Source organism: Cryobacterium levicorallinum (genome assembly GCF_004402405.1).
Taxonomy (GTDB): Bacteria; Actinomycetota; Actinomycetes; order Actinomycetales; family Microbacteriaceae; genus Cryobacterium; species Cryobacterium levicorallinum.
Map to the genome: position 1 here is coordinate 171,937 of NZ_SOFE01000022.1, position 112,922 is coordinate 284,858.

General features: G+C 65.6%; 105 protein-coding genes (2 of these 105 only partly in view). 64 read left to right on the plus strand and 41 right to left on the minus strand.

Translation table 11 applies throughout. From position 1 onward, the window contains the following. Positions 1 to 97: the 5' portion of an asparaginase gene (locus E3O11_RS11220; RefSeq protein WP_092450098.1), read on the minus strand. The gene continues 920 nt to the left of window position 1, outside the view; the window shows 97 of its 1,017 coding nt (coding positions 1-97); its start codon is at positions 95 to 97; the stop codon falls past the left edge of the window. Then, a complete protein-coding gene (gene gabT, locus E3O11_RS11225) occupies positions 78 to 1,445 on the minus strand; it encodes a 4-aminobutyrate--2-oxoglutarate transaminase (RefSeq protein WP_092450096.1) in 1,368 nt (455 codons plus the stop codon). The genes E3O11_RS11220 and gabT overlap by 20 nt, the downstream gene beginning before the upstream one ends. Positions 1,446 to 1,538: 93 nt before the next feature. On the opposite strand from gabT, the gene E3O11_RS11230 reads away from it, so the two are divergent. From E3O11_RS11230 to E3O11_RS11245, 4 genes are all read left to right on the plus strand, one after another. After that, positions 1,539 to 2,018, plus strand: a complete 480-nt coding sequence (locus E3O11_RS11230; RefSeq protein ID WP_092450094.1) for an OsmC family protein — start codon at positions 1,539 to 1,541, stop codon at positions 2,016 to 2,018. 237 nt (positions 2,019 to 2,255) lie between these two features. Further along, the gene (locus E3O11_RS11235) at positions 2,256 to 2,615 is read left to right on the plus strand and encodes a PadR family transcriptional regulator (RefSeq protein WP_092450092.1); all 360 of its coding nucleotides are present in this window, start codon (positions 2,256 to 2,258) and stop codon (positions 2,613 to 2,615) included. Next, entirely contained in the window at positions 2,612 to 3,745 is a 1,134-nt protein-coding gene (locus tag E3O11_RS11240; RefSeq protein ID WP_092450090.1) for a hypothetical protein, read from the plus strand. Before E3O11_RS11235 ends, E3O11_RS11240 begins: the two co-directional genes overlap by 4 nt. A 231-nt stretch (positions 3,746 to 3,976) precedes the next feature. After that, positions 3,977 to 4,699, plus strand: coding sequence for a hypothetical protein (locus tag E3O11_RS11245; RefSeq protein WP_092450088.1), 723 nt, complete (start codon positions 3,977 to 3,979; stop codon positions 4,697 to 4,699). A 159-nt stretch (positions 4,700 to 4,858) separates the two neighbouring features. Here E3O11_RS11245 and E3O11_RS11250 read toward each other — a convergent pair whose 3' ends face one another. Then, positions 4,859 to 6,205, minus strand: coding sequence for an aminotransferase class III-fold pyridoxal phosphate-dependent enzyme (locus tag E3O11_RS11250; protein WP_092450086.1), 1,347 nt, complete (start codon positions 6,203 to 6,205; stop codon positions 4,859 to 4,861). Positions 6,206 to 6,246: 41 nt separating this feature from the next. Continuing rightward, on the minus strand, positions 6,247 to 7,074 hold the full coding sequence (locus E3O11_RS11255; RefSeq protein WP_369828668.1) for a lysophospholipid acyltransferase family protein: 828 nt from the start codon (positions 7,072 to 7,074) through the stop codon (positions 6,247 to 6,249). Positions 7,075 to 7,141: 67 nt separating this feature from the next. Here E3O11_RS11255 and dxr point away from each other — a divergent pair, with 67 nt between their 5' ends. After that, on the plus strand, positions 7,142 to 8,224 hold the full coding sequence (gene dxr, locus E3O11_RS11260; RefSeq protein WP_092450084.1) for a 1-deoxy-D-xylulose-5-phosphate reductoisomerase: 1,083 nt from the start codon (positions 7,142 to 7,144) through the stop codon (positions 8,222 to 8,224). Between the two features lie 7 nt (positions 8,225 to 8,231). Here the strand turns inward: dxr and E3O11_RS11265 are convergent, their stop codons facing one another. Both E3O11_RS11265 and E3O11_RS11270 read right to left on the minus strand, forming a co-directional pair. Continuing rightward, positions 8,232 to 8,717: a hypothetical protein gene (locus E3O11_RS11265; protein ID WP_092450082.1), complete on the minus strand. Its 486-nt coding sequence runs from the start codon at positions 8,715 to 8,717 to the stop codon at positions 8,232 to 8,234. Next, positions 8,714 to 9,991: a serine/threonine-protein kinase gene (locus E3O11_RS11270; protein WP_241994704.1), complete on the minus strand. Its 1,278-nt coding sequence runs from the start codon at positions 9,989 to 9,991 to the stop codon at positions 8,714 to 8,716. Before E3O11_RS11270 ends, E3O11_RS11265 begins: the two co-directional genes overlap by 4 nt. Before the next feature lie 111 nt (positions 9,992 to 10,102). On the opposite strand from E3O11_RS11270, the gene E3O11_RS11275 reads away from it, so the two are divergent. Further along, complete coding sequence (locus tag E3O11_RS11275; RefSeq protein ID WP_092450080.1) at positions 10,103 to 11,482, plus strand: M50 family metallopeptidase; 1,380 nt, start codon at positions 10,103 to 10,105, stop codon at positions 11,480 to 11,482. A 3-nt stretch (positions 11,483 to 11,485) separates the two neighbouring features. On the opposite strand, the gene E3O11_RS11280 is transcribed toward E3O11_RS11275, so the two are convergent. Then, positions 11,486 to 12,670 carry an acetyl-CoA C-acetyltransferase gene (locus E3O11_RS11280; RefSeq protein ID WP_092450078.1) on the minus strand — a complete coding sequence of 395 codons (1,185 nt, stop codon included), beginning with the start codon at positions 12,668 to 12,670 and terminating at the stop codon, positions 11,486 to 11,488. A 183-nt stretch (positions 12,671 to 12,853) separates the two neighbouring features. Here E3O11_RS11280 and ispG point away from each other — a divergent pair, with 183 nt between their 5' ends. The 7 genes from ispG (at position 12,854) to rbfA (ending at position 21,372) form a co-directional block, all read left to right on the plus strand. Continuing rightward, positions 12,854 to 14,008 carry a flavodoxin-dependent (E)-4-hydroxy-3-methylbut-2-enyl-diphosphate synthase gene (gene ispG, locus E3O11_RS11285; RefSeq protein ID WP_170851566.1) on the plus strand — a complete coding sequence of 385 codons (1,155 nt, stop codon included), beginning with the start codon at positions 12,854 to 12,856 and terminating at the stop codon, positions 14,006 to 14,008. 147 nt (positions 14,009 to 14,155) lie between these two features. Further along, positions 14,156 to 14,392 carry a hypothetical protein gene (locus tag E3O11_RS11290; RefSeq protein WP_241994705.1) on the plus strand — a complete coding sequence of 79 codons (237 nt, stop codon included), beginning with the start codon at positions 14,156 to 14,158 and terminating at the stop codon, positions 14,390 to 14,392. A gap of 50 nt (positions 14,393 to 14,442) precedes the next feature. Beyond that, complete coding sequence (locus E3O11_RS11295; RefSeq protein ID WP_092450072.1) at positions 14,443 to 16,206, plus strand: proline--tRNA ligase; 1,764 nt, start codon at positions 14,443 to 14,445, stop codon at positions 16,204 to 16,206. Positions 16,207 to 16,407: 201 nt separating this feature from the next. Then, a complete protein-coding gene (gene nusA, locus E3O11_RS11300) occupies positions 16,408 to 17,445 on the plus strand; it encodes a transcription termination factor NusA (protein ID WP_092450070.1) in 1,038 nt (345 codons plus the stop codon). Positions 17,446 to 17,453: 8 nt separating this feature from the next. Then, on the plus strand, positions 17,454 to 17,711 hold the full coding sequence (locus tag E3O11_RS11305) for a YlxR family protein (protein ID WP_092450068.1): 258 nt from the start codon (positions 17,454 to 17,456) through the stop codon (positions 17,709 to 17,711). A 76-nt stretch (positions 17,712 to 17,787) separates the two neighbouring features. Then, entirely contained in the window at positions 17,788 to 20,616 is a 2,829-nt protein-coding gene (infB, locus tag E3O11_RS11310) for a translation initiation factor IF-2 (protein ID WP_092450066.1), read from the plus strand. A gap of 255 nt (positions 20,617 to 20,871) precedes the next feature. Then, on the plus strand, positions 20,872 to 21,372 hold the full coding sequence (gene rbfA, locus E3O11_RS11315; RefSeq protein WP_092450064.1) for a 30S ribosome-binding factor RbfA: 501 nt from the start codon (positions 20,872 to 20,874) through the stop codon (positions 21,370 to 21,372). Positions 21,373 to 21,487: 115 nt separating this feature from the next. On the opposite strand, the gene E3O11_RS11320 is transcribed toward rbfA, so the two are convergent. After that, positions 21,488 to 21,991, minus strand: a complete 504-nt coding sequence (locus E3O11_RS11320) for a dihydrofolate reductase (protein ID WP_092450062.1) — start codon at positions 21,989 to 21,991, stop codon at positions 21,488 to 21,490. Beyond that, the gene (locus E3O11_RS11325) at positions 21,988 to 22,995 is read right to left on the minus strand and encodes an HhH-GPD family protein (protein WP_092450060.1); all 1,008 of its coding nucleotides are present in this window, start codon (positions 22,993 to 22,995) and stop codon (positions 21,988 to 21,990) included. Before E3O11_RS11325 ends, E3O11_RS11320 begins: the two co-directional genes overlap by 4 nt. A gap of 23 nt (positions 22,996 to 23,018) precedes the next feature. Here E3O11_RS11325 and E3O11_RS11330 point away from each other — a divergent pair, with 23 nt between their 5' ends. Next, on the plus strand, positions 23,019 to 23,645 hold the full coding sequence (locus E3O11_RS11330; RefSeq protein WP_092450058.1) for a nucleoside/nucleotide kinase family protein: 627 nt from the start codon (positions 23,019 to 23,021) through the stop codon (positions 23,643 to 23,645). Here E3O11_RS11330 and E3O11_RS11335 read toward each other — a convergent pair. Further along, positions 23,642 to 24,655, minus strand: a complete 1,014-nt coding sequence (locus tag E3O11_RS11335) for a ketopantoate reductase family protein (RefSeq protein ID WP_092450056.1) — start codon at positions 24,653 to 24,655, stop codon at positions 23,642 to 23,644. The genes E3O11_RS11330 and E3O11_RS11335 overlap by 4 nt on opposite strands. A 57-nt stretch (positions 24,656 to 24,712) precedes the next feature. On the opposite strand from E3O11_RS11335, the gene truB reads away from it, so the two are divergent. From truB to E3O11_RS11355, 4 genes are read left to right on the plus strand one after another with little or no spacing between them, the layout of a single operon-like run. After that, positions 24,713 to 25,633, plus strand: a complete 921-nt coding sequence (gene truB, locus E3O11_RS11340; protein WP_092450054.1) for a tRNA pseudouridine(55) synthase TruB — start codon at positions 24,713 to 24,715, stop codon at positions 25,631 to 25,633. Beyond that, positions 25,630 to 25,998 carry a hypothetical protein gene (locus E3O11_RS11345; protein ID WP_092450052.1) on the plus strand — a complete coding sequence of 123 codons (369 nt, stop codon included), beginning with the start codon at positions 25,630 to 25,632 and terminating at the stop codon, positions 25,996 to 25,998. The genes truB and E3O11_RS11345 overlap by 4 nt, the downstream gene beginning before the upstream one ends. A 58-nt stretch (positions 25,999 to 26,056) precedes the next feature. After that, positions 26,057 to 26,497 carry a hypothetical protein gene (locus E3O11_RS11350; protein ID WP_092450050.1) on the plus strand — a complete coding sequence of 147 codons (441 nt, stop codon included), beginning with the start codon at positions 26,057 to 26,059 and terminating at the stop codon, positions 26,495 to 26,497. Then, positions 26,494 to 27,429, plus strand: a complete 936-nt coding sequence (locus tag E3O11_RS11355) for a bifunctional riboflavin kinase/FAD synthetase (RefSeq protein WP_092450048.1) — start codon at positions 26,494 to 26,496, stop codon at positions 27,427 to 27,429. The genes E3O11_RS11350 and E3O11_RS11355 overlap by 4 nt, the downstream gene beginning before the upstream one ends. A 13-nt stretch (positions 27,430 to 27,442) precedes the next feature. On the opposite strand, the gene E3O11_RS11360 is transcribed toward E3O11_RS11355, so the two are convergent. Then, complete coding sequence (locus E3O11_RS11360; protein ID WP_092450046.1) at positions 27,443 to 27,661, minus strand: hypothetical protein; 219 nt, start codon at positions 27,659 to 27,661, stop codon at positions 27,443 to 27,445. 176 nt (positions 27,662 to 27,837) lie between these two features. Here E3O11_RS11360 and E3O11_RS11365 point away from each other — a divergent pair, with 176 nt between their 5' ends. Both E3O11_RS11365 and E3O11_RS11370 read left to right on the plus strand, forming a co-directional pair. After that, positions 27,838 to 28,485, plus strand: coding sequence for a ScbR family autoregulator-binding transcription factor (locus E3O11_RS11365; protein ID WP_092450044.1), 648 nt, complete (start codon positions 27,838 to 27,840; stop codon positions 28,483 to 28,485). A 44-nt stretch (positions 28,486 to 28,529) separates the two neighbouring features. Next, a complete protein-coding gene (locus E3O11_RS11370) occupies positions 28,530 to 29,753 on the plus strand; it encodes an MFS transporter (protein WP_092450042.1) in 1,224 nt (407 codons plus the stop codon). A gap of 9 nt (positions 29,754 to 29,762) precedes the next feature. Here the strand turns inward: E3O11_RS11370 and E3O11_RS11375 are convergent, their stop codons facing one another. Then, the gene (locus E3O11_RS11375) at positions 29,763 to 30,707 is read right to left on the minus strand and encodes an ROK family protein (RefSeq protein ID WP_092450040.1); all 945 of its coding nucleotides are present in this window, start codon (positions 30,705 to 30,707) and stop codon (positions 29,763 to 29,765) included. Positions 30,708 to 30,845: 138 nt separating this feature from the next. On the opposite strand from E3O11_RS11375, the gene E3O11_RS11380 reads away from it, so the two are divergent. The 10 genes from E3O11_RS11380 (at position 30,846) to E3O11_RS11425 (ending at position 42,983) form a co-directional block, all read left to right on the plus strand. Continuing rightward, the gene (locus E3O11_RS11380) at positions 30,846 to 31,790 is read left to right on the plus strand and encodes a sugar-binding transcriptional regulator (protein WP_092450038.1); all 945 of its coding nucleotides are present in this window, start codon (positions 30,846 to 30,848) and stop codon (positions 31,788 to 31,790) included. A gap of 62 nt (positions 31,791 to 31,852) precedes the next feature. Continuing rightward, positions 31,853 to 32,881, plus strand: coding sequence for a deoxyribose-phosphate aldolase (gene deoC / locus E3O11_RS11385; RefSeq protein WP_092450036.1), 1,029 nt, complete (start codon positions 31,853 to 31,855; stop codon positions 32,879 to 32,881). An 8-nt stretch (positions 32,882 to 32,889) separates the two neighbouring features. Beyond that, the gene (locus E3O11_RS11390; protein WP_092450034.1) at positions 32,890 to 34,413 is read left to right on the plus strand and encodes an aldehyde dehydrogenase family protein; all 1,524 of its coding nucleotides are present in this window, start codon (positions 32,890 to 32,892) and stop codon (positions 34,411 to 34,413) included. Next, the gene (locus E3O11_RS11395; protein ID WP_092450032.1) at positions 34,410 to 35,273 is read left to right on the plus strand and encodes an aldehyde dehydrogenase family protein; all 864 of its coding nucleotides are present in this window, start codon (positions 34,410 to 34,412) and stop codon (positions 35,271 to 35,273) included. Before E3O11_RS11390 ends, E3O11_RS11395 begins: the two co-directional genes overlap by 4 nt. Positions 35,274 to 35,327: 54 nt before the next feature. Then, the gene (locus E3O11_RS11400; protein WP_092450030.1) at positions 35,328 to 36,815 is read left to right on the plus strand and encodes an SDR family oxidoreductase; all 1,488 of its coding nucleotides are present in this window, start codon (positions 35,328 to 35,330) and stop codon (positions 36,813 to 36,815) included. A 145-nt stretch (positions 36,816 to 36,960) separates the two neighbouring features. Next, on the plus strand, positions 36,961 to 37,521 hold the full coding sequence (locus E3O11_RS11405; RefSeq protein ID WP_092450028.1) for a GDSL-type esterase/lipase family protein: 561 nt from the start codon (positions 36,961 to 36,963) through the stop codon (positions 37,519 to 37,521). A gap of 133 nt (positions 37,522 to 37,654) precedes the next feature. Next, complete coding sequence (locus E3O11_RS17660; RefSeq protein ID WP_092450026.1) at positions 37,655 to 38,947, plus strand: DUF2207 family protein; 1,293 nt, start codon at positions 37,655 to 37,657, stop codon at positions 38,945 to 38,947. Further along, on the plus strand, positions 38,947 to 39,282 hold the full coding sequence (locus E3O11_RS11415) for a DUF6804 family protein (RefSeq protein ID WP_241977644.1): 336 nt from the start codon (positions 38,947 to 38,949) through the stop codon (positions 39,280 to 39,282). Before E3O11_RS17660 ends, E3O11_RS11415 begins: the two co-directional genes overlap by 1 nt. Positions 39,283 to 39,602: 320 nt before the next feature. After that, a complete protein-coding gene (locus E3O11_RS11420; RefSeq protein ID WP_092450024.1) occupies positions 39,603 to 41,789 on the plus strand; it encodes a DEAD/DEAH box helicase in 2,187 nt (728 codons plus the stop codon). A 165-nt stretch (positions 41,790 to 41,954) separates the two neighbouring features. After that, positions 41,955 to 42,983, plus strand: a complete 1,029-nt coding sequence (locus E3O11_RS11425) for a 6-phosphofructokinase (RefSeq protein ID WP_092450022.1) — start codon at positions 41,955 to 41,957, stop codon at positions 42,981 to 42,983. On the opposite strand, the gene E3O11_RS11430 is transcribed toward E3O11_RS11425, so the two are convergent. The 3 genes from E3O11_RS11430 to E3O11_RS11440 all read right to left on the minus strand — a co-directional run bounded on the left by E3O11_RS11430 (position 42,980) and on the right by E3O11_RS11440 (position 45,534). Continuing rightward, entirely contained in the window at positions 42,980 to 44,398 is a 1,419-nt protein-coding gene (locus E3O11_RS11430; protein WP_092450020.1) for a sensor domain-containing protein, read from the minus strand. The two genes, E3O11_RS11425 and E3O11_RS11430, sit on opposite strands and share 4 nt — an antisense overlap. Then, complete coding sequence (locus E3O11_RS11435; RefSeq protein ID WP_092450018.1) at positions 44,395 to 45,210, minus strand: alpha/beta fold hydrolase; 816 nt, start codon at positions 45,208 to 45,210, stop codon at positions 44,395 to 44,397. The genes E3O11_RS11430 and E3O11_RS11435 overlap by 4 nt, the downstream gene beginning before the upstream one ends. A 69-nt stretch (positions 45,211 to 45,279) precedes the next feature. Continuing rightward, the gene (locus E3O11_RS11440; protein WP_092450016.1) at positions 45,280 to 45,534 is read right to left on the minus strand and encodes a mycoredoxin; all 255 of its coding nucleotides are present in this window, start codon (positions 45,532 to 45,534) and stop codon (positions 45,280 to 45,282) included. Between the two features lie 73 nt (positions 45,535 to 45,607). On the opposite strand from E3O11_RS11440, the gene E3O11_RS11445 reads away from it, so the two are divergent. Genes E3O11_RS11445 through E3O11_RS11455 form a run of 3 tightly spaced genes read left to right on the plus strand, consistent with a single transcriptional unit; the run spans position 45,608 to position 47,599 of the window. Next, complete coding sequence (locus tag E3O11_RS11445) at positions 45,608 to 46,081, plus strand: 8-oxo-dGTP diphosphatase (RefSeq protein ID WP_092450014.1); 474 nt, start codon at positions 45,608 to 45,610, stop codon at positions 46,079 to 46,081. Beyond that, on the plus strand, positions 46,074 to 47,270 hold the full coding sequence (locus E3O11_RS11450) for an inorganic phosphate transporter (protein ID WP_241978956.1): 1,197 nt from the start codon (positions 46,074 to 46,076) through the stop codon (positions 47,268 to 47,270). The genes E3O11_RS11445 and E3O11_RS11450 overlap by 8 nt, the downstream gene beginning before the upstream one ends. Next, positions 47,267 to 47,599, plus strand: coding sequence for a peptidase (locus tag E3O11_RS11455; protein ID WP_092450010.1), 333 nt, complete (start codon positions 47,267 to 47,269; stop codon positions 47,597 to 47,599). Before E3O11_RS11450 ends, E3O11_RS11455 begins: the two co-directional genes overlap by 4 nt. A 15-nt stretch (positions 47,600 to 47,614) precedes the next feature. Here E3O11_RS11455 and E3O11_RS11460 read toward each other — a convergent pair whose 3' ends face one another. After that, entirely contained in the window at positions 47,615 to 48,892 is a 1,278-nt protein-coding gene (locus tag E3O11_RS11460) for a uracil-xanthine permease family protein (protein WP_092450008.1), read from the minus strand. 68 nt (positions 48,893 to 48,960) lie between these two features. Between E3O11_RS11460 and E3O11_RS11465 the strand changes: the two genes are divergently transcribed. Further along, the gene (locus tag E3O11_RS11465; RefSeq protein WP_092450006.1) at positions 48,961 to 50,514 is read left to right on the plus strand and encodes a carboxylesterase/lipase family protein; all 1,554 of its coding nucleotides are present in this window, start codon (positions 48,961 to 48,963) and stop codon (positions 50,512 to 50,514) included. 63 nt (positions 50,515 to 50,577) lie between these two features. Then, complete coding sequence (locus E3O11_RS11470) at positions 50,578 to 52,062, plus strand: NCS2 family permease (RefSeq protein ID WP_092450004.1); 1,485 nt, start codon at positions 50,578 to 50,580, stop codon at positions 52,060 to 52,062. Positions 52,063 to 52,092: 30 nt separating this feature from the next. Here the strand turns inward: E3O11_RS11470 and E3O11_RS11475 are convergent, their stop codons facing one another. Genes E3O11_RS11475 through E3O11_RS11495 form a run of 5 tightly spaced genes read right to left on the minus strand, consistent with a single transcriptional unit; the run spans position 52,093 to position 57,145 of the window. Next, complete coding sequence (locus E3O11_RS11475) at positions 52,093 to 52,827, minus strand: FadR/GntR family transcriptional regulator (RefSeq protein WP_092450002.1); 735 nt, start codon at positions 52,825 to 52,827, stop codon at positions 52,093 to 52,095. Continuing rightward, positions 52,827 to 53,618, minus strand: a complete 792-nt coding sequence (locus tag E3O11_RS11480; protein WP_427846439.1) for a 3-oxoacyl-ACP reductase — start codon at positions 53,616 to 53,618, stop codon at positions 52,827 to 52,829. The genes E3O11_RS11475 and E3O11_RS11480 overlap by 1 nt, the downstream gene beginning before the upstream one ends. 50 nt (positions 53,619 to 53,668) lie before the next feature. Beyond that, entirely contained in the window at positions 53,669 to 55,030 is a 1,362-nt protein-coding gene (locus E3O11_RS11485) for an aldehyde dehydrogenase family protein (protein WP_092450000.1), read from the minus strand. Continuing rightward, positions 55,027 to 55,791 carry a gamma-glutamyl-gamma-aminobutyrate hydrolase family protein gene (locus tag E3O11_RS11490; protein WP_092449998.1) on the minus strand — a complete coding sequence of 255 codons (765 nt, stop codon included), beginning with the start codon at positions 55,789 to 55,791 and terminating at the stop codon, positions 55,027 to 55,029. Before E3O11_RS11490 ends, E3O11_RS11485 begins: the two co-directional genes overlap by 4 nt. Then, entirely contained in the window at positions 55,778 to 57,145 is a 1,368-nt protein-coding gene (locus E3O11_RS11495; protein ID WP_092449995.1) for a glutamine synthetase family protein, read from the minus strand. The genes E3O11_RS11490 and E3O11_RS11495 overlap by 14 nt, the downstream gene beginning before the upstream one ends. Before the next feature lie 264 nt (positions 57,146 to 57,409). Between E3O11_RS11495 and E3O11_RS11500 the strand changes: the two genes are divergently transcribed. Then, positions 57,410 to 58,954, plus strand: coding sequence for an amino acid permease (locus tag E3O11_RS11500; RefSeq protein ID WP_092449992.1), 1,545 nt, complete (start codon positions 57,410 to 57,412; stop codon positions 58,952 to 58,954). Positions 58,955 to 59,010: 56 nt separating this feature from the next. Here E3O11_RS11500 and E3O11_RS11505 read toward each other — a convergent pair whose 3' ends face one another. Further along, positions 59,011 to 59,886: a fumarylacetoacetate hydrolase family protein gene (locus tag E3O11_RS11505; protein ID WP_233195227.1), complete on the minus strand. Its 876-nt coding sequence runs from the start codon at positions 59,884 to 59,886 to the stop codon at positions 59,011 to 59,013. Between the two features lie 53 nt (positions 59,887 to 59,939). Then, complete coding sequence (locus E3O11_RS11510; RefSeq protein ID WP_277871278.1) at positions 59,940 to 60,146, minus strand: hypothetical protein; 207 nt, start codon at positions 60,144 to 60,146, stop codon at positions 59,940 to 59,942. Between the two features lie 139 nt (positions 60,147 to 60,285). Between E3O11_RS11510 and E3O11_RS11515 the strand changes: the two genes are divergently transcribed. The 3 genes from E3O11_RS11515 to E3O11_RS11525 all read left to right on the plus strand — a co-directional run bounded on the left by E3O11_RS11515 (position 60,286) and on the right by E3O11_RS11525 (position 63,478). Further along, positions 60,286 to 61,677 (plus strand): FAD-binding oxidoreductase, encoded by a 1,392-nt coding sequence (locus tag E3O11_RS11515; RefSeq protein ID WP_092449990.1) that lies wholly within the window; start codon positions 60,286 to 60,288, stop codon positions 61,675 to 61,677. Positions 61,678 to 61,710: 33 nt separating this feature from the next. Continuing rightward, a complete protein-coding gene (locus E3O11_RS11520) occupies positions 61,711 to 62,925 on the plus strand; it encodes a PrsW family intramembrane metalloprotease (protein WP_092449988.1) in 1,215 nt (404 codons plus the stop codon). Positions 62,926 to 63,106: 181 nt separating this feature from the next. After that, entirely contained in the window at positions 63,107 to 63,478 is a 372-nt protein-coding gene (locus tag E3O11_RS11525) for an FKBP-type peptidyl-prolyl cis-trans isomerase (RefSeq protein ID WP_198414357.1), read from the plus strand. 84 nt (positions 63,479 to 63,562) lie between these two features. On the opposite strand, the gene E3O11_RS11530 is transcribed toward E3O11_RS11525, so the two are convergent. Together E3O11_RS11530 and E3O11_RS11535 are read right to left on the minus strand one after the other, a co-directional pair. Further along, a complete protein-coding gene (locus E3O11_RS11530; RefSeq protein WP_092449986.1) occupies positions 63,563 to 63,808 on the minus strand; it encodes a DUF167 domain-containing protein in 246 nt (81 codons plus the stop codon). A 78-nt stretch (positions 63,809 to 63,886) separates the two neighbouring features. Continuing rightward, on the minus strand, positions 63,887 to 64,330 hold the full coding sequence (locus E3O11_RS11535) for a pyridoxamine 5'-phosphate oxidase family protein (RefSeq protein WP_092449984.1): 444 nt from the start codon (positions 64,328 to 64,330) through the stop codon (positions 63,887 to 63,889). A gap of 282 nt (positions 64,331 to 64,612) precedes the next feature. Here E3O11_RS11535 and E3O11_RS11540 point away from each other — a divergent pair, with 282 nt between their 5' ends. Next, positions 64,613 to 66,277 carry a BCCT family transporter gene (locus tag E3O11_RS11540; RefSeq protein WP_092449982.1) on the plus strand — a complete coding sequence of 555 codons (1,665 nt, stop codon included), beginning with the start codon at positions 64,613 to 64,615 and terminating at the stop codon, positions 66,275 to 66,277. Between the two features lie 27 nt (positions 66,278 to 66,304). Here E3O11_RS11540 and E3O11_RS11545 read toward each other — a convergent pair whose 3' ends face one another. Further along, positions 66,305 to 66,571, minus strand: a complete 267-nt coding sequence (locus E3O11_RS11545; RefSeq protein ID WP_134467618.1) for a protealysin inhibitor emfourin — start codon at positions 66,569 to 66,571, stop codon at positions 66,305 to 66,307. Between the two features lie 9 nt (positions 66,572 to 66,580). Further along, positions 66,581 to 67,750: a M4 family metallopeptidase gene (locus tag E3O11_RS11550; RefSeq protein ID WP_233195243.1), complete on the minus strand. Its 1,170-nt coding sequence runs from the start codon at positions 67,748 to 67,750 to the stop codon at positions 66,581 to 66,583. A 182-nt stretch (positions 67,751 to 67,932) separates the two neighbouring features. Between E3O11_RS11550 and E3O11_RS11555 the strand changes: the two genes are divergently transcribed. Genes E3O11_RS11555 through E3O11_RS11565 form a run of 3 tightly spaced genes read left to right on the plus strand, consistent with a single transcriptional unit; the run spans position 67,933 to position 73,033 of the window. Next, positions 67,933 to 68,832 carry an LLM class flavin-dependent oxidoreductase gene (locus tag E3O11_RS11555; RefSeq protein ID WP_092449979.1) on the plus strand — a complete coding sequence of 300 codons (900 nt, stop codon included), beginning with the start codon at positions 67,933 to 67,935 and terminating at the stop codon, positions 68,830 to 68,832. Positions 68,833 to 68,882: 50 nt separating this feature from the next. After that, on the plus strand, positions 68,883 to 69,992 hold the full coding sequence (locus E3O11_RS11560; protein WP_092449976.1) for an AI-2E family transporter: 1,110 nt from the start codon (positions 68,883 to 68,885) through the stop codon (positions 69,990 to 69,992). Between the two features lie 47 nt (positions 69,993 to 70,039). Then, positions 70,040 to 73,033 (plus strand): aminotransferase, encoded by a 2,994-nt coding sequence (locus E3O11_RS11565; protein ID WP_092449974.1) that lies wholly within the window; start codon positions 70,040 to 70,042, stop codon positions 73,031 to 73,033. Here the strand turns inward: E3O11_RS11565 and E3O11_RS11570 are convergent. Then, the gene (locus tag E3O11_RS11570; RefSeq protein WP_307725686.1) at positions 73,011 to 73,349 is read right to left on the minus strand and encodes a DUF7882 family protein; all 339 of its coding nucleotides are present in this window, start codon (positions 73,347 to 73,349) and stop codon (positions 73,011 to 73,013) included. The two genes, E3O11_RS11565 and E3O11_RS11570, sit on opposite strands and share 23 nt — an antisense overlap. Before the next feature lie 203 nt (positions 73,350 to 73,552). Between E3O11_RS11570 and rpsO the strand changes: the two genes are divergently transcribed. Together rpsO and E3O11_RS11580 are read left to right on the plus strand one after the other, a co-directional pair. Then, positions 73,553 to 73,822, plus strand: a complete 270-nt coding sequence (gene rpsO, locus E3O11_RS11575) for a 30S ribosomal protein S15 (RefSeq protein ID WP_092112143.1) — start codon at positions 73,553 to 73,555, stop codon at positions 73,820 to 73,822. Positions 73,823 to 73,990: 168 nt separating this feature from the next. Beyond that, positions 73,991 to 75,520, plus strand: a complete 1,530-nt coding sequence (locus E3O11_RS11580) for an amino acid permease (protein ID WP_092449972.1) — start codon at positions 73,991 to 73,993, stop codon at positions 75,518 to 75,520. Here the strand turns inward: E3O11_RS11580 and E3O11_RS11585 are convergent. After that, entirely contained in the window at positions 75,517 to 76,737 is a 1,221-nt protein-coding gene (locus E3O11_RS11585; protein WP_092449970.1) for a hypothetical protein, read from the minus strand. The two genes, E3O11_RS11580 and E3O11_RS11585, sit on opposite strands and share 4 nt — an antisense overlap. 165 nt (positions 76,738 to 76,902) lie before the next feature. On the opposite strand from E3O11_RS11585, the gene E3O11_RS11590 reads away from it, so the two are divergent. The 4 genes from E3O11_RS11590 (at position 76,903) to E3O11_RS11605 (ending at position 81,879) form a co-directional block, all read left to right on the plus strand. Then, positions 76,903 to 78,021: an LLM class flavin-dependent oxidoreductase gene (locus E3O11_RS11590; RefSeq protein ID WP_092449968.1), complete on the plus strand. Its 1,119-nt coding sequence runs from the start codon at positions 76,903 to 76,905 to the stop codon at positions 78,019 to 78,021. 150 nt (positions 78,022 to 78,171) lie between these two features. After that, positions 78,172 to 80,460: a polyribonucleotide nucleotidyltransferase gene (locus E3O11_RS11595; RefSeq protein ID WP_092449966.1), complete on the plus strand. Its 2,289-nt coding sequence runs from the start codon at positions 78,172 to 78,174 to the stop codon at positions 80,458 to 80,460. A gap of 163 nt (positions 80,461 to 80,623) precedes the next feature. Then, positions 80,624 to 81,469 carry an SGNH/GDSL hydrolase family protein gene (locus E3O11_RS11600; protein WP_166787572.1) on the plus strand — a complete coding sequence of 282 codons (846 nt, stop codon included), beginning with the start codon at positions 80,624 to 80,626 and terminating at the stop codon, positions 81,467 to 81,469. A 74-nt stretch (positions 81,470 to 81,543) separates the two neighbouring features. After that, positions 81,544 to 81,879, plus strand: coding sequence for an ArsR/SmtB family transcription factor (locus tag E3O11_RS11605; RefSeq protein WP_198414356.1), 336 nt, complete (start codon positions 81,544 to 81,546; stop codon positions 81,877 to 81,879). A 35-nt stretch (positions 81,880 to 81,914) separates the two neighbouring features. On the opposite strand, the gene E3O11_RS11610 is transcribed toward E3O11_RS11605, so the two are convergent. The 7 genes from E3O11_RS11610 to E3O11_RS11640 all read right to left on the minus strand — a co-directional run bounded on the left by E3O11_RS11610 (position 81,915) and on the right by E3O11_RS11640 (position 89,787). After that, positions 81,915 to 83,465 (minus strand): hydrogenase large subunit, encoded by a 1,551-nt coding sequence (locus E3O11_RS11610; protein WP_092450141.1) that lies wholly within the window; start codon positions 83,463 to 83,465, stop codon positions 81,915 to 81,917. Positions 83,466 to 83,491: 26 nt separating this feature from the next. Next, positions 83,492 to 84,955, minus strand: coding sequence for a proton-conducting transporter transmembrane domain-containing protein (locus tag E3O11_RS11615; RefSeq protein ID WP_092449962.1), 1,464 nt, complete (start codon positions 84,953 to 84,955; stop codon positions 83,492 to 83,494). Continuing rightward, positions 84,955 to 85,614, minus strand: coding sequence for a hypothetical protein (locus E3O11_RS11620; protein ID WP_092449961.1), 660 nt, complete (start codon positions 85,612 to 85,614; stop codon positions 84,955 to 84,957). Before E3O11_RS11620 ends, E3O11_RS11615 begins: the two co-directional genes overlap by 1 nt. Positions 85,615 to 85,626: 12 nt before the next feature. Next, the gene (locus E3O11_RS11625; RefSeq protein WP_092449959.1) at positions 85,627 to 86,568 is read right to left on the minus strand and encodes a respiratory chain complex I subunit 1 family protein; all 942 of its coding nucleotides are present in this window, start codon (positions 86,566 to 86,568) and stop codon (positions 85,627 to 85,629) included. A 5-nt stretch (positions 86,569 to 86,573) separates the two neighbouring features. Continuing rightward, positions 86,574 to 88,652, minus strand: coding sequence for a proton-conducting transporter transmembrane domain-containing protein (locus E3O11_RS11630; protein WP_198415591.1), 2,079 nt, complete (start codon positions 88,650 to 88,652; stop codon positions 86,574 to 86,576). Then, the gene (locus E3O11_RS11635; RefSeq protein ID WP_092449957.1) at positions 88,649 to 89,134 is read right to left on the minus strand and encodes an NADH-quinone oxidoreductase subunit B family protein; all 486 of its coding nucleotides are present in this window, start codon (positions 89,132 to 89,134) and stop codon (positions 88,649 to 88,651) included. The genes E3O11_RS11630 and E3O11_RS11635 overlap by 4 nt, the downstream gene beginning before the upstream one ends. A gap of 188 nt (positions 89,135 to 89,322) precedes the next feature. Then, positions 89,323 to 89,787, minus strand: coding sequence for an Lrp/AsnC family transcriptional regulator (locus tag E3O11_RS11640; RefSeq protein WP_092449955.1), 465 nt, complete (start codon positions 89,785 to 89,787; stop codon positions 89,323 to 89,325). Positions 89,788 to 89,918: 131 nt separating this feature from the next. On the opposite strand from E3O11_RS11640, the gene pdhA reads away from it, so the two are divergent. The 3 genes from pdhA to E3O11_RS11655 all read left to right on the plus strand — a co-directional run bounded on the left by pdhA (position 89,919) and on the right by E3O11_RS11655 (position 93,489). Continuing rightward, positions 89,919 to 91,013, plus strand: a complete 1,095-nt coding sequence (pdhA, locus tag E3O11_RS11645; RefSeq protein WP_092449953.1) for a pyruvate dehydrogenase (acetyl-transferring) E1 component subunit alpha — start codon at positions 89,919 to 89,921, stop codon at positions 91,011 to 91,013. 86 nt (positions 91,014 to 91,099) lie between these two features. Further along, entirely contained in the window at positions 91,100 to 92,059 is a 960-nt protein-coding gene (locus E3O11_RS11650; RefSeq protein ID WP_233195244.1) for an alpha-ketoacid dehydrogenase subunit beta, read from the plus strand. After that, positions 92,056 to 93,489: a dihydrolipoamide acetyltransferase family protein gene (locus E3O11_RS11655; RefSeq protein WP_092449949.1), complete on the plus strand. Its 1,434-nt coding sequence runs from the start codon at positions 92,056 to 92,058 to the stop codon at positions 93,487 to 93,489. The genes E3O11_RS11650 and E3O11_RS11655 overlap by 4 nt, the downstream gene beginning before the upstream one ends. Before the next feature lie 277 nt (positions 93,490 to 93,766). Here E3O11_RS11655 and E3O11_RS11660 read toward each other — a convergent pair whose 3' ends face one another. Then, the gene (locus E3O11_RS11660) at positions 93,767 to 95,206 is read right to left on the minus strand and encodes an HNH endonuclease signature motif containing protein (RefSeq protein WP_092449947.1); all 1,440 of its coding nucleotides are present in this window, start codon (positions 95,204 to 95,206) and stop codon (positions 93,767 to 93,769) included. Positions 95,207 to 95,553: 347 nt separating this feature from the next. On the opposite strand from E3O11_RS11660, the gene E3O11_RS11665 reads away from it, so the two are divergent. Next, positions 95,554 to 96,216 (plus strand): VOC family protein, encoded by a 663-nt coding sequence (locus E3O11_RS11665; RefSeq protein ID WP_092449945.1) that lies wholly within the window; start codon positions 95,554 to 95,556, stop codon positions 96,214 to 96,216. A gap of 129 nt (positions 96,217 to 96,345) precedes the next feature. Here E3O11_RS11665 and E3O11_RS11670 read toward each other — a convergent pair whose 3' ends face one another. Continuing rightward, positions 96,346 to 96,945, minus strand: a complete 600-nt coding sequence (locus tag E3O11_RS11670; RefSeq protein ID WP_092449943.1) for an SACE_7040 family transcriptional regulator — start codon at positions 96,943 to 96,945, stop codon at positions 96,346 to 96,348. 113 nt (positions 96,946 to 97,058) lie between these two features. On the opposite strand from E3O11_RS11670, the gene E3O11_RS11675 reads away from it, so the two are divergent. Genes E3O11_RS11675 through E3O11_RS11695 form a run of 5 tightly spaced genes read left to right on the plus strand, consistent with a single transcriptional unit; the run spans position 97,059 to position 103,356 of the window. Next, positions 97,059 to 98,666, plus strand: a complete 1,608-nt coding sequence (locus E3O11_RS11675; RefSeq protein ID WP_092449941.1) for a carboxyl transferase domain-containing protein — start codon at positions 97,059 to 97,061, stop codon at positions 98,664 to 98,666. An 8-nt stretch (positions 98,667 to 98,674) separates the two neighbouring features. Further along, positions 98,675 to 100,744, plus strand: coding sequence for an acetyl/propionyl/methylcrotonyl-CoA carboxylase subunit alpha (locus E3O11_RS11680; protein ID WP_092449939.1), 2,070 nt, complete (start codon positions 98,675 to 98,677; stop codon positions 100,742 to 100,744). Further along, the gene (locus tag E3O11_RS11685; protein ID WP_092449938.1) at positions 100,741 to 101,907 is read left to right on the plus strand and encodes an acyl-CoA dehydrogenase family protein; all 1,167 of its coding nucleotides are present in this window, start codon (positions 100,741 to 100,743) and stop codon (positions 101,905 to 101,907) included. The genes E3O11_RS11680 and E3O11_RS11685 overlap by 4 nt, the downstream gene beginning before the upstream one ends. Before the next feature lie 22 nt (positions 101,908 to 101,929). After that, positions 101,930 to 102,442, plus strand: a complete 513-nt coding sequence (locus E3O11_RS11690; protein WP_092449936.1) for a MaoC family dehydratase — start codon at positions 101,930 to 101,932, stop codon at positions 102,440 to 102,442. Further along, complete coding sequence (locus tag E3O11_RS11695) at positions 102,439 to 103,356, plus strand: HpcH/HpaI aldolase/citrate lyase family protein (protein WP_092449934.1); 918 nt, start codon at positions 102,439 to 102,441, stop codon at positions 103,354 to 103,356. The genes E3O11_RS11690 and E3O11_RS11695 overlap by 4 nt, the downstream gene beginning before the upstream one ends. 91 nt (positions 103,357 to 103,447) lie before the next feature. Here the strand turns inward: E3O11_RS11695 and E3O11_RS11700 are convergent, their stop codons facing one another. Beyond that, the gene (locus E3O11_RS11700; RefSeq protein ID WP_092449932.1) at positions 103,448 to 103,951 is read right to left on the minus strand and encodes a glutathione peroxidase; all 504 of its coding nucleotides are present in this window, start codon (positions 103,949 to 103,951) and stop codon (positions 103,448 to 103,450) included. Between the two features lie 351 nt (positions 103,952 to 104,302). Here E3O11_RS11700 and E3O11_RS17665 point away from each other — a divergent pair, with 351 nt between their 5' ends. Together E3O11_RS17665 and E3O11_RS11705 are read left to right on the plus strand one after the other, a co-directional pair. Then, positions 104,303 to 104,470, plus strand: a complete 168-nt coding sequence (locus E3O11_RS17665; RefSeq protein ID WP_158251629.1) for a hypothetical protein — start codon at positions 104,303 to 104,305, stop codon at positions 104,468 to 104,470. A gap of 265 nt (positions 104,471 to 104,735) precedes the next feature. Beyond that, positions 104,736 to 106,421: a ribonuclease J gene (locus E3O11_RS11705; protein WP_092449930.1), complete on the plus strand. Its 1,686-nt coding sequence runs from the start codon at positions 104,736 to 104,738 to the stop codon at positions 106,419 to 106,421. 81 nt (positions 106,422 to 106,502) lie between these two features. On the opposite strand, the gene E3O11_RS11710 is transcribed toward E3O11_RS11705, so the two are convergent. Continuing rightward, complete coding sequence (locus E3O11_RS11710; RefSeq protein WP_092449928.1) at positions 106,503 to 108,116, minus strand: peptide chain release factor 3; 1,614 nt, start codon at positions 108,114 to 108,116, stop codon at positions 106,503 to 106,505. Between the two features lie 354 nt (positions 108,117 to 108,470). Here E3O11_RS11710 and E3O11_RS11715 point away from each other — a divergent pair, with 354 nt between their 5' ends. Then, on the plus strand, positions 108,471 to 109,475 hold the full coding sequence (locus tag E3O11_RS11715; protein WP_241994706.1) for an aldo/keto reductase: 1,005 nt from the start codon (positions 108,471 to 108,473) through the stop codon (positions 109,473 to 109,475). A 3-nt stretch (positions 109,476 to 109,478) separates the two neighbouring features. On the opposite strand, the gene E3O11_RS11720 is transcribed toward E3O11_RS11715, so the two are convergent. Continuing rightward, positions 109,479 to 110,069, minus strand: coding sequence for a TetR/AcrR family transcriptional regulator (locus E3O11_RS11720; protein WP_092449925.1), 591 nt, complete (start codon positions 110,067 to 110,069; stop codon positions 109,479 to 109,481). 256 nt (positions 110,070 to 110,325) lie between these two features. Here E3O11_RS11720 and E3O11_RS11725 point away from each other — a divergent pair, with 256 nt between their 5' ends. The 3 genes from E3O11_RS11725 to dapB form a co-directional block, all read left to right on the plus strand. Further along, on the plus strand, positions 110,326 to 111,669 hold the full coding sequence (locus E3O11_RS11725; RefSeq protein ID WP_092449923.1) for a M16 family metallopeptidase: 1,344 nt from the start codon (positions 110,326 to 110,328) through the stop codon (positions 111,667 to 111,669). 64 nt (positions 111,670 to 111,733) lie between these two features. Next, on the plus strand, positions 111,734 to 112,336 hold the full coding sequence (locus E3O11_RS11730; protein ID WP_092450135.1) for a histidine phosphatase family protein: 603 nt from the start codon (positions 111,734 to 111,736) through the stop codon (positions 112,334 to 112,336). 44 nt (positions 112,337 to 112,380) lie between these two features. Beyond that, positions 112,381 to 112,922, plus strand: partial view of a 4-hydroxy-tetrahydrodipicolinate reductase gene (dapB, locus tag E3O11_RS11735; protein WP_092449921.1) — the 5' portion only. The gene runs 220 nt beyond the window's last position; 542 of the gene's 762 nt are visible here — the first part of the coding sequence; the start codon lies at positions 112,381 to 112,383; the stop codon falls past the right edge of the window.

The following is a 112,922-nucleotide window of genomic DNA, read 5'->3' on the forward strand; positions in this document are numbered from 1 at the left end:
TGGATTCGACGAACCCGCTGCGTTCGACGACGGCGAGTTCGACGGAATCGTTGACCGTGAAGGTTTCAGTGGTCACGTTAGAGTGCGGCGATCGCATCGTCGATCACCGAGAGGGCGTCGATGATGAGAGCATCGGACAGCGCGAGGCTCGGCAGGAACCGCAGTACGTTGCCGTAGGTTCCGGCTGTGAGCAGCAGCACGCCGTGCTGGCTCGCGTAGGCGGAGATGGCGGTCACCGCAGCGGCGTTCGGGACCTTCGTCGTGTCGCCGGTACCGGGCTGCACGAGTTCGATCGCCATCATGGCGCCGCGACCGCGGATCTCGCCGATGATGTCGTACTTGTTCTTCAGTGCGGTCAGGCCAGCGGTGAGGGACTTTTCGATGCGCTGCGCTTCGGCCAGCAGGTTGTTGGCCTCGATCGCGTCGAACACGGCGATCGCCGCAGCACAGGAGACGGGGTTGCCGCCGAAGGTGCCGCCGAGCCCGCCGGGCTGGGAGGCGTCCATGATGTCGGCGCGGCCGGTGACGGCGGCGAGCGGAAAGCCGCCGGCGATGCCCTTGGCGGTGAGCACGAGGTCGGGGATCCAGCCGAAGTGCTCGCTCGCGTAGTACTTGCCGGAGCGGGCCATGCCGCTCTGAATTTCATCGGCGATCATTACGACACCGTTGGCGGTGCACCAGTTCTGGAGCGCGGGCAGGTAGCCGTCCGCTGGCACCATGAAACCGCCCTCGCCCTGAATGGGTTCGACGACCAGGCAGGCCAGATCGGATGCCCCGATCACCTTGTCGAGGTAGGCGATGGTGCGAGCAGCCGCTTCAGCGCCGGACAGACCGTCGTGATACGGGTAGGAGCTCGGGGCGTGGTAGACGTCGCTGGCGAGCGGGCCGTAGCCGGTGGCGTACGGCATGGCCTTGTAATTCATGGCCATGGTCAGCACGGTGCGGCCGTGGTAGGCGTGGTCGAGCACCGCGACGGCACGACGGCCGGTGTACTTGCGGGCGATCTTCACGCCGTTCTCAACGGCTTCCGCGCCGGAGTTGATGAGCACGCTCTTCTTGGCGAAGTCACCGGGAGTGTGCTCGGCGAGCAGCTCGGCGACGCGAACGTACTCTTCGTACGGCGTGACGGTGAACAGGGTATGGATGAAGTCTTGGGACTGTTCGACGGCGGCCGCGACGACACTGGTCTCGGTGTGGCCGATCGTGGTCACACCGATGCCGGCACCGAGGTCGATGAACTGGTTGCCGTCCACGTCGACCAGAATCGCGCCGTTGGCCTTGGCAATGTAGACGGGCAGCATGGAACTGACCCCGTCGGAGACGACCGCCCGACGCCGCTCATGCAACGCCGCCGAGATCGGACCGGGGATGGCCGTGACGATCTTTCGTTCTTGCGTGACAGAGTACGCGGTGGCGGTGGCAGAGTTTGTGAGGGTGTCAGTCATGATTCCCCTACTGTACCTAATAGTGCTGTACCGACCATGGGCGCGGTGTTCCTGAGTTCGCCTGCAAGAATCTTTGAGAGCAAGGGGAGAAGCATGAACGGAGTGCACGAATATGCGGTGCGGGTTGAGTGGACCGGCAATCGCGGCACCGGAACCAGCCACTACAAGGCCTATGGACGTGACCATCTGATTTCACCGGCCGGTCGGGCATCCGCTGAGAAGGTGCCGATTCTGGGCTCGTCCGACTCGACCTTTCACGGTGACAACGACCGGTGGAATCCGGAGGAGCTGCTGCTCGCGGCGCTCAGCCAGTGCCACCTCTTGTCGTATCTGCACGTGGCGGTCCGCAATGGAATCACGGTGACGGCGTATACGGATGCCCCGGTCGGCACCATGGAACAGGTGGCCGGCGGCGGCCACTTCACGGCGGTCACCCTGCGGCCCCGCGTGACTATTACCGACCCCGAACAGGTTGAGTTCGCGCAGTCGCTGCACGCCGAGGCCGCCCTCGAATGCTTCATCGCGGCGTCGGTGAACTTTCCGGTTGGGCACGAGCCGGTCACGGTCGCCTGACGCGTAGTGCGTCGCCGAGCCGTGAGTTTGAGGCGATTTCAGCGCTGAAATGGCCTCAAACTCACGGCTCGGTGGTTGAAACTCACGGCTCGGTGGTTGAAACTCACGGCTCGGTGGTTGAAACTCACGGCTCGGCCGGGGACCAAGATTCTGCATGGCACGGTACAGCGGTTTGCGTAGTAGTGTGGGATCCGTTGAAGGCCTGCGTGTGCGCCCCGACCGATGAAGGAGATACCGATGGATACCACCCAACTACTGAAGGGGGTGCTCGATATGGCCGTCCTGGCCGTGATCGTCGACGACGACGGCTACGGCTATGACATTGTGCGTCGGTTGCGCGCCGCCGGACTCGATGAGGTCGGTGACGCGTCGGTCTACGGCACCCTGCGCCGGCTGTACAGCGCCGGGGCGCTGTCGAGCTATGTCGTGCCGTCGGACGGCGGGCCGCACCGCAAGTACTACGGAATGAACGCGAACGGCCGGGCCATGCTCGCCGAACAGCGCTCGAACTGGACCCACTTCGCAAATACCCTCACCCAGTTGCTCGAGAAGCCGAAACCCACCGCCCACCTACGCCCGATCGGTGACAACACATGAGCGAAACAATTACGACTCCCCAGTCCATTCGTGAGTTCGCCGCGGCCGTGCGATCGGCACTGAGCGACCTGCCGGCCGACGATGTCGATGACCTCACCGACGGCCTCGAGGCCGACCTCACGGAGCAGGCCGCCGACGTCGATGCCGGCGATGCGGCTGCGCCCAACGTCGATCTCGGCGATCCGGTCGCCTATGCCGACGAGTTGCGCGGCGCTGCCGGGCTTCCGGTGCGGGGCACGACGCCCGAAGTCCGGGTGCCGCGGCTTGGCCGGCTGCGCATCAGGATCGGTGAGGCGCGGGCTCGCGCGGCGCGGCGCATCTGCTCGAGTATCGCCGGTGCGGCGCTGCTCGACTTTCTGCTGGTGTTGCGCCCCGTGTGGTGGGTGCTGCGCGGCTGGGTTGTTTATGCGGTCGTCGCAGTCCTCGCAGGCGGCGGGATCAGCACGGTGCCGACCGACCCGCTGCGGTGGGTCGTGCTCGCGGCTTTCGTGATTCTGAGTGTGCAGTGGGGTCGTGGCCGGTGGCTGCCTTGGCGCTGGCTTCCACGTTTTCGTACCCTGGTCAGCGTGTGCGCGGTTCTCGTTCTGCCGATCGTGCTGTTGGCCACGGCGCACAATGCCGGAGCGCAGAACAGTGCGTACGTGGACTACAACCCGGCGCCAACGCCGGGACTGATGCAGAACGGCCAGGGAGTGACCAACGTGTTCGCCTATGACGCCGACGGCCAGCCGCTCACCGACGTGCAGTTGTTCGACCAGGACGGCCGCGCGCTCAACGTGGTCAACGACCCGGTCAATACCAACTACCTGACCCAGTTTGATGCCGCCGGCGACAAGGATATGGTCATGCCGAGCCTGCTGGTGCCGGGCGGCGGCGGCTGGAATGTGTTCCCGCTGCGGCTGGTGACCTCCGACGATGTCGACTACACCTACGACCATCTCGGGCAGGCCTACCAAGCGGATGCCGCGCCCGCGCCGTTCCCGTTCGCCCAGGTGCGGCCGCTGGTCGAGCTTCCGGCGGTGGAAGAGTCGTCGTCCACGCCGGCACCCGCGTTATCGCCGGAACCGTCAGCCGCGCCCACGCTGTCGCCGGGACCGACGGCATCCGCTGCGCCGACGGCCGAACAATGATGCGCCGGTCCGAGGTACAGACCGTCATCAGCCCGTCGGCCGTCGACCTGCCGCCCACCCAGTCCGTTGACATAACTGCGTGGGCCGCCACGGGCGAATAGGCGCGAACCTCGACCTGACAGGATGGCACGGGTTAGGGTGGCACGAGGGGGAACCATGAGTCGACACGCCGCCCACGGGGCGCACAGCTGCACAGTTGCGCGAGCGCGATGGCTCGTCACGGGTGCAGCGATGATGGTGGTGGCTCTTGCCCTCATGGGCTGCGGTACCGCCGGCGAGCGCGTGGCCGGCACGGCGGTCAACCAGGTTGCTGACGCACTCACCGACCAACTGGACTCGCCGGTGTCGCGGGTGCGCGATGCGGAGTGGTTCGCGGCAACCTACATCCCAGACCTGAACTCGTCTGGCCGCGGTTCCACGGTCTACGCGGACACACTGGCGTGGAGTGGAAACTCACGGGACGACGCCGGCGCCCGCATCGAGGTTCGCATCCGGGTCGACGTTGAGGCTGAGACTGGCTATTTCGGATCCGGCCACGAGTCTGCAAGTTCCACGAAGTGCTTCCGCTATGAGGTCTTTGTCCGGCCGAACCCGGTACTCCGCCATGGCATCGCCTGTCCGAACGACCCGGAGATCATGATGCCCTCTGCGGTGCCGTTCCCTACTCTGCCCGACAACGCCGAGGACGTTCTCGCCGCGGTTCTCGCCGCAGCATCACCCACCAGCCTGGACGGAGACCTGCGCGCCGCCTTCCCGCAGGACTTCGTGACGGTTGACACGGATACCGTCGATGGCGATCTCCTGGCTGCCGTCGGTGTTTCGGCGGAGCGCGAGTGCATCGTGGGAGGGCGCGGTGCCGATGGTGTGGTGGAGTTCTGGGGCTACGATCCCACCTGGATCGAGCCCGGCGAACTGGGCTGTACGACGCGCATTGTGACGAGCCCGCCCCTGTAGTCGTCCCAAGCGTCAGGGAGCCGCCGACCCGTGAGTTTGAGGCGTCCCACGTTACCGAGCCGTGAGTTTGAGTCCATTTCTGGGCGAAAACGGGCCGATACTCACGGGTCGGTGCTGGAAACTCACGGCTCGGCGACGCAGGAACGACGCCGCTGGCTACTACGCGGGGTAGGCGGCCACCAGGGCGGTGAGGGCCTCTTCGATCACGGTCGCGGCATCGTCGATGAGCTCGTCGGAGATCACGACGCTCGGCATGATGCGCAGCACTGAGTCCCAACTGCCGGCATCGAGCACGATGACACCGTTTGTGGTCGCGTGCTTGATCACGGCGGTGAGCGCTTCGGGATAGGGCTTCTTGGTGCCGGGGTGCACGAGCTCGACGCCGAACATGGCGCCCTTGCCGCGCACCTCACCGACGATGGAGAACTTCTCGGCCCAGTCGCCGATGCGCGCCTGCAGCGCCTTCTCAACTCGCTTGGCTTCGCCGAGCAGGTCGTCGCGCTCGATCAGGTTGAACACCGCGAGGGCGGCCGCGGTCGAGACCGGGTTGCCACCGAAGGTGCCGCCGATACCGCCGGGCTGAACGGAATCCATGATGTCGGCACGTCCCGTGACGGCGGCGAGCGGGAATCCGCCGGCGATGCCTTTGGCCGTGGTGACCAGGTCGGGCACGACATCGTGGTGCTCGATCGAGTACCAGACTCCGGTGCGGGCGAGGCCGGCCTGGATCTCATCGGCTACGAAGACGATGCCGTTCTCGGTGCAGAATTCGCGGATGCGCTGGAAGTAGCCGGGCGCGGGAATAACGATGCCACCGTCGCCCTGGATCGGCTCGACGAAGAACGCCGCGATCTCGGTCGCGCCGATGTGAGTGGTGATGTAGTCGATGGTCTTCTCGGCCGCTTCGAGCCCGCTCAGGCCGTCGCGGAACGGGTAGCTCGTCGGCACGCTGTAGATCTCACCGGGGAACGGGCCCATGCCGGCTCGCTCCGGCCAGGGCCGATAGGTCATCGCCATGGTCAGGTTGGTGCGGCCGTGGAAGGCGTGGTCGAGAGCCACGATGGCGCGGCGACCAGTGAACTTGCGGGCGATCTTCACCGCGTTCTCCACGGCCTCGGCACCGGTGTTGACCAGAATCGAGTGCTTCTCAAAGTCGCCGGGGGTAATCTCCGCGAGCTTCTCCGCCACCGCCACATAATTCTCGTACGGCGTGACCGTGAACAGGGTGTGGGTCAGCTTCGCTGCTTGAGCGGATGCTGCCGCCGCGACATCCGGATGCGCGTGACCGATCGTGGTCACCCCGATACCGCAGCCGAGGTCGATGATCTGGTTGCCGTCGACGTCGACCAGGATGGCTCCGGCGCCGTGGTCCATATAGATATTGGCGAGGGTGCCGGCGCCGCGGGCGACGGTCTTCTCACGCCTGGCCTGCAGTTCAACCGACTTGGGGCCGGGAAGAGCCGTGACGAGTTTGCGTTGCTGGGGCACCGAATACGTTGCAGTCATTCGACCAGCCTATGACCGTCAGAGCATCAGACAAACCGCCGCTACAGGCGTTCGCGCGGAAACACCCGATGAGCGAGGCGATTGAGGGTACCGACCGGCGGCGATTCGTTGTAGGCGTTGGCCAATTCCTGACCGGACAGCTGGTGAATGGCCGCCATGATCTCATCCGTGGCCTGCCGGCGGGCCTTGCCGGAGGTAGCCGGGCCGTGGTGGCTGAGGTCGAGCGGTTCGCCGAAGGTGACGGTGACCTTGCGGATGCGCGGCACCGTGGTGCCGACTGGCTGAATCTCCTGGGTACCGATCAGTCCGACCGGAACGACAACGGCGCCCGTGGTGAGGGCGAGCCAGGCGACGCCGGTGCGTCCCTTATAGAGTCGTCCATCGAGCGAGCGGGTACCCTCCGGGTAGATCGCGAAGGCACCCTCGGTATCGAGCACGGAACGGCCGGCGTCGAGTGCGACCTGGGCGGCCTGCCCGGCTCCGCGTTCCACTCCGATGGCGCCGATCGCGGTGAAGAAGGTGCGGGACACCCAGCCCTTGAAACCGGTTCCGGTGAAGTAGGTCGATTTCGCCAGAAACTGCACGCGGCGGGTGGCGACGAGCGGAATGACGATGCTGTCGATGAATGACAGATGGTTGCTCGCGAGAATGACGCGACCGGTCGCCGGGATGTTCTCACGGCCGATGATCTTCGGCCGAAACACGATTCGTGCGACGGGCGCCATGATGCCGTAGCCGAGAAAATAGACGAATCCCGGGCGCTTGACCCGCTCCGGTTCGTCCTGCACGTCGTCAGGTGCGGCTTGCTCGTCACTGTCGATCGTGCTGGTTTCAGCGTTGTCATTGAGTTCTGCATCGGCACCAGTCACCCGTTGACACTACGCCACGACTGGCCAGCAACGAACATACGCCGCGCCCGGCACCTAGCATGGAGTTATGCGCAGAGTAATCATTCTCGGGTCTACCGGCTCGATCGGAACCCAGGCCCTGGACGTCATTCGCGCCAACCCAGAGCGGTTCGAGGTGGTGGGTCTGTCGGCCGGGCGCAACCGCGAACTGCTCGAGCAACAGGCGGCCGACTTCGCAGTCGACGACACCGCGCTCGGCGCCGACGAGGCCGAGCAGCTCGTTCGGGACGTCGAGGCCGATGTCGTGCTGAACGGCATCACCGGCTCGGTCGGTCTCGGCCCGACCTTGGCCGCGCTGAAGGCCGGGCGCACCCTGGCCCTGGCCAATAAGGAGTCGCTGATTGTCGGCGGCGACCTCGTGAAGAATCTTGCTGCGCCGGGGCAGATCGTGCCGGTGGACTCTGAGCACTCGGCGATCGCGCAGGCACTGCTCTCAGGAACAGCGGATGAGGTGCGTCGCCTCGTGCTGACGGCATCCGGTGGACCTTTTCGCGGTTTTAGTCGGGACCAGCTCGCCCGGGTGACCCCGGCGCAGGCGCTCGCGCACCCGACCTGGAACATGGGGCTCGTGGTGACCACGAACTCGGCGACACTGGTCAATAAGGGTCTGGAGATCATCGAGGCGCACCTGCTGTTCGACGTGGAGTACGACCGCATCGACGCCGTCGTGCACCCGCAATCCGTGGTGCATTCCATGGTCGAATTCGTCGACGGCTCGACGATCGCTCAGGCCTCACCCCCGGACATGCGGCTGCCGATTTCGCTGGGACTCGATTGGCCAAACCGGGTCGCCGCCGTCGGCGCCCCGATCGACTGGACCGTTCCGCACAGCTGGACCTTCGAACCGCTCGACGAAGCCGCTTTTCCGGCGGTCGAGCTGGCTAAGCGGGTCGGCCGTAAGGGCGGCACCTATCCCGCGGTGTTCAACGCGGCCAATGAGCAGGCCGTGGCCGCTTTTCACGCCGGACGCATCGGATTTCTGGATATCGTCGACACGGTGCTGCGCGTGGTCGAATCCCACGAACAGGGCGGCGAACTCAGTCGGGAGTCGCTCGCCGAGGGCGAACGGTGGGCGCGTGCCGCCGCGGATCGGCTGATCGACCAGCGCTAGTTACCAGTCAGTCGTCCCGGTCCTCACGTTGTTCTTTGGCCCGTTCCTTGGCGGCTTCCGCGGCTTTCTTGGCGGCTTCTTCGGCCTGTTCGGCGCGGTCCTTAGCGTTTTCGTCGTTCTGCTGCTGGGCGGCAGCTGCTGCCTCGGCCGCCGCCTGAGCTGCCGCCTCGGCGGCAACGGCGGCGGCGTCGATCTCAACGGTCAAGTCGCCCTGCACCAAATTGATCGCGGACTGAATCGAGGCCGAACGCTCAGCGCTGACCTGGCCGGAGGCGGCGGCCGTGCGCAGATTCGCCTGCATGGCGGTGAGCAGGGTCTGGGCGTTGCTGAAGTCTCCGGCGGCGGAGGCCTCGGTGATGGCCAGAATCTCGGTCTGCAAATTCTCGGCCGTTGCGGCCTGCAGGTCGACCGGGTCGGCCGTGCAGCCGGACAGTGGCAGGAGCAGCCCGACGGCCAGGGCCAGGGCTAGGGGCAGTCGCTTGCGTCGATTCACGGGTTCACGCTCTCTTGAAGCTCTTGAAGATGGGTGCCGAGAGTGCCGTCGACGGTCGGATAGTTCGGTGGCGCCACGGCGGGCGCCTCGGCTGGATTGATCAGGAACAGGGCCACGACGGCGAGGGCGATAAGGGTGAGCCCGCTTACGACCAGGACGAGCACTCGTCGGTGCGCGAGACGGCGCGGCCTGGCCGGGCGCGCAGCGGCGGTGCCAGCTGCGGGAACGCTGGCGGGAGCATCCGCTTTCAGGATCTCGGTCGGAGCGGCAGCGGCTTCGGCACCCGGCAGCAACGGGGCCGGGTCGGGCGCGGCGACCGGCAACAACAGGGTCGCAGCGGGCGCCGGAGCCGGCAGCAGCATGGTGGGCGCATCGGTGGCGCCGCCACCGGCGGCCAGCGCCCGCAGCAACCCGGCGGCGTCGGCCGCGGTCGGCCGGTCGGCGGGGTCGCGGGCGGTCATCGTGCGCAGAACGTCGATCCAGTCGGTGCCGAGATCGTTCGGGATCTCCGGCTGGCGCTGCAGCCGGGCCATGGCCGATTCCACCGCGCTTCCCGGATAGGCGCGCGTTCCGGTGAGGCATTCGAGCAGCACCAGACCGAGAGAATAGACATCCGTCGGCGCGCCGATAGCGCCGCCAAGCGCCTGCTCCGGGCTGAGGTAGCTCGCCGTGCCGAGCAGCGACCCGGTCGCCGTCAGCCTGGTTTCATCGAGCAGCCGGGCGATGCCGAAGTCGGCCAGCTTGGCGTGCATGCCGCGGCCCGGAAACCCGGAGGGTGCCAGCAGCACGTTGGCCGGCTTGACATCCCGGTGGATAATGCCCCGCTCGTGAACGTAGTGCAGTGCCTCGGCGAGGTCGGCACCCATGCCGGCCACGTCGACGCTCGGTACCGGGCCGTCTTCGATGCGGGTGCGCAGATCCGGGCCGTCGACGAGTTCCATCACGATGAAGGTGCGTGGGATGCCGTCCACCGTGGTGGTTCCGGCATCGAACAGGGTGACCAGCGCGAAGTGGTTCAGGCTCGCCAAGAGGGCGATCTCGCCGCTCTGGCGCTCGGGCTCAGTGCCACCGCCGTCGGCGCGAAACAGCTTGACGGCTACAGAGCGACCCAGGGCGGTGTCGGTGGCCCGATAAACGGATGCCATCCCCCCGGTGCCGATCAGGCTCATGATGCTGAAACGGTCGGCCAACAGGCTGCCGACGGGGCCGAGAGTCGGCGGTACGGCTGGAGCAGGTGCTGAGAGCTTCTGCGTGGGCATGGTTTCGTGAGCCAAGGGGGACCTCCTGGTGCGTCCGACCTCTAGCCAACCACATGCATCCGCTCAGGGGGGAGATTGGTCGGCACAGCCAGCCGCTTGGCAGCTTGATGCGGTTACTCTACAACAGTGGAAACTGTACTGCTGTTCATACTGGGCGTCGCCATTGTCGTCGTCGGCCTCGCCCTCTCCATCGGTCTGCACGAAATCGGCCACCTGGTGCCCGCCAAGCTATTTGGCGTCAAGGTCACCCAGTACATGATCGGCTTCGGCCCGACGCTCTGGTCCCGCACCAAGGGCGAAACTGAGTATGGAGTCAAGGCTATCCCCATGGGCGGCTATATCGCCATGATCGGCATGTTCCCGCCGTCGAAGAAGGGCGGAGCGCCCCGCAGCACGACCACCGGGTTCTTCGATCAGATGGTGCAGGAGGGCGCGCCGGAGAAGAAGACGAGTGCCCTGTCGACCCTGGTCGACGACGCCCGCCAGGCGAGCGCCGAGACCATTGGCGAGGGTGAAGACCACCGCGCCTTCTACCAGCTGCCGGTCTACCAGCGTGTGATCATCATGCTCGGCGGGCCGACCATGAACCTGCTCATCGCGATCGTGATGTTCTCGATTTTGCTGATGGGATTTGGCTCCCCGCAGATCAGCACCACCGTCGGCAGCGTGAGCGAGTGCGTGCTGCCGGCATCGAGCGACCGCCAGACCTGCGCGGCAACCGACGAAGCCTCACCCGGAGCCGCCGCCGGCCTGCAACCGGGTGACCGACTGGTCAGTATCGGCGGAACCGCCATCTCGACCTGGGAACAGTCCACCGACATCATTCGTGCTTCAGCCGGACGCACCGTCGCGGTCGTCGTTGAACGTGACGGTGCCGCGCTTGACCTCTCGCTGACCCCCAAACTAACCGAACGCTACGTCTATACCGACGACAACGAAATCAAAACGGATGCCGCCGGCGATGCGATCACCGAGCAGGTCGGCTTCGTCGGCATCGGAGCAGCCGCCGAAATGGTGCCTCAGCCCGCAACCGCCGTGCTGCCCATGGTCGGCGACAACATTGCCAATGTTGCCCACCTGATCATCAACCTGCCCGACCGGCTCGTGGCGGTGGCCAACGCGGCGTTCGGGCCCGGGGAGCGCGACCTGAACGGACCGATCAGCGTGGTCGGCGTCGGCCGGGTGGCCGGCGAACTCGCCAGCATCGACACCATTCCGGTCGCCGACAAGGTCGCGAGCATGCTCGGCCTGCTCGGATCCCTCAATATCGCCCTGTTCGTGTTCAACCTGGTGCCCCTGCTTCCGCTGGACGGCGGCCACGTGGCTGGTGCGCTGTGGGAGGGCATCCGTCGATTCTTCGCAAAGCTGTTCAAGCGGCCAGACCCGGGGCCGGTTGACATGGCCAAGCTCATGCCGCTCACTCTCGTGGTCATCATTCTGCTCGGCGGCATGAGCCTGCTGCTGATCTACGCCGACATCGTCAAGCCGATCAACTTCTTCGGCTAGCAGCTACCGCGTCAGCAGCAGCGCTTCACCCTGGCCGCCACCGCCGCATAGAGCCACCGCGGCCTTGCCGGAGCCGCGCCGGGCCAGTTCGAGGGCAGCGTGCAGCGCGATACGTCCGCCGCTCGACCCGATCGGGTGGCCGATCGCGATGCCGCCGCCGTGAATGTTCACGACGTCGGCACTGACGCCGAGCACCTTCGATGATTGGTGCACGACGGAGGCGAATGCCTCGTTGATCTCGACCAGGTCGAGGTCGGCGGCGGTCCAGCCCTCGCGCTTCAGGGCGTGCGCGATGGCATTGGCCGGCTGGGAGTGCAGGGAGTTGTCGGGGCCGGCGACCTGGCCGCTCGCCTTGATCACGGCGAGCCAGGGCAGGCCGTGCTTTTCGGCCCAGGCGCGGCTGGTCACGACGACGGCGCTCGCGCCATCGCTCAGCGGGGCGGCGTTTCCGGCGGTGATGCTCCCTGCCGGGTCGAACGCTGGACGCAGCCGGCCGAGCGTCTCGGTCGTGCTCTCGGCGCGTACGCCCTCATCGGTGCTGATCACGAGCGGCTCACCCTTACGCTGCGGCACGCTGATCGGGGTGATCTCGTCGTGGAACACGTCGGCGGCTGCGGCTGCGGCGGCACGCTGGTGTGAGGCAGCGGCGATTTCGTCCTGCTCGAGGCGGGTTTGGCCGAGCCGGGCGTTGGCGCGTTCGGTGGAGAGCCCCATGGAGAGCCCGTCGAAGGCGTCGGTGAGTCCGTCGTGCGCGGCATGGTCGAGCGCGGACACGGTTCCGTAGTTCCAGCCCTGGCGGGAACCGGGCAGCAGGTGGGGCGCGCGGGACATGGACTCCTGGCCACCGGCCACGACGACATCCGCTTCGCCGAGCCGCACCAGCCGGGCGGCATCGATGACAGCGGCCAGGCCGGAGAGACACACCTTGTTGAGCGTCATAGCCGGTACATTCCACGGGATGCCCGCCGCGACGCCGGACTGCCGGGCCGGGTTCTGCCCGCAGCCGGCCTGCAAAACCTGCCCCATCAGCACGAAGTCCACCTGCTCCGGTGCTACTCCGGCCCGGGCGAGGGCGCCGGCAATGGCCGCCGCGCCGAGGTCAACGGCGGTGAGGGACGCGAGTTGCCCGTTCACGCGACCCTGCGGGGTGCGCGATCCGGCCAGGATTACGACGTCGGTTTCGGTCATCGGGACTCCTTTGTCGTGCATGTTTGATCGAGGTAATCCACCCAGCATATGGGTGCCCAGTGCGGATACGTTCGCCGACCTCGTGCACGCAGCCGCGTTCCGGGAGACGCTGCCAGCACGGCTTGAGCGCAGATCTCGGGCGGCATTCAGCTTGCCCGCTGCGGCGACAACTAAGCTAAGCAGGTGGCTGCAATCAACTTGGGGATGCCCAAAGTACCTGAGGTACTCGCTCCCAGACGCAAATCCCGTCAGATCAAGGTCGGAAAGGTTTTGGTCGGTGGCGATGCTCAAGTGAGCGTGCAATCGATGACGACCACCCCGACCACCAACATCAACGCGACGCTTCAGCAGATCGCCGAACTCACGGCGACCGGCTGTGACATCGTGCGTGTGGCGGTGCCGACCCGCGACGACGCTGAGGCGCTGCCGATCATCGCCAAGAAGAGCCAGATCCCCGTGATCGCGGACATCCACTTCCAGCCCAACTACGTGTTCGCCGCGATCGACGCCGGCTGCGCGGCGGTGCGCGTGAACCCGGGCAATATTCGCAAGTTCGACGACCAGGTGGGCAAGATTGCCGCCGCGGCGAAGGCCGCCGGGGTGAGCATCCGCATCGGCGTCAACGCTGGCTCGCTCGAGCCAAGCCTGATGCAGAAGTACGGCAAGGCCACCCCTGAGGCGCTCGTTGAGAGCGCCGTCTGGGAGGCGAGCCTGTTCGAGGAGCACGACTTTCACGACTTCAAGATCTCGGTCAAGCACAACGACCCGGTGATCATGGTCAAGGCCTATCGTCTGCTAGCCGAGCGCGGCGACTGGCCGTTGCACCTCGGTGTGACCGAGGCCGGTCCGAGTTTTCAGGGCACCATCAAGAGCGCCACGGCGTTCGGACTGCTGCTCGGTGAGGGCATTGGCGACACCATCCGCGTGTCGCTGAGCGCCCCGCCGGTCGAAGAAATCAAGGTGGGTCTGCAGATTCTGCAGTCGCTCAACCTGCGTGAGCGCAAGCTTGAGATCGTCTCCTGCCCCAGCTGCGGCCGGGCCCAAGTGGATGTCTACAAGCTCGCCAACGACGTCACCGACGGGCTTGAAGGAATGACCGTGCCGCTGCGCGTCGCCGTCATGGGTTGTGTCGTCAACGGACCGGGCGAGGCTCGCGAGGCCGACCTCGGCGTCGCGAGCGGAAACGGTCGCGGTCAGATCTTTGTGCGCGGCGAGGTCATCAAGACCGTGCCGGAGTCTGAGATCGTGAAGACCCTGATCGAAGAAGCCAATCGTCTCGCCGCCGAGATGCCTGCCGCTGAACTCGGCAGCCCCACGGTGTCCGTCGGCTCGCAGTAGTTCAAGAACGAGCCACCAAGATGAAATGTTCCACGACCGGGAACGGTTCGTAGAAGCGGTGACATTCGACGGAATGGCAACGACGGAATCGGCACACCCGAAGCGCTGAAGTACGGCTTTCGCGAAGACTGGTCTCGCAGAATCACCATGGAAATTGATTGGGTAAATCTGGTCCCCATCGTCGCGATCATCAGCGGTATCGTCTATGCAATCTTCGACCAATTTTTTAAAACCCGCCGTCGCCTGGCTGAAGCCGAGGGCACTTCAGCGTTGCGCAAAGCGCTGACGCAGAGCAACCAGACCAATACCGCGCTGCTGAAGAAATTGACCGCAATGGACTCGCGGCTGGGGGCCATCGAGCGCACCCTGAGCGCGGTCGGCTGAGCCCTGCGGCTGCGGGGGCCGTAGAGCCGGCGCGCGCGTAAGGTAGACGGGTGCCTACACGTCTCTCCAACTACTTCCTCCGTACACTCCGCGAAGACCCCTCCGACGCCGAGGTGACCAGCCACCGCCTGCTCGTGCGGGCCGGCTACATCCGTCGTCAGGCCCCGGGCATTTTCGCCTGGCTGCCGCTCGGCTTGCGGGTGAAGGCCAAAGTGGAGCGCATCATCCGTGAAGAGATGACCGCGGCCGGCGCGCACGAGGTGCACTTTCCGGCGCTACTGCCGCGTGAGCCCTACGAGTTGACCGGCCGCTGGGACGAATACGGCGAGGGCCTGTTCCGCCTGAAAGACCGCAAGGGCTCCGACATGCTGCTCGCGCCGACCCACGAAGAGGTCTTCGCGCTGCTCGTCAAAGACCTGTACAGCAGCTACAAGGACCTGCCGCTATCGATCTACCAGATTCAGGACAAGTACCGCGACGAGGCACGCTCACGCGGCGGACTGCTGCGCGGCCGCGAATTCACCATGAAAGACGCGTACTCCTTCGACTACACCGACGCCGGCCTCGACCTGAGCTACCAGCTGCAGCGCGACGCCTACGAGCGCATTTTCAACCGGTTCGGCCTCGAATACGAGATCGTCCAAGCGGATGCCGGCGCCATGGGTGGCTCCAAAAGCGAAGAGTTTTTGCACCCCACCCCGGTGGGTGAAGACACCTTCGTGCGCAGCGTTGGCGGCTACGCGGCCAACACCGAGGCCTTTCGCACCCTCGTTCCGGCCGACAAAGATTTCAGCACCCTGCCCGCCGCGCAGGTCTTCGACACCCCGAACACTCCGACCATTCAGACGCTCGTCGACAAGGCCAACGCCGAGCGCCCGCGCCTCGACGGTCGCGAGTGGACCGCAGCCGACACCCTCAAGAACGTCGTGCTCGCGCTCACGAACCTTGACGGCACCCGTGAACTCATCGCGATCGGCGTTCCCGGCGACCGCGAAGTCGACCTCAAGCGCGTCGAGGTCGCCTTCGCCCCCGCCGAGGTCGAGGCCGCCAACGAGGGCGACTTCGCCAAGAACCCCGGCCTGGTCAAGGGGTATATCGGCCCGTGGGGAGCAGCTGGCGCCGTGCTCGGTACCAAGTCGACCACCGGCATCCGTTTTCTGGTCGACCCGCGCGTGGTCGCCGGAACCGAGTGGATCACCGGCGCCAACGAAGCGGGCCGGCACGTGTTCGGCCTCGTCGCCGGCCGTGACTTCGCCATCGACGACGTGGTCGAAGCCTCCGACGTGCGCGCCGGCGACCCGGCGCCCGACGGCTCCGGCCCGGTCGAACTTATTCGTGGCATGGAAATCGGGCACGTGTTCCAGCTCGGTCGCAAGTACGCCGAGGTGCTCGGTCTCAAGGTTCTCGACGAGAACGGCAAGCTGGTCACGGTCACGATGGGTTCTTACGGCATCGGCGTCACCCGCATCCTCGCGGTCATCGCCGAACTCAATAACGACGCCAAGGGCCTGATCTGGCCCGAATCGGTCACCCCGTTCGACGTGCACGTGATCGCCACCGGCCGCGACGAAATCGTCTTCGATACCTCGGAGGCCGTTGTTGCCGCGATCGAAGCCACCGGCCGCGAGGTGCTCTACGACGACCGCCGCAAGGTTTCGCCCGGCGTCAAGTTCGGTGACGCCGAGCTCATCGGCGTGCCGTGGATCGTGATCGTGGGTCGCGGCGCCGCCGACGGCATCGTCGAGCTGTGGAACCGTCGCACCGGCGACCGCGAGCAGGTCGACGTCGCTGACGTCGCCAGGCACTTCGTCTAAGAATCGTTTTATCGAGAACGGATACTGCCGGCCAACTGAGCAGGCAGCATCCGTTCTGCAGCGAGCCAGCGCTGGACCGACCCACCGCGGGGAGAATGGGTGACGGGACGCCGCAGATTCGGGTACCGTTGTATTCAGCCCGCTGCGCGGTTTCGCGGCGGCAAGATCATGCGACTAGATCGTACGTAGAGGAGGCCGGCCATGGACATCGACCTCAGTGTTTTGCGGCTATTGGAGCGCGAAAAAGAGATTCCATTCGAGGAACTCGTGCAAATCATCGAACAGGCGATTCTGACCGCCTATGTCAAGCACATCCAGCAAGACGTGTCGAAGCTGGAAGCTTCGAAGATTGCTGAAGCCAAGCACGATATCCAGGAAGTGCCCGAAGCGCGCGTCGTTCTCGATCGCAAGTCCGGGCACGTGGACATCTACATTCCCGAGCACGACGACGAGGGCAACGTCATCGGCGAAGCCGTGGACAACCCCACCGACTTCGGTCGCATCGCCGCTTTCGCCGCCAAGCAGGTCATCAACCAGCGTCTGCGCGACCTGGCCGATGACGCCGTGCTCGGTCAGTTCAAGGGTCGCGAAGGTGACATCATCGCCGGAATCATTCAGCAGGGCCCTAACCCCCGCATGATTCACGTCGACCTCGGCACCATCGAAGCGATCATGCCGCCCGAGGAGCAGGTTCCTACCGAGAGCTACGTTCACGGCGCGCGCATTCGCGTGTTCGTGACGGCCGTCGGTCGTGGGCTCAAGGGCCCGCAGATCACCGTATCGCGCACCCACCCTTCGCTCGTGCGCAAGCTGTTTGCGCTCGAGGTTCCCGAGATCGCCAGCGGAGTCGTCGAGATCGTCTCGCTCGCCCGCGAAGCCGGCCACCGCACCAAGATCGCCGTGCGCGCCACCGAACCCGGCGTGAACGCCAAGGGTGCCTGCATCGGCGAACTCGGCCAGCGCGTGCGCGCCGTGACCGTCGAGCTCAACAACGAGAAGATCGACATCGTCGACTTCTCGCCTGACCTCGCGACCTTCGTCGCGAGCGCTCTGTCGCCGGCCAAGGTGACGAGCGCCTACGTGATCGACGAGTCGATCAAGGCTGTGCGTGCCCTCGTGCCCGACTACCAGCTGTCGCTCGCGATCGGCAAAGAGGGCCAGAATGCGCGCCTCGCCGCCAAATTGACCGGTGCGAAAATCGACATTCAGCCCGACAGCATTCTGGAGGATGCCGAATAGGGGGTACGATGAATTCCGTTAGAACGTGTATTGGCTGCCGTTCGCGCGCCCCTCGATCCTCACTTTTGCGGATCGTTGCTGGGAAATCAGAAGTTGTGGTGGATGAAACCGCCACAATCCCCGGTAGAGGTGCGTGGCTGCACGCCCTTGAAGCGTGCTTTCAGGATGCCGTAAGGCGCCACGCTTTCGGGCGTGCTTTTCGCGTGACCAGGTCACTGGACGCGAAACAACTAGAGAACAGGCTGAATTGGCTTATGGATAACTAATGAGCGGCTCGAAATGAGACCCGTCCGTTATTAACGGTCTGCCCCTTTCCGGGTGCAGACCCGGAACAGGAGAATTGTGGCTGCGAAACCACGCGTACACGAGATCGCTACCGAGCTCGGAGTCGACAGCAAGGTAGCCCTTGCTAAATTGAAAGAAATGGGCGAGTTCGTAAAAGGACCGTCTTCCAGTGTTGAACCGCCCGTAGCACGTCGCCTTCGAGCCGCTCTTGAGGCCGAAAGCAAGGCCGCTAAGGCTGCAACGCCAGCGCCCGCCGCCGGAGAAGCTGTAAAGGCAACGCCCGCTCGTCCGAGCCACGGCGCCAAGCCCGGTGCTCGTCCCGGCCCCAAGCCCGCCGCCGAGCCGGTAGCTCCGGTCGTCGTGGAGACCCCGGTAGCGGATGCTGCGCCCGTTCCGGTCGCACCGCTCACCGTCGCCGAGCGCCAGGCTCAGGCCGCGGAGAAGGCTGCTGCTGCGGAGAAGGCTGCTGCCGCCGCGGGTGACAAGCCCAGCACGGACACCCCCGAAGCGAAGGCCATGGAAGGATCGGCTACGCCGGTCAAGCCGGGCATGCCTCGCCCGGGAGCTGCGCGCCCCGGCAACAACCCGTTTGCCAGCAACCAGGGCATGGGCCAGCGCCCAGCTCAGCCGCCGCGTCCGGGGAACAACCCGTTCGCGAGCGCACAGGGCATGGGCCAGCGCCCCGCAACACCCACCCCGAGCAACATTCCGCGCCCTCCGGCGCCGCGCCCCGGTGCCCCTCGCCCCGGTGGACCCGGCCAGGCGGCACGCCCGACCGGTTTCGGTCAGCGCCCAGGCGCCTTCCAGCGCCCCGGCGGCGCCCCGGGAGGAGCCGGCGCCGCACGCCCCGGATTCACTCGCCCCGGAGCTCCTGCCGGAGCCCCCGGCTTCGGCCCGCCCCGCCCTGCCGGTGGAGGAGGCGGAGCCGGTCGCGGTCGCGGTCCGGGCGGTGGCACCGCTGGTGCCTTCGGTCGCGGTGGCGGCAAGAACAAGGCGCGCAAGTCGAAGCGTACGAAGAGAGCAGAGTTCGAGCTGCGCGAGGCCCCGTCGCTGGGTGGAGTATCCGTACCCCGCGGCGACGGTGGCACCGTTGTTCGTCTGCGCCGCGGAGCATCCATCACGGACTTCGCCGACAAGATTGACGCGAGCCCCGGAAACCTCGTTACCGTGCTGTTCCACCTCGGTGAAATGGCCACGGCAACGGAGTCCCTCGACGAGGCCACGTTCGACGTACTCGGCAGCGAACTCGGCTACAAGATTCAGATGGTCTCGCCCGATGACGAAGACCGTGAGCTGCTGCTCGCGTTCGATATCGACATCGATCAGGAACTCGAAGACGAAACCGACGAGGACCTTGCGATTCGTCCTCCCGTCGTCACCGTCATGGGCCACGTAGACCACGGTAAGACCGCGCTGCTTGACGCGATCCGTAACGCCAAGGTTGCCGAGGGCGAGGCCGGTGGTATCACGCAGCACATCGGTGCCTACCAGATCATCACCGAGCACGAGGGCATCGACCGTGCCATGACCTTCATTGACACACCGGGCCACGAGGCGTTCACCGCCATGCGTGCTCGTGGTGCGCAGGTCACCGACATCGCGATCCTCGTGGTTGCCGCCGACGACGGCATCATGCCGCAGACGATTGAGGCGCTCAACCACGCCCAGGCCGCCAACGTGCCGATCGTGGTTGCAGTGAACAAGATTGACAAGCCAGGCGCCAACCCGCAGAAGGTGCGTCAGCAGCTGACCGAATTCGGCCTCGTCGCCGAAGAGTACGGCGGAGACGTCATGTTCGTCGACGTGTCGGCCAAGAACAAGACCGGTATCAAGGAAATTCTTGACGCCGTGCTCCTGGTCGCCGATGCCGCACTCGACATGCGCTCCAACCCGAACAAGGACGCCCGCGGTGTCGCCATCGAGGCTCGCCTGGATAAGGGCCGCGGCGCGGTGGCAACCGTGCTCATCCAGTCCGGAACGCTGCACGTCGGAGACTCCATCGTCGCCGGAACGGCCTACGGCCGCGTTCGTGCGATGGCCGACGAAAACGGCGTTGCCGTTCTCGCCGCCACGCCGTCCCGCGCGGTCCAGGTGCAGGGTCTGTCGAGCGTTCCCCGCGCCGGTGACACCTTCCTCGTCATCGAGGAAGACCGCACCGCCCGTCAGATCGCCGAGAAGCGTGAAGCCGCCGAGCGCAACGCACTGCTGGCCAAGGCCCGCAAGCGCATCAGCCTCGAAGACTTCACCCGTGCGCTCGAAGAGGGCAAGGTCGAGTCGCTCAACCTCATCATCAAGGGTGACGTCTCCGGTGCCGTTGAGGCCCTGGAAGAGTCGCTCCTCAAGATCGAGGTCGACGATTCGGTGCAGCTGCGCATCATCCACCGTGGTGTCGGTGCGGTCACGGAGAGCGACGTCAACCTCGCTACCGTCGACAACGCCATCATTATCGGGTTCAACGTTCGCCCGGACACGAAGGCCCGCGAGCGTGCTGCTCGCGAAGGCGTCGACGTGCGCTTCTACTCCGTCATCTACTCCGCGCTCGAGGACATCGAAAGTTCCCTCAAGGGAATGCTCAAGCCCGAGTACGAAGAGATCCAGAGTGGTATCGCCGAAATTCGCGAGGTCTTCAGCTCGTCGAAGTTCGGAAACGTCGCCGGTGTCATCGTTCGCTCCGGTACCATCACCCGAAATGCCAAGGCTCGCGTTATCCGCGAGGGCATTGTGGTGGGGGACAACCTGGGCATCGAGTCGCTGCGCCGCTTCAAGGACGATGTCACCGAGGTCCGTACGGACTTCGAGTGTGGTATCGGACTGGGCAAGTTCAACGACATCCGAATTGGCGATGAGATCGAGACCATCGAAATGAAGGAGAAGCCGCGCGTCTAGCGTTGGTTTGGGGGTCGGGCTTCTCGCGAAGCCCGACTTCTGTATTGGGTCGGTCTTTTCATTGAGACCCGACCGTGGGTCGGGTCTCCGCAAATTTCCCCTCGAAAAAGAAAGAGAGCGGGGACCCCTACCCCGATTCCCTTTTCAAGGGGTAATTTGCTCCGACCCTCAGTTGGGTTCGCGGCATCCGTTTAATACGGTTTGAAAACGCAGAATGATCCGGCGCTTCGGCGCCGGCAAACAAGGAGTAGTGCAATGGCAGATCCGGAACGCGCCAGAAAGATGGCGGACCGCATTAAGGTCATCATCGCCAAGCGGCTGGAACGCGGCTTGCGCGACCCGAGGCTCGGGTTTGTGACCATCACAGACGTGAAGGTCACCGGGGATCTGCAGCACGCCTCGGTGTTTTACACCGTCTACGGCTCGATCGAAGAGCGCACGGACAGTGCAGCCGCACTCAAGGCCGCCACCGGCCTGATGCGCAGCGAGGTCGGCAAGAACATCACCGCGAGGCTCACCCCGTCGATCGAGTTCATCGCCGACGGTATTCCGGAGAACGCAGCGTTGATCGATGATCTGTTGCGTGAGGCGCACGATCGCGACACCGCGACCGAGGACAGCAAGGGCACGGCGACCTATGCCGGCGACGCCGATCCGTACAAGAAGCCGCGGGACTACGACCTCGAAGACGACGAGGCCGACGACGTGTCGGCTGACTCCGACGGCTCCGACGCTGCGAGCACCGCGAAGCACTAGCGCCACCTTTGACCGGGCCCGGGCCCGGTCAGTTTAAAAGGCGGCGGGTTTACGGTGCTGGTGCTGGTGCTGGTGCTGGTGCTGGTGCTGGTGCTGGTGGGGCGGCAGGGTGCGGCTAGTGGATGGCGGGGGCGCGCTGGTAGCGCGCGAAACGGTAGGGCGGGCCGGTGCTGGAGTGGAGCCATCCGCTGGCTGGATTGGTGTTTACACGGGTCCAGTCGGGCGTGAGCGCTGGGGCGCGGGTATCGCCGGCGAACTGTTCGTCTATCTCGGTCAGCTCGAGGGTGTCGGCGTGCGGGAGGGCGAGGCGAAAGATCTCGGCGCCGCCGATCACCCAGACCGGCCCAGCGGCAGTCACGATTGCGTCGTCGAAGCTGTGCACAACGGATGCCCCGGGCGCGGCCCAGTCCCGTTGGCGCGTGATCACGACGTTGTGGCGGCCCGCCAGGGGACGGAAGCGTTCGGGAATCGAGTCCCAGGTGAGCCGGCCCATGATGACGACACCACCACCGGTGATCGCACGAAAATGGGCGAGGTCCTCGGGCAGGTGCCAGGGGAGGCGGCCGTCGAAACCGATCACACCATTGCGGCTTTGCGCCCAGATCAGACCGATGCTCATGACATCCCGTCGGGCAGGGTGTAACCGTCGGGGGAGTCGACCGCCAGGCCGTCGGCCACGAGGCTGTGCAGCGCGCGCTGCAACTGGGCCGCCTCTGGCCAGAGCGAGGCAATCTCGGCTTCCGTTACGGCGCGGTGGGTGGAGCGCAGCTCGGCCATGATCAGGCCGCGTACCTGCCGGTCGCTGCCCGCGAACTTCTTCTGCACGGTCTTGCGCGTTCCGGTGAACTCGGGGTAGTCGGCGGCGCGCCAGGCACAGTCGTCCCGAATCGGGCAGATATCGCAGTGCGGGCTGCGGCTGGTGCAGACGACCGCGCCGAGCTCCATGATCGCTGCGTTGAACAGGGCGGCTTCGAGCGCGCTGCCCGGCAGCAGGGCACCCATCGCCTCGAGGTCACGCCCGCGGCTGGGCGGTGCCGGTTCTCCAGCGCCCGCGACGGCGCGGGCAATCACCCGCCGAGTGTTGGTATCGACGACCGGATGCCGGTGGCCATACGCGAACGCTGCCACCGCACGCGCGGTGTAGTCCCCGATCCCGGTCAGAGCCAGCAGCGCATCGATGTCGGAGGGGACGACGCCGCCGTGTTGCTCGGTGATCTGCACGGCCGCAGCGTGGAGCCACAGGGCGCGCCGCGGGTACCCGAGGCTGGACCAGGCGCGCACCGCTTCGCTCGGCGGCACCGCGGCGAGGTCGGCGGGTGTCGGCCACCGCGCGAGCCACTCCTGTAGCCGGGGAATGACCCGCTTCACCGGGGTCTGCTGCAGCATGAATTCGCTCACCAGAATGCCCCAGGCGCCGAATCCCTCGCGGCGCCAGGGCAGGTCGCGGGCGTTGGCCAGGAACCAGGCGTTGAGCGTGGTGCTGACATCAGCCGTCCTGCTGTCGGCCACCGCGCCCGGAGCGGCCGCACGAGCGGCGTTGTCTCCGGTGCCGGCAACTGTTGCGACGGGCACACCGGGCGCGTCCTGCGGCGCAGCGGGATCATTCGAGGGCGCGATGTTCATTCTTTCTAATCTAGGCTCGTTTCATGAAGCTGGTTTCCACACCCCGGATCGAATTTTTACGCACCTTGGCCGCCGAGATTCTGCACAATTACGGCCGAGGTCGTACGATCATTGCCGTCGACGGCAGCGAGATCGACGGCAGCGAGAAAGCTGGCCGCGTTGGCTTCGCCGACGACCTCGCGGCGGTGTTCCGCGAGACCGAACACACCACGTTTAGAGCCAGCCTGCGAAATTTTCAGCACTCACGCGCCGAGCAACAGCGACTCGGCGGAGACCGCGTCGATGTTTCCGAGCGGTTGTACCGGGTCGGGTATGACTACTCGGCGCTGCGCCGCGTATTGGTCGAACCCTTTCGCCTGGGTGGCAGTACCGGGTTCGTCACCGAGGAATTCGACCCCGACCGCGATGCCTGGATTCAACCGACCTGGCAGACCGCCCCGGCTGACGCCATACTCATCGTCGACGGAGCCTACAGCAACCGACCGGAATTACACGGGCTGTGGCTGTTCAGCGTGCTGCTTGAATCGGAGCCAGGGAGCGACTCCGACCGGCAGTACCTCGCCGATGTGCGCCCGCGGGACCTGGTTTCGGCGGTCGTCGACAACACCAACGCCACCCTTCCGCGGCGGGTCTTGACCGACCGCTGCTAGCGGCTGGTGGCGGTGAGCTGATCGAACCGGGCCATGACTTGCGCCGGTTTCAGGAATTCCCGGCTGATCTCCACCTCGTGCACCAGCGCGGTCAGGAGCGCGTTGACCGGTGCCCGTCGTCCGGCCAGTTCGGCCTGGCGCACGACAGCGCCATTGAGGTGGTCGATTTCGGTCAGGTGGGCCCGCTTGATGCTCTGCAGGGTCGACCCCAGATTGGCGACCGGACCCATTTTTGCGCCCATGCGCAGCGGCAGGGTCTGTCCGAGAGCCACCGGCAGCCGCGCGAACACGCGCAGGCTGCGATCGCTCATCCCCTGCAGTGACCCAAAGGTGACGTGGCGGGCCATCCCCACCTGCACGGTCTCCTGCATACTTTCGGTCAGGATTCGGCGCAGCGGTGCATCGGCGATGATCGCCTGGACGCTCAGCCCGGTGATGGCCGGCAGGGCGTTGAGCATGTTCACCACAAGCTTGGTCCACTGGGCGCCCACGAAGTCTTCGGCGGCGAAGGTGGGGAACGCCTCGTCCAGCACCGCCTGCCAGTGCTGGGTGGCAGCATCCGCTTTTCCGTTGCCGCGACCGAGGTAGCTTGATGCTGCGGTGGTCACCCGCACGCGGCCCGGCCCGATGTAGTGCGCGGCAATGAGGGTGAGCAGGCCGAAGCATTCCGAGTTGGGCAGCAGATCCTGGGCGATTCGCACCCCGTCCAGCCCGTTCTGCACGACGATCACCGGTGAGCCGTCGAGCAGCTCGGCGTTCTCGGCGATGGCGGCCGCGGCATCCTGCGCCTTCGTGCAGATGAGGGTCAGATCCGGCGTTTCGGTCAGAATCTCCCGCACCAACACGCGGCATTGCGCATCCCCGTAACCGCCGGTGAGTCGGATTCCGTTCTCTCGAATCAGCGACCTGGCGACCTCGCGGGCCGTGATGGTGAGATCGTGGCCGGCTCGCGCGAACAGGGTGGCGAAGAGTCCGCCCAGGGCGCCGGCGCCGATCACAGCAATTCGCATAGCCCCAGCCTAGATCGCGTTTCGAGCGGGAGCGTTCCACGCTGGTACCCTCATGGAGTGACTAGCGGCCTCCTCCTCATTGACAAGGCGCAGGGCTGGACCAGCCATGACGCTGTCGCCCGAACCCGGCGCCTGGCCGGGACCCGCAAGGTCGGCCACGCCGGCACCCTCGATCCGATGGCCACCGGCCTGCTCGTGCTCGGCATCGACAGCTCGACCCGGCTGCTCACCTTTGTCGTCGGGCAGGGCAAGGAATACCTTGCGACCATTCGTCTGGGGCAGTCCACCACGACCGATGACGCCGAGGGCGATGTACTCACTCGCGCACCGGGCGAACAGGTCGCCGCGATCACCGCCGAAGCCGTCATCGCGGGTATTGACAACCTCACCGGCGATATCAACCAGCAGCCGAGTGCCGTCAGCGCCATCAAGGTCGATGGAAAACGGGCTTACGCCCGGGTGCGTGCCGGCGAAGACGTGCAGCTGCCGCCGCGACCGGTCACGGTGAGCGGTTTCGACCTGCTCACGAGCACGCCTGGCGACGGTTTTCTCGACCTCGAGGTGCGGGTCGAGTGCAGCTCCGGCACCTATATTCGTGCCCTCGCCCGTGACCTCGGTGTGGCACTCGGCGTCGGCGGCCACCTCACCGTGCTGCGCCGCACGAGAATCGGCCCGTTCCGCATCGAGAACGCGGCCACGCTCGAGCAGGTCGATGTCGTCGCCAACCTCATTTCTCCAGCGGATGCCGCCACCCGGCTGCTGGCGCGCCTCGACCTGTCCGCAGAGCAAGCCATCGACCTCGGTCATGGAAAACGCATCACCGTGGAGAAAGACGCCACCCGCACCGGTCCGGTCGCCGCCATTGCGCCGGACGGGCGCCTGGTCGGATTGGTCGAGTATCGCGGCGACCAGGCCAAGTCGCTGCTGAACTTTCCGCCAGATCTCCCGACCGCCACCGAACCGGAACACAGCTCATGATCGAATGGTTCACTTGGCTGCAGCTCGGCATCGCCGTGCCCGGCGGAGTGCTCTGTGTCATCCTCGGCCTGCTCGGCCGCAAACCCACCGACCTCACCATGGGCGCGGCCGCCCTCGTCGAGCTGCTGCTCATCGTGCAGCTCGCTGCCGCGATCGCGGCGCCACTGGCCGGCAACGACGCCACCGGCAGTCTGCTCGAGTTCTACACCTACCTGGTCAGTGCCATTGCGCTGCCGGTCGCGGCCGGATTCTGGGCGCTGGTCGAACGCAGCCGCTGGAGCACCGTCATTCTCGGCGTAACCTGCCTGTCGGTCGCGGTCATGCTCTACCGCATGAACCAGATCTGGAACGTGCAGGGGAGCTGACCCGGTTTCGGTAGCCCCGCGGAAGCTGCAATAATTATCGAGCAATGAAAACAGAGCGATGACAGAATCCCCGACCGAGAAGCCCGCCGCCGCCGAGCGGGTGAGCGGCATCGGTCGACTCCTCATCGCCGTTTACGGCGTGCTGGCCCTCGCCGCCACCGGCCGCTCCTTCGTACAAATCGCGCGGGCCTTCGATGAAGCCCCGCTCGCTTATTCCTTGTCTGCTCTCGCCGCGGTGGTCTATATCGTGGCCACGGTGGCCCTGATGCGGCGCAGCATCCGCTGGTATCGCATCGCCTGGATCACGATCAGCTTTGAACTGCTGGGCGTACTCGTCGTCGGTACCCTGAGTCTGGTTGATCCGGCGCTGTTCGAGCACGCGACCGTCTGGTCGATCTACGGCAGCGGATACCTCTTCATTCCCCTCGTGCTGCCCCTGCTGGGCATGTGGTGGCTCGCCCGCCACCGCGTCGCGTCGGTGAGCGAGGGTCGCGCATGAAGATTCTGAACGGCGTCGAGTCCGTGCCGAGCGACTGGCCCGACTCGGCCGTGAGCATCGGCAAGTTCGACGGCGTCCATGCCGGACACCGGGCGGTCATCGCCGAGCTCCAGACCGTCGCCGAGCGCGAACAGCTGGCGGCCGTCGTCGTGACGTTCGACCGGCATCCGCTCGCCCTGCTCTCGCCGCAAAACTGCCCGAGAACGCTGGTCAGCGCGGAGCAGAAACTCAACCTGATCGCCGAGACCGGGATCGACGCGACCCTGCTGCTTGAGTTCAACCACGCCCTGTCCAGCCTTCCGCCGCGCGAATTCATCGAAAACATTCTGGTCACCGCCCTGCACGCCCGTTTCGTGCTCGTCGGTCGTGACTTTCGGTTCGGAGCCAAGGGGGCCGGCGACGTCGCCCTGCTGAGGCAACTCGGCCTCGAATTCGGCTACACCGTCGGACTGATCGACGATGTGAAACCAGACGGGGAACGCCGGGTCTCGTCCACCTGGATTCGCGAATTGCTCGGCGCCGGTGCGGTGCGCGACGCCGGAGACCTGCTCGGGCATCTGCCGACCGTGCGAGGAATGGTGGTGCACGGCGCAGCCCGCGGTCGCGAACTGGGCTTTCCCACCGCGAACCTGTCCACCGATTCCGAGGGTCTGATTCCGGCCGATGGCGTCTATGCCGGTTGGCTGACGGATGCCGGTGCTCGCTACCCGGCGGCGATTTCGGTTGGCAACAATCCCACCTTCGACGGGGTGGCGCAGAAGCAGGTCGAGGCCTACGTGCTCGATGAGACCGAGCTGGACCTATACGACCGTGTGGTCGACGTCGCGTTCGTTGAGCGGATTCGCGGCATGGTCGCCTACGCCGGCATCGACCCGTTGATCGAGCAGATTCGCGACGACGTGGCGCGGGTGCGCACGATCCTGGGCCCGTAAATCCGGGAATGGTTTAGTCCAGTCGGAGCCGGTTACCGACGGCGAACCAGGCGGTCGCGCCAAACACCGGGGCGAGCAGCACCGCCAGGACCCAGTTGGTGCGCTTGGTCGGACACAGGTGTGCGGCCCGCCCGATCTGCACCATGGCGACGAGGGAGAGGGTGAGCACGACCAGCCCAGCAAGCACCGCCACCATGATGCCGACCCACTCGTGACCGCCGATGTTTTCCATGCCCCAAACCATACCAAACAGTATGTTTATTGTTTCGCGCAATGGGGTAACGGTATCTGAGCACTGGCACGCGGGGCTTAGCCCCAAAAGGGGGTGCCGTCAAGGCCCTCGGGGGGAGTCGATGCGGGTCGTTGCCCCGGGTATTCTGGAAACTCGCGCATTTCCCGGGGGATCTAATGTCACAACAAGTACGAGCGATCGAAACGCGCGCCGCGATAATTCGCGGTGCAGCAGCGGCCTTTGAGCAGCGCGGTTACGGGAGTACGTCCCTTGCCCAGGTCAGCGGCGCCGCCGGCGTGACGAAGGGCGCGCTGTACTTTCACTTCGATTCGAAGGAAGCCCTCGCCGTAGCGATTATCGCCGCCCAGCACGCGGCGTCGGCGGCGGCCGGGCAGAAGCTCCTCGATGACAACTATCCCGGTTTGCACGCCCTCGTCTCGATGTCCTACGAGCTTGCCCGGCAGCTCCGCGACGACCTCGTCGTGAGCGCCGGCATCCGTTTAACCATCGAAGCGGTGAATTTTTCCACCCCGGTGGCCGGTCCGTACCTCGACTGGATGGTCGCCTGCGAGGAATTCCTCCGCCGGGGGATCGCCTCCGGCGACGTCAACCCAAAGCTGGACGTCAGCGCGGCCGCGCATTTCTGCACCGCGGCCTTCACCGGCGTGCAGGTCGTCTCCGACGTATTGACCAAGCGGGCCGACATTGACCAGCGCCTCACCGAAATGTGGGCCATGCTTCTGCCGGCCCTCGTTGCTCCCGGCCGCTGGGAGGACCTGAAAGACCTACCGGAGCGCATCCGGCGGGAGCGCGCGGGGCTGTAACCGTCGCATCCGCTCGGCTGAACCTCGCCCCCTAGACTGGCCGAGTGACTACCGCAACCCCCAGCCCCCTCTGGCCGGGACGCGGCCTGGCCCTGCTGGGCATCATTCTGGTCGCTGCCAATCTCCGCAACGCGGTGACCGCCCTCTCGCCCATCGTCGCCGAGATCAACGTCGATATTCCGCTCGGAGTGGTAGCTCTCGGCGTGCTCGGCATGCTTCCGCCGGTCTGCTTTGCCGTGTTCGGTATCTTCACCCCCATGATCACCCGCCGCCATGGCCTCGAACTACCCCTCGTACTCGCTCTCCTGGCGATTCTGGTCGGTCATTTCACTCGCGGGTCATCCGGCTCGATCACCATGCTCATTATCGGCAGTGTCATCGCCTTCGCCGGCCTCGGCGTCGGCAATGTGCTCCTGCCGCCGCTGGTCAAGAAGTACTTTCCGGACCGGATCGGCCTCGTCACGTCCCTCTACGCCACAATGATGTCGCTGAGCACCCTCGTTCCTCCGCTCATCGCCGTTCCGGTAGCGGATGCCGCGGGCTGGCGAATCTCGCTCGGCATGTGGATGCTGCTGGCTCTGCTGGCGCTGGTGCCGTGGATCACGATGCTCCTGCGGCACCGCACCGAGCAATCGCCGAGCCCCGTGGTCGATGAGGCCGATGCGGCCATTCTCGGTCGACTGTGGCGATCCTCGATCGCCTGGGCCATCGCCGGCGTGTTCGCGACCTCGTCGCTCAACGCCTACGCCATGTTCGCCTGGCTGCCTCAGCTCCTCGTCGAGACCGCGGGGGCGACTCCGGGCGAGGCGGGGACGCTTCTCGCGGTCTACGCCGGCATGGGAATCCCGTGCGCCCTGATCATTCCGATCCTCACCGCCCGCCTGAAAAATATCGGCCCGCTCGTCTACGTGGGCGTATTCGCGTTCGTAATCGGCGATCTGGGGCTATTGTTGGTGCCGGCGACCCTGACCTGGCTCTGGGTGTCGCTCGCCGGCCTGGGGCCCATGTTTTTCCCGCTGGCTCTCGTGCTCATTAATCTGCGCACCCGCACCCACGCCGGTGCGGTCGCGCTCAGCAGCTTCGTGCAGGGCATCGGTTACACCCTCGGTGCACTGGGCCCGCTGGTTTTCGGCCTGTTGCACGAACTGAGCGGTGGGTGGACCTGGCCGATGGTCTTCCTCCTCGTAACGGCGCTGGTCGTGCTTGTCGCTGGAGCGGTGATCGGTCGACCGCACATGCTCGAAGACGACCTGGCACGCTCCCGCTGAGCCAGCCGGCTACAGCACCAATTCCCCGCGGTGAATCAGCGCTGCGGCGCCGATCAGTGGGCCGTCGCCCGAGAGGGTCGAGTGCACCACGCGCACCCGGGTGGCGTAGGCGAATTGCACGCGTTCCAGGATCGCTGCGCGAGCGAAATCCAGCAGGTCGGGGGTGACATTCGAGAAGCCACCACCGATGGCGACCACGTCGAGGTCGAGCAGCGTCGCTGCCGAGGCGATTGCCTGGCCGAGGGCCCGGCCGCTGCGCTTTACGGCCAGAATCGCGATCGGGTCGGCGGCCGCGTAGGCCGCCGCCAGGTCCTCGCCAGACTCGCCGGTGAAGCCCTGAGATCTGGCCCAGGCGACGGTTTTCGGCCCGGAGGCGATCGCCTCGATGCAGCCGGTGCCGCCGCAGGCGCAGGCATCCAGGAAGCCGCCGACCTCGATGTGGCCGATATGACCGGCATTTCCGGTGGGACCGGACACCGTGACGCCGCCGAGAATCAGGCCGCCACCGACACCGGTCGACACGATCATGCCCATTAGGTTGTCGACTCCGCGGCCCGCGCCCACCCAGTGTTCGGCCAGGGTGATGCACAGGCCGTCCATGCGCAGCCGCACATCCAGACCGGGAACCAGCTCGGCCACGAGCTCCTGGAGCCCGAACTCGCGCCACACCGGCAGATTGAGCGGCGACACCGCCCCCGAGTGCAGGTGAATCGGCCCGGCACAGCCAATGCCGACGCCGATCAGCGGATAGCCCGGCGGCACGCTCGCGAGGGTTGCCAGAATGACAGTTCTGACAGCGGATGCGAGCTGCTCACTGGTCGCGCTGGCCCCGGTCGGCGCGCGGTGCCGACTGCTTGGAAGCACCGTACCTCGGTCGTCCACGAGTGCAGCTTCGACCTTGGTTCCTCCAACGTCGACGGCGAGAACGTACTCGAGAGCTTCATTGGCGCGCATGCTCTGATCGTATGGGATGGGTTCGCTCAACGCGCCCAGCGGAGGCTCCTGCTCAAAAGAGCAAGATCGCCTACAGCTGTTGATTCACGCGCCGGGCCCACGTAGGCTGGACTCAACCGATTGGACCGCGAACCGTATATGAGCGACACCGACGAACTCCTCTCCATCCGTGCGGCCGAGCTGTACTACGAAGAAAACCAGACCCAGGATGAGATCGGCGTGATTCTGCGCCTCACCCGCTGGAAGGTCGGCCGGCTGCTCGCGAGCGCTAAGGCGAACGGCTTCATCCGCATCGAAATCGTGCACCCGCGCGCCCGCCGGCTGCCGATCGAACGACGGCTGCGCGAATCGACCGGTCTGACCGATGCCATCGTGGTGTCCTCCGCCGGGGTGTCGAGCGATGCCGAGCTGCAATCGCGCACCGCACAGGCCGCCGCCGACTATCTCACGAGCCTCCGCCCGATTCCGCGCACGCTCGGCATCAGCTGGGGTCGCACCCTGCACGACGTGTCCCTGCACCTCAAACAGGGCTGGGCGCCGGGGGTGAACGTGGTGCAGATCAACGGCGGTGTCAGCCTGAATCAGCGCACCGGAACCGCGGCATCCACTGCGGTTACCATCGCGCACAAGGCCGACGGCTCGGCCACCCTGCTGCCGAGCCCCGCCATCTTCGAACGTCTCGAAACCAAACAGGCAATGGAAGCCGACCGCACGGTTGCCGGGGTGCTCGCCCTGGCCCGCAACGCCCAGGCCTACGTCTTCAGTGCGGGGCAGGCGGATGCGAATTCCGCCCTGGTCGACAGCGGCTACCTGACGGTCGCCCAGATCGACGACCTCGTGGCGCGCGGCGCCGTCGGCGACGTCGTCGGCCGCTACATCGACCACAACGGCCGAATCGTCGACCCCGAACTCAACGAACGCACGGTCGGCATCCAGCTCGACCAGTTGCGCCGCGCCCCGCTCACCATCGCCGTCATCTCCGGACGCTCCAAACACGCCATCGCCCGCGCCGTCGTGCGCAACGGGCTGTGCACCGTTCTGGTGACCGACGAAGACACCGCGAATGCCCTCCTCCAAGACTGAACATCTGTGACCCATAACACCAGTGCCACCGCACAGCACGTATATGCCCAGAAGGACACCCCATGACCAGTAGCCCCTTGGCCACCTACCAACCCGATCAGCGCGCCGCCTCGTTGATCGGCGGGGAGGCCACCGACGCCAACCTGCGCCGGTACCTGCACGGCATCCCCGGAATCGACGCCGTCGGCCTCGAAGCCCGCGCCGCCGACCTGGGCACCCGCTCGATTAAGACCAGCTCCAAGCGCTGGGCGATCGACACCATCATCGGACTGATCGACCTCACCACCCTCGAGGGCGCCGACACCCCCGGCAAGGTGCGTTCACTCGTCGCCAAGGCGCTGGTACCAGACCCGGGCGACCCCGGCTGCCCGCGCGTCGCCGCGGTCTGCGTCTACGGCGACATGGTCGGCACGGCCGTCACCGCGCTCGGCTCCGCCCACGCCGCCGGCGGCACCGAGGGAGCCGGTGTTCAGCGGGTACATGTGGCCGCCGTCGCCACCGCTTTCCCCAGCGGCCGCGCCTCGCTCGCCATCAAGCTCGCCGATGTGCGCGACTCGGTCGCCGCCGGCGCCGACGAAATCGACATGGTCATCGACCGTGGCGCCTTTCTGGCCGGCCGCTTCGGCCAGGTCTACGACGAGATCGTCGCGGTGAAAGACGCCTGCCGCCGCGCCGACGGATCGGTGGCCCACCTCAAGGTGATCCTCGAGACCGGCGAGCTGAACACCTACGATAACGTGCGCCGCGCCTCCTGGCTGGCCATTCTGGCCGGCGGCGACTTCATTAAGACCTCCACCGGCAAGGTCGCTCCGGCCGCAACGCTGCCGGTGACGCTGTCCATGCTCGAGGTCGTGCGTGACTGGCACCGCCTCACCGGCGTGCGCATCGGCGTGAAGCCGGCCGGCGGCATCCGCACCTCGAAGGACGCCATCAAGTACCTCGTGACCGTCGCCGAAACGGTGGGAGAGGAGTGGCTCGTGCCGCACCTGTTCCGCTTCGGTGCCTCCAGCCTGCTGAACGACGTGCTGTTGCAGCGCCAGAAGATGACGACCGGGCACTACTCCGGCCCCGACTACGTGACGATTGATTAGGAACGACCATGAAATTTCTTGACTACGCTCCGGCCCCCGAGTCGCAGGCACTGCTGGGCCTCAAAACCGACTATGGCCTGTTCATCAACGGTGACTTCACGGCTGGCCGCGGCACCCCGTTTCAGACCATCAACCCGGCCACCGAACAGCAGATCGCCATGATCGCGACCGCCAACGAAGCGGATGTCGACGCCGCCGTCTCGGCCGCCCGGCACGCCTACGACGGGGTCTGGTCCCGTCTGTCCGGCAGCGACCGGGGCAAGTACCTGTTTCGCATCGCCCGCCTGGTGCAGGAACGCGCCCGCGAACTCGCCGTCGCCGAAACCCTCGACAACGGCAAACCGATCAAAGAGACCCGCGACGTCGACATTCCCCTCGTCGCCGCCTGGTTCTTCTACTACGCCGGCTGGGCGGACAAGCTCGATCACGCCGGCGTAGGCCCGAACCCGGCCTCGCTCGGCGTTGCCGCCCAGGTCATCCCGTGGAACTTTCCGCTCATGATGCTCGCCTGGAAGATCGCCCCCGCCCTCGCCGCGGGTAACACCGTCGTGCTCAAGCCCGCCGAAACCACCTCGCTCACCGCGCTGTTGTTTTCTGAGATTCTGCAGCAGGCCGACCTGCCCGCCGGTGTCGTGAACATCATCACCGGTGATGGCAGCACCGGGCAGACGCTCGTCAACCACCCCGGCGTCAACAAGGTCGCCTTCACCGGGTCGACCTCGGTCGGGCGGGCCATCGCCCGTTCGGTCGCCGGAACCGACAAGAAGCTCAGCCTCGAGCTCGGCGGGAAGGGCGCCAACATCGTCTTCGATGACGCCCCAATCGACCAGGCGGTCGAGGGCATCGTGCGCGGCATCTTCTTCAACCAGGGCCACGTCTGCTGCGCCGGCAGTCGCCTACTCGTACAGGAAAGCATCCACGACGACGTCATCGACCGGCTCAAGCGCCGCATGCAGACGCTGCGCCTGGGCGACCCGCTCGACAAGAACACCGACATCGGCGCCATCAACAGTGCAGAGCAACTCGTCCGCATTCGCGAACTGTCCGAGCTGGGTCAGCAGGAGGGCGCCGAACGCTGGAGCGCCGACTGCGTCATCCCCGAGAACGGCTTCTGGTTCGCACCGACAATCTTCACCAACGTGTCGACCAGCCACCGCATCGCCCGTGACGAGATCTTCGGCCCGGTGCTCTCGGTGCTCACCTTCCGTACCCCGGCCGAGGCCATCGCCAAGGCGAACAACACCCCGTACGGTCTCTCCGCCGGAATCTGGAGTGACAAGGGCAGCCGCATCCTGGCCTTCGCCGACAAGCTACGCGCCGGCGTGATCTGGGCGAACACCTTCAACCAGTTCGATCCGTCGAGCCCGTTCGGCGGCTACAAGGAGAGCGGCTACGGCCGTGAGGGCGGCCGCCACGGCCTCGCTGCCTATCTCAAGCCCGCCGTGCGCACCGGCTCGCGGTCCGCCGCCGCCGTTGTGCAGCAGAGTCCCGCCACCAAGAAATCAGCATCTGCAAAGAAGGCCGCCAAGTGAACCGCCTCGCCATCCCCAAGACCTACAAGCTGTACATCGGCGGCAAGTTTCCGCGCAGCGAATCCGGCCGCGTCTATGAGGTGCTCTCGCACAAGGGCGAGTTTCTGGCCAACGCAGCGAAGGGCAGCCGCAAGGATGCCCGCGACGCGGTCGTTGCCGCTCGCAGCGCTCTCGGCGGCTGGGCCGGCGCCACGGCCTACAACCGCGGCCAGGTGCTGTACCGCATCGCCGAACTGCTCGAGGGCCGTCGGGCGCAGTTCATCGACGAGATCATGAGCAGCGAGGGCGTCAATGCCGCAGTGGCAAGCGCCCAGGTCGACGAAGCCATCGACCGCTGGGTTTGGTACGCGGGCTGGGCCGACAAGTACGTGCAGGTTGCCGGCAACGCCAACCCGGTCTCCGGCCCGTTCTTCAACCTGTCCGTGCCCGAACCCACCGGCGTCGTAGCGATCATCGCGCCGCAGGGCACCGAATCGCTCCTCGGACTGGTCAGCGCCATCGCCCCGGCCCTCGTCGCGGGGAACACCGTCGTCGTCGTCGCCAACGAGACTGCGCCGCTGTCTGCGATCAGCCTCGGCGAGGTGCTCGCCACGAGTGATGTGCCTGGTGGAGTGGTCAACATCGTGACCGGTTCGCCAGCTGAGATCGCGCCCTGGCTGGCCAGCCACGCCGACGTCAACGCCCTCGACCTCGTTGGAGCCGGCGACCTGGATTGGGTCGAGCTGCAGATCAGCGCCGCCGACACGCTCAAGCGGGTGCTCCCGCCCGAGACGGGAACGGATGCCGCAGCACCGGCGTTGTCCCGCATCCTCGCCTTCACCGAACTGAAGACGGTCTGGCACACCAAAGCTATTCTCTGATTCGGTTCCGGGGCACTCAGCGGGGGGTCAAGTGGACGGGATAAACTCCGCCGCATGACCTCACGCAGAGCACTTGTCACCGGTGCGACCGGTTACATCGGCGGACGCCTCGTACCCAAACTCCTCGAAGCCGGCTTCACGGTGCGCGTGCTCGTGCGCACCCCGTCGAAGCTGCGCGATGTGCCCTGGTCTGACCAGGTGGAAATCGTGCAGGGCGACCTCGGCGACGCCAAATCGGTGCAGTCCGCCTGCGCCGACATTGACGTGCTCTACTACCTCGTGCACTCGATGGGTGCGGCCGGTGATTTCGAGAAGACCGAGCACATCGCAGCCGAAAACGTTGCTAAGGCCGCCACTGCAGCGCAGGTGTCGCGCATCGTCTACCTCGGCGGGTTGCATCCGGACACACAGACGCTCTCGGCCCATCTGCGTTCCCGCATGGAGGTCGGCCGCATCCTGCTCGACAGCGGTGTGCCGACCACGGCCTTCCAGGCCGGCGTCGTTATCGGCTCCGGCTCGACCTCGTTCGAGATGATCCGTCACCTCACCGACGTGCTGCCCTGCATGCCGGCGCCCAAATGGGTGCGTAACCGTATCCAGCCGATCGCCGTGCGCGATGTGCTCTACTACCTGCAGGCGGCAGCTGATCTGCCCAGTGAGGTGAACCGTACCTTCGACATCGGCGGCCCCGACGTGCTGCGCTACGACCAGATGATGAACGGCTACGCCCTCGAGGCCGGCCTCAAACATCGGGCGATTATCGCCCTGCCGGTGCTCACCCCGTGGCTGGCCTCACAATGGGTGAACCTGGTCACACCGATTCCGCGCAACCTCGCCATTCCCATCATCGCGTCGCTGCAGTATGACTGCGTCGTGCACGAGAGCGACATCGATCAGTACATTCCGCAGCCGGACGGCGGCCTCACCGGCTACCGGCGGGCCGTGCGCCTCGCGCTGGGCCGCATGCGCGACGGAGACGTGGAGACCAGCTGGCGCAACTCCTCGATCGAGGGCGCTTCCAGCAACCCGCTGCCGAGCGACCCGAACTGGGCCGGCCACGCCGTCTACACCGACCTGCGGGAGAAAACCACCCCGGCCGATCCGGCTGCGCTCTGGCGAGTCATCGAAAGCATCGGCGGCGAGAACGGCTGGTATTCCTTCCCGCTGGCCTGGGCCGTGCGCGGCCTGATGGACAAGGCCGTCGGCGGTGTTGGCCTGCGCCGCGGCCGACGCAATCCCGACCACCTGCACACCGGCGAGGTGCTCGATTTCTGGCGGGTGGAGCAGATCGACCACGGCAGCTTTCTGCGGTTGCGCGCCGAAATGCGCGTACCAGGTCGGGCCTGGCTCGAAATGAGCGTCACACCAACGGATGCTGGCGGCTCGCTCTACCGCCAGCGCGCGGTCTTCTTTCCCCGCGGGCTCGGTGGACGGCTGTACTGGGCGGCGATCATCCCGTTCCACAGCATCATCTTCGAGGGCATGGCGACCCGAATCACGGCGACGGCCGCGGCCGAATGCGTGGCGAAAAACGAGGCCTAGGAGCGGCTTTCCCTGGCGGTGGTTTCTCGCTCCCACCACGACTGATCCGGCGGGTAGATGTGTCGATAAATCGTGCGTATACTCTGGGAATTCTGGCGACTCGGCCCGGTTCGGGGCATGATGGGTAACAGATAGGAGGCCTACTATGACAGTTTCACTCGCCTTTCTGGGCGACGGCCTCACCGCGAATGGTCAGTGGGAAGAGTGGTTTCCCGAGTACGTGGTGCACAATCTCGCTGCCAGCGGTAATACCACCGATGAGATTATTTCACAGCTTGATCAGGTGATTGAGTTGCGGCCCGACGCCATTGTGATCGGGGTCGGCACCAACGATCTCGGCTGGCGCAAAACCGACGAATATGTCGTGCGCAACCTCGAAACCATCCTGCACACGCTGCGCCGTGCCCTGCCGGAGACCCGCATCATGGTGCAATCGGTGCTGCCGCGCGACCGGGACTTCGCCGGCACCATCCGCTCAATCAACCGGCACGTCTGGCAGTACGCCCCCACCCAGCACGCGCAATACCTCGACCTGTGGCCGGCCCTGGCCCTGCCAGACGGTGAACTCGACCCGACCTTCGGCATCGACCGGCTGCACCTGAACGAGGCCGGCTATGCCGCGTGGCTGGCCGAGTTGCGGCCGGGGCTGGAGATGCTGTTCGAGCGACCGCCGTCGACGACGTCGATTCCGATTCAGCACGCCTGAGCTGTTCGAGACTGAGCTGTTCGAGACTGAGCTGTTCGAGACTGAGCTGTTCGAGACTGAGCTGTTCGGGACTGAGCTGTTCCGGACTGACCCGCGCTGCGGGCGGCTCAGTCCGGCTCGGTAGAGTGGACTCATGCTCCGATCGGTTCACCCCGCACGTGTCCTGACCCTCGGTGGGCTGGTCGTCGGTGCCGCGATGATCGGTGCTGTCATCGGCGGAGTCGTTCTCGCAGCGGCTCCACCCGCGCAGGCCGCAGTGCCCGCCCTGACCGTTCGTCAGGACGTCAACGACTTCAGCTTTGACTCCTTCACTGCCAACGCCTGGCCGGGCATCGCTCTGGTAGCGGCGATTTTCGGGCTGCTGACGGCACTCGTCGCCGGAATCCTGCGGGCCACCCGCTGGCGCGCTGCGCCGGGCCGGTTCACCATCATCGCCGAATACCTTCCGCCGCGGGGCGTGAATTTGCTCACCTCCGGTGACGTTGTCGGTGCCGCCGCTAAGGCGATGGCCGCACAATTCATCAGCTTCGCCGTGCGCGGCAACGTGCGCATTCTCGATGCCGACGACAAAAAGAATCACTTTCTGCTGGAATTCGTGCACGCCGACGGTGTCGATGAGACCGAAAGCCGCGTTCTGGGCAAACTTTTTCCCGGCTTGCGGCCCGGCGACCAGCGCGACCTGAAGAAGAAGAGCGTTTCGCTCAGTAAGGCCCTGCAGAAGGAACGGCTTGCGGCCCGCGCCGAATCGCTGCGGTTGGGCGTAAGGAAAAAGCAAAACGATGGGCTGCGGGTCTGGCTGTTACTGCTGGCCAGCGTGAGCGCCCTGGCCGCTGGAGTGGCGAGTCTCGGGGCGGTCATCACCGACGTGGGCGGTTTCTGGCCGCTGCTGTTCATCGTGCTGGGCATCACCACCGCGGTGGTCACCTTCGTTTGTGCCGGAAATCTGCGACCGCTCACCGACAGCGGCGCTGAACTGCGTGACTATTTGAAAGGCGTCAAGTTGTATATAGGTCTTGCCGAAGCCGATCGACTTCGTGTTCTGCAGAGTTCGGAGGGGGCCGTGCGATCGGTCTACCGGCCGGAGAACGGTCGTCCCGATCTGACCAGAACCACCACCACAGCGGATGCCCCCTCCGTTCAGATCGTGAAACTCTACGAGCGCGTACTGCCACTGGCCATACTGTTCGGCCAGGAGAAGGGATGGTCGAAGGTCCTGGGCGAGTATTACGGGGAGAGCGGCACCCAGCCCGACTGGTATCTGGGAACGGGAATGTTCCAGGCCGTGCTGTTCGCCGGTGCTATCGGCAGCTTCTCGGCGTCCTCTGCCGCGTCGTGGTCGGGCAGTGCCACCAGCTCGTCGACCTCGGGCGGCGGTGGCGGCGGGTTCTCCGGAGGAGGCGGCGGCGGCGGGGGAGGGGGCGTCTGATGGGTACGCCAGTCGAACCGACCTTCACCCGCTCTGCCCTCGCACCGGGTCTGCTGGGGGCGATCGCCCTGCTCGCCGGCCTAGCCCTGCTGGACAGCGAGAGCTTCATCATCATCCGCTACGCCGTCAGCATTCTCGCGCTCATCATCTGCGTCTTCGTGCTGCAGGCGCGGTCCTGGTATTGGCTGATCGGCCTCGTGCCGATGGCGATTCTGTGGAACCCTGTCGTGATTCTCGACCTCAGCGGTCAGGGCTGGGTCTCGGCCCAGTTCATCGCCGCGATCATTTTCATCGCCGTCGGCCTGCGCACCAAGGTGCCGGTTCGCAAGAATTGAACGGGGGCGTAGACTACTAGCGCGTTGAGAGAACCGGGTCAGGTCTCTACTGTGCGCTCGCTGGCGATGGCCGTACTCGTTGAATCAGTACCTGTAGAGGCGCGTGATTCGACGGCACCACCGCTGCGACAGCATCCGCTTGACCGCGAGTTTTGTGTGAAGATCGCGACCCGTGCTGTGTTTCGTGAATCGTTTGTTCCTGAGAACTCATCAGAACGATTGGCGGGCTGCAGCGTTCCGGCAACACCTGGATGCCGTGACCGGCTCGCGTGGACGGATACAGCCGGTACCCGTACCGTGCTGCTTTTGAGTGGAGAACAATGGCTTATACCCGCACCGATGCCTCGGGCAGCCGGAACAACCTCGGCCGCGGCGGTGTCACCCGCAATCGGGCCCACCCTCGTTCGCGTGACGACGACGCGCCGATCATCCCGATTCTCGCCCGCAAGGTGCGCGAGGTCGAGGCGAAGGCGCAGTCCGGTACCAAGCTCGGGCCGACCAACCGCACCAAGTATCAGGTCATCGCCCTGCTGATGCGCGAGGAACGCGCCAGGGTCAAGGGCGATAAGGGGCTCTCCGACGCCAATCGGGCCGAGCTGCTCAAACGCCTCGACGGCATTGCCCAGATTCTGGCCAAGACCGCGGCTCGCGATACCAGCCTGATCACCCTGCTCGAACCCGATGCCGGCGTCTCCACCGTCGCGCAGCGTTTTCGCCGGGACTGGCTGCTTGAATCCGGTGCCGAACTGAGTCCGGACGAACTCATCATCACCCGCGAACCCGAAGCCAAACCGGTCGTGCTGCAGAACCAGGTCGTCCCGCAGTCGGTCAAGGCCCGGCAGCTGGCCAACCCGTTCCTCGCCCCCGACTTCAGTGCAGCAGCCCAGCCGATCGTGCACCCGCGCCGGCTGGCCAATTGGGAATTGCTCGGCCCCCTGTTCAAATCGTTCGAGTACGGTTCGGGCGGCCAGGCCGCCAGCATGGACATGCCGGAAGCCCCCAAGCTTGACCGACTGTCGCCGAACGGTATGGAGCTCATGCGGCACCAGGCCCGGTTCATCGAGAGCGCTCGTCTGGGCCACCGCAGCTATCTGCTCGCCGATGAGCCGGGCCTCGGCAAGACGGCGCAGAGCCTGCTGGCAGCATCCGTTGCCAACGCCTACCCACTGCTGGCCATCGTGCCCAACGTCGTCAAAATGAACTGGGCCCGTGAAGTGGAAATGTGGACGCCGAACCGGCGTGCCACCGTCATCCACGGCGATGGTGACAGCCTGGACGCTTTCGCCGACGTGGTCGTCGTCAACTACGACGTGCTCGACCGGCACCTGGCCTGGCTGGGCACCCTCGGCTTCAAGGGCATGGTCGTCGACGAGGCCCACTTCATTAAGAACCTCGCCTCCCAGCGCTCCAAGCACGTACTCTCGCTGGCCGAACAGATTCGCCGCCGTACCCCGGGCGGCAACCCGCTGCTGATGGCCCTGACCGGAACGCCCCTGATCAACGACGTCGACGACTTTCGGGCCATCTGGCAGTTCCTCGGCTGGATCGACGGCGACAAGCCGGCCCCCGCACTGCTGAAACGCCTCGAAGAGACGGGCCTCACGCCCGCCGACATGGGTTTTTACAAGGAAGCTCGCGCCGCCGTGATCGACATGGGCATCGTGCGTCGCCGCAAGATCGACGTCGCCGCCGACCTGCCGGCCAAGCGCATCGCCGACCTCCCAGTCGAGCTGGACGACGACCTCGGCCGCTCCATCCGCCAGGCCGAACGGGAACTCGGTGCCCGGCTGGTCATCCGGTACCGCGCACTCGTCGCCGCCCGGCACACCGGCTCTGGCGGCCCGGCCGTTCCCGATGAGGATCAGCGGGATGCCTACATTCGCGCCGTCGCGCACGCCGAACTCGAAGATTCCAAGGGCCAGAGCACCGGTGAAAACGTATTCACGATGGTGCGCAAAATCGGTCAGGCCAAGGCCGGTCTCGCAGCCGACTACGCGGCCCAGCTGGCCCGGTCGGTCGGTAAGGTCGTGTTCTTCGCCAAGCACATCGATGTAATGGACACCGCTGAGGAGATCTTCGCCAAGCGTGACCTGAAAACGGTGTCGCTGCGCGGCGACCAGAGCGCGCTTGCCCGGCAGGCAGCGATCGACTCCTTCAACAACGACCCCGACGTTGCGATCGCGGTCTGTTCCCTCACCGCGGCCGGCGTCGGCGTCAACCTCCAGGCCGCGTCGAACGTTGTGCTGGCCGAGCTCAGCTGGACCGCAGCCGAGCAGACCCAGGCCATCGACCGGGTGCACCGCATCGGGCAGGATGAGCCGGTCACCGCCTGGCGCATCATCGCCGCGCACACCATCGACGCCCGCATTGCCGACCTGATCGGAAGCAAGCAGGGCCTGGCGGCTCGAGCACTGGATGGTTCGCAGGAAGAGTACGCCGCGGCCGATTCGGTGCAGGAGAGTGCTCTGATCTACCTGCTCACCCAGGCCCTCGACGGAAAACTATAGGCCGTGCGCGACTGACCGGGCCGGATGCGATTTGAGCCGTGCCCGGTCAGGCAGCATGATTGTCAAGCGTGCATCGTTGATGCGCTTGTTCTGACATTGATTGGTGGCGCGCGTTGCGTCATGATCAATCGACCGGATTCGCCCAGCTACCAAGATCGGCCAGCAATGAAGATCGGCATCCTTACCAGCGGCGGCGACTGCCCCGGACTCAACGCGGTCATTCGTGGCGCTGTGCTCAAGGGCGTGCGCACGCACGATTTCGAGTTCGTCGGAATTCGCAACGGGTGGCGCGGCCTGGTGCAGAGCGAATTCATGCCGCTCGACCGGCACAGCGTTCGCGGGCTCTCTCGCCAGGGCGGCACCATTTTGGGTAGTTCCCGTACGAACCCGTTCGAGGGTGAGAACGGCGGACCGGAGAACATCCAGCGCACGCTCGATGAGAACGGCATCGACGCCGTGATCGCCATCGGTGGAGAGGGCACGCTCACCGCCGCGCATCGCCTGACCGAGGCCGGCCTCAATATCGTCGGCGTGCCCAAGACCATCGACAACGACCTCGAAGCCACCGACTATTCCTTCGGCTTCAACACGGCCGTCGAAATCGCCACCGAAGCCATCGACCGGCTGCGCACCACCGCCGAATCCCACGGCCGCTGCATGGTGGTCGAGGTGATGGGACGCCACGTCGGGTGGATCGCCCTGCACTCCGGCATGGCCGGCGGCGCCCACGCCATCCTCATCCCGGAACAGCCGAAGTCGATCGAACAGATTTGCAACTGGGTCGAGCACGTGCGCGACCGCGGCCGGGCCCCCGTCATCGTGGTCTCCGAGGGCTTCCTGCTCTCCGGTATGGAGGAGGCGCATTCCACCAAGGGGCTGGACGCCTTCAGCCGTCCCCGCCTCGGCGGAATCAGTGAGGTCATCGCGCCGCTGATCGAAGAACGCACCGGCATCGAGAGCCGAGCGACCGTGCTCGGTCACACCCAGCGCGGTGGCGCCCCCTCGGCATACGACCGCGTGCTCGCCACCCGACTCGGCATGGCCGCCGTCGACGCGATCCACAATTCGCAGTGGGGCTCGATGGTGTCACTGCGCGGCACCGAGATCGTCGTCGTGAGCATCGCCGCCGCCACCATCGGTCTCAAGCGCGTCTCACCGGCCCGCTACGACGAGGCCGCCGTACTGTTCGGTTAGCCGGCGGCCGGCTCGCCGGCACGCAGCGTCGTGACCTGGTCCTTACCGGAACGCTTCGACATGTACATGGCAGCATCGGCCATTCGCAGGATCGACGCGGTCGTCAGCTCGGAGCCTGGGTCGAGATGGCACACGACGAGCCCAATGCTCGCCGTGACCCGAAACCCGACGGCTACCCCTGTGAGCGGATGCTGCACCGCAAGCCGAATTCGCTCCGCGAGACCCTGCGCGGCGTCCGGGTCAACCTTGGCGCACACCACCACGAACTCGTCACCGCCGAATCGCGCGACGGTATCGACGTCCCTGACGGCGCTGCGCAGGCGCCCCGCGACCTCGATCAGCACCGAATCGCCCGCCGCGTGGCCCAGCTGGTCGTTCACGACCTTGAAACCGTCCAGATCAAAGAAGATAACGGCCATCGTGTTGAAGCGCCGTGCGGCCGCTTCGAACACTCTCTCGAGGGTTTGATGGAGTAGTTCGCGGTTCACCAGACCGGTCAGGTGGTCGTAGTGTGCCAGCAGGCGGAGCTTCTCCTGAAGTCTCACCCGTTCCAAAACCTGTGTCGCCTGGCGGGCCAGAGCCTCGTGCAGCTCGCGCACGGGTCCATCAAAGACACGTTTGCGACCGTATAGGCAAATCAAGACCCCCAAGATCAGTGGCCCTGAGCGGAGGGGTTCGATGCTGAGCGCCTCGATTCGGCTGGAGCGCATGGCGTCCTCCAGCCCGGGGTACAGCCGTGCCGCTTCGACCCGGCTGGAAATTGCGACGAACTCGCCGCCGACAAGAACGTCCGATTCCGGGCACGGGCCGAACTGCGGCAGGAGAGAATCCAGAGCGTGGGTTCCCGCGACCACGCGCAGGGTCCCCGACTCGTCGGGCAGCATGACGGCAGCGGACGTCGCGCGAAAGGCCATCAGTGACCGGGAGACCAGCGTTTCGGCCAGGCTCTGCTCCGTGGTGCAGGCGCCGAAGGCGGTTGAGGCGTCCTGCAGCACTCGAACCGCTGCCTCGGACGATTCGGCGACCCGGCGAGCGGACAGCAGCTGGCGTTCCAGATCGTGCCGTTGGGTCGCATCGAAAATGGCCGTGCGTACGAGGAGAGGGGTGCCGTCGGCCGCGAACCGGGTGGTTGAGTTGATCAGGATCGGCAAAGTGGTGCCGTCGGCGCAGCGCACCGTCAAGGCGACCTCGCGCACGGTGCCGCCAAGCTGCAAAATTGGCAGGTACCGGGTCTCATAGAAGATGGAGGAATCCGGCGCCACGAGTAGTTTGAACGGTTTGCCCAGCAGGTCGTCGCGCGAGTACTTCGTCCAGGTCAAGAAGGTCTCGTTGACGGTGGTGACCACACCGTCCGGAGTAGTACAGAGGTATCCGCAGGGGGCCTGGTCGTAGAGGTCCTCAAAGGAATCGGTCATACCAGGAAGGCGGATATTGCTTCGGAGACTTCCGCTGGCGCCGAAAGATGCAGGCAGTGACCCGATACGGGGATAACGGTGAATCGGCTGCCCGGGATCTCCCCGTGCACGAACTGCCCGACGTGCACCGGCGCGATGGGATCGTTCTTGGATTGGATGACCAGAGTGGGGGTCGACACCTGGCTCAGGTCGTCTCGATTGTCAGAGAGAAAGACGACCTCGGCAAAATGCTGGGCAATCTGTGGGTCGGTGGTGCAGAAACTGGCGGTCAGTTCTTCGCCGAGTTCGGGGCGGTCGGGGTTGCCCGTAATAACCGGAGCCATCACGTTGGCCCAACCGAAATAGTTGGTATCGAGAGCATCGATCAATCCATCCAGTTCGATCTGGTCGAATCCACCCAGATAATCGCCGTCGTTGACGTAGCACGGCGACGGGCTTAGCAGCACGAGCGAACTGAACGGGCTCGGATCACGTACGGAGGCGAGCACACCCATCATTGCGCCGACCGAATGGCCGATGTAAACGACGTCCCGCAGCTCGAGGCGCTCGATGATTTCCAGGATATCTGCCGCGTAGCCGTGCAGGGAATCGTATTTTCCGGGATCATACTGGCTCAGATCCGACCCGCCGGATCCGACGTGATCAAAGAGCACAATGCGGTAATCTTCGGCGAACGCTGGCGTGACCCTACGCCACATTTCCTGACTGCAGCCGAAACCGTGCACGAACAAGAGCACCCGGCCGGCCGGTTTTCCGGTCACGTGAATGTTGTTGCGATGTACAACGTCAACCGGTGGTAGCGAAGGGAGCATCTGATGTCCTTTGGAAGTGCTGAGCCCGAGGGATCGAACACTTCCAATCCTAGGTCGCCCTGACCGTGCTCAGGCGAGTTTGGCCTGAACCTGTGCCAGCGACGGATTCGTCGCCGCTGAGCCGTCGGGGTACAAAATCGTCGGCACGGTTTGGTTGCCGTTGTTGAGGCTCATGACGAGCTCCGACGTGCCGTCAACCCGTTCGATATTCACCTCGGTGTAGCCGATTCCGACGCTGTCGAGCTGCTTCTTCAATCGTTTGCAGTAACCACACCAGTCGGTCGTGAACATGGTGATGGTTCCGGTAGCTGGTAGAAAGTCCATGTTCGGAGCTTATCCGAGCTGCCTCCCAACCAGCTCCACGCGCCTTCTGTTCAACAAGCATTAAGATGAGGCAATGACCTTGCCCCAGGTATGCGTGTGCTACCTCACTCGACTATCTCCCGAAGGCAACCGACAGGTCCTGCTGGGGCGCAAGAAGAAAGGCCTCGGCATGGGAAACATCGTCGGGCTGGGTGGCAAGCTCGAAAGCGGCGAAACCGCAGTGGATGCTGCGGTGCGCGAAATCGAGGAGGAGTCGTCTCTCGTGGTGGCGGCATCCGCTCTTACCGAACTGGGGCTGCTCACCTACCTGTTTCCCCACCGCGAGGAGTGGAGCCAGGAGTCGACCGTCTTCGTCTGCGAGGAGTGGTCGGGAACACCGCGGGAATCCAACGAGCTGAACCCCCTCTGGTTCGATGTGGCGACCCTGCCAGTCGATGAGATGTGGGACGACGCCCGCCATTGGCTGCCCGGTGTTCTCAATGGTGTGTCCGTGCGCGCCACCTTCACCTTCGGCGCCGACCTGGAGAGCGTGGTGTTCCGTGCCTGATTTCAGCCTAATCATCGTGCTGGTCATCGCCCTGGCCCTCATCTTCGACTTCACCAACGGCTTTCACGACACGGCGAACGCCATGGCCACCCCGATCGCGACCGGCGCCATGAAACCCAAGGTCGCCGTCGGTGTCGCTGCGATTCTCAACCTGGTCGGGGCATTCCTGTCGACCGAGGTCGCCCGCACAATCTCGGGCGGCATCATCAAGGAGGGCGACGGCGGGGTGCTGATCACCCCCGAGCTGATTTTCGCCGGTCTGATCGGCGCGATTGTCTGGAACCTGGTCACCTGGCTAATGGGGCTGCCGTCGAGCTCCAGCCATGCCCTGTTCGGCGGTCTCATCGGCGCCACCATCATCGGTGTCGGCACCCAGGCCATCGACTACAACGTTGTCGCCGCGAAGGTCATTCTGCCCGCCCTGATCGCGCCCGTGATCGCCGGCGTCATCGCCCTCGTCGCCACCCGCCTCGCCTATACGATCACTCGCCGGGACGTCGGTCAGCCCGACGGGCGCGGCGGCTTTCGCTACGCGCAAATCTTCTCCTCCTCCCTCGTAGCCCTGGCCCACGGCACCAACGATGCACAGAAGACGATGGGCGTGATTACCCTGACCCTGATCGCCGGTGGATTTCAGGCCGTTGGCAGTGGGCCAACGTTCTGGGTGATCGCCGCCTGCGCGCTGGCGATCGCGATCGGCACCTACACCGGCGGCTGGCGCATCATCCGCACCATGGGTACCGGATTGACCGAGATCAAGCCAGCGCAGGGCTTTGCCGCCGAAACCAGCACCGCCGCGACCATCCTGGCCTCGAGTCACCTCGGCTTCGCACTCTCCACCACCCAGGTCGCCTCCGGTTCGGTGATCGGCTCCGGGCTCGGCCGCCGTGGCTCGACGATTCGCTGGGGCATGGCCGGACGCATCGCGCTCGGCTGGGCTATGACGTTGCCGGCCTCGGCCATCATGGGTGCTTTCGCGGCCGGGCTGGCCTTGCTCGGCCCGATCGGCATCGTGCTGGACATGGTGATTGGCACCATCGTGATCATGGCCCTGTTCCGCTGGTCTCGGCGCAATCGGGTCACTCACCACACTCTGCTCAACGACATCGATGATGCCGGCCGGGTGGTAAGGATCAGGAAAACGCCGCGTCGCCCCACTCGTTCCGACCGCAGGAGGGTGTCGCTGTGATCGACTGGGCGGCTTTCCTCATCGTCTCCACTGCGTCGCTCGTCTCGGCGGCACTGGTGGTGAGCCTCTACTCGCTCGGTCTGCGCCTGCTCACCACGGCCGGCCGAATCCCCCTGGTCGAGCCGTACGAGTTCACCGGCGCGATTACCGTGCTGAGCCCCAAAAAGGCCGCGAAGCAGGTCAAGCGAGCGCGCAAGGCTGCCGCGGCGAACCCGCTGTCGGATGCCCAGAAGCGGTTGGCCCTCTACGCCGGCTACGTCTGCTTCACCCTGTGCGCGGCCGCCGTGCTCTACGGCGTCTACCTGATCGTGCCCGTCCTGCACGTCTAACCCTGCACGTGCGAGCTAGGCGGTTCCGCGCACCCGCGCTAGCCAGGTCATCAGGTGGTAGATCACGATGGCCGCGACCGTGCCGAGCGCGATGCCGTTGAAGCTGAGGGTGCCGGCGTTCAGCGTGAAGTCGGCGATGCCGATAATGAGCGCTGTCGCCGCCGTGAACTGGTTGACCGGCTTGGAGAAGTCGACCTTGTTGTCGAGCCAGATCTTCACGCCGATGACGCCGATCAGCCCGTACAGCGCGGTGGTGACGCCGCCGAGCACCCCGTCGGGAATCGTGAAGATGATCGCACCGACCTTGGGGGAGAGGCCGAGCAGGATCGCGACGATTCCGGCGACCCAATAGGCCGCCGTGGAATAAATACGCGTCGCCGCCATCACGCCGATGTTCTCGCCGTAGGTCGTGGTTCCGCTGCCGCCGCCGAAGCCAGCGAGCATGGTGGCTAGCCCGTCGGCGAGCAGGGCGCGCCCGGTGAGCCGGTTCACCTTCGCATCCGTCATTTGGGCCACACCCTTGATGTGGCCGACGTTCTCGGCGATGAGTACGAGCACGACCGGCAGGAAGGCGGGAAGCACCCCGAACACGGCGGCCGGGTTCTCGAACGGGTTGGCCGGGGCGGTGAACGGCGGCAGGCCGATCCAGGCGGCCTCGGCGACCCGGCTGAAGTCGACCTCGCCGAAGAAGACGGCCGCGACGTAGCCGACGAGCACGCCGAGAAAGATCGACAGCCGACCCAGGATGCCGCGAAACAGCACCGTGCACAAAATGACCGCGACGAGGGTGATCAGCGCGGTGAGCGGTGCCTTGTCGAAGTTGGCTTTGGCGACCGGGGCCAGGTTGAACCCGATCAGGGCGACAATGGCGCCCGACACGATCGGCGGCATCAGCCGGTCGATCCAGCCGGTGCCGGTGAGCTGCACGATCACCCCGACGAGCGCGAGCAGCGCTCCGACGACCAAAATTCCGAACAGGGCGCTGCCCATGCCGGCCGAGGCCGTTGCCGCGGTGATCGGCGCGATGAACGCGAACGATGAGCCGAGATAACTCGGCAGTTTATTGCCGGTGATCAGCAGAAACAGCAGGGTTCCAAGACCGGAGAACAGCAAAGTCGTGCTGGGCGGAAAGTCGGTGAGCAGCGGCACCAGAAAGGTTGCGCCGAACATGGCGACCACGTGCTGCGAGCCGATTCCGATGGTCAACGGCCAGCTCAGTCGTTCGCCCGGGCCGACGACGTCCTGTGCGCCAACCGTTTTTCCGTCACCGTGCAGGGTCCAGGGCAGTGCCATGTCGTTCTCGTTTCTTCTGTTCCGTGATCAGGTTTGAGCGTAGCCTGCGCAGCAATAGACTCGAGCCCATGAGCCAGCTCGCTGATCAGACCACCAATCAGGGTCTCGAGGTGCGAGTGGCCACCGGACTGCTCCGCGGCGTGCGTGAACGCGGCGTGCTCGCCTGGCGCGGCATTCCCTACGCGGCGGCTCCGGTGGGCGATCTGCGCTTTCGCGCCCCGCGGTCAGCCTCGGCCTGGACCGGCGTGCGCGACGCGAGCCAGTGGGGCCTGATCGCCCCGCAAAGCCACAAGGGCCAGTTTCGCGGCGCCCACCCGCGCATTCCGCAGGGCGAAGACTGCCTCAATCTCAATGTGATCGCCCCCGATGAGCGGATGCGCGCCGGCGCGCAACTCCGACCGGTCATGGTGTTCATCCACGGCGGGGCCTACAGCGTCGGATCCAGCCGCGAGGTTCCGCGCCAGGGTGAGGGATTGGTACGCCGCGGCGGTATCGTCTACGTCAGCCTCAACTACCGACTGGGCGCCCTCGGGTATCTGGACTTTTCCCGGTTTGCCACGCCGGAGCATCCGTTTGAGAGCAATTTGGGGCTGCGCGACCAGGTCGCAGCCCTGCGGTGGGTGCGGGACAACATCCGCGCGTTCGGCGGGGACCCGGATGCCGTCACCCTGTTCGGCGAGTCGGCCGGCGGCAATGCCGTCACCACGTTGATGACGGTGCCGAGCGCGGCCGGCTTGTTCCACCGGGCCATCGCGCAGAGCGCTCCGCCGAACGCGGTCTATCCGAGTGAGCTCACCGCGCGCTGGGCCGGCGAATTCGTGGACAGCCTGGCGCACGGCCCCGCAGATTACAGCGACGAACAAGCGGCCAGCCTGCTGCTCACCGTTGACCCGGACGTGCTCGCCGCCGCGACCACCGCGCTGACCGTGCGTACGCCGGACCAGGATCCGGGCACGATTCCGCTCTGCCCGGTCATCGACGGCGATTTTCTGCCGGAGCGGCCGCTCGATGCCTTTCGCGACGGCCGGGCCGCGCGCATCCCGTTGATCATCGGCACCAATGCGCGGGAGGGTTCGCTGTTCAGCGGTCGCATTGACATTCTCGCCACCACGCCGGCGCGCATCCGCACGATCTTCAAGAAGACCAAGAAGAAGGCGAAGAAGGCGCTCAAGGCACAGTATCCGGGCATTCCGGCGTTGCGGGCCGCGCTCGATTTTGGGGGTGACTACTCCTTCTGGTATCCGAGCGTGAAGGTCGCCGAGCGGCATTCCCGGTATGCTCCGGTGTACTTCTACCGCTTCGATGCTGCTCCCCGCCTGCTGCGGCTGATGGGCCTCGACGCCACGCACGGCCTCGAACTGTTTCCGTTGTTCGACCGCCTCGATGGCTGGTTCGGCCGCGGCATGACGGCCCTCGGTGGGCGCCGCGCCTTTCAGGACATTGGGAACAGAATGCAGGGCTGGTGGCTCGGCTTCGTGCTCGACGGGGTGCCATCGTCCGAGTGGCCGCGGTATGAAGAGGGTGCCAGAGAGACGCTCATTATCGATCGGGACGACACGATCAAATCCGACCCGCATCGGGAACGACGTTTGGCCTGGGGTCGGTTTGTGCCGCACGTCTAAGCCAGCGGCGGCCCGGTCTTAGACTGGAACCTTGCGTTAGAGCCACGGCACCGGGAGCACACCATTAGCAGCACTGAATCACCCACTCAAGCTGCCTCGCCGCAGCCGGCATCGCGTAGCCTCAAGGCCCGCGTCGACTCCTATTTTGAGATCACCAGCCGCGGCTCCACCTGGTCCCGCGAATTCCGCGGGGGAGTCGTCACCTTCGTCACGATGGCCTACATCGTCATTCTTAACCCACTGATTCTCGGCGGGTTCAGCGCCGACCAGGCCGCCGTCGACGTCGAGGGTGGCTGGCTGCCCAACGAGCAGGTCGCCGCCGTCACCGCGCTGACCGCCGGCGTCATGACCATTTTGTTCGGCGTCATTGCCCGCCTGCCCTACGGCTTCGCTGCGGGCCTCGGCATCAACTCCTTCCTCGCCGTGAGCGTCGTCGGCCAGGTCACCTGGGCCGAAGCGATGGGCCTCGTCGTCATCAACGGCCTCATCATCGTGCTGCTCGCCTCCACCGGCCTGCGCGAACTCATCTTCAACGCCATCCCGCGCCCTCTGAAAATCGCCATCACGGTCGGTATCGGCCTGTTTATCGCGTTCATCGGACTGGTCGACTCCGGTTTCGTGCGCGCCAGCGGCGCCAACTCGCCGCCGGTGCAGCTCGGCGATGCCGGCTCGATCGCCACCCTGCCGACCGCGGTGTTCGTGATCGGACTGATCATCATGGGCGTGCTGCTTGCCCGGAAGGTCAAGGCCGCCCTGCTGATCGGCATCGTCGCGACCACCATCGTCGCCGTCATTCTGGAAGCCATCTTCAAGGTCGGGCCTTCGTTCGGTACGAACCCGGCCGGCTGGAACCTCAACGCCCCGGTGCTGCCGACGAGCGTCGTCGCTGTGCCCGACCTCGGCCTGATCGGTGAGGTCTCCTTCGGCGCGTTCGAACGCATCGGCATGCTCGCCGCCGTGATGCTGGTCTTCACCCTGGTCTTCACGAACTTCTTCGACGCCATGGGCACCATGACCGGCCTGGCCAGTGAAGCCGGCCTCGCCGACAAGGACGGCAAGTTTCCGCGGCTGAAGTCCGCCCTGATCGTCGAGGGCATCGGGGCCGTCGCCGGCGGTGCGTCGAGCGCCTCCTCGAACACCGTGTTCATCGAGTCCGGTGCCGGCATCGGCGAGGGAGCCCGCACCGGCGTTGCGAACGTGATCACCGGCATCCTCTTTCTGGCCGCCATGTTCTTCACGCCGCTGACCCAGATCGTGCCGCTCGAGGTGGCCGCAGCCGCCCTCGTCATCGTTGGAGCGCTCATGGTGTCGCAGATTCGGCACCTCGACTTCACCGAATTCTCCAGCACCCTGCCGATCTTCCTCACCATCATCGTGATGCCGCTGACCTACTCGATCGCCAACGGCATCGGCGCCGGCTTCATCAGCTGGGTGCTCGTGCGCAGCCTGTCCGGCAAGGCGCGTGAGATCAGCCCGCTGCTCTGGGTCGTCGCCGTCGGCTTCGTGCTCTACTTCGTGCGTGGCCCGGTCGAGCTGCTCATCGGCTGAGTTATCCGACAAGCGGATGCCGCGGCGCGGCTACTCGAGAAAGCCGCGCAGCAGCAGCGCTGTCCCGGCTAAATGCTCACGCATCGCCTGGGCGGCGGCACCTGCCCGACCGGACAGGATCGCCAGCACAATCTGTTCGTGCTGCGCGTCGGAGTGGGCGATATTCGGGCTCAGCAACGGGATGGCGTCGAGCAGATCGTTGACCCGCATCCGCACGTCGGCCAGCAGCGGCACGAGCGACGGCGAACCGGCCAACTCCCCGATATAGAGGTGCAGGCGAGCATCGAGCCTTCGGTAGTCCTCGGCGCTGGCCTCCCGCACCGCACCGAGGCTGGCCCAGAGCAGCTCGCGCTCCGCCGCCGGCAGCACCCGGCTGGCGGCGGCCCGGGCGGCGCCGACCTCGAGAATGTCGCGCAGCGTCAGCACATCGTCGATTTCGGCGGAACCGGGCGCCGGCGCGGCACCGTCGGGGTCGGGCGAAGCGGGAATCACCGCGGTGACGAAGGTGCCGCCGTAGCGTCCACGCCGGGACACCAGATAGCCAGCCTCGGCGAGGGAGGCGATCGCGTCGCGCAGCGTGTCCCGGCTGACGTTCAACTGCGCGGCCAAATCCCGTTCGGCGGGCAACCGTTCCCCGGGCGCGACCAAGCCCAGTCGCACCGTCTGCAGCAGCCGCTGCACGGTCTCCTCGAAGGCGTTCCCGCCCGGCACCGGGCGCAGCAGCAGACCGCTGTCGAGGCCACTGACTGCGGGCGGGTCGGCCATTATTCTGGGGTGACGTAGGCCGAGCTGATACCGCCGTCGACCAGAAAGGTCGAGCCGGTCATGAACGAAGAATCATCGCTTGCCAGAAAGGCCACCGCTGCCGCGAGTTCCTCGGGCTCGGCGAACCGGCCGACCGGAATATGTACGAGCCGCCTTGCGGCACGTGCCGGGTCTTTCGCGAACAACTCCTGCAACAGCGGAGTGTTCACCGGGCCGGGGCAGAGCGCGTTCACCCGAATGCCCTGGCGGGCGAACTGCACGCCGAGTTCACGGCTCATCGCCAGCACCCCGCCCTTCGAGGCGGTGTAGGAGATCTGGCTCGTCGCCGAACCGAGCACCGCGACGAAACTCGCCGTGTTGATGATCGATCCGCTGCCCTGCCTGACCATGTGGCGAAGCGCCGCCCGGCAGCACAGATACACCGACTTGAGGTTGACGTCCTGCACGTTCTGCCAGGCCGGCAGCTCGGTTGTTTCAATGGAATCGTCGTTGGGCGGGGAAATACCGGCGTTGTTGAACGCCACATCGACCGAGCCGTAGGTGTCGAAGGCTGTGTCGAACAGGTGGTTCACCTCCTCCTGATCGGTGACGTTGACCTTCACGAACAGCCCGCCGACCAGCGCGGCGGCCGCCTGCCCGGCGGTTTCGTCGAGGTCGCCGATCACGACCGTCGCCCCCTCGGCGGCAAACCGTTTCGCCGTGGCCAGCCCGATACCGCTGGCTCCGCCGGTGATGACGGCGACCTTGCCGGCCAGACGCTGGGTCAGGTCTATTCGAGCGATGCTGCTCACGATTTTCTCCTTCAATCTCAGACAAGCGGATGCTTCGCGCGGGTGCTGCGCTAGTCGACCGCGATGAAAACGTTCTTGGTATCGGTGAAGTTCAGCGGGGCATCCGGCCCCAGCTCACGTCCGAGCCCCGACTGCTTGAACCCGCCAAACGGGGTCGAGTAGCGCACCGAGGAGTGCGAGTTGACCGACAGGTTGCCGGATTCGACACCGCGCGCCACGCGAAGGGCCCGGCCGACATCGCGGGTCCAGATCGAGCCGGACAGCCCGTACTGGGTGTCGTTGGCCAGTCGCACCGCGTCGGCTTCGTCATCGAAGGGCAGCACCACCACGACCGGGCCGAAGATCTCGTCGGTGACACAGCGATCGGTGAGGCTTGCCGGGGTGAGCACGGTTGGTGCGACCCAGAATCCGGGGCCGATCGGGGCGTGGCCGCGAAACGCCACCGGAGCATCCACTGGCAGATAGGCGGACACCGCGGCGTGATGCTGGCGGGACACGAGCGGTCCCATTTCTGTGGCCGGGTCGGTCGGGTCGCCGACCGCGACCGCGGCAACGGCCGGTTCGAGCAGTTCCAGGAAGCGGTCGAACTGGCTCGCCTGCACGAGGATGCGGCTGCGGGCGCAGCAATCCTGGCCGGCGTTCTCGAACACGCCGGACGGCGCGCTCGCGGCGGCCCGTTCGAGGTCGGCGTCGGCGAAGACGATGTTGGCGCTCTTACCGCCGAGTTCCAGGGTGACGCGTTTCACCTGCTCCGCGCAGCCGGCCATGATCTGCTTGCCGACTGCGGTCGATCCGGTGAAGACGATTTTGCGTACGTCGGGGTGGGTGACGAAGCGGTTTCCGACGACGGAACCGCGCCCGGGCAGCACCTGGAACAGCCCATCGGGCAGTCCGGCTTCGAGGGCCAGTTCACCGAGCCGCAGGCTGGAGAGCGGGGTCCACTCGGCCGGTTTCAGCAGCACGGCGTTGCCGGCCGCGAGGGCTGGCGCGAAACCCCAGGCACCGATCGTCATCGGAAAGTTCCACGGCGTGATCACTCCCACCACGCCGAGCGGCTCGTGAAAGGTGAGGTTGATGCCGCCGGAGACCGGAATCTGCTGTCCGAACAGGCGCTCGGGTGCCGCCGAATAATACTCGAGCACGTCGCGCACGTGCCCGGCCTCCCAACGGGCTTGCGTGATCGGATGCCCCGAGTTGCGCACCTCGAGGCCGGCCAGGTTCTCTCGGTCGGCGTCGACAGCGGCGGCGAATCGGCGCAGCATTCGGGCTTTGTCGGCCGGAGCCACGGCCGCCCACAGCTTCTGGGCCGCGACCGCCCGGGCGACGGCCTCGTCGGTTTCGTCCACACCGACGTGCTCGATGGTCTCGGCGGTCGACTCGTCGGCCGGGTTGACGATGGTGTAACTGCTCACGGGGTTGCTCCTTCAATGTGGGCCGCCCGGTATTCGGTGGCGGCTGCAACGAGCCCGCTGAACAGGCGCAGGTCATCGGGCGACTGCTCCGGATGCCACTGCACGGCCACCCCGAACGGAACCGTCGGCAGTTCGATCGCCTGCACGATGCCGGCATCCGTTTTCGCCGTCACCGTGAGGCCGTCGGCGACCCGGTCGATGGACTGGTGGTGATACACCGGCACCGCCGGCAGCAGGGTCTGGCCATCGAGCAGTGTACTGAGGGTCGTGTGCGGTTCGATCACGACGTCGACGACGTTGAACACGCCGCCGCCCGCCTGGTAGCTGGTGTCGCCGACCAGATCGGGCAGATGCTGGTGCAGGCTGCCGCCGAGGGCGACGTTGAGCATTTGGGCGCCGCGACAGATGCCCAGAAACGGAAGTTCGCGGGCGATGGCCTCGTGCAGCAGCAGATCTTCCCAGGTGTCGCGGTCGGGCCGGGGTTCGTCGGTCTGTACGTGCGGCGCCTGCCCGTACCGGGCCGGGTCGACGTCTTTGCCGCCGGTGATGATCAGGCCGTCGAGCCCATCGAGCACCCGCCGGGCGACGGCGGCATTCACCGGCTGCGGCGGCAGCAGTACGGCGATCCCGCCGGCGCTCGTGACCGCATCGAAGTACACCCGCGGCAAGATCGCGGCCGGCACGTCCCACACCCCGGTCTGGGCCTGTTCCAGATAGGTGGTCAGACCGATGATCGGTCCGGGAGTTTCAGAGGCGTTCAAAGCCGCGCACCCGCTCCCAATCGGTCACGGCGGCGTCGAAGGCCGTCACCTCGATGCGGGCGTTGTTGGCGTAGTGCTCGACGACCTCGTCGCCGAAGGCCTCCCGGGCGATAGCCGACCCGGTGAACAGGTCGGCCGCTTCGCGCAGGGTCGAGGGCACCCGTGGCAGGTCGCTGGTGTAGGCGTTGCCTTCGAAGGCCGGCTCCAGTTCAAGCTCGTGCTCGATGCCGTAGAGACCGGCCGCGATCAGGGCGGCGACGGCGAGATACTGGTTGACGTCGCCGCCGGGCACCCGGTTCTCCACTCGGATACCTGGGCCATGCCCGACCACGCGCAGGGCACAGGTGCGGTTGTCGAAGCCCCAGCCGAGCGCGGTCGGGGCGAAACTACCGGGCACGTAGCGCTTATAGGAGTTGATATTGGGGGCAGAAAAGAGGGTGAGTTCGCGCATCACCGCGAGCTGTCCGGCCACAAACTGTCGGAACACGGGCGACATGCCGTTTTCGGCATCAGCTTGATAGAACGCTGATTCGCCGCCGGGGCGCTGCAGACTGATATGGATATGGCAGCTGTTGCCCTCGCGCTCGTTGTATTTGGCCATGAAGGTGATGCTCTTGCCCTGGGCGTCGGCGATCTCTTTGGCACCGCTCTTATAGATGGAGTGGTTGTCGCAGGTGGCCAGGGCCGTGGCGTAGCGAAACCCGATCTCCTGCTGACCGAGGTTGCACTCACCCTTGACGCCCTCGCAATACATTCCGGCGCCGTCCATGGCCAGACGGATCTCCCGCAGCAACGGCTCCATTCGAGCGGATGCCTGCAGCGAGTAGTCGATGTTGTAATCGCTGGCCGGGGTCAGGCCTCGATAGCCCTTCTGCCAGGCAGCGCGGTAGCCATCGTCGAACACGATGAATTCCAGCTCGGTCGCGCAAAAGGGGAGGAGGCCGTATGCGGCCAGTCGGTCGAGCTGCCGGCGCAGAATCTGCCGCGGCGAGGCGACCACGGGGGTGTCGTCTGGCCAGTACAGGTCGGCGGTGACCAGGGCGGTTCCGGGCAGCCACGGAGCCAGACGGAGGGTGTCAAGGTCGGGCCGCATCGCCATATCGCCGTAGCCGCGGCCCCAGCTCGACATGGCGTAACCCTCGACCGTGTTCATCTCCACGTCGACGGCGAGCAGATAGTTGCAGCACTCAGCACCGTGCGCCGCGGCATCCTCCAGGAACAGCCGTGCTGAGAGACGCTTGCCCACCAGCCGCCCCTGCATGTCGGTGAACGCGACGATCACCGTATCGATCTCGCCGAGCGCAACCCGCGCGGTCAGCTCGTCCAGGGTGAGGTTTCCGGTACGGGTGGTCATTGAGCTTCTCCTCGGAGCCGGTCAAACGAAACGAGTCGGTCAAAGCCGGCAATCGTGCGATTTTCAACCATTAGACCACAGACCCAGCCGTACAGGGAAGGCCAATTTGCCTACACTGAGCAGATTTCATTTACTCAAAGGTATATACACCGCACCATTCCAGGCCATACCATCGTGCCAATCTCACTGAACTAGTGCTCACCGGCCGAAGGTGTTTTGCGTCTGTTTACCGACCGGGTGCGCAACGAGCGCAAAGGAATACTGATGTCCAAAGACACCTTGAAAGTTTCGGGCGTTAAATACACCACCGCGAAGGTCGGATACTTCGAGAAACGCAAGCTCAAACGCACTGCTGGCATTTGGGGCCTGTGGGGATTGGCGGTGGCCGCCGTTATCTCCGGCGACTTCTCCGGCTGGAACTTCGGCATCGGATTTGCCGGTTTCGGCGGGATGCTCATCGCCTTCCTGCTTCTCATCGTCATGTATTACGGCATGATTTTCAGCATCGGCGAGATGGCGGCAGCCATGCCGCACACCGGCGGTGCCTACTCCTTCGCCAGAGCGGCGATGGGGCCCTGGGGCGGATTCGTCACGGGACTCGCAGAAACAATCGAGTACGTCGCGACCACCGCCGTCATCGTCTACTTCTCGGCCTCCTACGCCGACTTCATCGCCACGGAACTGCTCGGCGTCTCACTGCCGCCCTGGCTCTGGTGGATGCTGCTCTACGCCGCGTTCATCGCACTGAACGCTGCCGGGGCTGCGATTTCGTTCAAATTCGCCATCGTGGTCGCGATCATTTCGATCGCCATCCTGCTGGTGTTCTCGGCGATGGCAGCCCTCTCCGGCCTGTTCAGCTGGGACAACCTGTTCAATATCGTGCCGGATGCCGGCCAGAGCGCGTTCCTGCCGCACGGCATCATCCCCATCCTGTTCGCCCTGCCCTATGCCATGTGGTTCTTCCTCGGCATCGAGGAACTGCCGTTGGCCGCCGAAGAATCGCACAATCCGGTGCGGGATATTCCCCGGGCCGGATTCATCGCTCGCTCGACCCTGATCGTGACCGGGTTGCTCGTGCTGTTCCTGAACACGGGAGTGGTTGGTGCGTCGGAAATTGCCGGTTCGGGCGAGCCGTTGCTCGACGGGTTCCGGGCGATCGTCGGTGACGGCGTGGCGGCCGTGCTGGCACTGTTCGCGCTGATCGGGCTGCTGGCCTCGCTGCAGGGGATCATGTTCGCCTACGGACGCAATATGTATTCGCTCTCCCGAGCGGGCTACTATCCGAAGTTCCTCTCGCTCACCGGAAAACGCCAAACCCCGGCCATCGCCCTGCTGGTCGGTGCGATCATCGGCTTCGTGGCACTCGTGCTGGTCGACGCGCTGGGCGGCTCCGGCGGCGTCGCGGGGGCCATCGTGCTGAACATCGCTGTCTGGGGCGCCGTGATCGCCTACGTGCTGCAGATGGTGTCGTTCGTTCTGTTGCGCAAGAAGTTCCCCAATGCGCGCCGACCGTACCTCAGTCCGTGGGGTGTCCCCGGAGCGGTCATCGCCGGCATCCTCTCACTGGCCATCTTCTTCGGGTTCTTCATCAATGAACCGGCTCGGCCCGCGATCGTGGCCATCGCCGTGGTCTACGTCGTCATGCTCGCGGCCTTTGCGCTGTGGGGGCGCAAGCGCCTCGTGCTCTCACCCGAGGAGGAATACGCGGTGTCCGGCGGGTTGCACCGCGACCCGCAGCAGGAAGGCTACGGCGGCACCGTCGAAGACGACCTCCTCGCCAGCGACGGTCGTGACGCGCCACGCCCCTGACCGGTCGGTGTACCGAGCGGCGGCATCCGCTTTCTCGAGCGGATGCCTGCTGGCGGCTAAATCTCGCGGCAGTGCGTCGTGAGCATGCCGATTTTGTCGATCGAAATGGTCACCGTCGAGCCGTCGCGCAGAAAGATGGGAGGCTTGCGGCTGTACCCGGCGCCGCCCGGGCTCCCGGTGGAGATGAGCGTGCCCGGCAGCAGGGTCGACGTCTTCGACAGGTAGGAAATGATCTCGGCGACGGTGCGCACCATGTCGCCGCTCGAGGCATCCTGCAGGATGCGCCCGTCGACGTGGGTGGTCAGCCACAGGTCCTGCGGGTCACCGATCTCGTCGGCGGTGACGACGAGCGGGCCGGTCGGGGTGAAGCCGTCGAAGGACTTGCAGCGCGACCACTGCGCTTCGGAGAATTGCAGGTCGCGCGCGGTGATGTCGTTCACGACGGTGTAACCGAAGACGTAGTCGAGGGCGTTGGCGACCGTCACGTTGCGGGCCGGACGGCCGATGATCACGCCGAGTTCCGCCTCGTAGTCGACCTGTTCGGTCAGGTCGCGCGGCCAGGTGATGGTCGAGCCGTGTCCGGTGAGCGAGTTGGGCCAGAGCGAAAACACGGTCGCGGCGGTTTCGAGGCGCAGGCTGAGCTCGGAGGAGTGCGCGGCGTAGTTGGCGCCGATGGCGATAATCTGCGGCGGGCGCAGCACGGCGGAGGAGTGCCGCAGCTCGTCGACCTGGGTTAGTACCGCCCCACCTGAAACAGCGTCCAGGCTGATCGCCCGCACGTGTTCGTAGCCGGCATCGCCGCGTTCCAGCAGGTCTTGCAGGTCGCGCGGCGCGTCGTTCATGACGTCGTCGAGGAACAGAGCCGCGTCGTCAAAGACCACAGCCAATCGGGGAACGGAATGGCCGTCAACTCTGAGATGCGCAAATTTCACTCTTCTAGGCTAGCGGCCCGGGCGTCGGCCCGCCCTGTGGGGTGCGCCAACCCTCATTCGATCCGCTTGGAGGAAACGGGGGATATGGGAGGTATTGCCCCGGCCGCCCGCCAGAGATGCATTCCCGCGTAGCTGCGCCACGGCGCCCAATCCGCGCCGCGGGCCGCGAGCGCGCGCGGTTCGATTGGTAGGCCGAGCAGGCCGGCACCCTGCCGCAGGGCCAGGTCGCTGGTCAGCAGATTGTCCGGGCTGCAGAGCACCCGCAGCGCTCGGCGAAGACCCGGTCGGCCATTGGCGGGTCGGCGGCGGTAGCTGAGCGGTTCACCCCCTCAGCCCGCCACGCCAGCACGAGCATCGGTAGCGAAAATCAGACATCGTGCCGCTCACTAGGCTGAACGGATGAACGCACTGACGCGCCTCCAGACCGAGCTTGGCGACATCGTCAGCATCGACCCGCTTGACCTTGCGGCCAGCCGCACCGACAAGTCCGGCTGGGTCGCCGACGGCACACCGCTGGCCATCGTGCGCGCGACCGAGGTGGACCAGGTGCAGGCGGTGCTGCGCATCGCAACCGAGTTTCGGGTGCCGGTGGTGACCCGCGGGGCCGGCACCGGCCTGTCCGGGGGAGCCTGCGGCACCGACGGCTCGATCGTGCTGAGCGTGGCAGGCCTGAACCGCATCCTCGAAATCAATGCCGACGACGAACTCGCCATCGTTGAAGCGGGTGTGATCAACCAGCACCTCAATGACGTGCTGGCCGAAAAGCAGCTCTGGTTCACGCCCGATCCGGCGAGCAAGGCCATTTCCACGGTCGGCGGCAACATTGCCACGAACGCCGGCGGGCTGCTCTGCGCCAAATACGGCGTCACCCGGGAGGCCGTGCTCGGCCTCGTGGTCGTGCTCGCCGACGGCAGCCTGCTGCGCACCGGCCACCGCACCATTAAGGGCGTCACCGGCTACGACCTCACCGCACTTCTGACCGGATCGGAGGGAACCCTCGGCGTCATCGTCGAGGCAACGGTGCGGGTGCGCGCGCTGACCGCTGGCACGGTCGCCACCATCGGCGCGGTCTTTGAGACCGTCACCGCGGCGGCCGCAGCGAGCGCTGCCGTCACGGCCGCTCGCATCCGTCCCGCCGTGATGGAACTGATCGACCCGATCGCCCTCGCCCACGTCGCGACCTACCTGGGCCCGGAGGGGTCGGCCGGGTTGCCGCTGGGCCGCGGCGCATTTCTACTCGTGCAGACCGACGGGCCGGCTGCGCTCGCCGAGGCCGAGCACGCCCTCATCGTGTTGCGCGCAGCCGGCGGCGAGGCCACCCTCTCAACGGATGCCGCTTCCGGCGAACGCCTGCTGGCCATGCGCCGCGCCATGCACCCGGCCCTCAAGCAGCTGGGCCAGGTTCTCATTGAAGACGTGTCGGTGCCGCGCTCGCGCATGGCCGAGATGTTCGCCGCGATCGCCGATATCAGTACCCGCACGGGGATTCCCATCCCAACGGTCGCCCACGCCGGCGACGGAAACCTGCACCCCAACTTCGTGATCGAGCGGCAACCCGGTGCGGCAGCGGATGCGCCGGTGCCCGACGAGATCTGGGCGGCGGCCGACGAAATGTTCCGGGCAGCGCTCGCGTTGGGCGGCACCCTCACCGGCGAACACGGTGTCGGCGTACTCAAGCGCCGGTGGTTGCGCGATGAGATCGGCGACCGCAGCCTAAACCTGCAGCGTCAGCTCAAGGCGGTGTTCGATCCGCTGGGTATACTCAACGCCGGCACCATGTTCGCCGCCTGAGCGCCGGCGGGGTCGTCCCGGTATTCTCAAGTAATGAGTCTCGACCAGCCGCCTGGCCAGCCGTCCCCCGAACACCTTCCCGTGCAGGCGAGCCCGGCCCCGGTTCAACCGGTCTGGAACCGGGCGGTGCGACCCTCGCGTGCCGGCGCGATCGTGCTCGGCGTTGTCGGAATCGTGCTCGCCGGGCTGGCCCTGCTGGCCGTCATTTTGTATCTGACCACGTTCCTCGGCACCGGGGCGCTGCTGCTCGGACTGCTCCTGGCGTTGCTGCCGCTCGCGGTCGTGCTGCTGGCGGTACGCTGGATTGACCGCTGGAACCCGGAGCCGCGCCCGGCCCTCATCTTCGCCTTACTCTGGGGCGCTGGCATCTCCATCGCCAGCGCGCTCGTCTTCGACCTCGGGGTGCGGATCACGATTGCGGCGAGCTCGGGGGCACTCGCCGGGAGCGATTTCGCATCCGCTGTTATTCAGGCGCCCCTGGTCGAGGAAATCGCCAAGGGGTTCGGCGTTCTGGTCTTGTTCTGGGCGGTGCGTCGGCATTTTGACGGTCCGCTCGACGGCGTCGTGTATGCCGCCACCATCGCCGCTGGCTTTGCCTTCTCCGAGAATATTCAGTACTTTGGCCTGGCCATGGCCGACGGCGGCGCGCAGCACCTGGGGGTCACGTTCTTGTTGCGCGGAGTCTTTTCGCCGTTCGCGCACGTCACCTTCACCATCTGCACCGGACTGGCCTTGGGCCTGGCCGCCCGGCGCGGCGCCTCGAAGAGTGGGGCGTTCGGATTCTTTCTGCTCGGCCTCCTGCCCGCAATCGGCCTGCACGCGCTCTGGAACGGTGCCACCTTTGTGCTGGCCGGTGACGCATCCGTTCTGATCTACTACGTCGTCGTGCAGGTGCCGCTGTTCATCGTCGCTATTCTCATCGTGGTATTTTTCCGCCGCCAGGAGGCGCGCATCACCCTGCGACGGCTGCACGAATATTCGCAGGCCGGCTGGTTTACCGCGGACGAGGTTTCCATGCTCGGCACCGGGGCCGGCCGACGTCAGGCTATGGCCTGGGGCGCGCGTCAACCGCGCTCGCGCCAGCTCGCCATGCGCCATTTCATAGCGGATGCGACCCGCCTCGCCTTTGTTCGAGACCGCCTCGTTCGCGGCCAGGGCGCCCCCGCGTTATACGCCCGCGAGGCACTCCTGCTCAGTTTGCTCATAAACCACCGGGCCGAGGTACTGGGGCAGCAGCCTCCGGGCTGAAAACGAATAGTCCGCACCAACAGAAACTCGCCGCTTCGGTGGTGTGGCAATGCCGACGACTCTACCGATGCGACGAGTTGGTGTATGACTAGAGTGCACCTGCGGCGCCGTGGACGCAAGCATTATTTTTTTTGGATCTCGCCGGTGTGCAATCGGGCACAAAATCCGGTTGGATGGGTGCATGACTGATATGAATTCCAAGCCCGAAATCGACTTTCCAGAGGGCGCTGCGCCCGAGCAACTTGAGGTCACCGATATCGTCGTCGGAGACGGCGCCGAGGCGGCTGCCGGCGCGACCGTCGACGTGCATTACCTCGGTGTTGAGTTTGAGTCCGGCGACGAGTTTGACTCGTCCTGGAACCGAGGCCAGTCGATCAACTTTCCGTTGCGCTCGCTCATCGCGGGCTGGCAGGAAGGCATCCCCGGCATGAAGGTTGGCGGGCGTCGCAAGCTCGTTGTGCCCCCGCATCTCGCCTACGGCCCGGCTGGCTCCGGCCACCGTCTCTCCGGCCAGACTCTGATCTTCGTGATTGACCTGCTCGGCGTCAGCTAAAGCGCCACTCGAATCGAAACTAAACGAAACGGGATGCGGCTGCGGCAGTCGCATCCCGTTTCGTCTGCCGGGTGGGCGCTACGACTATGACCGGTCGATGCGCAAATGCTTGATCTTGGAGGTGTGACCGCGAATGATGCTCACATCACGCTTGGCCACCTTGAAATGCTTGGCCAGCAGAGCGACCAGGGCGTCATTGGCCGCGCCCTCTACCGCGCGCTGCTGCAGAAAGACGGTGACGGAGGCGTGTTCCGGAGTGCTTTCGGCATCGTCGACCACGAGGGGGCCTTTGCGGCTGCCCGGCTTCACGTGCACGGTCAGGTTGAGCATGGCGGGCACGGGACTCCTGTTTGCCCTGGTTGGATGACAACGGGCTCACCTCAACGGTAGCGCGCCCGGTCACCGGCTCTACATCAGCGCCGTTGTGGGTTCCGGGCCGAGGGTGAACCGTCGCCCGGTGATCGTTGTTGGCATGATTTCGACGAAGGTCGGCTTGACCGTGGGAATCAGAGGCCGAAGCGGCAGGGCGGCGGCCGCGTCAATCTCGTGCTGGGAGTCGAGCGCCCGTGCCGTTCCGTGCACGACGACGCTCCACGCTTCGTCGCGACCCACGCCATCCGTTTCGAAGGCCACCGTGTGGTTCACGGTCAGTTCTACGAGTTTGGTGCCGGCTGCCGTGCGAAACAGCAGCCGACGATCGGCCGCGACGAAATTCACCGGAAAGATGTCGGCAACGCCGCCGACGGCGACCGCGAGGCGGCCCAGACTCGCCGAGAGCAGGGCATTCCAGCATTCCTCTTCCGTGAGAGTGTGCACGGGATTGTGGGTGGCGTCGACATCGTCGTAGGTCATGGTCCATAATCACACGATCCGGGACCCCGATCGAGGGGTGCATCGGCAAAAGTCGGCCTGTTCCTAAGAAAATCTCTTGCCCCACTTTGCGGCACGCTTTACCGGTAAGCTGGAAATTTGCCCAGCGGGGCACATGCCTGGCGGCTCAGCAACGGTTTCTTTCGTTCGCCACAATCTATTCTTTGAGAAAGTTTCACAGTGAGTGCGCTACCCGAAGTACCGGCGAAAACGCCGAAAATCAGTCCCCCCCGACCCCGGCGATTTGTTATTCCGGCACCTCGAGTGTTTTATCCGGCCCTCGGCATCATTTTGGCCGTCGTGATCGTCGCCATCGCCTTCCCGGTACGCACCGGCAGCGTGCTCGCCCTGCTGCAGGGTTGGGTCGTCGCCGGTCTCGGACCGTACTACATGGTCATCGTGGCCGCCTTCGTGGTATTCGCCATCTGGATGGGCGCGAGCCGCTTCGGCGACATCAAACTTGGCCAGGACGACGACAAGCCGGAATTCGGCATCATGAGCTGGTTCGCGATGCTGTTCGCCGCCGGCATGGGCATCGGCCTCGTCTTCTGGGGAGCGGCCGAGCCGCTCACCTTCTTCACCAACCCCAAACCCGGCGTGACCGGAGACTCGCAGGAGCTCGCCGCCGCCGCCATGTCGCAGACCTTCCTGCACTGGGGCTTTCACGCTTGGGCAATCTACGCCGTCGTCGGACTCGCGCTGGCCTACTCCATCCACCGCAAGGGCCGTCCGGTATCCATCCGCTGGGCTTTGGAGCCGCTCCTCGGTGACCGGGTCAAGGGCCGCCTCGGTGACGCCATCGACGTCATTGCCATCGTCGGAACCCTGTTCGGCGTGGCGACCTCACTCGGTCTCGGGGTCAAGCAGATTGCGGCCGGCCTGAGCTACCTCGGCGTCGTGGGTGAAGTCAACAACACCCTCCTTGTCGTGCTCATCATCGTGATCACCGCCATCGCCACCGTTTCCGTGGTGAGCGGAGTCGGCAAGGGCATCAAATGGCTCTCCAACATTAACCTCGGCGTGGCCGGGCTGCTGCTGATCGCTGTACTCGCCCTCGGCCCCACGCTCTACCTGTTCCGTCTACTCGTCGAGTCCATCGGTGGGTATTTTCAAAACGTCGTCGGCCTCACCTTCGACGCCGGTTCTTTCACCGGCCAGGCGGGAATCGACTGGCAGGGCGCCTGGACAATCTTCTACTGGGGCTGGTGGATCTCCTGGGCGCCGTTCGTCGGTGTTTTCATCGCACGCATTTCGCGCGGCCGTACCGTGCGTGAGTTCATCGCCGGCGTGCTGCTCGTGCCTACCCTGGTCACCTTCGTCTGGTTCGCCGTTATGGGCGGCAGCGCCATCAAACTGGCCTGGGAAGGCGACGGCGGCGGTCTCTTCGACCCCGCGGTCGGAATCATCTCCGAGAACGTGCTGTTCAACTTCCTCGGCCAGCTGCCGCTCGGCGGCATCCTCTCGGTTATCGCGGTCATCGTGGTGGCGATCTTCTTCATCACCTCGGCCGACTCTGGCTCGCTCGTGATCGACATGCTCGCCTCCGGTGGCGACACCAACCCGCCCAAGTGGAGCCGCATCATGTGGGCGAGCCTCGGCGGAATCGTCGCGATCGCCTTGCTGCTGGCCGGCGGACTCGCTGCCCTGCAAACCGGAGCGATTCTGACCGCGATACCGGTCAGCATCGTCATGATCGGTATGTGTATTGCCACCTACAAGGCGTTCCGCATCGAGCACGAGGTTCTGGTCAGCGCTGAACGTCGTCAGCGTCGGGAGGAGATGGCGCGCCGCATCGGCAAGACCGTGACCGCGCACCTCGAGGAGAACTTCGACGACCACTTCGGCGTTCAGGTCGACGGCCACATCGAGGCCGCGCTGACCGATGATCCAGCCCGTCGCCCCCGCTGGGGCCGTCGATCGAAAGAATAACCAGCACCACCGCCGGTTCAGGGCCGCCTACATTCCGTTGGCGGCCTTGACGCGGTTGACCAGGTCGCGCCACGGACCGTTGACCTCGGGCTCGGCGAGCACCACCTCGTGCGGGGCGCATCGAATGCGATAGGCGAACCGGTCTGCAGTTGCCACGCTGTCGGTAACGTCGTCCCAGGGCAGCGAATCGAGAAAATCCGCCCAGGTTGCGGGGTCGGGTTGCTCTTCAACTCTGACTTCCCAGGTGAGGCGGATCCCGGCCATCCCGCCGCTGCGCGAGACAATGACTTTCATACCGAAAGGTTACCCCGATGGTTGCCCCGCGGTCGGCCCGCGTGGCGGCTCCGGCAGCATCGGTGCCAGCGGGTCGACGAGAGGTGCCGAATACGCTGGCGGCAGGGAGATACCAGGGGCGCTCGGAGTGCCGGTCGTGTTGGGCAGCGGCGAGGGAACGGCGGCCACTACCCCGACCGTCGCCCAGGCCCGCAAGACCGCGTCGTGGGCGGTCGAACCGTTTCCATAGAGGTGGGCCGCGGTATCCGCCGTCGCCGCCGCGAAGGCAGCAAAATCGCTCTGCGGGCGAAGCATCGGTCCGGTGAGCGTGTCATACCAAATGCGGCCCGGCATTTCCCAGGCGTTGCCGCCGATGGCCTCGGCGACGAGATAGAAGGCGCGGTTGGGAATGCCCGAGTTGAGGTGCACCCCGCCGTTGTCGTCGTCCGTCTCGATGTAACCGGCCATGCTGTCCGGCTGCGGATCCTTGCCAAGCACATCATCGTTGTAGGCCGTGCCGGGCGCTTTCATCGAGCGCAGGGCGATGCCCTCAACCTGTTCGGTGAATAGGCCCTCGCCGATCAGCCAGCTGGCCGCGCTGGTCGGCTGTCCCCGCAGATTTTGCTCGACGAGCGCGCCGAACACATCGGAAATGGACTCGTTGAGCGCGCCGGACTGACCCTCGTACTCCAGGTTCGCCGTGAATTGGGTGACGCCGTGCGTGAGCTCGTGACCGATCACACTCGGCGAAATGGTGAACCGGTTGAAAACCTGGCCATCTCCGTCGCCGAACACCATGCGTTCACCGTCCCAGAAGGCGTTGTCGTATTTCTGGCCATAGTGCACCGTGGCATCCATCGGCATACCACCGTTATCGATGCTGTCGCGTCCGAACTGATTCCAGTACATCGCCTGGGTGGCTCCGAGGCTGTCATACGACTCGGTCACGGCAGGGTCGGTTCCGGCCGGCTGACCCTCCGTGCGCACCCGGCGACCGGGTAGGCGTTCGAGGCCACCGGCATCCGAAATGGTGCGATCGGATTCCCCCGGTGTGCGGGTGGGCAGGCTGCGCGCACTCGGGTGGGCGCGTGGATGCGTGCCATCGCGCAATTGCCGAATCCGCGAGTCCCGCAGTAGCGAGTCCCTGGCGGCAGCCGCGGCCCGTGCGAATTTGGGAACGTCTAGTTGTGCCAATCGCATCAGCAGGTACGGCGGCACGATCGTGCAGTATGGGTGGATCTGCGGCGTGTAGATCTGCGGCGTGTAGATCTGCGGAGTGTGGATTTGCGGAGTGTGAATCTGCGGAGTGTCCATGTGCAGAGTCTGGCACCGGGCACCGACATCGCAACAGGTCGAAGCGCCCCGCTGAATAGACTCGCCTCATGCGCTTTGGAATCGTCATTCTCCCGCAAGACCCGTGGCCGCGTGCGCGCGAGAAGTGGCTCGGTGCCGAGCAGTACGGCTTCGACCACGCCTGGACCTACGACCACCTGTCCTGGCGGTCGCTCGTCGACGAACCCTGGAATGCGACCATTCCCACCCTGACCGCCGCAGCGGCCGTGACCGAACGCATCGTTCTGGGCACCTTTGTCTCCTCACCGAATTTTCGGCATCCGGTGCCGTTTGCCAAGGACATAGCCACCGTCGACGACGTGTCGAACGCACGGTTTCTGCTCGGGGTCGGGTCGGGCGGCACCGGGTTCGACGCCACCGTTCTGGGCCAGCCCAAGTACACGCCCCGGCAGCGGCACGAACGGTTCGCCGAATTCGTCGCCGACCTCGACCTCTTGCTACGCGGCGAGGAGGCGGGTTCCACCGCGGGAATCAGTTTCGCTGGTGACTGGTACTCGGCTGTCAATGCGCGCATGGTGCTGCCCAAGTCGACCGCCCCGGTGCGCCAACGCGTGCCGTTCGTCATCGCCGCCAACGGCCCCAAAGGCCTGGGACTGGTCAGTCTGTTCGGGCAGGGCTGGGTGACGACCGGCCAGGATGGAGCCTCGGGGGAGGACTGGTGGGAGGGCGTTCGCGGCCTCACTCACCGGCTGGACGACGTGGCGACCGCTGAAGGCCGAGACCCGGCCGCCATCGACCGCTACCTCTCACTCGACAGCGGCGGAACATATTCCCTGCAGAGCATGAATGCGTTCGAGGATGCCGTCGGCCGCGCTGCCGACCTCGGTTTCACCGACGTCATCAGCCATTGGCCGCGCGCCAGTGGAATCTACGCCGGCGACGAAGCCGTACTCGAAGCGGTGGCGGGCACCTTCACCGAAATCAAATGAAGTAGCCGGTCGATCGGGGTTTCTGCCCGATGCCTGTCTAGGCTGGGTGCATGCGCGCACACGACGACCCCACGCCCCTGGTTCCTCGCACTCCGCTGAATGACCGCCTCGGCTGGCTCGGCCTGCGCAGCGGGCAGATTCTCCTCGTCATCGTGCTCGCGTCCGCCGTCATCTACGGACTCGTGCAGCTCAAGCTCGTCGTCATCCCGGTCTTGATCGCCATCATCCTTGCCTCGGCTCTGAGTCCGGTGATCAATGGACTGCGCAAGCGCGGCGTCGCCGCTATTCTGGCCACCTGGATCACCCTGCTCGGCGGCATCGCCGTGTTCGGCGGCATCATCACGCTCATCGTGTTCGCTGTGCGCGACCAGTGGAACGAACTGTTCTCCTCGGCCTCCGAGGGCATCGACAAGCTCCAACAGTTCCTCATCGACGGACCGATCCAGGTCGACGAGCAGCAGATTACCGACGCCCGCAATAGTGTCGTCGATTTTCTCACCAGCAGTCAGTTCGGCTCGGGGGCGCTGGCCGGGGCATCCGCTGTTTTTGAACTGATCACCGGGTCCGTGCTGCTCGTGGTCATTCTGTTCTTCTTCCTTAAGGACGGCGGCCAGATCTGGAACTTCTTCCTGAGTCCGTTCAAGGGCGAGCGCCTGGCCCGTGGCCGACGCATCGGTCACACCTCCCTGCGCGTGCTGGGCGGGTACGTACGTGGCACCGCGATCGTCGCCGCCGTCGACGCCACCGCGATCGGCATCGGCCTGGCCATTTTGCAGGTTCCGCTCGCCCTGCCGCTCGCGGTCATCGTGTTCCTCGGAGCGTTTATTCCGCTGATCGGAGCGACCGCGGCCGGAGTGCTCGCCGCGCTGGTGGCCCTGGTCGCGAGTGGCCCGGTCGTGGCGCTCATCGTGCTCATTATCGTGGTCGCCGTCAACCAGCTCGAGGGAAACTTTCTGCAGCCGGTCGTCATGGCGCAGTCACTCAAGCTGCATCCGCTCGTCATCCTGGTCGGCCTGACCGCCGGAACCATTCTCGGCGGCATTGTCGGTGCCGTGCTCTCGGTGCCGATCGCTGCCGTCGCCTGGGCCATCGCCAAGGCCTGGAACACCCCGGATGCCCCACGCGCCATTTTGCCGAAGCGGCTCGTGCGCAAGCGCTAAACCCATCCTGCTCGTGCCACCGCTGCCACCCGCATGACTGGAGAACCATGACCGAGCAGAGCCACTTCCACCTGCCGCGCCCGCGCCTAACGCTCGACCAGGCGGCCGATCTCGCCCGCGAGCGGTTCAACGTCATCGGCGTAGTCACCGAGCTGGGCAGCAACCAGGACCGCAACTTTCGCATTTACACGGATGCCGCCACGGTCGTACTCAAGGTCTCCAACCCGGCCACCGCGGCCGTCGAGCTTGAGGCGCAGAACGCTGCCCTGGCGCACCTCGGCGATCTGGGCCTGGACCTGCCCGCTGCCGTCAGGGCGATCGACGGCAACGAGATCCAGCGCATCACGATCGACGGGCAGACCCTCGACCTGCGCCTGCTGACCTACGTCGACGGGCATCCGCTGACCGATTCGGTGCGGCTCACGGCAGGGCAGGTGCGCTCGCTCGGCGATGTGGCCGGCCGGATCGTGCGTGGCCTGTCCAACTTCGAGCATGCGGGAACCGACCGCTTTCTGCAGTGGGACCTCCGGCGTGGGGGCGAGGTCATCGACGCACTCCTCGGCCAGGTCAATGACGACGCGCGCCGCGAACATCTGCGCACCGTGACCGACGCCGCCCGAATGCAGCTCGCCCCGCTCAAGGGTGACCTGCGCGTGCAGACGATCCACGGCGACCTGACCGACGACAACGTAGTGAGCCGGGACGGCGACAGCATCTCCGGCGTCATCGACTTCGGCGACGTCGCCCAGGGCTGGCTCGTTGCCGAGCTCGCCGCGACCTGCGCCTGTGTGTTGTATCGCAGCCCGCGGCATCCGCTGGCCATTCTCGACACCATCGATGCCTTCGCCAGGCAGGTGCCGCTCTCCGACGCCGAACTCACCGCTCTCTGGCCCCTCATCGTGCTGCGCACGGCGGTGCTCGTGGTGAGCGGCGAAGCGCAGGTGCAGCTCGACGGTGACAACGACTATGCCGACGCCAACCGCGCCCGCGAGTGGCTCGCCTTCGCCACGGCCGCCGACCTTGATGGTGCAGAGGTCGAAGCCCTCATCCGGTTCATGTTGGCGGGCACCGACGCCCCCATCATGACAACCGACTACCCCCTGGCTGGGCCGCTCGATCCAGCGGCCATCATCGACCTGTCCGTGACGAGCGCCGGTTACGACGCCGGAGTCTGGCTGGAACCGGACATTGATGCGCGCATTACAGCGGATGCCGCAGCCCAGCTCGGCCACGCCGTCACCCGCTACGGCGAATACCGGCTCTCCCAAACGCGCATCAACACGGCCGAGGAATCCGTCACCCTGGCCCTCGGCGTCGAGGTGATCCTGCCGGCCGGCAGCCACATCACCGCGCCGATCGTGGGGACGGTTGTGGTCGTCGATTCCGACACGGTGCGGTTCGAGGCCGCCCACTTTGACCTGTGGCTGACCGGCATCGACGCCGCGGCGATCGACGGCCAAACCGTCGAAGCCGGAACGACTCTCGGTACCGCTCTCGGTACCGCTTTCGGTACCGCTCTCGGTGCGGCTCAGGCCAGTTCGGCCGGTGCACGCCACGCCGCCCGAGTGGCCCGCGTGACCCTGCAGACCAGCCGGCTTCGCGGCATCCGCCCGCCGTTCTTCGCCGCACCGTCACACGCGGCGCTCTGGCAGCGGGTCTGCCCCGACCCGTCAGCGCTGCTCGGGCTGGAAACCGCCCGTTCACTGGCCGATGCCGGCGCCCTGCTGCAGCGCCGGGACCAGTCCTTTGCGCGCGTGCAGGAACACTATTACCAAGCCCCGCCGCAGATCGAACGTGGCTGGCAGCATCACCTCATCGATACTCACGGCCAGGCCTACGTCGACATGGTGAACAATGTCACGACAGTCGGCCACGGGCACCCGCGCATTGCCGAGGCCGCGCGCAGCCAATGGTCGCTGCTGAATACCAACTCCCGCTTTCACTACGAGGAGCTTGTGCGCTTCACCGAGCGCCTCGCCGCACTCGCCCCCGACCCGCTCGACACCGTCTTTCTGGTCAATAGCGGCACCGAGGCCGTCGACCTCGCCCTGCGCCTCGCCCTCAGCTACACCGGCCAGGACACCGTGCTCGCGGTGCGCGAGGCCTATCACGGCTGGTCGCTGGCAGCGGATGCCGTCTCCTCCTCGGTCGCCGACAACCCCCGGGCGCTCGACACCCGGCCCGACTGGGTGCACCTGGTCGAAGCGCCGAACGCCGTGCGCGGCAAATATCAGGGCATGCAGTCTGCCCCGCAGTACCTCGACGACCTCGACGGCGATCTGCGGGACCTGGCCGACGCCGGGCGCACGGTAGCCGCGTTCATCGCCGAACCCGTATTCGGCAATGCCGGCGGCGTGTTATTGCCCGACGGCTACCTGGCCGGCGTCTACGAGCGGATGCGCGCCCGCGGCGCACTCTGCATCGCTGACGAGGTGCAGGTGAGCTACGCCCGGCTCGGCAAGCACTTCTGGGGTACCGAGCAACAAGGAGTGGTTCCCGATATCATCACCATCGCCAAGGCGATGGGCAACGGGCATCCGCTCGGCGCGGTCATCACCCGCCGCGACATTGCGGAGCGCTTCAGCGAGGAGGGACCGTTCTTTTCGTCGGCTGGCGGCAGCCCGCTGAGCTGCCGCATCGGCCTGACCGTGCTCGACATCATGCGTGACGAAGGCCTGCAACAAAATGCTGAGGTCGTCGGCCGGCATCTCAAACAGGGCCTGGAACGGCTCGGCGAACGCTTCGATCTGATCGGTGCGGTGTACGGAATGGGGCTCTACCTCGGCGTCGAGCTGGTCAGCGACCGCGCCGCCTTCACTCCGGCGACGGGCGCGGCCGCGCGGCTCTGCGACGAGCTACTGCTGCGCGGCTGCATCGTGCAGCCCACCGGCGACTTCAAAAACGTGCTCAAGATCAAGCCGCCGCTCTGTCTCAGTATCGCCAGCGCCGACCATTTTCTGGACGCGCTGGCCGACGCGCTGGGTGCCATCGCCCCCAGAGCAGCGCAGTCCCCGACGCTTAGCGCCGCGTCTTCGCGCTGATGCTCGGCGACGGTGTCGGCTCGGCGATGAACGCCAGGCCGCCGGCACTGTTGGCCGAGAGCATGAGGGCTTCGATCCAGTCCCGGTTGATCGACGGGGTGCGACTGCCAAAATATCGGTAGTAGAGCGTGCTCGTCGGGTCGAGCCAGATCGCGCTGCGACCACTTCCCTCGTCGGCCGAATCGGACCAGGTGAAAATGAAACTCTCCCGGCGCCGCAGCTTGGTGCTGATCACGATCTGCAGGTGCATGAGGGCACGATCGTCGAAGGTGATTACGATACCCGGATTGCCATAGAGCAACGTACCCATGTTCATGCACCTCCTCGATTGTTCCCCCACTGTAGCGCTATGAGCGGGCGGGAATAGACCGGGCGCATGGCACCAAAACGGGAGGGTGTGCCGGGTTTACCCGGGTGCTCTGCTAGGGTATCAAGGTTGCCGTTCAACGGCCGCGGATAAAGAGAGCTCAGGCATCCTGCCAAGGGCACCGCGCAGTGAGAGAAAGGGGATCCCACTTTATGGCACTCGAACCAGATGCTAAGAAGGCGATCATCGAAAAGTACGCTACCCACCCAGGCGACACCGGGTCCCCGGAAGTTCAGATTGCAATGCTCACGCAGCGCATTCTTGACCTCACCGAGCACCTGAAAGAGCACAAGCACGACCACCACTCACGTCGTGGCCTGCTTCTTATGGTTGGTCAGCGTCGCCGTCTGCTCGGTTACCTGTCGGACATCGACATCACTCGGTACCGCACACTGATCGGCAGCCTCGGCCTGCGTCGCTAATTTCGCGCTGTTTAATTGCACGAAGCGAATGCAGCGTTGACAACGCGAACTTCTTCACAACGGGTCGTCACCTTTTAGGTGGCGGCCCGTTGTGTGTGCCGCCGCCGAGCGGGGGTAGAACAGCGGCTTGCTAACATAGGTGGTTGGCAATAACGAACGGAAATCGGCATGAGTCTTAGGCGCACCAAGAGTATTGAAGATTCGATAGCAGACTCGCTGGAAAAGGGCCACAGCCTCAAACGCACACTCGGCACCTGGGACCTCATGATCATGGGCGTAGCGGTCGCCGTCGGAGCTGGAATCTTCTCGGTCGGCGCCAAGGCAGCCGGCAGCTTCGCCGGACCGTCGGTTACCCTGGCCTTCCTGCTCGCCGCCTTCACCTGCGCCCTCGCGATCATGTGTTACGCCGAGTTCGCCTCGGCCGTGCCCGTCGCCGGGTCCGCCTACACCTTCACCTACGCGACCCTCGGCGAGCTGCTCGCCTGGATTATCGGCTGGGACCTCATTCTCGAGATGCTCACGGCTGCCGCCGTCATCGCCAAGTACTGGGGCATCTACCTCAGCACCGTGTTCGATCTGGCCGGCTGGAACATTCCAGCGACGATCACCGTGATCGGCCTCGACGTCAGCTGGGGAGCTTTCGTCATCGTCGCCATCTTCACCGCCTTGCTCGTGCTCGGCACCCAACTCTCCGCCCGCGTCGCCAGCGTCTTCACGATCATCAAGGTCGCCATCGTGGTCTTCGTCATCATCGTCGGCGCGTTTTTCATCAACACCGCGAACTACACGCCGTTCATTCCGGCCGAAGTTGCCAGGGCCGGCGGCGAGGGCGACGTCTGGATGCAGTCCCTGTTCTCCTTCATGACTGGGGCGGCCCCGGCGCAGTACGGCCTGTTCGGCCTGCTGGCCGGTGCATCCCTGGTGTTCTTCGCGTTCATCGGCTTCGATGTGGTCGCTACGAGCGCCGAAGAGGTCAAGAACCCGCAGAAGACCCTGCCGCGCGGCATCTTCGCTGGCCTGGCGATCGTCACGGTGCTCTACCTCGGCGTCAGTCTCGTCCTCACCGGCATGGTTCCGTACACTGTACTGGCCGACGACCCGAACGCCTCCCTCGCGACCGCATTCGTCGCGGTCGGCGCCGGCTGGGCCGCTCAGGTGATCTCGATTGGAATCCTGGTCGGCCTCACCACCGTGATCATGGTGCTGCTGCTCGGCCTGTCCCGCGTGCTGTTCGCCATGAGCCGCGACGGCCTGCTGCCGCGCTGGCTCAGCGTCACGAGCGAAAAACGCCGCACGCCGGCGCGCATTCAGATCATCTCCGGTACCGCCGTCGCTCTCATCGCCGGGCTCACCGACGTGGGGGTGCTCGAAGAGATGATCAACATCGGAACACTGTCGGCCTTCGTGCTGGTGAGTATCGCCGTCGTCGTACTCCGCAAGAAGCGTCCCGACCTGCCGCGCGCGTTCAAGGTGCCGTTCTCGCCGGTGTTGCCGATCCTGTCGGCCGTGCTCTGCGTCTGGCTGATGCTCAACCTGACCACCCTCACCTGGGCACGGTTCGGGGTGTGGCTGGCCGTCGGGTTCCTCGTCTACTTCGCTTACGGTCGCCGCCACTCTGTGCTCGGCATCAAGCAGCGTGCGGCTGCTGCCGAAGCGGCCAGGGTCGAAGCTGGCGCCGCGACCAAGCCCGTCGACTAGCCGGCGAACTCGCCGTTCGTGTTCATCTCTTCCTGAATCATGAGGGCGAGCTGGCGCAGGAGGACAGCATCGAACCCCGAGTCCGCGCGCGGTTTCGGATCGAACACGCCGAGGGCGCCGATGCGCTCGCCCGAGGCCGCTTCGATGGGGAATCCGGCATAGAAACGCATGTGGGGCGCGCCGGTGACGAAGGCTTTGCGCCGCAGGCGTTGATCGGCGAGCGTGTCGGGCACGATGACTGCACCGCGTGCGCGCACAACTATCGCCGACATCGAATCGCTCCAAGCCGGGCTCGGCAAGGCTGGGCCGGTACTCGACCGAATCTGCAGGCGATTGCTGTCCCGAATAGCGAAGAGAGCGGATGTCGTGCCGAAAGACTGCTGCGCCAGCGCCACAATATGATCCAACCGGGTGTCACAGCCGCGTCTGAGGCGGCGCCGGTCACCGCCACGGATGGGCGCCGTGCTGGGCGTTGCATCGGTGGATCCGAGCGGCACCGGATAGCGGCTGCGCTGCACGACGTCCAGACGCCCCGCCATCTTCTTGGCCAGAAATTCGCCCCAGTGGCGATAATCGGTGGAATCCGACAGACCAGCGGAGGCTAGAAACTCGACGTCCGCCACGGGGACGAAAACGGAGCGACGCATCGACAGGCAGACCCGTTCGGTGATCGCGTCGAGCGATCGGGCGTGCCGGTCGGCGATTGTTCCGCCGAGGCTGTTGAAGATCGGAATGGCACGAATGGGTTGGATACCCTGAACGTAAATGTACGCGCTGTCATTCGTGTGTCGCTCGATAAAATTCAGGAGTCGAGTGAGGTTGGCCTGCCAGGTTCGCTCGGCCGTGAGGTGTAGGGCGTCACCGACGCCCAGAACGACGGCGATCGCATCGAGGCGTCGAAGGTCAGCTCCGCGCAGTTGTACCTGCGCGGAGGCCAGCAGCCCGATCGAGCTGGCAATGAGGGCGACGTCAGCTCCGCGCTGCGTGCGCCCCGAAAGCGCCCGAGCGAGCGAACCGGGCAACGCGATATCGTGGCTGCTGACGCCCCAGCCGGCGGCCGGCCCGCTGCCGAGCACGAGAATGCGATCGCTGTCGATGCCGGGGGAGTGGGCCACCGGGGTGTCGCTGGGCTGCGGAATGGTGACGCTGCCCTGCATGCTGATCGCGGCCCAGGCACGCATCATTCCGGCTGCCGCCACCCGCGCGAGTCCCTGCATCGGCGCATCCTCATTTCAGTCACTAATACTTTGTCTGACACTGGAACGTGTGCCACCCATTCTCATGGCACCAGTTCGGGGCGGTTTACTGCCGGGAATGCGGTCAACCCGGCCGCAGTTACTGGTAATATCAATGCAAACGCATTGATTTTTCTGGAGGTTTACATGCAGTTCGGAATCTTCACCGTCGGCGATCGCACCGTTGACCCCACGACCGGGCGGGAACCGTCCGAGCACGAGCGCATCTCGGCAATGGTCACGATCGCACAGAAGGTCGAAGAAGTCGGCCTCGACGTATTCGCCACCGGTGAGCACCACAATCCGCCCTTCGTGCCGTCGTCCCCGACCACCATGCTCGGCTACATCGCAGCAAAGACGAGCCGCATCATCCTCTCGACAGCGACCACCCTGATCACGACCAACGATCCGGTGAAGATCGCCGAGGACTACGCGATGCTGCAGCACCTGTCCGAGGGTCGGGTCGATCTCGTGCTCGGTCGCGGCAATACCGGCCCGGTGTACCCGTGGTTCGGCCAGGACATCCGTCAGGGCATCCCGCTGGCCCTGGAGAACTATGCGCTGCTGCGTAAACTCTGGCGTGAAGACGTGGTGAATTGGCAAGGCCAGTTCCGCACCCCGCTGCAGGATTTTCAATCAACGCCACGCCCGCTCGCTGGTGTGCCGCCCTTCGTCTGGCACGGCAGTATCCGCAGCCCGGAGATCGCCGAGCAGGCCGCCTTCTACGGTGACGGCTTCTTCGCCAACCACATTTTCTGGCCGGCCAGTCACACCCAGAAAATGGTCGGTTACTACCGCGAGCGGTTTGAGTACTACGGACACGGATCCGCCGAGCAGGCCATCGTCGGTCTCGGCGGCCAGGTCTTCATGCGCAAGAATTCCCAGGACGCCGTGAAGGAATTCCGCCCCTACTTCGACAACGCACCCGTCTACGGACACGGCCCGTCGCTGGAAGACTTTACCGAGCAAACCCCGCTCACCGTCGGCAGCCCGCAGCAGATCATCGACCGCACCCTCGGTTTCCGCGACTACGTCGGTAACTATCAACGCCAGCTTTTCCTCATGGATCACGCCGGTCTGCCGCTGAAAACCGTGCTAGAGCAACTCGACCTTCTGGGCGAAGAGGTCGTGCCGGTGCTGCGCCGCGAGTTTGCCAAAAATCGACCGGCCACCGTGCCTTCCGGGCCCACCCACGCCTCATTGTCGGCCGCCGCAGCGGCTGTGCCCATCGGAACGACGGATGCTGCCACGCCGGTTGCCGGCTAGGCCGTCGGCCTGATGGGCGCTTTCTAACAGTTCTGTTAGAATTGGCGGGGTTGATTGTGAGATCAACCCGTCCAACTCGCCTGTCATACGGGCACGCGAGCCTTCGTCGCCAGCATGGCGAGAAGCAAACTTAAAGGAGAAAACCCCCACATGGAGGGTCCAGAAATCACGTTCGCTGAAACCGTTATCGATAACGGCAAGTACGGCAAGCGCACCATCCGTTTTGAAACCGGGCGTCTCGCCCAGCAGGCGCAGGGTTCTGCCGCCGCCTACATTGACGACGAGACGATGCTGCTCTCCGCCACGAGCGTCAGCAAGCAGCCGAAGGACAACTTCGACTTTTTCCCGCTCACCATCGACGTCGAAGAGCGCATGTATGCAGCTGGCCGCATCCCGGGCAGCTTCTTCCGCCGCGAAGGTCGTCCCTCGACCGACGCCATCCTCACCTGCCGTCTGATCGACCGGCCGCTGCGCCCGTCGTTCGTCGATGGTCTCCGCAACGAGATCCAGGTTGTCATCACCGTTCTGGCCATCGAGCCCGACGAACTGTACGACGTGCTCGCGATCAATGCGGCCTCCATGTCGACGCAGCTCGCCGGTCTGCCGTTCTCCGGGCCGATCGGTGGCGTTCGCGTCGCCCTCGTCCCGGACGAGAACGGTGGCGGCCAGTGGGTTGCCTTCCCGAAGCACTCGCAGCTTGATGACGCCGTGTTCAGCATGGTCGTCGCCGGCCGTGTTGTCACGGACGCCAACGGTGTGCAGGACGTCGCGATCATGATGATCGAGGCCGAAGCGACCGACGCAGCCTGGAACCTGATCAAGGGCGGCGCCATCGCGCCGAACGAAGCCGTCGTTGCCCAGGGCATCGAGGCTTCCAAGCCCTTCATTAAGCAGCTCGTCTTCGCGCAGCAGCAGGTAGCGGATGCCGCCGCCAAGCCGACCGCCGACTTCGCGCTCTTCCCGCCGTACCAGCCGGCCACCTACGACGCGGTCGCCGCGCTGGCCTACGACCAGCTCAAGACGGTCTACACGATCGCCGACAAGGTCGAGCGTCAGAACGCTGACGACGCGCTCAAGGCATCCGTCAAGACCGCCATCGCGGCCAAGGTTGAAGCCGGCGAGCTCGACGCGAGCGCCAACAACCAGGTTAACGCGGCGTACAAGTCGGTCACCAAGCTTGTCGTTCGCTCACGCGTGCTCAACGAGGGCATCCGTATCGACGGTCGTGGGCTTGCGGACATCCGTCCGCTCGATGCCGAGGTTGCGGTCATCCCGCGCGTGCACGGTTCGGCCATCTTCCAGCGCGGTGAAACCCAGATCCTGGGCGTGACCACGCTGAACATGCTGAAGCTCGAGCAGTCGATCGACTCGCTGAACCCGGTCACCAAAAAGCGTTATATGCACAACTACAACTTCCCGCCCTACTCGACCGGGGAAACCGGCCGGGTCGGAACGCCGAAGCGTCGCGAGATCGGCCACGGAGCGCTCGCTGAGCGTGCTCTGGTCCCCGTGCTGCCCACGCGTGAGGAGTTCCCGTACGCTATCCGTCAGGTCTCCGAGGCGCTCAGCTCCAACGGTTCCACCTCGATGGGTTCCGTCTGCGCTTCGACCCTGTCGCTGCTGAACGCCGGAGTGCCGCTGCGCGCCCCGGTCGCCGGTATCGCCATGGGCCTGATCAGCGACACCGTTGATGGTCAGACCCGTTACGCGGCGCTGACCGACATCCTCGGTGCCGAAGATGCCCTCGGCGACATGGACTTCAAGGTTGCCGGTACGAGCGAGTTCATCACCGCGATCCAGCTCGACACCAAGCTCGACGGCATCCCCGCCTCAGTTTTGGCCGGCGCGCTGACGCAGGCGAAGGATGCCCGCGCCACGATCCTCTCCGTGTTGAACGCGGCGATCGACGCTCCCGACGAGATGGCGCCCACCGCGCCGCGCGTCATCAGCGTGCAGATCCCGGTCGACAAGATCGGCGAGCTGATCGGCCCGAAGGGCAAGACGATCAACTCGATCCAGGACACCACCGGTGCCGACATCTCGATCGAGGAAGATGGCACCGTGTACATCGGAGCCGTCGACGGGCCGTCAGCCGAAGCCGCTCGCGCCCAGGTCAACGCCATCGCGAACCCGACCAACCCCGAGGTTGGCGAGCAGTTCCTCGGAACCGTCGTCAAGATCGCCGCGTTCGGTGCCTTCGTTTCGCTGCTCCCGGGCAAGGATGGTCTGCTGCACATCTCCGAGGTGCGTAAACTTGCCGGTGGCAAGCGCGTCGAGAACGTCGAAGACGTGCTCGGCGTCGGCCAGAAGGTTCTCGTGGAAATCACGAAGATCGATGACCGTGGCAAGCTCTCGCTCGCTCCGGTGCTCGATGAGGCTGCTGACACCGAAGGTCGCGCTGCGGCTTCCGACAGCGCAGACGCTTCGACCGAGGCGTAAGACTAAACCGTGCCCCAATAGATCTCCCGATCACCTCTCGCCAGGTCGGTCGGGTAGACGGAAGGCCCGCACTGCTTGCAGTGCGGGCCTTTTCGCGTTCCTGACGCGAAAGACGGCCCGCGCACGCCTTGTTGAGGCCCAGCACCGGGTCTACGTTCGTGGCATGACAAATCAACGATTGACTTCACGGTTTTTGCCTCGCCTCGGCGCTGTCGCCCTGGTCACTGTTGCCCTGCTGGCCGGCGCGGTGAGCGCCCCGGCGCTTGCGCAGACCTCTCCGTCCGTCAAAGCCTCCGCAACCAGCTACGTCGCTCTCGGCGACTCGTTCACCTCGGGTCAGGGTGCCCCGCCCTACGTGCTGGACGGCACCGCGTGCCTGCGTTCCAAGCGTGCCAGCTACCCGATCTTCGCGGACCTGGTCAGTCCGTTCAATCTCGTGTCGAACAAAGCCTGTTCCGGAGCCAGCACAGTGGATGTTCCCGCTCAGCTTCTCGGGGTCAGCCAGAGTACCGCTCTGGTCACGCTGACCGTCGGCGGCATCGATGCCGGCTCCACCATCGTTTTGGCGGCGTGTGCGCCCGACCCGACCAGTCCGGTCTGCCTCGGTGCCATCCAAAACAGTGTGGCTCAGCTGAACGTTCTCGCCCCCAAGCTCGTGGGCACCTACGGTCTCGTGGCGGCGACGTTGCCGCAGGCGAAGATCGCGGTGCTCAGTTATCCACGCCAGTTCAAGCCGGGATACTCCCCGCTGGGTGACGTGCTCAATGGTGCCACCGACGTGCTGAACACTGTTATCGCGGGATCCGTCGCGGCGATGGCGACGCCACGCATCCACTTTGTCGATACCGCGCAGGAATTCGCCGCACACGGCATCGGGTCGCGTGTTCCATACTTTGCATTTGATGCGCTGATCCCGTTCGCGCCGGCCAACTTTCACCCGAACGCGCTTGGCAACAGCCTCGGTTACACTCGTGCCCTCGTGAATGACGGGGTGCTGCACCTCCGCTAAGGGCGATTCAGCGTTACGTATTCAGCGGCAGCCATCTAATTGAAAGAATCATTAGGTAACGATATACTGAACCTGTGTTGTCTTCTGGTTTGCCCGCCGCCCAATTGAAGTCCGACCTGTTCAAGGCGCTCGGGCATCCGTTGCGGGTGCAGGTTTTGGAACAGCTCGTCGCCGGTGAACGCTCGGTGGGATCACTCGCCGAGGCACTCGGCTGCGAGCTGTCCAACCTGTCGCAGCAGCTCGGTGTGCTGCGACGGGCGGGGGTCGTGGTGACCCGGCGCGAGGGCAACTCCATCTTCTATGCCCTGCGCGACCAGGGCGCGGTGGAGCTGCTGGCCGCGGCCAAGCGCATGGTGCTGGCCAGCCTCACCGACTCGCACGCACTGCTACGCCACCTCGAGCAGGAGTAACACCCGCTCGCCGCGGCCAGCCCGCCGGACGCGGCCTACAGGTCGTTGCCGGCGTAGGAGAGGTTGAAGCTCTTATTGGTGAGCGGAAAGTCGGGAACGATCGTTTCCGACAGGGCCTGCGGCACGGCGGGCCAGTTCAGGAACGACGGGTCGACGATCTTGACCCGGGCGAGCGTGCCGTCGGCGGCGAGCTCGACTCGGTGGGTTGCCGTACCCCGCCAGGCCTCGACGAGGGCCAGCCCGGTTCCGGCCGCGGTCGGGTTGACGCTGTACGCGGTCCCCGTGTGCCCCTGCAGTCGTTTCAGCAAGTCGAGCACGATGGCCGTCGACACCTCGACCTCCCGAGCGCGCACGGTGTAGCGAGCGAGCACGTCGCCGCCGTCCTCGGTCACGATGTGAAAGACCTCGCCGAGATTGACGAACGGATGCTCAAGGCGAGCGTCGGTCTCGATTCCGGAGGCGCGGGCGACGTAGCCGAGCGTGCCAAGCGTGGTCGCATGGGCCCGGGACAGGCGGGCCGTGCCGGTGAAGCGGCCGCGCACGATGGCGTGGCCGAGCGTGATCTCGGCCAGTTCGGCCATGGCGGCGGCAATGCGCGCCAGATCGTCGGCGTTCGGCAGGGCGGTGACCCTGGTGCCACCGATGCTGAGAGCGCCGCGGAGCAGGCGGTGCCCGGTGACCGATTTGTTGATGCGCATGAGCTGCTCACGCAGGCCCTGAGCGTGCGCGTCGATGATGCCGAAGCCGACATCGTTGGCGAGTGAGCCCAGGTCGGTGATGTGGTTGTACAGCCGCTCCAGTTCCAGGAGCAAGGCCCGCAACAGCCGGTCGGGTTCGGAGACCGGGGTGCCGGTGGCCTGCTCGACGGCCATGACGAAGGCGAGGGAGTGGCCGACGGCCGTGTCCCCGCTGATTTGCTCGGCGAGCAGCACGCCCTCAGCCGCGTTCTTGCCCTCGAAGACCTTCTCGACGCCGCGGTGCAGGTACCACTGGCGCGCTTCCATGCGCACGATCGTCTCGCCGACGACCGAGAACCGAAAGTGTCCGGGCTCGATGATCCCGGCGTGAATCGGTCCGACGGCGATCTCATAAACCCCGGGACCTTCGACCGGGACGAATGGGAAGGATTCCACGTCGGGCTCGAACTCGGGTACGACAGAGTTGGCCTTGAGCATCGGATACCAGCCGCGCGGCCAGTGGCCGTGGCGCACCAACCGGTGGGGCTGCGGGTGATCCCGCGGCTCTACACCGTACAAATCGCGAATCTCCCGCTCGAAGTTCCCGGCCGAAAACGACAGTTCGGCGAGGCTGGGAATCCAGGCGTCCGTGCGTGGCACGCTCACTGACAGATCAGCGCGCAGGGACGGGTCCGCTCCGACAAAGGAATACACGATGCGAAACTGGTCGCTGTCTTCGTGGCACGCGATCAGGGCCAGACGACTGCCGGCATCCAACAGGGCACCGGCTGTTGTCGCCAGCCTCGAACGGTCGAGGTGGCGCAGCTCGGCACCGTCGCCGGCGGCCAGACCGCGTTCGGTGGAGCGGCCGGAGGCCAACTCATCGGCGGCGTGGTCTTCAGGCGTCATGTCATTGGCTCGTCGGTCATCGCGCATCAGTTGGTACCTCCCAGAACGGCTGTGGCCTGCAGCAACAGGGTGCCGACCGGCTCGGCCACGAAGGCGATCGTCGCTGTGGTCGCCAGGGCCAGGATGATGGGCAAAATTGGACCGTGGGTGGAATAGTCCGGCGTGAACGCCTGGGGGCTAGGGGGCACGGTGGCCGCGGGAGCGCCAATGGTCATCTGCACGGTCAGCCGGGTGAAGGCGGCGAAGATGACGAGCAGCAGCAGGAGGGCCGCGCCGACTACTCCGCCGAGTCCCACCGACCAGCCGGCCATGATGATGCCGACCTCGGAGAAGAAGATGCTGAACGGGGGAAAGCCAACGATCGCCGCCATCGCCATCAGCCAGGGGATGGCGAGCCCGGGTCGTCGCACCAGCAGAGCCCGCACATCGGCGATCACCGGGGTGCCCTCGATCTTCAGGATGCGTCCGGAGATGACGAACAGGGTCGCCTTGATCAAGCCGTGGCCGAGAATGTAGAGCAACACCGACGGGAGGGCAGCCGGGCCGATGGCGACACCGATCGCCATCAGCCCCATGTGTTCGATGCTGGAGTAGGCGAGCATCCGCTTGTAATCGCGTTGCCGAATGAGCAGGGATGCGGCAACGAGCAGGGATAGCAGCCCGCCGATGCAGAGCATGGTGCGCAGAAACTCCGGGCCGATCACGAGGTTGGTGATCGACTGGATGCGCAGGATGGCGTAGAGGGCGACCGAGAGAAGTACGCCGGACATGAGGCCGGAAACGGGCGCTGGAGCCTGGCTGTGGGCATCCGGCAGCCAACTGTGCATCGGGGCCAGGCCGGACTTGGTCGCGAATCCGAGCACGGCGAGGGCACCGCCGGCGGTGATGAGTGCTGGGTCGAGGCCGAGGTCGGCCTGGCTCAGTAGACGCCAGGACAGGGTGGGGGTGTCGGTGCCGACCGAAGCGGCGTAGATGAGCACGATGCCGAGCAGCGCGATCGCGACACCGACCGAGCCGAGGATGACGTATTTCCAGGCGGCTTCGAGCGACCGCCGCGTGCGGTGGTGGCCGACCAGAAAGGCGGTGGCGATGGTCGTGGCTTCGACGGCCGCCCACATCAGGCCGATGCTGTCGGCGAGCACGGCGAGGGACATAGCGGCCAGGAACAGGGCGATAAGCGCTTCGTAGCCGGCGGCATCCCGGGTGCGGCTCGACGCCGCGCTACTGAGACCACCCCAGGTGGAGACGAGTCCGACCGCTCCGACGACACTGAGCATATAGGCCGAGAGAGCATCGGCGCGCAGCATGCCGCCGCCAGCGGAGGGCACATCGCCGCCCAGCACGGCACCGATCAGGAACAGGCCGGAAACCAGCACGGCGCTCGATGCGGCGACACCGACGAAACGGCGGAGCGAAGACCCGCGCAGGAGCAGGCTGAGACCGGCGAAGACGAGTGGGCCGACGAGGGGCATCCACAGAATAACTGACATCAATCGTGCAACTCTCTGAGCTGATCGACGGCGGTGCCGCCGAACTTGGTGCGCATGCGGCCGGCAAAAACATGCAGAATGAGCACGACCAGCAGCACGTCGAGGGAGACCGCGAACTCGAGCAGAATCGGCACGCCGCCGCTGGTCAAAAACGCGATGGTGGCAATGCCGTTGTCGAGCAGCAGAAAGCCGATGAGCTGCGAGCGGGCGCGACGCCTACTGATCAGCAGCAGGAAGCCGATCAGGACCATGGCCAGCCCGATCGGGGCGGCATGGCCTGTCGTGGTGTCTCCGAGCCCGAAGATCCGGCTGACGACGACGTAGCTGAGAATCGTCAGGAGCGTTACGGCCAGCAGAGCGGCGGTCGGATTGAGCCGGGGTGACTCCTGAATCTGCTTGATCGACGCCTTGGACTGGTGCGCGAGCACCCAGGGCAGTCCGATGCCCTTGACCGAGAGGATGAGCAGCGACACGAGCACGAGTTCGGACTCACCCTCGGCGATGCCGATCACCGCAACGAGCGCGGCGAGGGCGACGCCCTGCAGCGCGAGCAGACGGATGGACGCCAGTAGGGAGTGTCGCCAGACCATGAGCGCGCTGGTCAGCAGCAGGGCTCCGGTGCACAGACCGATCAGTTGGGGAAAGAAAGTTTCAAACACGACGGATGCTCCTCAGGCGACCAGATAGGAGGCGGTGACGGCCAGGAAGGCGAGGGCGAACGAGCCAGCGAGCAGCTCGGGCACCTGGAACAGGCGTACCTTGGCGAGAAAGATCTCGCCGACGCTGAGCAGCACCCCCAGCACCAGCACCTTCACGGCGATCGAGACGACGCCAATCACGAGGCCCATGGCGCTGAAATCGGTGACGACGCCCCATGGCACGATCAGGTTGCTGACCAGGCCGAGCAGGGCAGCCAGCTTCAGCCAGGAGCCGACTTCGAGCCAGGCGAGGTCACGTCCGCTCGCTTCGAGCGTCATCGCCTCGTGCAGCATGGTCACCTCAAGGTGGGTGCCAGGGTTATCGATGGGCAGTCGGGCGGTCTCGGCCATGATGGCGATCGATAGCGCGACGAGGGCCAGCACGCTGACCGGCGAGATGATCAGCTCGGGGGAGAGCAGCCGGGTTTCAACGATGACCGACAGGGTGCTGGTTCCGGCCGGAATTGAGAACGCGTAGACCGAGAGCAGCAGGGTCGGCTCAACCAGCGCGGCAACCGTCATGTGTCGGCTGGACCCCATGCCGCCGAAGGCGGTACCGCCGTCGAGGCCGACAAGGGCGAGGGCGACGACGCCGATCAGCATGATGGAGACAATGACGAACAAGTCGCTGGGAATCAGCGCGAACGGAATCGTACCGACGAGCGGCAGCAGCACGCAGAGCAGCAGGCTCGACACGACCAGGGCGACCGGACCGACGCGCAGCATCCAGCTGCTGTCGGTGCCGCGCACCGGGTTCTTCGCGAGCAGTTTGCGCAGGTCGCGCCAGGGCTGCCAGATTCCGGCGCCGGCGCGGCCCTCGATGGTGGCTCGCACCTGCCGGATCACACCCATCAGCAGCGGGGCGAGGAACACGAACAAGACAACCTGCACGAGGGCGATGATGATGGCGCTCATATCGTTCACAGGGAGACCACAATCAGGACGATCAGTAGGGCGACGAAGGAATAGGTGAGGTAGCGGTGAATGCTGCCATTGGCGACGTGGCGAGCGGCTTTGCCGTAGCGCTGGAACAGGTTGAGCACCGGCCGATACAGTCGGGTTTCAATCACGTCGGAGACGGTCTGTTCGACCCGCACGTGTTCCACTAGGTAACGGGACTCAGCCACGTGGGTGACCTGCACGTCACGGGAGGGCTTGAGCACGTCGTCGAAAACGCGAACTAGCGGCTCCGCATACGACGTCGCGGTGTACTGCATGCGTGGCCGGGCTCGAGATCCGCCGCCACCCCAGGGCAGGTCGACGATACGGTGCGGATGCCGGCGGGCCGAGACGATGATCGCGACGATCACCGGGATGGCGACGAGGGCCGACAGGACGACGAGCATGATCGGGTCGAGCACAGCGCCGATGCCCGGCAGCGATACCCCGCCGAGTCCGACCGACCGCACCGCGGCCGTCGGGTCCGAACTGACCGTGGTCGCCACGAGGGTGGCGATCGGTCCCGGCAACAAGCCGAGAGCGAGCACGGCCAGGGCGCCGAGGGCGAGTGAAATGCGCATCAGTGCTGGCACTTCCCGGGCGTCCGCTGCGGCGCTGCTTCGTGGCCGGGCCAGGAAGGCGATGCCGTAGGCCTTGACGAAGGTGAGCAGCGCCAGACCGGCGGTGAGGGCGATCACGGCGACGGCGAGCGGCATAGCGACGGATGCCGCGACCGAGACGACCGCCCCATCGAGGCGACCGCCGTGAATGAGTGACTGCAGCAGCATCCACTCGGCGACGAAACCGCTCGTGATCGGGATGGCGGCCGCGCCGAGGCTGGCGATGCCGAACGCGGCGGCAGTGACGGGCATACGGGCGCCGAGGCCGCCGAGCCGGTCGAGGTTGCGTTCGCCGGTGGCGTGGATAATGGCGCCAGCACCGAGGAACAACGTGGACTTGAATGCGGCGTGGCTGACGGCGAGCAGCAGGGCGGCGACGAGCGCGGCATCCGCTGCCGCTTGCGCGTCGTAGCCGCGCAGCAGCATGCTCGCGCCGAGGCCGAGAAAGACCAGACCCATGTTCTCGGTGGTCGAGTACGCCAGCAAAACCTTGAGGTCACTCGACACGGAGGCCTGCAGAATGCCGTACAAAGCGGATGCTCCACCGACCAGCATGATCGCGATGCCCCACCAGGCCGGACCGTCGGGCAGCAGACGCACGCAGACCAGCAGGCCGCCGTAGACGCCGATCTTGACCATAGCGCCGCTCATCGCAGCCGAGACGTGGCTCGGGGCTTCGGGCAGTACCCGGGGTACCCAGACGTGCAGCGGAACGAGTTCGGCCTTGCCGCCGAAACCGAGCAGGAACAGGACAAAGGCGACGTTCGCGGCCCAGTCACCGGGTTCGATCGCCTGCAGGCTGGTGAAGCTGGTGCCGCCCGAAGCGGCGGCGAGCACGGCGAATCCGGCGAGGATGAAGAAGAAGCTCAACTGTGACATGGCTGAGTACCAGATGCCGGCCGAGGCGACCGAGGCGCGGCTGGCGTGATCGGCCAGCAGGAGCACGGTGGAGCCGAGGGTCATGACCTCCCAGGCCAGCAGGAACGACACCGAGTCGGTCGCCGCGGGAACGAGCTGCATGCCCACTAGGAACACCGGCATGGCGACCCAGGCGGTGCGGCTCGCGTCGGGTCCGCTGGTCGAGCTCATCGAGTAGAGCGAGACAAGTATGCCGACGCCCGACACGATGAGCATGAACAGACCGCCGAGACGGTCGGGGGCCAGCAGCAGTGGGTCCATCGGCAGGGCCAGGGGAATAAGCAGGCCGCCGGTCGAGCCGAGCATCGCGGCGAGGCCGGTGACGAAACCGGTCACGGCGATCAGGGTGCAGAGGATGCCGCCGGCCCGCGACCGCAGGGACGGTGCGGCCAGCAGGGCGGTCACCACGGCCAGCGCGCCGAGGCCCAGTTGCAGCAGGAGCCCGGCTCCGATACCCGTTTGCATGAGCAGGCCCGTTCCGGTCTCGGTGTGCAGCAGGAGCCCGGCTCCGCTACCCGTCATCGGCCGGTCATCCGGCGCAGGGCCTGCACGATCTCGGTTGGTTCCGGCGGACTGCCCGGTACCTCGATATCGACGTGCACGAAATCAGAAACGGGCCCCATAATGCCGTAGCCGTCGCGGAAGGCGCCACCGTGGATGGCGCAGTCGCCGACCACGATCACAAACCGGGGGGTGGGGGTGGCCTCGATGGTGCGGCGCAACGGCTCGGCCATATTGCGAGTCACGCTGCCGACGATGAGCAGCACGTCGGCATGCCGCGGCGAGGGCACCAGGCGAACGCCGTAGCGTTCCACGTCATAGACCGGGCCGAACGCGGCAGAAACTTCCAGGGCACAGTCATTGCAGCCGCCGGCGTTGATGTAGCGCACCTGTACGCTTCCGCCGAAGACTTCGGCTCCGGGAAACAGGGGCGGAGCGGTCGGTGCCGGTTCGGCGATACGTCCGCCGTGGCGAATGAGCGTGGCCAATCGAAGGAAGCTCATCGGAGCCCCTGGTCTGCATGCATGTTCACGAAGCTGGAGCCTTCTGTGGGGAGCGCGAAAGTCGAAGGTGCTGGGCAGGCGACGGATTCTGCGGTGCGTCTGGTTGGGTGCAAGACTACCAGCGCGATTAACTTCATTACTTCTTTATATAACTATATGAAGAATTTAGCAAATAGATCGAATCGTGCTTAGGCATGCCGGTCGAGCAGCGGGGTGAGGCGATACGGGATGACCTCGCCCATCGCGAGCGAGGTTTCGGTGCGCTCGACCCCATCACAGGCGAGGATCGTGCCATCGATCCGAAACAGATCAGCGGCATCCGTGCAGACCACGCGCACGAGCAGATCGGCCTGCCCGCTCATGCCGTGCGCCTGCACGATTTCGGGAATTTTGGCGAGATCGATCACGATTTGAGCGAGGCGCTTCTGCTGCACATGTACCTCGATGAACGCGGTCAGTGGGTAGCCGAGAGCGGCCGGATTGATGCGGCGGTCGAAGCCGAGAAAGGCGCCCGAATCTTCCAATCGCTTCATGCGGGCCTGCACGGTGTTGCGCGACAGCCCCAGGGTGTCGGCGAGGGCGACGAAGGTGCTGCGCGGGTCGACCGAGAGGGCTTGCAGGAGCTGTGTGTCGGTCTTGTCAAGGCTGTACATAGTGCAAAACTTTAACACGGTCCGACGAGTCTGAATAGGGCACTCTGCTCACTTTTTTCGTCAGTGGTTGTGCTCCCTGCGGGGTCGACATAGGCTCACGTCAACTTTAGCAATGACGCTCGGAGCGAACCATGATTGATTTCTCCCCTCAGCTGGTGCAACTTCTCTCGCTTGACGGCGAGCGGATGCCCCGGCCCGACTTCGACCCGTGGGTCGACGATCTTGACGGGCCGGCACTGCTGGCCCTGTACCGCGACATGGTCGTAGTGCGCCGGATCGACACCGAGGCGACCGCCCTGCAACGCCAGGGCGAACTCGGACTGTGGCCGCCGCTGCTCGGCCAGGAGGCTGCGCAGGTCGGGTCCGCTCGCGCCCTGCGCAGCGACGACTTCATCTTTCCGAGCTACCGGGAGAACGCCGTCGCCTACTGTCGCGGCGTCAACCTGACCGACATCGTCAAGGTCTGGCGCGGTAACGCCCAGTCCGGCTGGGACCCTTACACGGTCAATATGGCCACGCCGAACATCATCATCGGCGCGCAGACCCTGCACGCCACCGGGTGGGCGCTCGGCGCCCAGCGCGACGAAGTCGACTCGGTCGCCATCACCTACTTCGGCGACGGCGCCACCAGCCAGGGCGACGTCAACGAGGCCATGGTTTTCGCCGCAAGCTTTCAGGCCCCGGTGGTTTTCTTCTGCCAGAACAACCAGTGGGCCATCTCCGAACCGGTCGGGCTGCAAGCACACCGCAACATCGCCGATCGGGCACCGGGCTTCGGCATCCCGAGCCTGCGCATCGACGGCAACGACGTGATCGCGGTGATGGCGGCGACCAGGATCGCCCTCGACCGGGCCCGCACCGGCGGCGGCCCCACCTTCATTGAAGCGGTCACCTACCGCATGGGACCGCACACCACAGCGGATGACCCCACCCGTTACCGCGACCCGGCCGAACTCGCCGAATGGAAGACCCGCGATCCGCTGCTGCGGCTGCACCGGCTGCTGGAGCGGCTTGACGTGATCACCCCAGAGGTCGAAGCCGAGACCCAGGCCATCGCCGACCAGGTGGCTGCCGAACTACGCGCCGGCTGCATCGGCCTGGCCGACCCACAACCGCTGAGCGTGTTCGACCACGTGTACACCACCCCTAACGCGACCCTCGAGCGCCAGCGCACCGACTATGCCGGCTACCTCACGAGCTTCGGCACACCTGGAGAAGGACGATGACCATGACCACCCTGATGACCCCCGCCAGCTTGCCCGGCCTTGCTGCCCCGAAACCGGTCCCACTGACCGAGACCAAGACCCTCACCATGGGGAAGGCAATCAATGAGGGCCTGCGCCAGGCCATGCTCGACGACCCCAAGGTCGTGCTCCTCGGCGAGGACATCGGCGCCCTCGGCGGTGTCTTTCGGGTCACGAGCGATCTGCTCGCCCAGTTCGGCGCCCGCCGGGTTATTGACACACCCCTGGCCGAATCCGCGATTATCGGCACCGCGGTCGGACTGGCCTACCGCGGCTACCGTCCGGTCTGCGAGATTCAGTTTGACGGTTTCATCTTTCCCGGCTTCGACCAGATCGTTAGCCAGGTCGCCAAGTTCCACTACCGCACCCAGGGGGCCGTGCGCATGCCCATCACCATTCGGGTGCCGTTCGGCGGCGGCATCGGCGCGGCCGAACACCACTCCGAATCACCGGAGGCCTACTTCACCCACACCTCCGGCCTGCGGGTGATCGCCGTCTCCAACGCTCAGGACGCCTACAGCCTCATCCGGCAGGCCATCGCGAGCGACGACCCGGTGCTCTACTTCGAGCCCAAGCGTCGCTACCACGTCAAGGGCGAGGTCGTTCCCGAGCTCGGCGCCCCGATGGAGCAGGCCGTCATCGTCACTCCGGGAACGGATGTCACGCTCCTCACCTATGGCGCGCTGGTGTCGACCGCGAAGGATGCGGCGCTCGCTGCGGCCGACGAGGGCGTGTCGATCGAGGTCATCGACCTGCGGTCGCTGTCCCCGGTGGATTACGTGGTGGTGGAGGCATCCGTTCGCAAGACCGGGCGCTTGGTCGTGACCCACGAGGCGGCCCAGTCGGGTGGACTCGGCGGCGAGATCATCGCGACCGTCACTGAACGCTGCTTCAGCTATCTGGAATCCGCCCCGGTGCGGGTGACCGGCTTCGACGTGCCGTATCCGCCGGCCAAGCTCGAAAGTCACCACCTGCCCGGCCTGGACCGCATTCTCGACGGCGTCGACCGGGCGATGGGGCGACGATGATCAAGGTCTTCAAACTGCCCGACCTCGGTGAGGGGCTCACCGAATCAGAGATCGTCGCCTGGCTCGTGGCGCCGGGCGATGCGGTCACGCTCAACCAGCACATCGCCGACGTCGAAACGGCCAAGGCCGTGGTCGAACTGCCGAGCCCGTTCGCCGGTGTGGTGAGTGAGCTGCACTGTCCGGCCGGTGTGGTCGTGCACGTCGGCGAGCCGATCGTCAGCTTCGACGTGGGTGGCGACGCCGACACCCCCGATACCGGTGCAACGGATGCTGCGGCCCCCGCCCAAGCCGAGAAGCGCGAGGCCAACCTGGTCGGCTACGGACCTGCCGTCGAGAGCGGCGGGCACCCGCAGCGCCGGGCCCGGCCGGGTGACGGCGTGACGGTCTCAGCCGGCGGGCCCGCCGTTGCCGAGGCTGATGGTTCCGCTGGCGGTCAGGCCGCTGGCAACACGGCAGTGCCGGCTGCGTCCGTCGGCCGGGCAGCGGCAGCCCCCGGAACGTCTGCCGTCTCCGACCAGCCCGCCGCAGCATCCGTTGCAGACCGGCCGCGCTCGACCCCGCCGGTGCGCGCCCTGGCCCGCGATCTCGGTATCGACCTCACCACGGTCACCGGGACCGGGCGCGACGGCCTGATCACCAGAGATGACGTGCGCGCCCACATCACCGAGTCGGTGCCGGCGACCGGTCTGCCCGTATCGACGCCCGACGGATCCGGGTCAGGAGAGTTCGAGCGTGAGACCCGTGCGCCGATCAAGAGCCTGCGCAAGCTCACGGCCAAGGCCATGGTGCAGAGCGCATTCACGGCACCGCACGTGACCGAATTCCTCACCATCGACGTCACGCCGACCGTGGAACTGCTCGATTCCCTGCGCGCTGACCGGGCCTTTGCCGATGCCGGCATTGGAATCCTGACCGTGGTGGCCAAAGCACTCTGCCTCGCCGTTGGCCGCACGCCCGCGGTGAACACCCGGTGGGATGAATCGGCCGGCGAAATCGTTCAGTTCCACTACGTGAACCTCGGCATCGCCGCGGCCACCCCGCGTGGACTGATGGTGCCGAACATCGTCGACGCCGACCGGCTCGACCTGCGCGGCCTCGCGGCGGCGCTCGCCGAACTGACGACGGCGGCCCGGGCTGGCACGACAGCCCCGGCGGCACTGTCCGGCGGCACGATCACGATCACGAACATTGGGGTGTTCGGCATCGATGCCGGAACGCCCATTTTGAACCCGGGGGAGGCGGCGATCCTCGCGATGGGCGCCATTCGCTCGCGGCCCTGGGAGTATCGCGGTCAGATTGCGTTGCGCAAGGTGCTCACGCTCAGCCTGTCATTCGATCACCGTCTGGTCGATGGCGAGCAGGGCTCCCGCTTTCTCGCCGACATCGGCACCATCCTCGCCGACCCCGCTCGGGTTCTGACCATGGTCTAGCCCTCTCACAGCACGGCGGAGGTGCGGTGGCGCTGACAGGCGCCCTGGTCCGTTGATCCAGTTCTTGCACCAGCAGCGTCAACCGCTCTAATTCGCATGGATTTCACGTGTGCCAGGGCGGTTCGGGGCTGGGAGTGTTGGCCCGGTGGCTTTGTCCCGGGCGCCACGTCTGAGACGGGTCCCAGACCAGGGGGCCGCGTACTTGAGGCCGACCGTCTTTCATGCGAATTTTCCATCCACTGGTCTCAATCGTGTGGTGATGGAACCAACATAGGAGTCACCCGTTGTCGACGTTGGTCGGTCCGCCCTTTCCGGCCGGGAGTACGTGGTGGACTTCGGTCCAGCGGGCGGGGATGGTGCAGCCGGGGATGATGCAGCCTCCGTCGCGGGCGGCAATGGCGGCGCGCTGTTTGGGGGTGAAGCAGCGGACTTTGTCGCCGAGGTAGAGGACGTCGCCGTTGTCGCCGAGGTAGAGGACGTCGCCGTTGTCGCCGAAGATGATTTTTTGGGCGCCGCGGGAGCAGATCGTCTCTTTCACCCGGCGCATGCTGACGGGGGCTTCGACGCCGTCGATCCAGCCGACGCCGCGGCCTGCGTTGAGGTCGGTGGCGTTGACGTGGATCATGACGATGGGGGCGGCGCCGCCCATGGTCGGGGTCTTGGGGTCGCGCGCGGCCGCCTGGAAGACGTCGCGGAAAATGTCGGCACGTTTCTCACCCGCAGTGCGGCGGTCCCCGTCGAACCGGGTGTCCCCGCTGTACTGTTCAGAGCTGTACTGTTCAGAGCTGTATCGTTCGGCGCTGTATTGGTCGGCGCTGAAGCGTTCGGTGTTTCCGTCTGCCTCATCAATACCATCTAGTGTGGCGCCGTCGGTGCTGCCGTCGAGGGACTCGGTGGGCAGGAACATGGGGGTGCGTGACCTGGCCGACAGGCAGGTGTCGAAGAGGGTGTCCATGATGCCGCGCAGTTCGGGGGTGACGTCGGCCCGCAGCGGGTAGAGACCGTTGCGCAGCAGCCCGAACGTCAGGGTGCTCTTCGCCTCGGTCACGTCGTCGTTCGGGGCGGTGCCGTCGGGGTCGAGGCGGGCCTGCCATTCCATTGCCTGCGCGCGCAGCACGTCGGGGGCGAAGCGGATGCCCGCGCCGGGCAGTCCGGCCGTCTCCGGGGTGATGGCACCAGTGGCGGTGGCGACGAGGGCGCGTTCAACTCGGTCGAGGTCGTCGGGCATGACTTTCCCCTCGAGGGCGGTGAGGGTGCTGACGATGATCTCGGCTGATTCCACGCTGAGTTCGCCGCTGCCCAGGCCGTCGGCGATGACTGGGTACCGGGCGGGGATGGGCAGGCCGAGTGGGGTGAGTTCCACCGCGGTCTCACCGAGCTTGAGGCGCCGTTTGACCTCGCGGCCGGAGATGCCGGCGAGCTGGGTGATGAACTTGACCCGGTTGCGGCATCCGTTCTGGTAGGCCAGCGATCCGTTGCCGAGGTCGGTTTCGGCGCTCACGCCGATGTCGGTGGTAGCGCGTAGCCTGGCCCCATCCACCTTGCGGCCCAGCCCTCCCAATGCCGCGAGAACGGCAACGGCTTCGGCAACCTCGAGCTGACCAAACCGTACCGCGTCGACCACAGAAGCGAGCAACGCGCCGACCTGGGCAATGACCGAAACGCGGGACCCCTCTGGTACGGAGCCGGCTGCGGCGGGCGGGGCAGTGAGGGTCATGGCGTCGATGCCTCCTTCACCCACAATTATAGCCGAAATCAACCCCAAACGCGAGCAAATATCAGTAATTTGGTGACGTGAAATCAGAAATTAATTCGCATTCGAGAGCGGTTGAACTGTTACTTCGGCCTTCCTGGAGCAACCGTTGCCCCGTTCTCGCGAGCTCAGGCAGACACACAACGCCGTAGTAACCGCGCAGGGCCGTGACGGCCTACTGCCGACCATCCGTCATGGCTTCGATTGCCGGGTCAGTAAGGGGTAGGCGGATCACCATCAAAGCTTGCGCAATCGGGTTTCAGTCGACGCGGGCAGTTGACCCGGGTGCGGTGGCGGAGGACAGTTGAGGCATGAACGCTCATGGTGCACTCCTCGCCCCCTTCACGACGAAGAAGCAGTTGACGGGCACCGCTTTTGTGCACCTCGACGGATTCCTGCACGCCGCTTTCCGCACCAAGGACTTCGCCTCCGCCCTGGAACTGGTCAACCGGGTCGGCGACGTGGCCGAGTCGATGAACCACCACCCCGACGTGCGCCTCGGCTACGGCAGCGTCTCACTCACCCTGACCTCGCACGATGCCGGGGGAGTCACCGCGCGTGACCTAGAGCTCGCCGTGCGAGTTCAGCAGATCGCCGATACCCTCGGTGCCACTGCCCACGACCAACAGCCGACCCGCTACGACATCGCGATCGACTGTACCGACGCGGATGCCGTGCGCCCATTCTGGCGGGTCGGCCTCGGCTATACCGAAGTCGCCGGCGACGACGGCATCGAACTCGTCGACCCGCGCGGCCTCGCCCCGAAGGTCTGGTTTCAGCACATGGAAATCGCCCGCACCGCCCGCAACCGCATCCACCTCGACGTCTACGTTCCGAGCGACGATGCCGAAGACCGGGTCGCGGCCGTACTAGAAGTCGGCGGCGTGCTGCTCACCGACGAACACGCGCCCGACTGGTGGGTACTCGCCGATGTCGAAGGCAACGAGCTCTGCGTCTGCACCGCCGCCTTCTAACGCCGCTTTCCGGCTGGTCTTGCGGTGTGGACTGCGTTCTGGTTCCGTAGGGCGCGACCGCCACGGGTCGCGATTCCGACCGCAGCCCGATCCGTACGTCATTAACGAGGAATACTGCGCTCGGGATCGCTAGGCGCTCGGCAGGCCCAGAGCCGCGAGCGCCATCTCCTCAAGCAGGGCGCGCACGGCGGGCTGCGCCGAGGTGCGGGCGCTGTGTGGTGTTGAGTTCAGGAGCCCGAAGGTCGCATGGGCCCGAATGCGGAGCAGGGCTTCGTCACCCGAGGGGTGCACGCGCTTCAGCACCTCCACCCAGAGTTCCACATACTCGCGCTGCAGCAGCCGCACCCGGTGGCGGTCGGCCTCGGCGAGGCTGTCCAGGTCGCGGTCCTGCACTCGGATCACATCGGGGTTGGACAGGGCGAAGTGCACGTGAAAGCGCACCAGCTCGCGCAGGGCGGCCGCGGCATCCGTTGTTTCGGAAACGACCGCATGGCCGCCGGCCACGAGATCCTGGCTCACGTCGATGAGCAGCGCAGCGAGCACGGCCTGCTTGCCGCTGAAATGTCGGTAGACGGCGGGCCCGCTCACTCCGGCGGCAGCGCCGAGGTCTTCGATCGAGACCCCGTTGAATCCGGACTGGGAGAAGAGCGTGGCCGCGGCGCTGAGCAGGGCCGAACGACGGTCGGCTTTGGCCTGGCTGCGCGGCGTCGTTTCTATCGGGGCGCTCATGCGAACCTTTCAACTAGACATTTCAGTTAATCCCGACTAACCTGAATTTCAGTTAGTAATCACTAACTGTAGTTGATGCCGGGTGCTCCGGCCTCACCAATGGGAAGATGTCGATGGAGACACTCGCGAGTCAGCTCGACTCCTCTGCTCAAGCCTTTGTCACCAATGACGCCGCCCAGCGGCAGCTCGTGACCGACCTGAAACAGCGCCTCGCCACTGCCGCGCTCGGCGGGCCGGAGAAGTCCCGGCAGCGTCACCTCGCCCGCGGCAAGCTGTTGCCGCGCGAGCGCATCGACCAACTGCTCGATACCGGCAGCCCGTTTCTCGAGATCGCGCCGCTCGCCGCGACCGGCCTGTACAACGACGACAGCCCCGGCGCTGGCGTCATCGCCGGCATCGGGCTCGTGCACGGCCGCTACGTGCTCGTGATCTCCAACGACGCCACGGTCAAGGGCGGCACCTACTACCCGATGACGGTGAAGAAGCACCTGCGAGCCCAGGAAATCGCCCTCGAGAACCGACTGCCCTGCATCTACCTCGTCGACTCCGGCGGCGCCTTTCTGCCGATGCAAGACGAGGTCTTCCCCGACCGCGACCACTTCGGCCGCATCTTCTACAACCAGGCACGGATGTCCGCGGCCAAGATCCCGCAGATTGCCGCGGTCATGGGATCCTGCACCGCCGGAGGCGCCTACGTTCCGGCGATGAGCGACGAGACCGTGATCGTGCGCAATCAAGGGACCATCTTCCTGGGCGGCCCGCCGCTCGTGAAGGCCGCGATCGGCGAGATCGTCACAGCGGAGGAGCTCGGCGGTGGCGACCTACATGCCCGCGTCTCCGGCGTCACCGACCACCTCGCCGAAAACGACGAGCACGCCCTGCAGATCGTGCGCGACATCGTCTCCACCCTGCCTCGCGTTCATGCCCCGGCGTGGCAGGTACTGCCCACCATTGACCCGGTCGCCGACGAGAGCGAACTCTACGGAGCCGTCCCGGTCGACGTGCAGGGCCAGTATGACGTGCACGAAGTCATCGCGCGCCTCGTCGACGGCAGCGAATTCCACGAATTCAAACGCGAGTACGCCACCACGCTGGTGACCGGGTTTGCGCACATCCACGGCCACCCGGTGGGCATCGTCGCCAACAACGGCATCCTGTTCGCTGACTCCGCGCTCAAGGGTGCCCACTTCATCGAGCTGTGCGACCAGCGCGGCATACCGCTGCTGTTTCTGCAGAACATCTCCGGGTTCATGGTCGGTAAGGACGCCGAGGCCGGCGGTATCGCCAAGCACGGCGCCAAAATGGTCACCGCCGTCGCCACCACCCGGGTGCCCAAGCTCACCGTCGTCATCGGTGGCTCCTTCGGCGCCGGCAACTATTCCATGTGCGGCCGGGCCTACTCGCCGCGCTTTCTCTGGATGTGGCCGGGCAGCCGCATCTCCGTGATGGGTGGCCCGCAGGCCTCCGCCGTGCTCGCGACCGTGAAGCGGGAGCAGATCGAGGGCGGCGGTGATGAGTGGTCGGCCGAGGCCGAGTCCGCGTTCAAGGACCCGATCCTGGCGAAGTACGAGACCCAGGGTAGCCCGTACTATTCCACCGCCCGGCTCTGGGACGACGGCGTCATCGACCCCGCCGACACCCGCATGGTGCTCGGGCTTGCCCTGGCCGTCTGCGCGACCGCGCCGCTCGGCGAGTCCGCCTTCGGCCTCTTCCGAATGTGAGTGAGCCCATGACCTTTGACACCGTGCTGGTCGCCAATCGCGGGGAGATCGCGTGCCGCATCATCCGCACGCTGCGGGAGCGGGGCATCCGCTCAATCGCCGTCTTTAGCGACGCCGACCGCACCGCGCGACACGTATTCCAAGCGGATGCCGCGGTGCGCCTCGGCGGCGCCGCCCCGGCCGACAGCTACCTCAACTTCGAGGCCGTTCTGGCCGCTGCGGCGCGAACCGGAGCGCAGGCCATCCACCCCGGCTACGGATTTCTCAGCGAGAACCAGGCCTTCGCCCAGGCCTGCGCCGACGCCGGCATCGCCTTCATCGGTCCGAGCGTGCACGCGCTGAACGTGATGGGCGACAAGATCCGCTCGAAGAACCACGTGGCCGGCTACGGGGTGCCGATTATCCCCGGGGTCGCTCAGCCGGGCCTCAGCAACGAGCAGTTGATCCAAGCGGCCGTCGATGTGGGTTATCCGATGCTCATCAAGCCCTCCGCCGGCGGCGGAGGCAAGGGAATGCACGTGGTGGAACGCGCTGAGGACCTGCCCGCCATCCTCGAGACGGCCCGCCGCGTGGCGCTGAGCGCCTTCGGCGACGACACCCTGCTGCTCGAACGGCTCGTGTCGACTCCGCGGCACATCGAGGTGCAGGTGCTCGCCGACCACCACGGCGCCGTCATCCACCTCGGCGAGCGTGAGTGCTCGCTGCAGCGGAGGCATCAAAAGGTCATCGAGGAGGCGCCGTCGCCCCTGCTCGACGCGGCTACCCGGGCGCGCATCGGGGAGGCAGCCTGCGCCGCCGCCCGCAGCGTGGGCTACAGCGGCGCCGGAACCGTGGAATTTCTGGTCTCCGCGACCGCGCCCGACGAATTCTTCTTCATGGAGATGAACACCCGCCTACAGGTGGAACACCCGGTCACCGAGCTGGTCACCGGCCTTGATCTGGTCGACTGGCAGCTGCGCATTGCCGAGGGGGAGCCGCTCACGGTCACCCAGAGCGACATATGCCTCACGGGGCATGCAATCGAGGCCCGGGTCTACGCCGAGAATCCCGGGCGCGGCTTTCTGCCGACCATCGGCACGGTGCTGCAGCTGCACGAGGCGACCGGCGAGGGAGTTCGGGTCGACAGTTCGTTGATGCCGGGCCTGACCATCGCCTCGCACTACGACCCGATGCTCGCCAAGGTGATCGCCTGGGCTCCCACCCGGCTGGAGGCGTTGAACCGACTCGACCGGGCGCTCGCCGACACCGTGGTGCTCGGCGTGCAGACCAACACCGAGTACCTGCGGCTGCTCCTAGCGGATGCCGACGTGCGCGCCGGCCGCCTCGACACCGGTCTGATCGAACGCAAGCTTCCGGGCCTCAAGTTTCAGGGAGCCGACGAGCACGTACTCGCCGCCGTGGCATTGTTCCTGCACGGGCGCGCCTTCGCCGGGTCGGAATTGGCCGCGTCTAGTCTGGCCGACGTGAACGGCGTGTGGACGCGGCCGAGCGGGTGGCGGGCGGGTTCGCCACGACCGGTGCGCTACTCGCTGGGAATGCGCGCGACCGAATCCATTGACGTGCGGGTAGTGGGGGAGCCGGGGATGGCATCCGTTTCTATCGGTGACGGCCCGGCCGTCGAAGCCGGACTCCTGCGCGTCGGAGACGGCGCGTGCAGCGTCGACTACGGCGGCGAGACCCGGGTGTATGCCATCGAACAGTCCGGGGCCAGCGTGTACATCGGCGCCGACGGCTTCTCGCTCGAACTACGCCACCGCTCCCGGGCCGAGCAGCTCGCGGAACACCTCCTCAGCCGTGACCGGGTGCCTGGTGCGGTCAGTCCAGACGTGCGCTCGCCGATGCCCGGCACCGTCATCGCGGTGCACGCCGCCACCGGTGACGTGGTCACAGCAGGGCAGACCATCCTCGTAGTCGAGGCCATGAAGATGGAACACAAACTCGTGGCCGCCACGGCGGGCCGCGTCACCGTGAACCTCAAGACCGGCGACCTCGTGGTCCTCGACCAGATCGTCGCCACCGTCACACCAGAAACCAGCACTACCCCCGGAACCAGCGCAGACAAGGAAGACTCAGAATGAGCTACGAACTCACCACCGAATACCAGGCGCTCAGCGACACCGTTCGCGATTTCGCCGACACCGTCGTCGCGCCCGCCGCCTACGAGTACGACACCAAGCGCAGCCTGCCCTATGGCATCATCGCCCAGATGGGGGAGCTGGGGCTCTTCGGTCTGCCGTTCCCGACGGAGTACGGCGGCCAGGGCAGCGATTACTTCGCGCTCTGCCTCGCGGTCGAGCAGCTTGCGCGCGCCGACCAGAGTATCGCTGTCACCCTCGAAGCCGGGGTCGGCCTCGGCATCATGCCGGTGTACCGCAGCGGCACCGAGGCACAGAAAGAGGAGTGGGTTCCGCGCCTCGCGAGTGGCTCGGCGCTCGCCGCGTTCGGCCTCACCGAAGCGGATGCCGGATCGGACGCCGCGGGCACCAAGACCACCGCCGCATTGGACGGCGGCGAATGGGTCATCAACGGCACGAAGCAGTTCATCACCAACTCCGGCTCGGACATCACCCGGCTCGTCACGGTGACCGCCGTCACGGGGGAGTCCACCCGCGCGGACGGTTCGATCAAGAAGGAACTCACCGCCATCCTGGTGCCGACGCCGACCCCCGGTTTCACGGCACTGCCGCCGTACGACAAGGTGGGCTGGCACACGTCGGACACGCATCCGCTCGTGTTCGACAATGTGCGGGTGCCGGAAGCCAACCTGCTCGGGGAGCGCGGCCGTGGTTTCGCGAACTTCGTGCAGACCCTCGACGAGGGTCGCGTCGCTTTCGCCGCGCTGTGCACCGGCGCCGCCCAGGGCTGCCTGGAAGAATCCATCCGCTACGCCAACAGCCGCAACGTGTTCGGCCGCTCGATCGGATCCAACCAGCACATCGCCTTCAAGATCGCTCGGATGCAGGCGCGCGTGCACACCGCGCGTCTCGCCTACTACGACGCGGCGCTGAAAATGATCAACGGCAAGCCGTTCAAGATGGAGGCTTCGATCGCCAAGATGGTCGGCAGCGAAGCGGCCATGGACAACGCCCGCGATGCCACCCAGATCTTCGGCGGATACGGATTCATGAACGAAAACCCGGTCGCCCGGCACTATCGTGATTCCAAGGTGCTCGAGCTCGGCGAGGGCACAACCGAGGTGCAGCTCATGGTCATTTCGCGGGCCCTGGGTTTCGCCGGCTGACCTGACGAAATTGGAGAAGCGGATGCCCGATTCCAGTACGAAGGAGCTGCAGCCGGAGGAGCGCCACCCAGTTCAGCAGCGCGGCCTGTACTTCGAGGAGTTCGACCTGAAGGCGCTCTACCAGCATCGCCCCGGCCGCACCGTGACCGAGGCCGACAACGTGCTGTTCACGACGATGACCATGAATACCCAATCCCTGCACCTCGACGCGGCCTGGTCGGCAACGCAGCCGTTCGGTGAACGCCTGGTCAATTCCATGTTCACCCTCTCGACCATGGTGGGCAGTTCGGTCGCCCAGTTGACCCAGGGCACGATCGTGGCGAACCTGGGTTTTTCGGCCGTGACGTTTCCGCATCCGCTGCACCACGGCGACACCCTTTATTCGGAGACCATCGTGACCGACAAACGGCTGTCGAAGAGCCGGCCGGGGCAGGGCATCATCACGCTCGAACACAGGGGACGCAACCAGCACGGCGTCATCGTCGGCACGGCCGTGCGCACCGTGCTGGTCTGGTGTCGGGGGGCAGCAGAATGAGCGGCCCGTTCGACGGGGGCCCACTCGATCCCGACCCGTTTGAGGAGTATCCGGCCGGCCCCGACCCCTTCGACGACAGCCCGAGCGGGTTGAGTCCCTTTACTCCGGCCCCGTTCACCCTCGGGCCGGCGCTGCTGTTCTGCCCGGCCGACCGTCCCGAACGCTACGCGAAGGCCGTTGATCGCGCCGACGCGGTCATTCTCGACCTCGAAGACGCCGTCGCGCCCGCAGCCCGGGCCGACGCGCGTCGGGCGCTGATTGAGCATCCACTCGACCCGATGCGCACGATCGTGCGCATCAATCCGGCCGACACTGCCGACTTCGCGCTCGACCTGGCCGCGCTGGAGCGCACGGAGTACCGCGATGTGATGCTCGCCAAGACGGTCAGTTTCGGCCAGGTCGAGATGCTCGATGACTTCCGAGTGATCGCGCTCTGCGAGACCGCCGCCGGTGTCATCTCCGCGCCCGAGATTGCCGCGGCACGAAACGTCGTCGCGCTCATGTGGGGTGCCGAAGACCTGGTCGCGTCACTCGGTGGCAGCTCCAGCCGGTTCCCCGACGGCCGCTACCGCGACGTCGCTCGCCAGGCCCGCTCCCAGGTGTTGTTGGCCGCCCGAGCACACGACAAGGCCGCGATCGACACCGTGCACCTCGACATCACCGACACGGCCGGGCTCAGCGACGAGGCTGCGGATGCCGTCGCGAGCGGTTTCACCGCCACCGCGTGCATCCACCCCAGCCAGGTGGAGGTCATTCGGTCGGCGTACCAGCCGACCACCGCCGAGGTCGACTACGCCCTCGGGCTGCTCGAGGCCGCCGCCAGTGCGCGCGGCGTCTTCCAGCACGAGGGGCGCATGATCGACGGCCCCGTGCTGCGTCACGCCGAGGCCGTGCTGCGCCGCGCAGCCGGCTGAAATTCTCCGGGCCCACCTGAGAGTCCTGGGCCCATGATCTAGCATGGGCCCACTTTCCGGGCCTGGGCGCGGGAGGTAGAGACGCGAGGGGCTAGGCGGCTTTGGCGGCCAGAACCTTTTCGATCGCGTCGACGATCTCGGTCGACTCCGGTTCCACCGAGGAGGCGAAGCGGTCCACGATCTCACCGGTCGGTGTCACCAGAAACTTCTCGAAGTTCCACTTGATCAGACCGGGGAACAGACCCTGCTTGAACTTCGTCAGCTCCGCGTAGAGCGGATGCTGGTGCTTTCCGCGCACATCGACCTTGGCTGTCATCGGGAAGGTCACGCCGTAGGTCATGCCGCAGAACTCGACGATGTCCTCCTCGGTGCCGGGCTCCTGGCCCATGAACTGGTTGCTCGGCAGCCCAAGCACGACCAGCCCGTCGTCGGCGTAACGCTCGTAGAGTGCCTCCAGTCCAGCGTACTGCGGCGTGAAGCCGCACTTCGAGGCCACGTTGACGACGAGAACCGTCTTGCCCTGGTAGGCGCCGAAGGTGGTTTCTGTTCCGTCGATGAGGGTGAGGGGGATGTCATACAGCGCAGAAGAAGTCATTACAGAATTTTATCGACTTTAGTCTCCATGCTGGCTGCACGGTACCTGTGTAGCTGTAGGCCATCCTGTAACTGCATGGCGCCTGTGTAGATCGCGCATTTCCCCCAAATGGGTGGCACGCTGCGGTATTCTTGGTGCAGCTCAGAAATCATGGCGGTCCATTAGAGGATCCGGGTTTCTGCAGCCCGCGCGGCGCAGCGCATTTTTCCCGCCGACCGGGCCATCACCCCAGTTTCACTCGAACCAGCTCCTCGCAGACACGCCTGTGCGTTTTGCGAGGACTCTCGAACGTGACTGGGTGCTCTGTCTGACTGTCGGCATCCGCTTTCACTCAATTGCACCAGGAGCACCATGAATTCCTACGTATCGAAGCCCACGACACTCACGACCACCGCCAACGAGTACGTCACCCACGACGTTCGCCGAGCGATCACCGCCACCGGCTACGTCAGCGGCACCGCGCGGCACCTCGAGGCCGGCGGATACGTGTCGGCGCAGGCCGCGCCGTGTAGTCGTTAACCAGACCGACCGCCAAGGTCGATGACACGAATCAGGGGACTCCGCCGAGCGCGGGGCCCCTTTTTCGTGCCCGAAACTCCGATCGTGGATGCGTCGGTAGACTAGGGAGGTATCTGGCCGGTATTTTGCTTGCCCGCCAGACACGACACGAGGTACGCGTATGCGCGCTGAGGCCCCCTGAGTATTGCTCGTCGGTCTTTCGCATGCCCGATCTCGGTCCCCACACACCTGGACATGCAGTATCGCAGACAACGAAATGAGATTCATGAATAACCACTACCTCGACCTGAGCACTCCGCCGGCATTGCCGGCCCGCGGCATGCGCATCATCCCGCTCGGAGGCCTCGGCGAGATCGGCCGCAACATGACCGTCTTCGAGCACAAGGGAAAGCTGCTCATCATCGACTGCGGCGTTCTCTTCCCCGAGGACAACCAGCCCGGCATCAACGTGATCCTGCCTGACTTCACGGCCATCCGCGACCGCCTGCAGGACATCGAAGCCATTGTGCTCACCCACGGTCACGAAGACCACATCGGCGCCGTACCCTACCTGCTCAAGGAACGCGGCGACATTCCCGTCGTCGGCTCCAAGCTCACCCTGGCCTTCCTCGCCGCCAAGCTGCAGGAGCACCGCCTCAGCCAGAACTTCATCGAGGTGAAAGAGGGCGAGCGCCGCACGATCGGCCAGTTCGACCTCGAATTCATCGCCGTGAACCACTCCATCCCCGACGGCCTGGCCATCGCCATCCGCACCGAGGCCGGCCTCGTGCTCGCCACCGGTGACTTCAAGATGGACCAGTTCCCGCTCGACAAGCGCCTCACCGACCTGGGCGCCTTCGCGCGTCTGGCCGAAGAGGGCGTGGATCTGTTCATGACCGACTCGACCAACGCCGAGGTTCCCGGCTTCACCACTGCCGAGAAGGATATCGGACCGGCAATCGACACCGTGTTCCGCACCTCCCCGCGCCGCATCATCGTGTCGAGCTTCGCCAGCCACGTGCACCGCATCCAACAGGTCATCGACGCTGCCGTCAAACACAACCGCAAGGTCGCGTTCGTCGGCCGCTCCATGGTGCGCAACATGGGGATTGCGAGCGAGCTCGGCTACCTCAACGTTCCCAAGGGCCTGATCGTCGATATGAAGGCGCTCGAGCGTATGAAGGACGACAAGGTCGTTCTCATCTGCACCGGTTCGCAGGGGGAGCCGATGGCAGCCCTCTCGCGCATGGCAAACCGCGAACACGTCATCAAGATCGGCGAGGGCGACACGGTGCTACTCGCGAGCTCGCTGATCCCCGGCAACGAGAACTCCATCTACCGCGTCATCAACGGCCTGATTCGTTGGGGTGCCAACGTTGTGCACAAGGGCAACGCCAAGGTGCACGTCTCCGGCCACGCGAGCGCCGGCGAGCTCGTCTACTGCTACAACATCGTCAAGCCGGTCAACGTCATGCCGATCCACGGTGAATGGCGTCACCTCACGGCCAACGCCGACCTCGCCATCCAGACCGGCGTCCCCTCGGAGAACGTCATCGTCGTCGAAGACGGCGTCGTTGTCGACCTCATCGACGGCCACGCCAAGGTCACCGGCCGCGTTGTCGCCGACTACGTCTTCGTTGACGGCATGACCGTCGGCGGGGCAGCATCCGCTGCGATGGAAGATCGTCGTAAGCTCGCCGAGGACGGCACCATCACCATTCTCGGAATCCTCAACGCCAAGACCGGCACTCTCTCCGAGCCCGTCGAGTTCCTGGCGCGCGGATTCGTGCACGACGACGAGTGGGTCAAGGGCGCCACCAAGGTCATCGATGAGGCCATGAAGGCCGCGAACCGCATCAAGATCGTGGACGGCGCCGAGCTCGAGGATCTATTCACGCAGTCCGTGAGCCGTTGGATGAACCGCAAGTACCGTCGCAGCCCCGTCATCACCTCCGTGGTCGTCGATGCGTAACCGCTGCATCACCTAGCTGCTACAGCACGAGAAAGGCCGCATCCTCCACGAGGATGCGGCCTTTCTGGTTAGTGAAACACGCTACATAAAGTCGTCGGCCGTCGCGTTCGCAATGTCGATCAGCACGAGCTTCGGGTTCTCCTTGGCAATGGCCTGCAACCGCCACGGCGTGCTGAACAGGGCGAGCAGCGTGCCGTCGGAGCGGGTGAACACCTCCACCTGGCGGGTTCCGGCGAGCACGAGCGCGCTCTCCTTGTCGGTCTTGCGGGCCACCTGGTATGGCAGCGCTTCCATGCGGATATCGGCGTGAAAGTCGTGCACCATGCGGTCTTCGACGACCTCGAACTGCATCGGTCCGACGGCACCGAGCACCGGGGCCTGCTCGCCGCGCACCTCTGAGCGCATCACCTGGATGACGCCCTCATGGTCGAGCTGGTCGATGCCGCGGCGAAACTGCTTGTGCTTGCTGCTGTCTACCGGGCGAATGGCGCGAAAGTGTTCGGGCGAGAACAGTGGTAGCGGCGGAAACTCCACCCGCTCGTCTTCGAAGATCGAGTCGCCCACCCGCAGCGCCGACGCGTTCACGAGTCCGACGATGTCGCCGGGCCAGGCCCGGTCGGTGACGGTACGTTCCTTGCCGAACAATTGCTGGGCATACTTCGTGGCAAAGGGCCGGCCGGTCGCGGCGTGGGTGACGATCATGCCGCGGCGAAATTCGCCGGAGCAGACGCGCACGAAGGCCACGTGGTCGCGGTGCGCCGAGTTCATGCCGGACTGCACCTTGAACACAAACCCCGAGAACGGCGAGGTGACCTTGCGCGGTTTGCCATCGATATCGATGCGGGCTTCGGCCGGCGGCGCGAACTCGACCAGGGTGTCAAGCAGCTGCTGCACCCCGAAGTTCGCCACGGCCGCGCAGAATAGCACCGGGGTGGTCTGGCCGTCGAGAAACAGCTCGGAGTCGTGATTCTGCGACTCAGCGTCGAGCAGCTCAGATTCTTCGACAGCGGATGCCCAGGCCGGGCCCTCTTCTTTGGCCGCGTCACCCGCATCCAGCCGCACCGATTCGGCCACGGTCGCGCCACCAGCCGTGCGGGTGTAACGCAGAAAATCACCGGAACGGCGATCGAGCACACCGCGCAGGTCGCCGGCCTCGCCGACCGGCCAGTTCAACGGCGTCGGCAGCAGACCGGTACGGGTCTGGATCTCATCCATCAGGGCCAGGGGGGTGTCGCCCGGCCGGTCCCACTTATTGATGACGGTGATGACGGGAAGCCCGCGCTGCTTGCAGACCGCGAACAGCTTCATAGTCTGCGGCTCGAGACCCTTGGCGGCGTCGACGAGCATCACCGCGGCATCCACTGCCGAGAGCACCCGAAAGGTGTCCTCGGAAAAGTCGGCGTGGCCGGGGGTATCGACGAGGTTGATCACGGCGTCGTGGTACTCGAACTGAATCGCGGCGCTCGTGACCGAGATGCCGCGGGCCTTTTCCATCTCCATCCAGTCGGAGACGGTACCGCTGCGGCCGGCCTTGCCGTGCGTGGCGCCGGCGGAAGTGATGGCGCGGGCGTGCAGCAGCAGGGCTTCGGTCAGCGTGGACTTTCCGGCGTCCGGGTGGGAGATCACGGCGAAGGTGCGGCGCCTGCGAGCCTCACGGGGAACCTGAGGGTTGGGCACGGAGGCGTCGGTGGTCATGGCTGCTTTCCTGCGGCTGATTCGGGCAGGATACCTCGCCAGAAGATCGAATAGTCGATTCGATAACCGGCGGCCCAGGGCGGATGTGCGCCTGCACATTCAGCCCAATTTTCGCGCAACGGCCAGTCTAACAAATCATGCGGGTACCGACTGTCGACCAACGCAGTCTGGCCCCGCCTCGAGGGTCAGCAGCACCAATTCGCCCCGTTCCGACGCACGTTTTGGTAACGGTTTAGCGTGCCGCCGGGAAATGTCGGTGGCCTCGCCTAAAGTCGGGCCAATAGCAAGCTTCACTCATCAAAAATCCGGCAGAAACGACTGGCCCGGCGAACACCCCGCGGGAGGAGAATCACGATGACCAGACAAACGGTCTCATCCTCCCTCGACGCGATGTCGATCGACCGTTCCGGGCTGGCTGAGTTGACCGTTGGTGCGACTGTGGTCCGGCGCCAGATTCCGGGGACTGAGTTGTTCGTGCATCCGTTAGCTCTGGGCTGCAACGCCTTCGGCTGGACGGCTAACGGTGAAACCTCAACCGCGATTCTCGACGTTCACCGCGATCTGGGCGGAAATTTTCTGGACACGGCCGACAGCTTCGCCGCCGGTCGCAGCGAGGTGATCATCGGTGGGTGGCTGCGCTCGCGTCGAGCGCGCGCCGAGACCATCGTGGCCACCAAGATCGGACACAACCTCGACAACCCCGGGTTGAGCCAGCGCAGCATCGTCGGCGCCGTCGAGGCCAGCCTGGCTCGGCTCGGCACCGACTATCTCGACCTGCTCTACTTTCACTTCGACGACAAGTCCGTCGCCCTCGAAGAGAGCCTGGTTGCCGTGGACACGCTCGTGCGCGCAGGCAAGGTTCGCCATCTTGCGGCCTCCAACTTCTCGGCTGAGCGCCTGATGCAGGCCCGGGTTCTCTCGGCATTAGGCCTGCCCAAGTTCGTCGCCGTCGAAACGCCGTACAACCTCGTGCACCGTACCGAACTGGAACCGAGTATCGCGGTTGCGGCCGGTGCACAGAATCTCGGTCTCATGCCGGGCTTCGCTCTGGCCCACGGTTTTCTGGCCGGTGCCTATCGCACCAAAGCGGATGCCGCCGGCACCGCCCGCGGTCAGCTCGCGCGGGTTTATGTCAACCGGCGGTCCCTGCGCGTGCTCGCCGTGGTCGATCGCATCGCCGCCGCCCACAGCGTCCCGCCTGCGACGATCGCACTGGCCTGGCTCCTGGCCCGGCCGGATGTGGTCGCACCGATCGCTGGGGCCGGGCAACCTGATCACGTGGCGTCGCTACTGGCGGCGGCGAGCATCCGTCTCGGTCGGACCGATCTGGCCGACCTGGATCGGGTGTCGACCGTCTGATTTCTAGTCGCTCGACTCGTCGAGGACGCGCTGCACGGCACGAATCAGCGCGGTGTGGGCGCCGATCGGGTCGCCGAGGTTGGCGCCGGCGAAGGCACCGTCCCTGGCCAGAAAGAAGTCGTCCGACGCGTCACCGGGCCGGGCATGACCCATGCCGCGGAACAGGTCTTCGACGCTGCGGCCGTACCAATCGCGGTGAGCGGCGACAGCCTGACGTACCGGGTGCGTCGGGTCGGTGAACTGCGCTGCAGCGTTGATGAACGGGCAACCGTGGAATCCCTCGCGGATCACCTGAGCCGAAATTTCGGCTACGACACCGCGCAGGCGTTGCTCGGGGGTGTCGAAGCGTCGCTCCAGCTCGGCGAGAAGCTCCCGAGCGCGTCGGTCCCGACCCTGCAGGTAGACCACGATGAGGGCGTCCTTGGAACGGTAGTACTTATAGAAGGTGGCTTTGGTGACTTTGGACTCGCTGATGATTCGGTCCACACCCACGGTGTGCACGCCCTCGGTGTAGAACAGACGGTCGGCGGTGGCGAGAATGCGCACCTTCGCGTGTGTCGCCGGCCGAACGGCCTCATCTGTCAGCGTGGTCATTCGGGCTCCTCTATCGGGGGCCGTTTGGGGCCCAGATCAGCGCAAAACCGCGGGTTTGGGCAGGTCGGCTCCCAGACTGTAACACACACTAGACAGACCAGTCTGTCGGATCTGACGGCTCGGTTCGATTTGGCCAAACTGGGGGTATCGAACGGTACTGATGTTCAGCGGAACACTACTGGTGCCAGCGTTGTGGCGGTGCCTCCCCGCGGGTACGCCGGCGCGAACGGAGCGGTCAAGTAAGGTTGTGGGTGATATGAACGGTGCAGTCGACTTTCCCCTAGACCAGGCCGAACTCACGTTTCGGGCCGCCGGTGATGCCCTCGTGCGTCGAACCGTTTTGCCGAGTGGGGTGCGCATTCTTAGCGAGCAGGTACCGGGCGCCCGCAGCCTCACCATCGGCTATTGGGTTGCCGTCGGGTCGCGCGACGAGCAGCCCGGCCATTTCGGCTCCACCCACTTTCTCGAACACCTGCTATTCAAGGGCACGCCCACCCGGTCAGCGCTCGACATTGCCATCTCCTTCGACGCGGTCGGCGGCGAACATAACGCCATGACCGCCAAGGAGTACACCTGCTACTACGCAAAGGTGCAAGACCGCGACCTCGGCATGGCCATCGACGTGCTAACCGACATGCTGACCTCGTCCAAACTGGATGCCGGTGAGTTCGAAACCGAGCGCGGCGTCATTCTCGAAGAACTCGCCATGGCCGATGATGACCCGGCCGATGTCGCCAATGAGCGTTTCTTTGAAGCCGTGCTGGGGCAGCATCCGCTCGGTCGCCCGATCGGCGGCAGCGCCGACGACATTCGCGGTGCCACCAGATCGGCCGTCTGGGAGCACTACCAGGCCAACTACCGCCCGCAGGACCTCGTCGTCACTGTCGCCGGCGCTGTTGACCACGACGTGCTCGTCGCCGCCGTCACCCGGGCCCTCGAACTGGCCGGCTGGGACCTCAGCGTCGCGCAGACCCCGGTAAGCCGTCGCGGCGGTGTCGCAGCCGATATTCAGCAGGGCCAGGCGCTCACCATCGTCAAACGGCCACTGGAACAGGCCAATCTGTTGCTCGGAATGCCCGGGCTGCTGGCCACCGACGACCGCCGCGTCACCATGAGTGTGCTCACCTCGATTTTCGGTGGCGGCATGTCGAGCCGGCTGTTCCAGGAGGTGCGCGAGAAGCGCGGCCTGGCCTACTCGGTCTATTCCTTTGCTCCCGGTTACTCCGACGCCGGGCTGTTTGGCATGTACGCCGGATGCACACCGGCCAAGGCCGGCCAGGTCGCCGAGCTCATGCTCAGCGAACTGCACCGCCTCGCCGATTCCGGCGTGACCACCGACGAGATGAAGCGGGCGTCGGGGCAGCTGAGCGGAGCATCCGCTCTCGCGCTGGAAGACTCGGACACGCGGATGTCCCGGCTGGGTCGTTCCGAGATCACCCTCGGTGAGTTCGCCGATCTCGATGAGGCCCTGCGCCGCCTCGCGCTCGTCACCGCGGCCGACGTGCAGGAGCTCGCCGCCGAGCTCGCGAGCGGGCCCGTGTCGATCTCCGCAGTTGGCGCGCTTGACGATGACGCCTTCGCGGCGATCCTCCCCGGCTGAGCCGGCCGCAAAGCTTCTGCAGTATCCGCACCCGCGGACTCCTTGAAATTCGAAATGGACAATGATGCCCCAGTACATCTACCTGGTACGCCACGGCGAGCAGCAGGATGCCGAACACGGCCTGCATGACGGTCCACTATCGCCGCGTGGCAAACGTCAGGCGTTACTGATCGCCGACCGGCTGAGCGGCGTTCCCTTCACCGGCGCGTGGCATTCACCGCTGCAGCGAGCGGCCGAAACCGCCGAAATCATGGCCGAACGGTTGCCGTCGGTGCAGAGCGAATCGTCTGCGTTGCTGTTCGACTGCATTCCTTCTGGCCGGGCTGCCGAAACACCCAAGGCCTACGACCCTTTCTTCGGCTCGGTCACAGAGGACGAAATCGCTGCCGGACGCGCCCAGATGGAAGACGCGGTCGCCGAATTTCTGCAGCCACGTCGCAGCCAGCGGCACGACCTGCTGATCACCCACAATTTCGTGATCGCCTGGTTTGTGCGTGAGGTGCTCGGAGCTCCCGACTGGCGCTGGGTCGGCATCAACCAGGCCAATTGCGGATTGACCGTGCTGCAGCAGAAACCCGGCCGTCCCTGGACGCTGGTCACCCACAACGATCTCGGCCACCTGCCGGTCGAGCTGCGCACCGGACTGCCCGAACCGCTGATGTTCTAATCGACCGGGCGTTGCTGACAGAGATCAATTGGTAGATTGGTTCCATGACAACACGGGTGGCCATTATCGGCGCAACGGGCAAGATGGGCCGCGTGGTCTCCGACCTGATCGACCGAACCGAGGGCTACGAGGTCGTCGCCCGGCTTGATTCCCGCAGCGAGCTGAGCGAGATGCTCGGCGCCGAGATCGCCGTTGACCTGACCCGTCCCGACGTCAGCCGCACCGTCGTCGACTTCGCCACCGAGCACGGTCTGCGGGTGCTCGTGGGCACTTCGGGCTGGAGCCAGGAGGGCATCGACGCACTCGGCCACCGCCTCGAGGGCCGCGACGATACCGGCGTCATTATCATTCCCAACTTCTCGATTGGATCAGTGCTCGCCACGGCGTTCTCCGCCCTGGCCGCCCGATTCTACGACTCCATCGAGATCGTCGAGGCGCACCAGCCCGGCAAGGTTGATTCGCCGTCGGGCACCGCTGTGCGCACCGCCGAACTGATCGGTCGTGCCCGCGCCGAACTGGGCCCGGTGTCTGCTCCGCACACCGACCAGCGGGCCCGCGGGCAGCAGGTCTCGAGTGTGCCCGTGCA

Excerpts from the sequence above, each read along its gene's own strand:
- gabT (WP_092450096.1), bottom strand. The coding sequence starts at position 1,445 with ATGACTGACACCCTCACAAACTCTGCCACCGCCACCGCGTACTCTGTC.
- E3O11_RS11230 (WP_092450094.1), top strand. The coding sequence starts at position 1,539 with ATGAACGGAGTGCACGAATATGCGGTGCGGGTTGAGTGGACCGGCAAT.
- E3O11_RS11235 (WP_092450092.1), top strand. The coding sequence starts at position 2,256 with ATGGATACCACCCAACTACTGAAGGGGGTGCTCGATATGGCCGTCCTG.
- E3O11_RS11240 (WP_092450090.1), top strand. The coding sequence starts at position 2,612 with ATGAGCGAAACAATTACGACTCCCCAGTCCATTCGTGAGTTCGCCGCG.
- E3O11_RS11245 (WP_092450088.1), top strand. The coding sequence starts at position 3,977 with ATGATGGTGGTGGCTCTTGCCCTCATGGGCTGCGGTACCGCCGGCGAG.
- E3O11_RS11250 (WP_092450086.1), bottom strand. The coding sequence starts at position 6,205 with ATGACTGCAACGTATTCGGTGCCCCAGCAACGCAAACTCGTCACGGCT.
- dxr (WP_092450084.1), top strand. The coding sequence starts at position 7,142 with ATGCGCAGAGTAATCATTCTCGGGTCTACCGGCTCGATCGGAACCCAG.
- E3O11_RS11280 (WP_092450078.1), bottom strand. The coding sequence starts at position 12,670 with ATGACCGAAACCGACGTCGTAATCCTGGCCGGATCGCGCACCCCGCAG.
- E3O11_RS11290 (WP_241994705.1), top strand. The coding sequence starts at position 14,156 with ATGGAAATTGATTGGGTAAATCTGGTCCCCATCGTCGCGATCATCAGC.
- nusA (WP_092450070.1), top strand. The coding sequence starts at position 16,408 with ATGGACATCGACCTCAGTGTTTTGCGGCTATTGGAGCGCGAAAAAGAG.
- E3O11_RS11305 (WP_092450068.1), top strand. The coding sequence starts at position 17,454 with ATGAATTCCGTTAGAACGTGTATTGGCTGCCGTTCGCGCGCCCCTCGA.
- rbfA (WP_092450064.1), top strand. The coding sequence starts at position 20,872 with ATGGCAGATCCGGAACGCGCCAGAAAGATGGCGGACCGCATTAAGGTC.
- E3O11_RS11320 (WP_092450062.1), bottom strand. The coding sequence starts at position 21,991 with ATGAGCATCGGTCTGATCTGGGCGCAAAGCCGCAATGGTGTGATCGGT.
- E3O11_RS11325 (WP_092450060.1), bottom strand. The coding sequence starts at position 22,995 with ATGAACATCGCGCCCTCGAATGATCCCGCTGCGCCGCAGGACGCGCCC.
- E3O11_RS11330 (WP_092450058.1), top strand. The coding sequence starts at position 23,019 with ATGAAGCTGGTTTCCACACCCCGGATCGAATTTTTACGCACCTTGGCC.
- E3O11_RS11335 (WP_092450056.1), bottom strand. The coding sequence starts at position 24,655 with ATGCGAATTGCTGTGATCGGCGCCGGCGCCCTGGGCGGACTCTTCGCC.
- E3O11_RS11345 (WP_092450052.1), top strand. The coding sequence starts at position 25,630 with ATGATCGAATGGTTCACTTGGCTGCAGCTCGGCATCGCCGTGCCCGGC.
- E3O11_RS11350 (WP_092450050.1), top strand. The coding sequence starts at position 26,057 with ATGACAGAATCCCCGACCGAGAAGCCCGCCGCCGCCGAGCGGGTGAGC.
- E3O11_RS11355 (WP_092450048.1), top strand. The coding sequence starts at position 26,494 with ATGAAGATTCTGAACGGCGTCGAGTCCGTGCCGAGCGACTGGCCCGAC.
- E3O11_RS11360 (WP_092450046.1), bottom strand. The coding sequence starts at position 27,661 with ATGGAAAACATCGGCGGTCACGAGTGGGTCGGCATCATGGTGGCGGTG.
- E3O11_RS11365 (WP_092450044.1), top strand. The coding sequence starts at position 27,838 with ATGTCACAACAAGTACGAGCGATCGAAACGCGCGCCGCGATAATTCGC.
- E3O11_RS11375 (WP_092450040.1), bottom strand. The coding sequence starts at position 30,707 with ATGCGCGCCAATGAAGCTCTCGAGTACGTTCTCGCCGTCGACGTTGGA.
- E3O11_RS11380 (WP_092450038.1), top strand. The coding sequence starts at position 30,846 with ATGAGCGACACCGACGAACTCCTCTCCATCCGTGCGGCCGAGCTGTAC.
- deoC (WP_092450036.1), top strand. The coding sequence starts at position 31,853 with ATGACCAGTAGCCCCTTGGCCACCTACCAACCCGATCAGCGCGCCGCC.
- E3O11_RS11390 (WP_092450034.1), top strand. The coding sequence starts at position 32,890 with ATGAAATTTCTTGACTACGCTCCGGCCCCCGAGTCGCAGGCACTGCTG.
- E3O11_RS11400 (WP_092450030.1), top strand. The coding sequence starts at position 35,328 with ATGACCTCACGCAGAGCACTTGTCACCGGTGCGACCGGTTACATCGGC.
- E3O11_RS11405 (WP_092450028.1), top strand. The coding sequence starts at position 36,961 with ATGACAGTTTCACTCGCCTTTCTGGGCGACGGCCTCACCGCGAATGGT.
- E3O11_RS17660 (WP_092450026.1), top strand. The coding sequence starts at position 37,655 with ATGCTCCGATCGGTTCACCCCGCACGTGTCCTGACCCTCGGTGGGCTG.
- E3O11_RS11415 (WP_241977644.1), top strand. The coding sequence starts at position 38,947 with ATGGGTACGCCAGTCGAACCGACCTTCACCCGCTCTGCCCTCGCACCG.
- E3O11_RS11420 (WP_092450024.1), top strand. The coding sequence starts at position 39,603 with ATGGCTTATACCCGCACCGATGCCTCGGGCAGCCGGAACAACCTCGGC.
- E3O11_RS11425 (WP_092450022.1), top strand. The coding sequence starts at position 41,955 with ATGAAGATCGGCATCCTTACCAGCGGCGGCGACTGCCCCGGACTCAAC.
- E3O11_RS11430 (WP_092450020.1), bottom strand. The coding sequence starts at position 44,398 with ATGACCGATTCCTTTGAGGACCTCTACGACCAGGCCCCCTGCGGATAC.
- E3O11_RS11435 (WP_092450018.1), bottom strand. The coding sequence starts at position 45,210 with ATGCTCCCTTCGCTACCACCGGTTGACGTTGTACATCGCAACAACATT.
- E3O11_RS11440 (WP_092450016.1), bottom strand. The coding sequence starts at position 45,534 with ATGGACTTTCTACCAGCTACCGGAACCATCACCATGTTCACGACCGAC.
- E3O11_RS11445 (WP_092450014.1), top strand. The coding sequence starts at position 45,608 with ATGACCTTGCCCCAGGTATGCGTGTGCTACCTCACTCGACTATCTCCC.
- E3O11_RS11460 (WP_092450008.1), bottom strand. The coding sequence starts at position 48,892 with ATGGCACTGCCCTGGACCCTGCACGGTGACGGAAAAACGGTTGGCGCA.
- E3O11_RS11465 (WP_092450006.1), top strand. The coding sequence starts at position 48,961 with ATGAGCCAGCTCGCTGATCAGACCACCAATCAGGGTCTCGAGGTGCGA.
- E3O11_RS11475 (WP_092450002.1), bottom strand. The coding sequence starts at position 52,827 with ATGGCCGACCCGCCCGCAGTCAGTGGCCTCGACAGCGGTCTGCTGCTG.
- E3O11_RS11495 (WP_092449995.1), bottom strand. The coding sequence starts at position 57,145 with ATGACCACCCGTACCGGAAACCTCACCCTGGACGAGCTGACCGCGCGG.
- E3O11_RS11500 (WP_092449992.1), top strand. The coding sequence starts at position 57,410 with ATGTCCAAAGACACCTTGAAAGTTTCGGGCGTTAAATACACCACCGCG.
- E3O11_RS11515 (WP_092449990.1), top strand. The coding sequence starts at position 60,286 with ATGAACGCACTGACGCGCCTCCAGACCGAGCTTGGCGACATCGTCAGC.
- E3O11_RS11520 (WP_092449988.1), top strand. The coding sequence starts at position 61,711 with ATGAGTCTCGACCAGCCGCCTGGCCAGCCGTCCCCCGAACACCTTCCC.
- E3O11_RS11525 (WP_198414357.1), top strand. The coding sequence starts at position 63,107 with ATGACTGATATGAATTCCAAGCCCGAAATCGACTTTCCAGAGGGCGCT.
- E3O11_RS11530 (WP_092449986.1), bottom strand. The coding sequence starts at position 63,808 with ATGCTCAACCTGACCGTGCACGTGAAGCCGGGCAGCCGCAAAGGCCCC.
- E3O11_RS11535 (WP_092449984.1), bottom strand. The coding sequence starts at position 64,330 with ATGACCTACGACGATGTCGACGCCACCCACAATCCCGTGCACACTCTC.
- E3O11_RS11545 (WP_134467618.1), bottom strand. The coding sequence starts at position 66,571 with ATGAAAGTCATTGTCTCGCGCAGCGGCGGGATGGCCGGGATCCGCCTC.
- E3O11_RS11550 (WP_233195243.1), bottom strand. The coding sequence starts at position 67,750 with ATGCGATTGGCACAACTAGACGTTCCCAAATTCGCACGGGCCGCGGCT.
- E3O11_RS11555 (WP_092449979.1), top strand. The coding sequence starts at position 67,933 with ATGCGCTTTGGAATCGTCATTCTCCCGCAAGACCCGTGGCCGCGTGCG.
- E3O11_RS11560 (WP_092449976.1), top strand. The coding sequence starts at position 68,883 with ATGCGCGCACACGACGACCCCACGCCCCTGGTTCCTCGCACTCCGCTG.
- E3O11_RS11565 (WP_092449974.1), top strand. The coding sequence starts at position 70,040 with ATGACCGAGCAGAGCCACTTCCACCTGCCGCGCCCGCGCCTAACGCTC.
- E3O11_RS11570 (WP_307725686.1), bottom strand. The coding sequence starts at position 73,349 with ATGAACATGGGTACGTTGCTCTATGGCAATCCGGGTATCGTAATCACC.
- rpsO (WP_092112143.1), top strand. The coding sequence starts at position 73,553 with ATGGCACTCGAACCAGATGCTAAGAAGGCGATCATCGAAAAGTACGCT.
- E3O11_RS11580 (WP_092449972.1), top strand. The coding sequence starts at position 73,991 with ATGAGTCTTAGGCGCACCAAGAGTATTGAAGATTCGATAGCAGACTCG.
- E3O11_RS11585 (WP_092449970.1), bottom strand. The coding sequence starts at position 76,737 with ATGCAGGGACTCGCGCGGGTGGCGGCAGCCGGAATGATGCGTGCCTGG.
- E3O11_RS11590 (WP_092449968.1), top strand. The coding sequence starts at position 76,903 with ATGCAGTTCGGAATCTTCACCGTCGGCGATCGCACCGTTGACCCCACG.
- E3O11_RS11595 (WP_092449966.1), top strand. The coding sequence starts at position 78,172 with ATGGAGGGTCCAGAAATCACGTTCGCTGAAACCGTTATCGATAACGGC.
- E3O11_RS11600 (WP_166787572.1), top strand. The coding sequence starts at position 80,624 with ATGACAAATCAACGATTGACTTCACGGTTTTTGCCTCGCCTCGGCGCT.
- E3O11_RS11610 (WP_092450141.1), bottom strand. The coding sequence starts at position 83,465 with ATGACGCCTGAAGACCACGCCGCCGATGAGTTGGCCTCCGGCCGCTCC.
- E3O11_RS11615 (WP_092449962.1), bottom strand. The coding sequence starts at position 84,955 with ATGTCAGTTATTCTGTGGATGCCCCTCGTCGGCCCACTCGTCTTCGCC.
- E3O11_RS11625 (WP_092449959.1), bottom strand. The coding sequence starts at position 86,568 with ATGAGCGCCATCATCATCGCCCTCGTGCAGGTTGTCTTGTTCGTGTTC.
- E3O11_RS11630 (WP_198415591.1), bottom strand. The coding sequence starts at position 88,652 with ATGACGGGTAGCGGAGCCGGGCTCCTGCTGCACACCGAGACCGGAACG.
- E3O11_RS11635 (WP_092449957.1), bottom strand. The coding sequence starts at position 89,134 with ATGAGCTTCCTTCGATTGGCCACGCTCATTCGCCACGGCGGACGTATC.
- E3O11_RS11640 (WP_092449955.1), bottom strand. The coding sequence starts at position 89,787 with ATGTACAGCCTTGACAAGACCGACACACAGCTCCTGCAAGCCCTCTCG.
- pdhA (WP_092449953.1), top strand. The coding sequence starts at position 89,919 with ATGATTGATTTCTCCCCTCAGCTGGTGCAACTTCTCTCGCTTGACGGC.
- E3O11_RS11650 (WP_233195244.1), top strand. The coding sequence starts at position 91,100 with ATGGGGAAGGCAATCAATGAGGGCCTGCGCCAGGCCATGCTCGACGAC.
- E3O11_RS11655 (WP_092449949.1), top strand. The coding sequence starts at position 92,056 with ATGATCAAGGTCTTCAAACTGCCCGACCTCGGTGAGGGGCTCACCGAA.
- E3O11_RS11660 (WP_092449947.1), bottom strand. The coding sequence starts at position 95,206 with ATGACCCTCACTGCCCCGCCCGCCGCAGCCGGCTCCGTACCAGAGGGG.
- E3O11_RS11665 (WP_092449945.1), top strand. The coding sequence starts at position 95,554 with ATGAACGCTCATGGTGCACTCCTCGCCCCCTTCACGACGAAGAAGCAG.
- E3O11_RS11670 (WP_092449943.1), bottom strand. The coding sequence starts at position 96,945 with ATGAGCGCCCCGATAGAAACGACGCCGCGCAGCCAGGCCAAAGCCGAC.
- E3O11_RS11675 (WP_092449941.1), top strand. The coding sequence starts at position 97,059 with ATGGAGACACTCGCGAGTCAGCTCGACTCCTCTGCTCAAGCCTTTGTC.
- E3O11_RS11680 (WP_092449939.1), top strand. The coding sequence starts at position 98,675 with ATGACCTTTGACACCGTGCTGGTCGCCAATCGCGGGGAGATCGCGTGC.
- E3O11_RS11685 (WP_092449938.1), top strand. The coding sequence starts at position 100,741 with ATGAGCTACGAACTCACCACCGAATACCAGGCGCTCAGCGACACCGTT.
- E3O11_RS11690 (WP_092449936.1), top strand. The coding sequence starts at position 101,930 with ATGCCCGATTCCAGTACGAAGGAGCTGCAGCCGGAGGAGCGCCACCCA.
- E3O11_RS11695 (WP_092449934.1), top strand. The coding sequence starts at position 102,439 with ATGAGCGGCCCGTTCGACGGGGGCCCACTCGATCCCGACCCGTTTGAG.
- E3O11_RS11700 (WP_092449932.1), bottom strand. The coding sequence starts at position 103,951 with ATGACTTCTTCTGCGCTGTATGACATCCCCCTCACCCTCATCGACGGA.
- E3O11_RS17665 (WP_158251629.1), top strand. The coding sequence starts at position 104,303 with ATGAATTCCTACGTATCGAAGCCCACGACACTCACGACCACCGCCAAC.
- E3O11_RS11705 (WP_092449930.1), top strand. The coding sequence starts at position 104,736 with ATGAATAACCACTACCTCGACCTGAGCACTCCGCCGGCATTGCCGGCC.
- E3O11_RS11710 (WP_092449928.1), bottom strand. The coding sequence starts at position 108,116 with ATGACCACCGACGCCTCCGTGCCCAACCCTCAGGTTCCCCGTGAGGCT.
- E3O11_RS11715 (WP_241994706.1), top strand. The coding sequence starts at position 108,471 with ATGACCAGACAAACGGTCTCATCCTCCCTCGACGCGATGTCGATCGAC.
- E3O11_RS11720 (WP_092449925.1), bottom strand. The coding sequence starts at position 110,069 with ATGACCACGCTGACAGATGAGGCCGTTCGGCCGGCGACACACGCGAAG.
- E3O11_RS11725 (WP_092449923.1), top strand. The coding sequence starts at position 110,326 with ATGAACGGTGCAGTCGACTTTCCCCTAGACCAGGCCGAACTCACGTTT.
- E3O11_RS11730 (WP_092450135.1), top strand. The coding sequence starts at position 111,734 with ATGCCCCAGTACATCTACCTGGTACGCCACGGCGAGCAGCAGGATGCC.